Genomic DNA, 113,377 nt, shown 5'->3' on the forward strand with positions numbered 1-113,377 from the left:
GGGGGGGGGGCGGGGGGGGGGGGGGGGGCGGGCGCGGCGCCGCCCCCCCCGGGGGGGGGGGGGGGGGTGGGGGGGGGGTTTTTTGTGGGGGGGGGGGGGGGGGGGGGGGGGGGCGGCGGGGGGGGGGCCCCCCCGCCCCCCCGCCCCGACCGAGCCGCCGGCCCGCGCTCACCCCAACAACCGCCCGATCGCCGTCGCCACCTCCCGATGCGCCAGATACGCGCCGATGTCGTGCGCGCGGTCATGCGGATTGGCCACGGTGCACTCCGCGCCGAGCCCGCTCCAGTCGTCGGCCAGCGGGCACCCGATCGCGACCGGATCGGTGGGACACCACGCGTTGAACCAGGGCCCCGCGATCGGCGGCAGGTGCGCCCCGCCGCCCCGCAACCGCGAATACACGGTGTCCATCCCCAGCGGACTGCCCACCGTGATCAACCCGGCCACCGGCACCTGCGGCCCGAGCCGGGTCAGCAGATCCATCGCGACCACCGTGCCCAGGCTGTGCGCGACCAGCACCAGCGGACCGGCCCCGGGCAGCCCGGCCAGCACCTGATCGAGCACCGCCTCGCGCGTGTCGTCGCGATCCAGATAGGCCGCGACGTCGCGGAACGCGGCCCGGATCACCAGTCGGTCCACCCCGGTGTGCGCGGCGACCCAGCCCAGCGGTTCGTGCACCGCGCCCACCACGTGGTCCCAGATGCTCTCGGTCACCAGGACCTGCCCCGGGGCCGGCATCCCGGCCCGCCGCGCGGCCTCGTCCAGCAACTGCTCGTACAACGCCTGTGCGGACGCGGACAGCGGCGTCTCGACCGCCGTCGCCGATTCCATCACCTCGACGAGCCGGTCGCCGTAGAACGGGAACCAGACGTCCTCGGGATCCACCGTCGGCAACCCCGCCATGGTCAGCCCGCTGTTCAGCCCGGCCGCCCAGCCGCGCCGCAACTCCCCCGGATCGTGCCCCTGTTGGCTGCGACCGTGCAGGAAGACCAGCCGCACCCGCCCGCCGAACGCGTCCGGCCGCCCGGTTGCCCCGGCCACCGCGACCGCCTCGGCACCCGACGCGGCCTCGACCGGCGAGCGCGGCGCGGGCACGCCCGTGCGCACCGTCGGCGTCGAGCCCAGCCCCGACCCGGCACCCAGGGTGGCGAGCAACGCCCGCTGTGCGTCGGTCGTGGTCAGCGCGCCCAGTCGGGCCAGGATCACGCTGATCCGCACCCCCTCGTTGGCGATCCACTTGATCTGCGCCAACCCCTGCTCGGGCTGCCAGGGCAGGCCCGCCAGGTTGAGCACCGCACCGCTGTCGTCCTGCGCGGGCACCCCGCTGTGGTGCAGCCCGACCGCCTCCCACTGGTCGTTGAACACCGGCGAACCGGAGTTGCCCGGTTCGGTGTCGGTCTCGTATTGGAGGAATTCGTCGAAGCGTTGGGTGAACCGGTTCTCCCGGATGGCGATCTCCTTGAGCCGCCCGTCCGGGTGACCGATCACGTTCACCGGATCGCCCACCACCAGCTTGCCCTCGGCCGCGATCAGCCGGATGTGCCCGAAGATCTGCCCCGGCGGCCGGCCGTCGCCGCCCGGTCGCATCGCGACCAGGGTGAAGTCGAGGTCCTCGTCGGTCAGGAACAGTGTGTCCGGGTCCGGGGCGAAGCGAGTGGTGTGGATCGGCAGGTCGTTGTCGATCCCCATCTCCGCGCCGAACTCGGCGAACGCGCCGGCCGCGGTCGCCGGGTCCGGGAAGACGTGATGGTTGGTCAACAACAGGCCCGGCGCGACCAGGAAACCGGTCGCCTGCGGTTGCATCGGGCCGCCCGTCGAGTACCAGATCCGGGCCACGCAGGCGGCGGCCCGCAACCCGCGGGCGAGGAAGTTCAGGCTCTGTAGGTCGTTGGTGACACCTATGATGCGTTCGGCCAGCCGCGGTGCGCTCTCCTCGGGCGAGGTGGCCAGCAACACCTGTCCGGGCACCTCGTGCTGCTCGACCAACCGGGCCGCGCGCAGTTGCAGCCGATGGTCGTCGTCCGGGAAGCGGCTGCCCGCTGCGCGGCGCCGGTCGATCTCGCCGCGGTCGGCTCCGGCGGCCCGGTAGCGCTCGGCCGCGGCGTTGATCTGGCGGACCAGCAGCTCGTCGGCCGGCACGGCGCGAGCATCGTCATTTCCGGTGATTTCCACTGAAGTACACCCCCTCGCAGGCAGCGTAGAACCGGATGACGGCCGTTGTCCGGATATCACCCGATTGCCCTGCTCGGAACCCGAAGGATGCAGTGCGCAGCCCGAAGGATGCAGTGGGCCGAGTCACGCCGGGCTCGGCCCACCTCGCGGGACTACGCTGATTCCATGCCCGAGGCCCATGCTCAACGCCGTGATCGGTTGCGTTCCCGTCTGGCCGGTGCCGGTGCGGACGTCGCCCTGATCACCAATCGCGTCAATGTGCGCTACCTGACCGGGTTCACCGGTTCGAATGCCGCGCTGCTGGTCTACGCCCCGGGAGCGGCCGGAGAAGGGTCCGCCGAGTCCGGCGCGGTGCTCTGTACCGACGGGCGCTACGCACACCAGGCGAGCGAGGAGGCGCCGGGCGTCGAATTGCTCGTCGAGCGGGCCTGTGCGCAGACGCTGACCAAGCGCGCCGCCGCAGCCGGCGCGGTCCGGCTGGCGATCGAGGAGCAACACGTCACGGTCGAGCTCTACCGCGCGCTGGGCGCCGTGCTGGCCGAGGAGAACGCCGCCGCCGCGCTGGTCGATCTCGGCCGGGTGGTCGAGGACCTGCGGCGGATCAAGGACCCGGCGGAGATCGCCGCGCTGCGGATCGCCTGTGAGATCGGCGATCGGGCGCTCGGCGAGATGATCGAGTCGATCCTGGTCGGGCGGACCGAGCGGCACATCGCGATGGAGCTGGAGCGGCGGATGGCCGACCACGGCGCGGACGCGGTGGCCTTCCCGACCATCGTGGCCACCGGGCCGAACTCGGCGATCCCGCACCACGATCCGGGCGACCGCCGGGTCGAGGACGGCGATTTCCTCAAGATCGATTTCGGTGCGCGCTACCGGGGCTATCACGCCGACATGACCCGCACCTTCGTGATCGGCACCGAGCCGGCCGGCTGGCAGCAGGAGATCTACGGCGTGGTGTTCGCCGCGCAGAAGGCGGGCCGCGAGGCGCTCGCGCCGGGCGTCGAGGCGGTCGAGGTGGACCGGGCCGCGCGTGCGGTGATCGAGCAGGCCGGCTACCTGGAGTTCTTCAAACACGGCCTGGGGCACGGCGTCGGACTGGAGATCCACGAGGACCCGCTTCTGGGTCCGACGGCGACCGGTAAGCTGGACGCTTGCATGCCGGTCACCGTCGAACCGGGGATCTATCTCCCGGGCCGCGGCGGTGTCCGCATCGAGGACACCCTGGTGGTTCGTCCGCTCGAAGACGGCGGGCCCGAGCTACTCACCATCACGACCAAGGAGTTGCTCGTCCTGTAGCGGACGGTATCGATACCTGTCCGGTCCGACGCGCGATCATCCGGTCCCAGAAGCACGCAGGAGACACCACACTCGTGGCCACGACCAACGACCTGAAGAACGGCATGGTGCTCAAGCTCGACAATGGCCAGCTCTGGTCCGTCGTCGAGTTCCAGCACGTCAAGCCCGGCAAGGGCGGCGCGTTCGTTCGTACGAAGCTCAAGCATGTCCTCTCCGGCAAGGTCGTGGACAAGACCTTCAACGCCGGCACGAAGGTCGAGACGGCCACCGTGGACAAGCGCGGCATGCAGTTCTCGTACAAGGACGGCACCGACTTCGTGTTCATGGACACGGACACGTACGAGCAGTTGCCGATCTCGCCCGAGACCGTCGGCGACGCCGCCAACTACCTCCTCGAAGGCTTCGAGGCGACCGTCGCGATCTACGAGGGCTCCGCGCTCTACGTCGAGCTGCCGGCCTCCGTCGAACTGCTCATCGAGTACACCGAGCCGGGTGTCCAGGGCGACCGGTCCACCGGTGGCACCAAGCCCGCGAAGCTGGAGACCGGCTTCGAGATCGCGGTTCCGCTCTTCATCACGACGGGCGAGAAGGTCAAGGTCGACACCCGTTCCGGTGACTACCTGGGCCGCGTGAACAGCTAGTGGCCGGTGCCCGCAGCAAGACCCGGAAGCGCGCCCTGCAGATCCTGTTCGAGGCCGACCAGCGCGGCGTCGACCCGGTGACGATCCTCGCGGACTGGGTCGGCCGCTTCCAGGCCGACAAGGCGGAGCCACAGGTCGCCGACTACACGATGCAACTGGTCGAGGGCGTCCAGGAGCACCGCAAGCGGATCGACGACCTGATCGGCACCTACGCCGTGGGGTGGACGCTCGACCGCATGCCCGGCGTGGACCGCAATGTCCTGCGCCTGGGCATCTACGAGCTGCTCTGGGAGAGCGACGTCCCCGACGTCGTGGCCATCGACGAAGCCGTCGAACTCGCCAAGGAATACTCCACGGACGAGTCGCCGGCCTTCGTGAACGGCCTGCTCGCGCGGATAAAGGACCTCAAGCCGACGCTGCTGCGTTAGCCGAGCCCGCCGCTTCCGGGACTTCGTCGAGCCGCCTGCCCCACACGGGGGAGGCGGCTCGACGGCGTTGTCGGGGTCCGACGCGGCCGCGCCGATCGGGCCGTGATCGAATGCCGATAATGAAGATCATGAGATCCGAGCGCAAGGGCTCCCGGCTCCGGGAGATCGGGGACGAGCCCGACTACCGCTTCACGCTCGCCAACGAGCGGACCTTCCTGGCTTGGATAAGGACCGCCCTGTCGCTGCTCGCGGGCGGAGTCGCGGTGGTGCAGTTGGTGCCGGATCTGGCTCCGCACGCGCAGCGGCTGGTGCTCGGTCTGGTCCTGGTCGGCTTGGCCCTGACCCTGTCGGCCACCGCGTATCGGCGCTGGTATCAGGTCGAACGGGCGATGCGGCTCGGGCGTGCGTTGCCATTCTCCGCGTTGCCGCTGGTGCTCTCGGCGGGCCTGGTGATCGTGATCGTGGTCAGCGTCGTGCTGATGATCGCGTCCTGATGTCGGGATCGGCACTGCTGCCGGGCGCACCGCTGGATCCGGGGCTGCAACCGGAACGCACCAGGATGGCGTGGTCGCGTACCGCGCTGGCGTTCGTCGCCAACGGCGCGCTGCTGGTGCGCGCCGGGCACGTGCCGGACCGCTGGTGGTACATGGTGCCCGGCTGCGTGGTGATGGCGGCCGGCTGCGTGGTCTACGTGGTGGGCCTGTTGCGGCATCGGCAGATCTACCGCGCGGTCCGGGCGGGCGCCCCGGCGACCGGCGACCGGGCGATCCGGGCGACGCTGCTCACCGCGATCGTGGCCTGCGTGCTGGCGGCCGGCGTGCTGCTGGGCCGGCCCTGAGCGCGGCCGGCGGGACGCGCCGACCCACGATCGACCGGTGGAGCGGTGCTCGACGTGCAGCCGCATGGCCACGACGGCCGCCGGACCGAAGGCCGAACTCCCGTCCAGGACAAGCGACTTCGCCCGACCCCACGCGGAGCCGGTCGAACCGGCCCCTCGGTGTGACACCTACCTCGCCCGCCGCCGGGCCGACAGGTTCTAGTTCTCCCGCCACCACCAGGCCTGGCTGAGGTTGTCCGGGAGTTCGCCGGAGGCGCCGAGTTGGCGCATGCCCGCGCGTAGACCTTCCTTGAGCACCTCGACCCCGTCGTCGCCGACCGCCTTCGTCCACGCGCCCTGGATCCCGGACAGCTCGGTCCAGATCACCTTCAGGCATTCGCGGCCGCGCTCGGTGAGGGTGATCCGGCGGGCCCGGCGGTCGGCGGGGTCGGGCTTGCGTTCGACGTAGCCGTGTCGGGCCAGGTGGGAGACCACCTCGCCGGCCGACTGTTTGGTCATGCCCAGTCGGCGCCCGAGCTCGGTGGCGGTGGTGCCGCCCTCGCCGACCAGGGTCAGCGCGAAGCCGTGCGTGGGCCGGATCTCGTCGAAGCCCGCGCCCGTCATGCGGTCGGAGAAGAGTTGGCTGATCCCGCGCACGGCGCCGACCAGCAACGTCACCAGTTCGGACTCGGAGGAGGTGTCTTGCTGCACGAGGTAAGAATACCTGTCTAATTTGCCGGGCAAACCGGAACGCCGTCCCCGATGTGGATCGGGAACGGCGCGACGGTTGTGCCCACGAACCATGGCCTATGGATGTTGCTCCGAGTCGATCATGCCCTACACGTGCACGGCGACCGCGCCTTCGCGCTTTTCGCCCTGCCGTACGAACAGCGCGAGGACGATCCCGACCGCCATCGTGATCGCGGCGATGGTGAACGCGAGCTGCATGCCGTCCAGGAACGTGGTGGCCGACGCGTGGCGCACGGCGTCGATCGTGCGCTCGTTCATGGTCGCCGGATCCACCGGCGGGAAGCCCTGCGCGACCGACCCCTCGATCGCCTCGCGTTGCCCGTGCGGAAGTCGGTCGTAGGCGCCGGCCTCGGCCGGCCACCGGTCCGGCAGCGCCGAGGAGACCTTGGCCGCCACCACCGCGCCGAGCACCGCGGTACCCAGCGCGCCGCCGACCTGCATCGCGGCCTGCTGGATGCCGGACGCGACGCCGGACAACTCCAGCGAGGCGTTGCCGACGATGATGTCCGTCGCGCCGACCATGATCGGGCTGAGCCCGAAGCCCAGCAGCACGAACGGCAGCATGGTGGCGCCGAAGCTCGCGTCCTCGCCGAGGCGGGCGAGCAGCGCCATCGCGGTCGCCGACAGCGCCAGGCCGGCGATGATCGGGATGCGCGGGCCGAGCTTGGTGATCGCCAGGCCGCCGATCGGCGAACCGATCATCATCACCACGGACATCGGCAACATCCGCACGCCGGTCTCGGTCGGGCTGAGGCCGTTGACGCCCTGGAGATAGAAGGTGATGAAGAACATCGCGCCGAACATCGCGAAGGCCATGAAGATCATCAGCACGATGCCGATCGAGAACGACCGGTTGCGGAACATCACCAGCGGCATCAGCGGCTCGGGCGCCTTGGTCTGCCACAGCGCGAACAGTGCGAGCAGGATCAGTGCGGCGGCCATGAAGCTCAGCGTGTAGGCGCTGCCCCAGCCCTTCTCGCCGCTCTTGATCACGCCCCAGACCAGGCAGAACATCGCCACCGAGAGCAGCACGACGCCGAGGTAGTCGATCCGGTTGCTCGCGCCGGCCACCCGGCTGTTGGCCAGCGCCCAGATGCCGACGACCAGGGTCAGCACGCCGATCGGCACGTTGATGTAGAACACCGACTGCCAGCTCACGTGCTCGACCAGCAGGCCGCCGACGATCGGTCCGGCGGCGGTGGCGGTGGAGATCGCCGCGCCCCAGATGCCGATCGCCATGTTGAGCTTGTTGCCGGGGAAGCTGTTGCGCAGCAGGCCGAGCGCGGTGGGTTGGAGCAGTGCGCCGAACACGCCCTGGAGCACCCGGAAGGCGATCAGCATCGAGACCGACTGGGAGAAGGCGATCAGTAGCGACGTGACCGCGAAGCCGGCCGCGCCGATCAGGAAGATCGTCTTGTGGCCGTAGCGGTCGCCGAGCTTGCCCGCCGGGATCAGACACACCGCGAGCGCGAGCAGGTAGCCGTTGGTGACCCACTGCAGGTCGGCGAGGGAGGCGTCCAGATCCTTGGAGATGGCCGGGTTCGCGATACCGACCACGGTGCCGTCCAGGGCCACCATCATCACGCCGAAGGCGACCGCCAGCAGGGTGAGCCAGGGATGCCCCTGCATGCCCTTGCGCACGGGGGCCTTCGAGAGATCCGGCGGGAGTGCGTCCGATGTCGCCGTCGAAGTCTGACTCATGTGTTCCCTACATCCATCCGAGGCCGGTGTCGTACCGAGCCATCGAACGATATGGCACACGGTGCCATATAGCCAAATCACTCAAGTTGCACACAGTGGCAAGTGTCATACTGTGCAGAGACGAACGAGAGGAACACCCAACGTGCGGGACACGGCCGGCACCGCGACGGGCTTGCGGGAGCGCAAGAAGGAACGCACGCGCGAGGCGTTGGTGGCCGCCGCGCTGGAGTTGTTCCTGCGCAAGGGGTACGACGCCACCACGATCGACGAGATCGTGGCCGCCGTGGAGGTGTCCAGGCGTACCTTCTTCCGCTATTTCGCGGGCAAGGAGGAGGTGGCGCTGGCCCGGGCGATCGAGTTCGAGGCGCTGTTCCTGGACGCGTTGACCGCCCGCCCGGCGGCCGAGGCGCCGTTGACCGCGCTGCGCCGCGCGGGCGCCGAGGTGTTCGCCCGGGTCGCCGACGAGGAACCGGACGGCGCGGGCCAGGAGTTCCTGCGGATGCGGCGGATGATCGAGGACACCCCGGTCCTGCTGGCCGCGTCGCTGCGCAACGCGATGGAGCTGGAGCGGCGGATGGCCGCTGAGGTCGCTCGGCGCGAGGGCGTCGAGCCCGGGGACGATCGCCGCCCGGCGCTGTCGGTGACCCTGTACCACGCGGTGATGCGGGTGGCGATGGAGGAGTGGACCGAGGCCGGGGCGCTCGACATCGCGGACCTGGCCCGCACCATCGACGACGCGTGGCAGGACATGGGCGCGCTGTTGACCGGCCGCTGGACGGCGGGCGAGATCCCGCGCCCGTGAACGCGGGCGCGGGGGTGCGGACATACCGACGGGGCGGACCGGTGATCCGGTCCGCCCCGTCGGCGTATGTGGTTCGACGTACCTACCGCACGCGTTTGACCAGCAGCACGAGCAGTGCGCCGGCCAGTGAGACGGCGGCGCCGAAAGCGAACAGACCCTCGTAGCCGAGGTCCAGGTCGTCGACCAGGAACGGAGCCAGGAACGGCGCGGCGATCTGCGGGCCGGCGTTGGCGATGTTGATCAGGCCCATGTCCTTGCCGACGTCCTGCGGGCGCGGGAGCACCTGGGTGATCAGCGCCATGTCGACGGCCATGTACATGCCGAAGAAGAGGCCGTTGGTGACCTGGAAGGCGATCATGCCGTCCTCGGTGGCCCAGATCAGCGGAATCATCAGGGACAGCGCGGCGCCGGCGCCCGAGGCGACCACGAACGGCTTGACTCGGCCGACCCGGTCCACGATCGAGCCGATCACCAGGGCCGCGACGATGGTCACCACGGCGTTGATCACGGTCAGGGTGCCCAGCTTGGACAACACCTCGGCCTGGGGGATCTTGATGTAGAGCACCAGGATGAAGAAGTTGAACTGCAGGATCACCATGTAGCCGAGCATCACGCCCAGGCGCGAGACCAGGGCGATGAAGAAGTCCGCGTGCTCGCGCGGCGAGACCCAGAAGCCCTTGACGAACGAGACGAACTCGAACTTCTCCCGCGGCAGGTCCTTGGTGGACCTGTCCGGGCTGAAGATCACGAAGATCAGCGCGGCGGCCACCAGCACCGCGGCGACCAGGTAGAAGCCCTTGGCTCCGCCGTCCGCCGGGTCGGCGAACTTGCCGTCGAAGCCGCCGATCCGGGCATCGATTCCGATCATGCTCAGGTCGACGCCGGCGAGCAGCAGCGAGACCACGATCGTGCCGACGGGGATGCCGAGGCCGATCAGCGCGGAGAACTTGCCGTACTTGCCCGCGGGCACCCGGTCGGGCATGACCGCGGTCACCGCGGCCTGGTAGCCGTTCATGATGAACTGGATGACGCCCCAGGTCAGCCCCACCACCGCGATCGAGTTCGCGTTGGCCTGGAAACACAGGGCGGCGGCGCCGATGAGCGCGCAGAACAGGATGAACGGCGAGCGCCGGCCGAACCGGGACCGGGTGATGTCGGAGAGCTTGCCGAACAGCGGGTTGCCGATCGTGGCGAACAGCGCGCCCCAGAAGATCGGCCACTTGAGCGCTTCCTGGTCGGGAACGCCCTTGATGTGGATGACCTGCGTCGGGAGCAGGTAGATCCCCACGCCCAGCCACAGCATGTACAGCGCGATATTGGCAAGGGGCAGCGTCGCGTAGAGCGGCCCGAGCTTGTATCCGGTGGGCTCGGTGCGGCCGGCGGCTTCCGGCGCCGGCGACGAGGAGTCGGGCGCCTCGGTGGTGGGCGAACTCATGTGGACCGTCCGATGGAGGGGACTCGAATCCCTCCCTGCACGGAGGACTCGAATCTGCTGACGAGGTTGGTCTCGGAGCCTAGGTGACACGAATAAGCAGAGGGAATGGGTCCACAACGTGAAATCAGTCCGACTAGATAACGATTTGATTGTTCAAGGCTTGAATGAAGCAGAATCTGCACCGCTCGATCACCGTGAGTGATCTTGTAACGACCGACACGCGTCGGTAGCGCATTCGAGCGATTACGGCCAAGGTTGTGCCCGCTAACCAAGCGGTATCGGGTCGCGCGTCTCTGTGATCCGGTGGACATCGGTTGCGCGCGGGCCGGACCCGCGCGCGGGTGCGGTAGGGGGTGTCGTCGAGATGACGAGCACGAAGTCGGTCACTTGCCGCCCGGAGGGTCACGGATGAGCGCGCCGGAGGCGGGGGCCAAACCCCCCACCAGTTCCGATGTCGCCCGGCTCGCCGGCGTATCCAGATCCACCGTGAGCTACGTGCTCAACTCGCCGCCCGGGGTCCGGGTCAGCGCGCAGACCCGCGAGCGGGTCATGCTCGCGGTGCGCGAACTGGGGTACGCGCCCAGCGCGCCCGCCCGTTCGCTGCGCTCGGGCAACAGCGACGTGGTGCTGTTCCCGCTGCCGCTGCAGCCGATGGGACAGCTCCTGGAGGCGTTCATCGACGAACTGACCGAGGCGCTCAACCGGCACGAACTCAGCCTGCTCATCCACGCCGACCGCACCTCGCGCGGAGCCGACGCCGCCCGGCAGTGGGCCGCGCTGCGACCGCTCGCGGTGATGGCCGAATCCAACCGGCTCACCGGCGGCGCGGTCGACGTGCTCAAGCGGGCCGGGGTCCGGGCGATCTTCGCGTGGGGCCGCGAGGAGCACCCCGACGTGCCCACCGCGATCTTCGACAACCGCGACACCGGCCGGGTCGCGGTCCGCCACCTGATCGACCGCGGCCACCGCCGACTGGCCTGCCTGGTGCCCTCCGGGCCGTTGGCCTTCCTCGGCGAGGAGCGCTGGGCGGGTGCGCAGGCCGCGGCCGAGGAGGCGGGCGTCTCGCTGCGCCGGGTGGACGTGGGCTACGTCCGCGAGGACGTGCTCGCCATCGTGCGGCAGTGGCAGCGCGAGAGCGAACCGCCGACCGCGGTGTTCGCGGGCAACGACGACTTCGCCCTGATGATCATCTCGGCGTTGCGCGAATGCGGCTGGTCGGTGCCGGAGGACATGGCCGTGGTGGGCGCCGACGACCTGCCGTTCTGCGATCTGGTGTGGCCGCGGCTGACCAGCGTCTCGATGCACACCCGGACGATGGGATCGGGCGCCTCGGACGCGATCACCACACTGATCCGCGGCCGGGACTACCGACCCGGCGGTCGAATGGTCGTGCACCCGCGCGTGGTGGTCCGCGAATCCGGCTGAGGCCGGCGATCGTACAAAAGGTGAAGGGTCCCGAAGCCGATCGGCTTCGGGACCCTTCGACGTTTCCGCGCGTGGCGGTCACGCTCCGTGCGTCACAGGTTACGCGTTGTTCTGGTTCTCCACGGCGCGGCGAGCCTCCGGGTTGAGCACGCCCCACCCGATCAACTGCTCGGTCAGCACGCTCGGCGACTGGTCGTAGATCACGGCCAGCGTGCGCAGGTCGTCCTGACGGATCGACAGCACCTTGCCGTTGTAGTCGCCGCGCTGGCTCTGGATGGTCGCCGCGTAGCGCTGCAGCGGACCGGCCTGGTCGGACGGAACGGTCTGCAGCCGCTCCAGGTCCAGGACCAGTCGCGGCGGCGGCTCGGCCGCGCCGTTCGGGGTGCCGCCGGGCAACAGTTCCTGCACCGGGACGCCGTAGAAGTCGGCGAGCTCGGCCAGGCGCTGCACGGTTACCGCACGGTCGCCGCGTTCGTACGAACCGACGACGACGGCCTTCCAGCGGCCCTGGGACTTCTCCTCGACGCCGTGCAGGGACAGGCCCTGCTGGGTCCGGATCGCGCGGAGCTTCGCCCCGAGCTGCTTGGCGTAGTCGCTGGACATCTCGCTCCCAATACAGGTGACTGACCGTGAAGGTCCACCGGTGGTTGGCCGAACCGATGGGGTGGCTACCTCCGGGCCGGCTTTCTGTACCTCGAACTCTCCCCGAAGCTGCGAGGTTCGGCACGTCGCGACTGTCGCGTTTGGCCCGGTGGTGACTCATTGTGAGGTTACGCAGAGTAATTTGCGTCCGTCAAGCCGAACGGCCTACAAAGCCGGATTCGCGCAGGTGAGAGGCGCCTTTGCTCCACTTTCGCCCCGGCTCGATCCGCGCGCTCTTCCGGTCCGGGCCGCCGAAAGACTGATGATGTTGGCTGATACTGTGAGGGACGTACCCCGACGTCCTTTAAAGCCCGTCCTGTGAGACGGGGAAGGAGGTCTGTTTTCCATGACAGCACCTGGCAACACCCCCGGCGGCACGTCGGCCGCCCGTCCCAAGGACCTCGACCCGGCCACCGCCCGCGCGGTCCTGGACGCCTCGGACATCAACCGGGCCCTGACCCGGATCGCGCACGAGATCGTCGAACGCGCCAAGGGCGCCGACGACGTCGTGCTCTTGGGCATTCCGACCCGAGGCGTGGCCCTGGCCCGCCGACTGGGCGAGCGACTCGCCTCGATCGAGGACGGCGCCAAGGTCCCGATCGGCGCACTGGACATCACCATGTACCGCGACGACCTCCGGCTCGGTCCGGCCCGCGCGCTGGAACGCACCGAGATCCCGGCCGAGGGCATCGACGGCAAGCTCGTCGTGCTGGTCGACGACGTGCTCTTCTCCGGCCGCACCATCCGCGCCGCGCTGGACGCGCTGAACGACATCGGCCGCCCGCGCGCGGTGCAACTGGCCGTCCTGGTCGACCGCGGCCATCGCGAACTCCCGATCCGCGCCGACTACGTGGGCAAGAACCTGCCCACGTCGCTGCGCGAGACCGTCAAGGTCCACCTCGCCGAGTACGACGGCCGCGACGCGGTCCTGCTCGGCACCCGCGCGGCCGACCCCGCCGCTCCCACCGACGCGGAGAAGTAGCCAGTGAAGCGCCACCTGATCTCGGCCGCGGACCTCACCCGCGACGACGCCATCCTGATCCTCGACACCGCCGAAGAACTCGCGCACATCGCCGAGCGGCCGATCAAGAAGCTGCCGACGCTGCGCGGCCGCACCGTGGTCAACCTGTTCTTCGAGGACTCCACCCGCACCCGCATCTCCTTCGAGGCCGCCGCCAAGCGGCTGTCCGCGGACGTGATCAACTTCTCCGCCAAGGGCTCCTCGGTCTCCAAGGGCGAATCGCTCAAGGACACCGCGCTGACCCTGCAGGCGATGGGCGCCGACGCGGTGGTCATCCGCCACCACGCCTCCGGCGCGCCGCACCGCCTGGCGGGCTCCGGCTGGTTGCGCGGCTCGGTGGTCAACGCCGGCGACGGCACCCACGAGCACCCCACCCAGGCGCTGCTCGACGCGTTCACCATGCGGCGCAGGCTGGCCGGCGGGCGCGGCGACCTCGAAGGCCGCCGAATCACCCTGGTGGGTGACGTCCTGCACAGCCGGGTGGCCCGCTCCAACGTGCTCCTGCTGGCCACCCTGGGCGCCGAGGTGACCCTGGTCGCGCCGCCCACGCTGCTCCCGATCGGCGTGGAGAGCTGGCCCTGCACGGTCTCCTACGACCTGGACGCGCCGCTGCCCAAGAGCGACGCGGTGATGATGCTGCGGGTGCAGCGCGAGCGGATGAACGCCGCGTTCTTCCCCACCGAGCGCGAATACTCCCGCCGCTACGGTCTGGACCTGCGCCGGATGGCGATGCTCCCCGAGCACGCCATCGTGATGCACCCCGGCCCGATGAACCGAGGCATGGAGATCGCCGCCGAGGTCGCCGACTCGACCCGCTCGACCATCGTCGAGCAGGTCACCAACGGCGTCAGCGTGCGGATGGCGGTCCTGTACCTGCTCCTGGGCGGCAACGAACCGGCCCTGAGCGCCCCCAGCACCAGCACCCCCCACAGCGCGAGCAACGCCACCGGCACCGAGGAGAGCACCAAGTGAGCACGTACCTGATCAAGGACGCCAAGGTCCTCGGGGGCGACGCGTCCGACGTGCTCATCCGCGACGGCGTGATCGCCGGGATCGGCGCCGGGCTCGCCGCCGACGGCGCCACCGTGATCGAGGCCGCCGGGCAGATCCTGCTGCCGGGCCTGGTCGACCTGCACACCCACCTGCGCGAGCCCGGCCGCGAGGACGCCGAGACGGTCGCCACCGGCGCCGACGCGGCGGCCCTGGGCGGTTTCACCGCGGTGCACGCGATGGCCAACACCGACCCGGTCGCGGACACCGCCGGCACCGTCGAGCAGGTCTGGCGGCTCGGCCAGGAGACCGGTCGTTGCGACGTGCACCCGGTCGGCGCGGTCACCGTGGGCCTGGGCGGCAAGCGACTGGCCGAACTGGGCGCGATGGCCGACTCGGCCGCGCGCGTGCGGGTGTTCTCCGACGACGGCAAGTGCGTCGACGACGCGGTGATCATGCGCCGCGCGCTGGAATACGTGAAGGCGTTCGACGGTGTGGTCGCCCAGCACGCGCAGGAGCCCCGGCTGACCGAGGGCGCCCAGATGAACGAGGGCACCGTCTCCGGCGAACTGGGCCTGCGCGGCTGGCCCGCGGTCGCCGAGGAGTCGATCATCGCCCGCGACGTGCTGCTTACCGCGCACGTCGGCTCGCGCCTGCACGTGTGCCACGTCTCCACCGCGGGCTCGGTGGAGATCCTGCGCTGGGCCAAGTCCAAGGGCTGGAACGTCACCGCCGAGGTCACCCCGCACCACCTGCTGCTCACCGACGAACTCGTGCGCAGCTACGACCCGGTCTACAAGGTCAACCCGCCGCTGCGCACCGCCGCGGACGTCACCGCGCTGCGCGAGGCGCTCGCCGACGGCACCATCGACGCGGTCGCCACCGACCACGCCCCGCACCCCAGCGAGGACAAGGACTGCGAGTGGGCGGTCGCCGCGATGGGCATGCTCGGCCTGGAAACGGCCCTGGCGATCGTCCAGGAGACCATGGTCGACACCGGCCTGCTCGACTGGGCCGGCGTCGCCGACCGGATGTCCGTGCGCCCCGCCGCGATCGGCCGACTGGAGGGGCACGGCCGCCCGATCGAGGTCGGCGAGCCCGCCAACCTGGTGCTGGTCGACCCGAGCACACGGCGTACGGTCGAACCGTCCGAACTCGCCTCGCGCAGTCGTAACACCCCCTACGCCGGACTGGAACTCCCCGGCAAGGTGGTCGCCACGTTCCTGCGCGGCGTACCCACGGTGATCGACGGGAAGCTCGCGTGACCTCAGGCACGGCCCCCCACGACCTGCTGCTGTTCGCCGCCGACCAGAAGTCGGCGGAGGTGACGAACTGGAGCGGTCGCCTCCTCTGGATCGGCATCTGCCTCCTCTTCGTGCTCGGCGTCTACCTGCTCATGTGGCGCGCCTGGAAGAAGCGCGCCAAGCGCCAGGCGGCGCTGCCCGCGCTGCCCACCGCGCCCGAGGCCGCCGCCGCGCCGCTGCTGCCGCCGCTGGTCGGCCGCTACTTCGGCAGCACCACCGCCGGCAACTGGCTGGACCGGGTGGTCGCGCACGGCCTGGGCACCCGCAGCCCGGCCGAGCTGACCCTGCGCCCGGACGGCCTGCTGGTCGAGCGCCCCGCCGCGACCGACTTCTTCGTACCCGCCGCGGCGCTGACCGGGGTGCGACACGAGAAGGCCATCGCCGGGAAGGTGCTGCCCGAGGGCGGCCTGCTGGTGATCACCTGGACGCACGGCGACGGCTCGCTCGACTCGGGCTTTCGCAGCGACCACCCGGACGAGCACGACGCGTGGATCGAGACCATCACCCGGCTGATCGCCGGAGAACTGCCGGCGACCGCCGGCTCGGCTGTACGGAACCACCAGGAAGGATCGGTCACGTGACCGCAATGACCGGACGGGCCACGACGCCTGCGGTGCTCGTCCTCGAGGACGGGCGCACGTTCCGCGGCAGCGCCTACGGCGCGGTGGGGGAGACGTTCGGCGAGGCGGTGTTCTCCACCGGCATGTCGGGCTACCAGGAGACCCTGACCGACCCCTCGTACCACCGCCAGGTCGTCGTGATGACGGCCCCGCACGTCGGCAACACCGGCGTCAACGACGAAGACCCCGAATCCTCCCGGATCTGGGTCTCCGGCTACGTCGTCCGCGACCCCGCCCGAGTGCCCTCCAACCACCGCTCGCGCCGCTCGCTCGACGACGAACTGGTGCGCTACGGCGTGGTCGGGATCAGCGGCATCGACACCCGCGCGCTGACCCGGCACCTGCGCGAGCGCGGCGCGATGCGGGTCGGCATCTTCTCCGGCGACGCCGCCCGACAGGACGAGGCCGCGCTGCTGGAGCGGGTGCGCACCAGCCCCGAGATGGCCGGCGCCGACCTCGCCGAGCAGGTCAGCACCGACGCCGCCTACGTGGTCCCCGCGATCGGCGCCAAGCGCTTCACCGTCGCGGCGCTGGACCTGGGCATCAAGGGCATGACCCCGCACCGGATGGCCGAGCGCGGCATCGAGGTGCACGTGCTGCCCGCGACCGCCACGCTGGAGCAGATCAACGCCGTCGCCCCCGACGGCGTGTTCTTCTCCAACGGCCCCGGCGACCCGGCCACCGCGACCCACCAGATCGAGCTGCTGCGCGCCGTGCTGGACCAGGGCACCCCGTTCTTCGGAATCTGCTTCGGCAACCAGTTGCTCGGGCGCGCGCTGGGCTTCGGCACCTACAAGCTCAAGTACGGCCACCGCGGCATCAACCAGCCCGTGCAGGACCGCACGACCGGCAAGGTCGAGGTCACCGCGCACAACCACGGCTTCGCCGTGGACGCGCCGCTGGACACCGTCTCGGACACCCCCTACGGGCGCGCCGAGGTCAGCCACGTGTGCCTCAACGACGACGTCGTCGAGGGCCTGCGGCTGCTGGACCGACCCGCGTTCAGCGTGCAGTACCACCCGGAAGCGGCGGCCGGACCGCACGATTCCGCCTACCTGTTCGACCGTTTCGTGACGCTGATGGAGACCAAGAGTGCCTAAGCGCAGCGACCTGAAGTCCGTCCTGGTCGTCGGCTCGGGCCCGATCGTCATCGGCCAGGCCGCCGAGTTCGACTACTCCGGCACCCAGGCGTGCCGGATCCTCAAGGCCGAGGGCCTGCGGGTGATCCTGGTCAACTCCAACCCGGCCACGATCATGACCGACCCGGAGATCGCCGACGCCACCTACGTCGAGCCGATCACCCCCGACTTCGTCGAGAAGATCATCGCCAAGGAGCGCCCCGACGCGCTGCTGCCCACCCTGGGCGGGCAGACCGCGCTCAACATCGCGGTCTCGCTCAGCGAGAACGGCGTGCTGGAGAAGTACAACGTCGAGCTGATCGGCGCCAACCTCGACTCGATCCAAAAGGGCGAGGACCGCGACCTGTTCAAGGGCGTGGTCGAGCGGGTGCGGGAGAAGATCGGGCACGGCGAGTCGGCCCGCTCGGTGATCTGCCACTCGATGGAGGACGTGCTCGGCGGCGTCGAGACGCTCGGCGGCTACCCGGTCGTGGTCCGCCCCTCCTTCACGATGGGCGGCGCCGGCTCCGGCTTCGCGCACGACGAGGAGGACCTGCGCCGGATCGCCGGCCAGGGCCTGACCCTGTCGCCGACCACCGAGGTGCTCCTGGAGGAGTCCATCCTCGGCTGGAAGGAATACGAACTCGAGCTGATGCGCGACAAGCACGACAACGTCGTGGTCGTCTGCTCGATCGAGAACTTCGACCCGATGGGCGTGCACACCGGCGACTCGATCACCGTGGCGCCCGCGATGACGCTGACCGACCGCGAGTACCAGATCCTGCGCGACGTCGGCATCGCGGTGATCCGCGAGGTCGGCGTGGACACCGGCGGCTGCAACATCCAGTTCGCGATCAACCCCGAGGACGGCCGGGTGATCGTGATCGAGATGAACCCGCGCGTCTCCCGCTCCTCGGCGCTGGCCTCCAAGGCGACCGGCTTCCCGATCGCCAAGATCGCCGCGCGGCTCGCCATCGGCTACACGCTGGACGAGATCCCCAACGACATCACCAAGGAGACCCCGGCCAGCTTCGAGCCCTCGCTCGACTACGTCGTGGTCAAGGTCCCGCGCTTCGCCTTCGAGAAGTTCCCGGCCGCCGACGACCGCCTCACCACCACGATGAAGTCGGTCGGCGAGGCGATGGCGATCGGCCGCAACTTCACCGAGGCGCTGAACAAGGCGCTGCGCTCGCTGGAGAAGAAGGGCTCGCAGTTCGACTTCGTCTCCGAGGTCGGCGCCAAGGACGAACTGCTGAGCACGGCCGAGAAGCCCACCGACGGCCGGATCAACGTGGTCATGGACGCCATCCGCGCGGGCGCCACGCCCGAGGAACTGTTCGAGGCCACCGGGATCGACCCGTGGTTCCTGGACCAGATGTACCTGATCCACGAGATCGCCGGCGAGGTCCGCGACGCGGCCGAGCTGACCCCCGAGGTGCTGCGCCTGGCCAAGCGGCACGGCCTCTCCGACCTGCAGATCGCGGCGATCCGCGGCATGCGCGAGGAGGTCGTGCGCGAGGTGCGCCAGGCACTGGGCGTGCGTCCGGTCTACAAGACCGTGGACACCTGCGCCGCCGAGTTCGCCGCGCGCACCCCGTACCACTACTCGTCCTACGACGAGGAGACCGAGGTCGCGCCGCGCACCAAGCCGGCCGTGATCATCCTGGGCTCCGGGCCGAACCGGATCGGGCAGGGCATCGAGTTCGACTACTCGTGCGTGCACGCCGCGTTCGCGCTGCACGACGCCGGCTACGAGACCGTGATGGTCAACTGCAACCCGGAGACCGTCTCCACCGACTACGACACCTCCGACCGGCTCTACTTCGAGCCGCTCACCCTGGAGGACGTGCTGGAGATCGTGCACGCCGAGACCCAGGCCGGACCGGTTGCCGGGGTCCTGGTGCAGCTCGGCGGGCAGACCCCGCTGGGGCTGGCGCAAAAGCTCAAGGACGCGGGCGTGCCGATCGCGGGCACCTCGCCCGAGGCGATCCACCTCGCCGAGGAGCGCGGCGCGTTCGGCCGGGTGCTGGCCGAGGCCGGCCTGCTCGCGCCCAAGCACGGCACCGCGTTCTCCTTCGGCGAGGCCAGCGCGATCGCCGCCGAGATCGGCTACCCGGTGCTGGTGCGGCCCTCGTACGTGCTCGGCGGGCGCGGCATGGAGATCGTCTACGACGAGCCCTCCCTGGCCACCTACCTCGAACAGAACGCCGGCCTGGTCAGCGACCACCCGGTGCTGGTCGACCGCTTCCTCGACGACGCGATCGAGATCGACGTGGACGCGCTCTACGACGGCGAGGACCTCTACCTCGGCGGCGTGATGGAGCACATCGAGGAAGCCGGCATCCACTCCGGCGACTCGGCCTGCGCGCTCCCGCCGATCACCCTCGGCGCACACGACATCAAGCGGCTGCGCGCGGCCACGCTGGGCATCGCCCAGGGCGTGGGCGTCCGCGGACTGATCAACATCCAGTTCGCGCTCTCCGGCGACATCCTCTACGTCCTGGAGGCCAACCCGCGCGCCTCGCGCACCGTGCCGTTCGTGTCCAAGGCGACCGCGGTGCCGCTGGCCAAGGCCGCCGCCCGCGTCTCGCTCGGCGCCACGATCGCCGAACTGCGCGCCGAGGGCCTGCTCCCGGCCGAGGGCGACGGCGGCACGCTGCCGATGGACGCGCCGATCGCGGTCAAGGAGGCGGTCCTGCCCTGGAACCGCTTCCGCGACACCAAGGGCCGCGGCGTGGACACCGTGCTCAGCCCGGAGATGCGCTCCACCGGCGAGGTGATGGGCATCGACGCGGTGTTCGGCACCGCGTACGCCAAGTCCCAGGCCGGCGCCTACGGTTCGCTGCCGCTCAAGGGCCGCGCGTTCGTCTCCTTCGCCAACCGGGACAAGCGCTCGATGGTGTTCCCGGTCAAGGCCATGCACGACATGGGCTTCGAGATCCTGGCCACCGAGGGCACCGCCGAGGTGCTGCGCCGCAACGGCGTGCCCGCCACCGTGGTGCGCAAGCACAGCGAGGGCGCCGGGCCGCAGGGCGAGCCGACGATCGTGCGGATGATCCACGACGGCGGCGTCGAGCTGATCGTCAACACCCCGTTCGGCACCGGCGGCCGCCTCGACGGCTACGAGATCCGCACCGCGGCGGTCACCCGGGGCGTCCCGTGCATCACCACGGTGCAGGGCTTCGCCGCGGCGGTGCAGGGCATCCAGTCGCTGATCGCCGGCGACATCGGGGTGCGCTCGCTCCAGGAGCACGCCGACCACATCACGTCCCACCGAAAGGGCTGACGACACCGATGGCACTTCCCCTGCAGGTGCAGGCGGAGATCGTCGGCCGCGAACCCGCGGGCGCGTACCACCGCATGGTGCTGCGCGCCCCCGGGATCGCCGCCCGCGTCGAACCCGGTCACTTCGTCGCCGTGGCGATCGGCGGCGTGGACTCGGCGATGTTGCTGCGCCGCGCGTTCTCCATCCACCGCGCCGACCCGGCCGCGGAGACGATCGACGTGGTCTTCGCCGAGGCCGGCCGCGGCACCCGTGAGTTGGCCCGGCTGCGGGTCGGCGACAGCGTGAACGTGGTCGCGCCGCTGGGCACGCCGTTCCCGCTGCCGGCCGAGCCGGTCAGCGCGGTGATGGTGGCCGGCGGCTACGGCAGCGCGCCGATGTTCGCGCTCGCCGAGCGGATCGTGGCCGAGGGCGGCTCGGTCGCCTTCGTGCTCGGCGCGGCGACCGCCGCCCGGTTGTACGGCGTGGACCAGGCGCGGGCGATCACCGAGGACGTCGTGGTCACCACCGACGACGGCTCCGAGGGCGTGCGCGGCTTCGTCACCGGACCGCTGCCCGAGGTGCTCACCGCCGTACAGGCCGGCGTGGTCTACGCGTGCGGGCCGATGGGCATGCTGCGCGCGGTCACCGAGCTGGCGGACGCGCACGAGGCGCGCGTGTTCACCGCGGTCGAGGAATCGATGGCGTGCGGCGTCGGGGTATGCATGACATGCGTGCTCCCGGTGGTCGGCGACGACGGGGTCAGCCGGTTCGTCCGCTCGTGTGTGGACGGCCCGTGCTTCGACGGCACCAAGGTGCGCTGGGACGACGTCGGTACGATTCCGGCGGACATCGAGGGCGCAGCGGCGATGGGAGCGCACTGATGACCGACGCGTACGGCGGTTTCGCCGACAACGACGACGCGGACGACTTCGACGAGCCGCCGCCGTCCACGATCATGCTGCCCGGCGGCGGCATCGACCTGGCCACCCGGCTCGGCTCGACGCTGCTGCCGAATCCGGTGACCACGGCCTCGGGCTGCGCCGGCTACGGCAAGGAATTGGCCAAGTTCTTCGAGCCGGCCGCGATCGGTGCGGTGGTCACCAAAACGATCATGCCGTACCCGCGTTCGGGTCGGGCCACCCCGCGGATGGCCGAGACGCCGTCCGGGATGCTCAACTCGATCGGCCTCCAGGGCCCGGGCATCGACGCCTTCGTCGAGCGCGACCTGCCCTGGCTCGCGGCGCGCGGCGGACGCACCATCGTGTCCATCGCGGGCGGCCACGTGGACGACTTCGTGGCGCTGGCCGAGCGGCTCAAGGGCGCGCCCGGCGTGGTCGGCATCGAGGCCAACATCTCGTGTCCGAACGTGGCCAACCGGGGCCAGGTGTTCGCCTGCAACCCGGCCACGTCCTACGACGTGATCCGCGCGGTCCGCGACGCGACCGACCCGCTGGTGCCGGTGCTGGCCAAGCTGTCGCCGGACGTGACGTCGATCGTGGACATCGCCCGGGCGTGCGTGGAGGCGGGCGCGGACGGCCTGTCGATGATCAACACGCTGCTCGGCATGGTGATCGACACCGACACGATGAAGCCGGTCCTGGCCGGCGTCACCGGCGGGCTCTCCGGCCCGGCGGTCCGGCCGGTCGCGGTGCGCTGCGTCTACCAGGTGCACGCGGCGATGCTGGACGGGCAGATGGCGCAGGTGCCGATCGTCGGCATGGGCGGCATCCGGACCGGCCTGGACGCGCTGGAGTTCATCCTCGCGGGCGCGGCGGCGGTCTCGGTGGGCACGGTGATCTTCAACGACCCGTCGGCGCCGGTGCGGATCCTGGACGAGTTGCGCGCGGCGCTGATCGCCCGGGGCTTCGGTTCGCTGGAGGCGGCGATCGGGTACGCGCACCGCTGAGCGGATTCGGTGGACGAGGGTGATGCCGGTACGGACGGGGTTCGTGCCGGCATCGCCGTGTCCGGCGGGGCTCGGACGGGGCTCGAACGGCGGCGTGGGCGGGAACTCGGGCGGGGACGGGTACGAATTTTCGATGGCGACGAGAGTGGGATTTCGATGAGCAACCTCGCACCCGTGGCGGTGGCCCTGGACGCCCCGGACCTGGACCGCGCGATCGCGTGGGCCAAGGCCGTGGGCCCGCACGTGAGCACGGTCAAGGTCGGCCTGGAGGTGTTCCTGCGGGACGGCGCGGACGCGGTCTCGGGCGCGCGCGAGGCCAGCGGCGGGCGGGATGTGTTCCTGGACCTGAAGCTGCACGACATCCCGAACACGGTGGCCGGTGCGGTGCGTTCGGTCGCGCGGCTGGCGCCGACGTATCTGACCGTGCACGCGAGCGGCGGCAGCGCGATGATCCGCGCGGCGGCGGATGCGGCGCCGGAGGTGAACATCGTCGCGGTGACGGTGCTGACCTCGATGGCCGAGGAGGACTTGGCGGCGATCGGTCTGGCGGGGCCCTCGATCGAGGCGGCCCGACGGCTGGCCGGGCTCGCGGTCGCGGCCGGGGCGCGCGCGATCGTGTGTTCGCCGCGTGAGGTCGCGGCGGTGCGCGCCGAGGTGGGCCCGGGCATCGTGCTGATCACCCCGGGGGTGCGGCCGGCGGGCGCGGCGCTCGGCGACCAGAGCCGGGTGGCCACGCCCGAGCAGGCGTTGGCCGACGGCGCGGACCTGCTGGTGATCGGGCGGCCGATCACCGGCGCGGCGGACGTGGGCGAGGCGGCCCGCGAGATCGGCGCGGGTCTGGCGGCGCGCTAGCGCGCCGCGCCTGCCGGTGCGGACCGCTGCGACGCACGCCACGCGAACATCGGGCGGCGCGCGGATGCCGCTGTGGCGTCCGTGTGGAGCCCGGCGGCCCCGGGCGGGCCCACGGGAGGCCGAGTGGGGCCGGCGGGCGCCCCGGGGGCCGTCCCGGGCCGCCGTGACGGCCCTGCCGGGTGGATCGGCGGGCTCGACCGGGCAGGTCGTCGGGCACGGGCGGGGCGGTCGGGCCACCGGGCGCAAGAGCGCCGGGAGGGGGTGTGGAGGCGCGGACGCACCCGCGGACCGCCCCGAAGTCGTCCGACGCTCCGTCAGGTTCGGGTTTTGCCGCAGGTAGCCGGGCTTTTCCGATCGATTCGGGCGACGCGGACCGATTCGCCGACTAGGCTCCCTCGTGAGCCGGCCCGGTGGAGTGTCGCGCGTTGCCGCGAACGCTCTGACCAGCTAGGTTCCACTGTTTGTTGGTGGCCGTCCGAGCCGGGCGGCCTTGAGGATCGCAACGAAGTCCGAGGTGACACGGCGTGGCTCTCCCACCCCTGACCCCCGAAGAACGCGCGGATGCGCTCGCTAAAGCCGCTGCGGCTCGGCGGGAGCGCGCCGAGGTGAAGAACCGGCTCAAGAACTCCGGTGCTTCGCTCAGCGACGTCATCAAGGAGGGCAAGGACAATCCGGTCGTGGGCAAGATGAAGGTATCGGCCCTCCTGGAGTCCCTCCCCGGCGTCGGCAAGGTGCGCGCCAAGCAGCTCATGGAGAAGCTGAACATCTCCGAGACCCGGCGCGTCCGCGGTCTCGGCACGAACCAGATCGCAGCACTCGAACGGGAATTCGGTGGCTCCGCGTCCTGACGCGGGCGCCGGCAACGATCCCCGTACCGTGCACGGCACCCGTCGACTCACCGTGCTCTCCGGCCCCTCCGGGGTCGGCAAGAGCACGGTGGTCGCTGACCTGCGCCGCCGTCACCCCGAGGTTTGGCTGTCTGTGTCCGCGACCACACGTAAGCCCCGTCCAGGGGAGACCGACGGTGTGGAGTACCACTTCACCGACGGCGATCAGTTCGACAAACTGGTCGCCTCGGATGAACTGCTCGAATGGGCCGAATTCGCCGGGAACCGATATGGGACCCCGCGACTGCCCGTGCTCGAACGGCTTGACGCCGACGTTCCCACCCTGCTCGAAATCGACCTGCAGGGCGCTCGGCAGGTACGACAGGCGATGCCCGAGGCACGCCTGGTGTTCCTCGCCCCGCCCTCGTGGGACGAATTGGTCCGCCGTCTGGTGGGCCGGGGGACCGAATCCCCCGAGGTCATCGAGCGGCGCCTGGCCGCCGCGAAGGTCGAGTTGGCCGCGGAATCCGAATTCGACATGACGCTGGTCAACACGTCCGTCGAAGACGTCGTACGCGAACTGCTAGCCTTGATGAACGTATCTTGATCGTCCGGGCTGCCCGATAGCCGACAGGCAGCCCGACTTTCACCCACAGCTTTCACAGCTTTTCGAAGGGCCCCCGCCTTGTCAGCTTCTTCCACCGCACCCGAGGGCATCATCAACCCGCCCATCGACGAGCTCCTGGAGGCGACCGACTCCAAGTACAGCCTCGTCATCTACGCGGCGAAGCGTGCTCGGCAGATCAACGCCTACTACTCGCAGCTCGGCGAGGGCCTGCTGGAATACGTGGGTCCGCTCGTGGACACGCACGTGCACGAGAAGCCGCTGTCGATCGCGCTGCGCGAGATCAACTCGGGCATGCTGACCGCCGAGCCCATCGAGGGCTGAGCGAGTCACGCGACTCGACGGCGCCGTATCTGCGCTGTATCGCTGAACTGTTCGACGTGTTGGGCCCGACGGTGTTCCGTCGGGCCCTTCGCGCGTTCCACGCGGGTCGCCCCGTACCCGACGTGTCCCGCCGGTGCCTTGACCCTTCGGCGCGGATGGCGTACCTCTGAGCGGCGACCCGCGCGCGACGTGCGGGTGATCCGGAGGGTGGGGCGACGAGGTGGACCGGATCGAGAGCGGCGCGGACGCGCCGAAGGCGGGCCGGCGGGTGCTGCCGGTGGACACGTTGCTGGACGCGCCGCTGAGCCGCGCCGGCGACCGGGCCCGGGAACTGGCCGAGGCGGGCTTCGACGGGGTGTTCACCTTCGAGGGCCCCACCGACGTGTTCCTGCCGCTGGTGCCGGCCGCCGCGGCGGGGGTGGACATCATGACCAACATCGCGGTGGCCTTCCCGCGCAGCCCGACCCACCTCGCGCACACCGCGTACGACCTGCACCTGGCCTCGCAGGGCCGGTTCCGGCTCGGCCTGGGCACCCAGATCCAGGCACACATCGAACGCCGGTACGGCGCCAAGTGGTCGCGCCCGGTGGCCCGGATGGCCGAGACGCTGCGCGCGGTGCGCGCGGTGCTCACCTGCTGGCAGCGGGAGACGCCGCTGGACTTCCACGGCGAGTTCTTCGACCTCACGCTGATGCCGCCGACGTTGCGACCGGGACCCAATCCGTACGGGCTGCCGCCGCTGCTCGCGGGCGGGGTGGGCCGGCGGATGATCACCATGGTCGCCGAACACGCGGACGGCCTGCTGGTCCACCCGCTCAACACCGACCTCTTCGTGCGCGGCCCGGTCACCGACGCGGTCGACGACGGCCTGGTGCTGTCCGAGCGCGGCCGGGACGAGTTCTCGGTGATGCTCGACGTGATCGTCGCCGCCGGGCGGACCGAGGAGGAGATGCGGGCCGCGCTGAAGGGGGCCAGGGCGATGGTCGCGTTCTACGCCTCCACGCCCGCCTACCGGCCGGTGCTCGACGTGGAGGGCTACGGGCCGTTGCAGGCCGAGTTGCACGCGCTGATCCGGGCCGGCCGCTGGCCGGACATCCCGCACGCGATCGACGACACGCTGCTCGGCCGGGTGGTGGCGATCGGCGAACCCAAGGACGTCGCGGCCCAATTGGCCGCACGCGCCCACGGGGTCGCCGACCGCCTCGGGTTCTACCTGCCCTACCGGGCCGACCCGGCGTGCGTGTCCGAGGTGCTGGACGAGCTGCGGGCGCTCACCTGAGGCGGGCGGCGGGTCCCTCTAGCCCAGTCGTCCCACCGCGCGGCGCAGGCGCTTGAGGTCGCGCAGGCGGCGTTCGTAGCCGGCGCCGATCACGATCAGGAGCAGGCCCGCCGTGCCCAGGATCGCCCAGCGCGGCACCGCGTCGTAGACCGGCGCCAGGTGCGGCGCCAGGTGCACCAGCCCGACCGCGGCCAGCACCGCCGCGCCCAGGAACAGCGGCGCCTGGAGTCGGAAGCGGGCGCCGACCAGGAGCGTGGCGATCGCCGCCGCGCCCAGCAGGCTCGGCCGGATCGGCTCGGTCTGGCCCATCGCGAGCGGCAACGAGGGCAGCAGCAACAGCGCGAGCGACCCGCCGTACGCCGCCCACGAGTTGGTCTCCGGACGGGCCCGCCGGCGCAGCAGGCCCTCGGCCAGCAGGGCGAGGCCGAGCGGGACCGTGTACGCCTCGGGGTGGGTGACGTCGAACAGCGCCAGACGCAGCCAGTAGGCGGCGAACAGCAGCGGCAGCGCGGCACGTCGGGCGGGTGTGCGCAGCGGACCGGCCGGGGTGGTCGCCGCGGCGAGGCCGGCCCCGGCCAGGGCGAGCCAGCTCTGCTCGGGAGCCGCGGCGACGGTGGCGATACCCGCGGCGAGCAGGCCGACCGCGGCGGCGAGCGTGGCCGCCGGATCGGGGCGGGGGAGCCGGGCGACGGCGATGTACAGGAGGGCGGCCGTGCCCACCGCCGCCAGGACGCTCACCGCGTTCGTCGCGTCGAGGCGATGCAGCGTGGCCGGCACCGTCGCGGTGCACAACAGGACGGTGGCGGGAGCCCAGAGCGGACGAGCCTCGCCGCGCCCGCGCAGCGCGCTGTGCAGCGTGCTGGCGGTGACCACGGCGAGGGCCACCGGGAGCAGGCCGCCGGACTCGGCGATCGAGACGGCCGCCGCGAACACGGCGATCCCCTCGATCGTGATCGCGGCCATCGGCAGATCGTGCAGGTACGTGGCGACCACCAGCAGGATCACCGCCGCGCACGCGCCGGCCACCGCCTGGCCGGGCCCGCCGACGTCGAGCCGGTAGAGCGTGGCCGCCGTGGTGGCGTACGACAGGACCGCCGTCGCGGGCGCCCATCCCGGTCGCAGCCACGTGCGGCCGAACACCGCGCCGCACAGGGTGGCCGCCGCCGCGATCGCGAACGCGACCGGCGAGGTCTCCCGACCGATCAGCAGGGCGCCGACCAGGGCCGCGCCCGCGGTGCCTTCGAGGGTCGGGGCCAGGCCGGGCCGGCGGGCGCAGCCGAGGGCGAGCGGGAACAGCAGGGCGGCGGCGAGCACGGCGGCGAGCACGGTGTCGGGCCGATCCGCGCCGAGGGCGTGCGTGCCGGCCGTGATCGCGCCGACCCAGCTCAGGGCGGCTGCCCCGGCCCAGGCCGGCCGGGTGCCGGGCAGGTCGCGGAGGGCGCCGACCACGCTTACCGCGAGTCCTGCGGCGAGGGCCGCGGCGAGGTGGCCCGGGGCGCGGGAGGCGGCCAGGGTGCCGATCACCCAGCCGGCGCCGCCGACCAGGGTCAGGGCGCGGGTCGTCGGGGCGGTGGGGCGCAGGGTCAGGGCGATCAGGGTGACCAGCGCGAAGAGCAGGGTCGGGGCGAGCGCGACGAACGCCGTCGAGGCACCCGCGTGCGCCGCGGTCATCGCCGCGTCGACGCCGGCGAGCGCGAGGGCGAAGGCGGCTGCGAGCGGCCGGACCAGGGGACGGACGGGGAACGGGGCGGGCGGCTTCGGGGCGTCGGTCGGGCCGTCGCCGGCCGGGGCGTACGGGTCGGCGTCGTCGCCGTCGGCGTTGATGTCGCCGTCGGTTTCGGTGGCGGGCGACACATGGGGCGTGACGTCGCCGGTGCCCGGCGTACCGCCTGCGGTCGTGGTGTCCCGTTGCGCCGACGAGGCGGTCGGCCCGGTGGGATTGGCAGTGCTTTGTGTCGATACGTGATCACCGCCCGCCGCAGGTGCCGGGCTCGGCTCGGCGCTGCGGCGTCCCGGCGACAGGACGGCGGTGATCGTGAGGCCGGCGGCGACCACCGCCCACACCACGATCGACGTGAGCGGATGCGCCGTCGCCCACACCAGGGCCAGAGCGCCGTGGGCAAGCCCGACCAGGGGCAACAGCGGCCGGATCCGCCAGGCGCAACCCCAGCCGACTGCCGCCGCCAGATGCCAGCCCAGCGCCGCCCACAGCGGCAGATCCAGGGCCGGCGGCCCGACCACGAGCAAGCCCTCGACGACGATCGCGCCGGTCACCAGGACCGGTGTCCGCCCGGGCCGGCCGCGCAGCAGGGTGCCGGCGGTCAGCGCGACCAGCGCCGCCGCCGGCAGCAGTACCAGCGGCGCCAGGCCGAAGTCCCAGGTATCGGTCGGCATGATCGCGCTCCGGCTGCCGGCGTCGGCCGAGCCGAGCTGCCACGCCCGGCGCGGCCAGGACAGCGGACCGCCCAGCGCCACCGCCGGCGCCGCGAGCACCCAGAACGCGGGCGCCACCGTCAGCGGTACGAGCACCGCGAGCGGCCCGGCCCGGAAGTCGCGCGGCACCACGAACAGCGGCGCCATCGCGACCAGGACCACGACCAGCAGCGCGACGCCCGTCCACGCGATCGGCAGCTCCGAATCCTCGCCCGAGGGCCGGGTGGCGAGCAGCAGGGCCGCGGCCGCGAGCGAGCCGGCCATCGCACTCGCCGACGCCAGGTGCCGCACGACGGGCGCCCGGCGCAGCACGAACGCGATCCCGCCGGCGATCGCGGCGAGCCCGAGCATGGTGCCCGCCGACGCGCCGCTCGCGCCCTCGGCGAAGGTCAGCGCGACCGCGGTCAGCCAGTAGCAGAGCACGCCGACCTCGGCGACGATCCGCAGGCCCCGCGCGGCCTCGGCGTAGACCCGGCGCAGCAGTACGACGTCCGCAGCCGCCTGCAGGCCGAGCCCGATCGCGAGCGGCAACAGCGACGCGCGGCCCACCCCGAACCAGGCGATCAGCAGCGGCAACGGACCCTGGAGCAACAGCGCCGCCGAGATCCGCAACGCGCGCAACGGCGCCACCATCGAGCCCAGCGCCGCCGCGCCGCCGACCGCGAGCAGGGTGACCGCCGCGACCGGCAGCGCGCTCGCGTCGCGCACGCCGGCCAGGTCGGCGGCCCAGGCCGCGTAGCCGTCGAGCAGGCCCATGGCCACGGTCAGGGCGGCCATCGCCTCGGCGGTGGCGGGCAGTTCGCGCCGCTCGGCGAGCGTGGTCCCGGTCGCGGCCAGCACCAGCGCGAGCGCCATCACCAGGGCCCGGCCGCCGGTGCCGGTGCGATTCCAGGTGACCGCGACGAACACCACCGCGGCCAGCACCACGAGCAGCACGCCCGCGCCCAGCACGATCCGGGCCACCCGGCGCCGCCCGACCTCGGCCGACTCCCGAACCCGATCGGCCGCCGGGCGGGCGGGAGCGGCCGGGGTCGGCGGCACCGGCGTCGGCGCCGCGGGTGGGGTCGGCGTGCGGACCGGCGGCGTCGCGGCCGGCACGGACGGGCGGCTGAGCCACTGCTGCGCCTCGGCCCGCATGCGCTGGAGCAGGTGCTCGCGCCGGCGCAGCAGTTGCGCCGCCGACACACCGAGCTGCCACAGTTGATCCGCAGCCGGCCCGGTCAGTTTGATCGCGCACACGGGGCAGCGCTCGGTGCGCGGCATCCGGAGTTGTTGCGCACAGCCCGGACACCGCGTGGCGTCGTCCAGCAGCCGCTCGTTCGACATCGACGTCATCTCCCCCGATGGACTCCCGGCCTCCGATGCTGGCAGCGCCGCCCGGGCGCGACATCCGTACTCGTACTCAGGTCCCGGTCGACTTCCGGCCGCCGGCCCGGCCGACACGTGATCGAGCCGTCCGAGGCGGTGTCGTAGGCTCGCCGTGCCGGTCGGAACACGGGCCGGTCGCGACGAGGCCCAGGAGCAGCGATGAGTACCGGATCCCGACCCCGTGTCGTCCTCGGCGTCGCCGGTGGCATCGCCGCGTACAAGGCGTGCGAACTGCTGCGCAGGTTGACCGAGTCCGGGCACGAGGTCCGGGTGGTGCCGACCGAGTCCGCGCTCAACTTCGTCGGCGAGGCAACCTGGTCGGCGCTGTCCGGGCAGCCGGTGGCCACGGGGGTGTGGGACGCGGTGCACGAGGTCCCGCACGTCCGGATCGGCCAGAACGCGGACGTGGTCGTGGTCGCGCCGGCGACCGCGGACCTGCTCGCCAAGGCCGCGCACGGACTCGCCGACGACCTGCTCACCAACACGCTGCTCACCGCGCGCTGTCCGGTGATCTTCGCGCCGGCGATGCATACCGAGATGTGGGAGCACCCGGCCACGGTGGACAACGTCGCGACGTTGCGCAGGCGCGGCGCGATCGTGATCGAGCCCGCGGTGGGTCGGCTGACCGGCAAGGACACCGGCAAGGGCCGGCTGCCCGACCCGGAGCAGATCTTCCAGGTGGTCCGGCGCACCCTCGGGCGCGGCGCGACCCGGCCCGATCTGGTCGGCCGGCATGTGCTGGTCAGCGCCGGCGGCACCCGCGAGCCGCTGGACCCGGTCCGCTTCCTGGGCAACCGCTCGTCCGGCAAGCAGGGCTACGCGCTCGCCCGCACGGCGATCGCCCGGGGGGCCCGGGTCACCCTGATCGAGGCCAACACCGGCCTGCCGGACCCGGCCGGGGCCGACGTGGTGCACGTGGGCACCGCCCTGGAACTGCGCGACGCGGTGCTCAAGGCGGCCGAGGACGCGGACTGCGTGGTGATGGCCGCGGCCGTCGCGGACTTCCGTCCGGCGACCCGGGTCGACGGCAAGATCAAGAAGACCGACGCCGAACCGGAGCCGATCGCGCTGGTGAAGAACCCGGACGTCCTCGCCGAACTCGCCCGCGACCGGCTCCGGCCCGGCCAGGTCGTGGTCGGCTTCGCCGCGGAGACCGACGACGTGCTCGCCAACGGCCGCGCGAAGCTCGCGCGCAAGGGCTGCGATCTGCTCGTGGTCAACCGGGTGGGCGAGGAACTGACCTTCGGCACCGACGTGAACGAGGCGATCGTGCTGGCCGCCGACGGCAGCGAAACGCCGGTTGCGCACGGCCCGAAGGAGGATCTGGCGGACGTCGTGTGGGACCTCGTGGTGCCCCGTTTCGCCTAGTTCTCGTGTCCCGTTTCGGTGGGTTCGGCAGTCGGTCGGAACAGTCGATCGCGCCGGGTTCACACAAAGTGAGCAACGCCACGCCGTCCATGTCTTGGGACACCCAGTCCCAGGGCGGGGGTCGGGGGGATAAACTCGGCCCCAGTATTCGGTGGACCCGCCCGTCCCGACCTGTCCGGACGGTCCGGGTCCACCTGCCAGCCAGCAGCCGCTGCAACCCCAGGGAGCGATGTGTCCCGCCGTCTGTTCACCTCTGAGTCCGTGACCGAAGGTCACCCGGACAAGATCGCCGACCAGATCAGCGATTCCATCCTGGACGCGCTCCTCAAGGAAGACCCCAAGAGTCGGGTCGCCGTCGAGACGCTGATCACCACCGGTCAGGTGCACGTGGCCGGCGAGGTCACGACGCAGGGCTACGCCGACATCCCCACGATCGTGCGCGAGCGCGTCCTGGAGATCGGCTACGACAGCTCGAAGAAGGGCTTCGACGGCGCCTCGTGTGGCGTCTCGGTGTCCATCGGCGCGCAGTCGGCCGACATCGCGCAGGGCGTCGACACGGCGTACGAGAACCGGGTCGACGGCGACGAGGACGAGCTGGACCGCCAGGGTGCGGGCGACCAGGGCCTGATGTTCGGCTACGCGTGCGACGACACGCCGGAGCTGATGCCGCTGCCGATCACGCTCGCCCACCGGCTGGCCAATCGCCTGGCCGAGGTGCGCAAGAACGGGACCATCCCCTACCTGCGCCCGGACGGCAAGACTCAGGTCACCATCGAGTACGACGGCGACCGCCCGGTGCGCCTCGACACGGTCGTGGTCTCCTCGCAGCACGCGGCCGACATCGACCTGGACTCGCTGCTGGCGCCGGACATCCGCGAGTACGTGGTGGAGCCGGAGCTGTCCGGCCTGGGCATCGAGACCGAGGGCTACCGCCTCCTGGTCAACCCGACCGGCCGGTTCGAGATCGGCGGCCCGATGGGCGACGCCGGGCTCACCGGTCGCAAGATCATCATCGACACCTACGGCGGCATGGCCCGACACGGTGGCGGCGCGTTCTCGGGCAAGGACCCGTCGAAGGTGGACCGCTCCGCCGCGTACGCGATGCGCTGGGTGGCCAAGAACGTGGTGGCCGCCGGGCTGGCCCGCCGTTGCGAGGTGCAGGTCGCGTACGCGATCGGCAAGGCCGCGCCGGTCGGCCTGTTCGTGGAGACGTTCGGCACCGAGGCGGTGCCGGTGGAGGCCATCCAGGCCGCCGTGAACACCGTGTTCGACCTGCGCCCGGCCGCGATCATCCGGGACCTGGACCTGCTCCGCCCGATCTACGCGCAGACCGCGGCGTACGGCCACTTCGGCCGGGACCTGCCGGACTTCACGTGGGAGCGCACGGACCGCGTGGACGCGCTCAAGGCCGCCGCGGGGGTCTGAGCCCCCGGCTTTCGCAGCACTTTCGCCGCCGGCCGCGACGCGGACCCTTCGGGGTTCGCGTCGCGGCCGGCGGCGTTTTCGGTTCGGTGGTGGGGCGGCGGGCGCCTGTTCGGCTCGCGCCGGTGGGGCCTCGGCGGGCTCAGGCGGCCTGGGCGGCCATGCGCAGGCGGGTCACCAGGTCGGCGCGGTCGCCGCCGGCGGTCATCGCCGGGTGTGCGTGCAGCGCCTCGACGGCGTCGCGGGCCTGGGCCCACAGCCGGGCGTGCTCCTCTTCGGAGAGTTGCCCCGCGTGCCGGGCGATGGCCTCGTACGCGGCGTCTCGGGCGCGCTGCAATTCGATCAGGTCCGCCGGGATGGGCTGTTCGGACATACCCGAGAGTTTACGAGAGTCCACGTAAACACAGGGTTAGCTCCGGATTGCGGCGGACTCGACGAAGGATCCCGTTCAGATGGCCTCGTGCTCACGGCCCGGCGACGGTTGCGGATGGCGCGGTATGCGGTACTCGGTCACCGGCGGCATGCAGAAGATGGTCAGGTCGCACGCGACGCCGACCGCCTGGGTGGGGGTGTGGCCCAGGTGCAGTGCGGCCCGCGCGTACTCCCAGCCGGAACCGATCGCACCGTAGTCGTAGTAGAAGACGTCGAAGTCGCTGCTCGTCTCGAACAGCCTGCCGTCGAAGGCGAACATGAACTCCGACTTGGGCTCGAAGCCGGACAGTTTGCGCTTGCCCCATTCGACGAACTCGGCGTAGAACTCCAGGATGTCGCGTTCCTCGGCGGACGCGGGGGTGTGCGTGTCCAGGAACAGGCGCATCAGGTTGATGTCGCGCAGCAGCCCGGCACCGCCGAAGATCAGGTTCTCGCCGATCTTGTACAGCTTGGTGCCCTCGGTCTTGGCCTGACCCCAGGTCACCTGGGAATCGGCGGCGATCACGATCGACTCGTCGATGATCTTTCCGGCGACGACACTCATCAACGCCCCCCGAACGTACGGTTGCTGCGGATCCGGACGTGCCGGTTCAGGATCGCAGAGGGGTGGGGTGCGGCGCAGGCGAACCCCGTTGCTTCTGCCGGGACTTCACCGCCGGTTTCGTGGTGCCGGACGGGCGCCGCGGCTCGGGCCCGTCCGGCGTGCGTGCCGGGGTCGGGGGGGGTCAGAGCCGGACGACGACCTGCTCCAGTGGCTTGCGCCGGATGTCGGGCACGCGTGCGTCCTCGGCCGGGTAGCCGACCGGGACGACGTACGCGGCACGCTCTTCCTGCGGGCGGTCGCACACCTCGTTGAGGAAGCGCATCGGGCTCGGGGTGTGGGTCAGCGTGGCCAGACCGGCCTGGTGCAACGACGCGAGCAGGAGGCCGACGGCGATGCCGACCGACTCCTTCGTGTAGTAGGGGCGCGGCGAGTCCGGGCCCTTGTGCACCTCGAACACGACGATCACCACCGGCGCCTCCTCCAGGAAGGGCTTGCGCCAGTCGGTGCCGATCGGCGCGAGGGCCCGGAGCCACTCGGCGGACGCGCGGTGCTCGTAGAACTCGCGCTCCTCCTGCTCGGCCGCCTCGCGCAGGTGTCGTTTGCGCTCGGGGTCGGTGAGCACGACGAAGCGCCAGGGCTGCACGTTGGCGCCGCTGGGCGCGGTGCCGGCGGTACGGATCGCCCAGTCGATCACGTTGTCGGGGATCGGCCGGGAGGAGAAGTCGCGGACGGTGCGGCGTTGGGACATCACGTCGTGGAAGGCTCGGCTGCGGGCTTCCGCCTCGTGGGCGGGGACGCCTCGGTGCCGGTGCGGAACCGTGGGGTAAGTGGTTTCGTCGACCATGGCGGACAGCACAGCACGACGTGGGGGGTCGGTGGAAGGTCCCGCTTGGATCGGATTCGGGGCACGCGGGTGGGCACGTCGTTCGCCGGGGCGAGTCGCCCCGGTTCGTGTCGACTGGTGCGGTCGGGCGCCCGGGGCGGGGCCGCCGGGTCACCTCGGTCCGGGCGGACGGGGACGGGACCGTGGTGACCGCAGGCGTCCGGAGTGGCGGGTGTTTCGGTCGGCGGTCCGGCCGGGACTAGGCGACGTCCGCGCGCTGCTCGCCGAGCGAGAGCGTCGGGGCGGGCACGTCGACCCGGGTGACCCGGAACTGCCGGCCGGTGCGCGGTACGGTCACCACGGACCCGGCCCAGGCCTCGGTCGCTCGTCGGGCCAGATCGGCCTCGGCCACACCGGCGTGGGCCAGATCGACGCGCAGCGCGCGGGCCGCCGATTCCCGGGTGCCGGTGTGCAGCGTCTGCCAATCGTCGCGGCTGGTCTCGCGTGTCTGCGCCTCGTGCATTCCGTCCGCTCCCTCCCCGGCCTGTCGTAGGACCGGGTCTTCCGTCCCTGGCCCCCTGGACCACCCTGCGCCGGCGATCAAAGATCGACCAAATCCGTCAGGAAAAATCAGCCTCAGGCATGAGACGGGTGGTGATGTCTACACCGATGGAACGACCGCTTTCGCAGGCCGTGCGCCCAGCGGCGGGGGCCGCGTCTCCAACCGGTCGGATGAGCCCTCGGTTCGGCAGTCGGCACCCACCGGGACGTGCACTTTCGTCTGCAATCCGTGCGAGCGAACGATCAGCGTGACGCAGCCGGGCCGGTCCACGTGGTAGCCGCCGGCGAAGGCGAGCCAGGGCTGCTCGGCGGAGCGGGCGGGGCAGCCCGGCACGCGGACGGAGCCGGCGGCGGGCCGACCGTTGCCCCACACGATGGACGCGCCGTTGCCGGGGGCGGGGAGTACCTCGATGTCGACCCGCGCGCCGGCGCGCACCATCAGGCCGGACTTGGCGAAGAGCGGGTGCGGGGGTTCGGAGCCGTCGACCTCGGCCGGTCGGAGCCGGCGGCCGGTCTCCAGCGCGACGTCGCCGAGAAACACGGTGAGCGCGCCGGTGGGCGCGGGTCGCTCGTCGATCACGTGCAGGCAGTCGAGGGTCAGGGCGGGCTCGGCGTGCAGCTCGGCGACCTCGGTCGGCTCGACGGTGCGCTCGGCCCTGCCGGGCCTGTCGCCGCCGTCGTCCGCGCCGCACGCGGTCGTGGCGAGCAGCAGGCAGCAGGTCAGGGCGGCGACGGGTAAGCGATTTTCCGGCACCCGGACATGCTGCCAGGTGGGGACGTCGCCGGGCAGGCCCGAATGAACCGGCCGGCGCTGGGCAGTGTCACTCGGGTCGCGGGGGACAGGGTCGAGCCCTGGACGCACCACGAGTACGGGCACTTCAGTGGAAGGTGGCAGGCGATGAGCGACGACACCCCGGACCGGACCGAAGACTCCCCGGACACGCCGGGCGACGACGGGGTGCTCGGGCCCGAGGACACGCTGTCGACCGACGACCTGTCGTACGACCCGCTGGACACCGGGATCGTGCCGCCGGACCGCTGGTCGGCGGCGGAGCGGTACGGCAACACGCCGGAGGAGGAGCGACGCGGCGAGTCGCTCGACCAGTTGTTGTCCGAGGAGGAGCCGGACGTCTCCGACGACGACATGGTCTCCGACGAATGGGAGGGCGGCCCCGACCCGAGGGCGGGCCGACTGGTCGCCGACGACGAGGGCGCCCACGAGGACACCGAATCCGAGGCGGTGGCGCACGACGTCGGCATCGACGGCGGTGCGGCGGGCGCGGAGGAGGCGGCGATGCACATCATTCCGGAGGAAGAGGTCCCGTAGGGCGTGTCGTCGCGCCCCCCACTTCGCGCGTCGCACCCGCCGGGGTTGAGGTGGGCTCGCGACACACCTTGCTCCGCTTCGCCTCGCGCCGCTGCCAATCCCCACCACTTGGCCCCCCGCCGCACGCGCTGCCATGCCTTTTGCTCCACCGCCCTTCTGGTTCATCGCGCGGCTCACCTGCGCCCCGCTCGTGCTGCCGGGCCGCGCCGCGCCGTCGACGGTGTTTCGCGCCGCCCGCCCGTGCTGCCGCGTTGCCCACCGATCCGCGCCGGGCCGTTCTTCGCGCGCGGTCCGCTCGTCCGCGCGGACGGGCTGCCCGCCTGCGCCGCGCCGTCTGCGTTGCCGGGCGGCCCGTCCGCGCCGCTCGGCCGAATCGCCTGGCCGCCGCCGCGTTGCCGGTGCTGTCGCGCCGCTCTTCGCGTCGTCCGCCTGGCCGCGCTTTGTTGCCCGTGTTGCAGGGCGGCCCGTCCGTATCGCCCTGCCGAGTCGCTCCTCTGTCGTCGCGTCGCCTGCGTTGGCGCGCTGCCAGTGCCCACGCCGCGTCGTCCGTGTTGGCGGGCTGCCCGTCTGTCGCCGCGTTGCCTGTGGTGCCGGGCTGCTCGCCTTTCGCCGTGTTGCCCGCTGCCGTGCCGTCCGCGCTGTCTCGCGTGGCGTCGCCCGCCCGTCCGGGCCGCATTTCTCGCGCCGCCTGTGTTGCCGGGCCGGCCGTTTGTGCTGCGTAGTCCGTCCGCCGGCCCGCCCGCGCTGCTGCGGTGTTTGTGGGTCGAGTTGTTGTGTGTGTCGTCTGGTGTAGGTGGGCTAGGTGGGCTAGGTGGGCTAGGTGGGTTTGGCGAGGAGGGCTTCGGGGGTGGGTTCGGGGCCGGTCAGGGGGCGGCCGTCGAGGAGGTCCAGGGTCGCGGACAGGCTCGCGGCGGCGGCTCGCGCGGCGCCGGCGGTGAGCGGGTCGCCGGTGTGCGCGGCGAGGTCGGCGAGTTCGCGTTCGGCTTCCGGGCGGTCGGCGAGCAGGGTGTGCCGCAGATCGGTCAGCGGACCGGCGATCCAGGACTCCGCCTCCGCCTCGGTTTCGGTGACCCGACGCATGGCGTCCACCCAGCGGCTCACCGTGCCCAGCGACTCGCGGGCGTATTCCAGCAGTCGACGTCTGGCCGGCCCCTCCAGACGGTGGCCCTTGCCGTTGCGGAACTCCTCGTCGATCGCGGAGAGCCGGCTCTCCAACTCGTGGTGCTTGGTGAGTCGGCGCAGCGCTTCGGCGACCTCGTCCAGATCGCGGCGCTCGTTGCCGGCCGCCAGTTGCAGCAGTCGGCCGAGCAGGCCGTCCTCGGGACGCCACCACAGTTGGGCGATCGAGGTGGCCCGGGGGAAGCGCAGGTGGCGCGGGTGCAACAGGGCCTCTGCGGCGTCCGCCGCACACGCGGCGGCGCCGGCCTCGGCCTCGGCGAGGGCTTCGAGCGCGCCGAGGTTGCGGGTGCCGCCGAGCAGTCCCTGCGCGGAGCCGGTGGCGATGTGTCGGGCCAGCGTGGCCACCGCGGGCAGGTCGCCCAGACCGGCCGCGGCCTCCTGGAGCAGTCCGTACGTGCTGTGCCCGCACAGTACGGCGGCGCGCGCCGTGGCGGCCACCGTCAACAGTTGGGTCGCGCGGTCGTGGCTGGGCTCGCGCATCGCCATCTCGTCGAGCTCGGCGCGCAGCGACACCGCGACGGCGCCGGTGTCCGAGCGCGCCCCGTCGGCGTAGGCCAGGGCACGCAGCGCGGATATTCGCTCCGGGGCGTCGGTCGACATGGCCTGTGCCGCCGAGGCGTACTCGCCCCGGCCGATCAGCTCGCCGATCAGCGCGGCGGGCTCGGGAGCGGCCGGCGGCGCGGGCGGGTCCTCCTCCGCGTCCTCCTCGGCGGCCGGCGCCGTGTGCGCCGGGCCCGCAGCGCCCTCCGCGGGGTCCTCCCGGTCCGCTGTCGCCGAGGTCTCGTCGGCCTCGGCCGGTTGCGCGTCGGACACCGGGTTCGGGTCGGCGTCGGAGCCCGATTCGCCGCCCGGTTCCGGGGCCGAATCGGGGTCGGCCGACGTCTGTGCCACCGGCTCCGGCTGCGTATTCTCGGCCGTGTTCGACGCGTCCGCCGGATCGCCCGAGGCGGGTGTCCCGTGCCAGGACAGCCGGCCCCGTAACGCCGCGTTGACGATCGTCGGGTCGGGCAGATGCGGGCGGATCGTCTCCGCCAACGCGTCCACGCCCTCGTCCCGGTCGGCCGCGATCGCGTCGATCAGCTCGCCGAGATCGGCCAGGGCCAGTACGCGCCGCCGGTCGGCCGGTTCCCAATTCTCGTGACGGGCGCTCAGCTCGGCGGTCAGCTCGCGGAGTTCGTCGATCGCCGCGGTGTGCGCCGGCGGGCCGCCGAGTTGCCGGAAGCGGTCCACTCCGGCGAGTTCACGGGCGTGTACCGCGGCTTCGTGCGCGGTGATCGTGGCGGCCAGGCCCGGCCGGTCCTCGGGCAGCGTGTCGGCTTCGGCCTCGACCAGGGCGCCGACCGCCGTCCGGGCCTCGGCCACGGCCGGGCCGACGAGCCCGAGCATGGTCAGGTCGGCCTCCTCCGGCGCGCGCCCGGCCGCGACGGCGGCGGTCACCGCGTCGGCGGCGGCCCGCGCCCGACCGAGTGCGTCGTCGAGGGAGCGCAGCGGCGACGGGGGCTCGCTGGCTCCGCACATCCGATCCCGGCAGAACGCCTCGAATCGGCGACACGCGGTCACCACGTCGGCGATGACCTCGGCGGGCCACCCCGGCAGCGCGAGGTCGGCCTCGGTCAGCGTGATCCGCAGCAGTGCGGCGGCCTGGCAACTGAACCCCCAGTCCGCGATCGCGGTGAGCCGGATCAGGTCGGGGGTGAACGCCGTGGTCTTCAGGCTTTCCAGGATCTCGCCGTCCAGCGCGCCCGAGTCGGTGTCCAGGGTCGCGGGCAACAACACGCGCAGTACCGGAAGGGTCACCACCTGTGCGGTGTAGCCGCGCACGCTCGGGGTCTGTTTGCGCAACCGCTTGAGCGCGTGTTCGGCGATCGCGGGAGTGGGTCGGCGGGCGGGCGGTACGCGCAGTGCGCGCAGGGTGTCGGTCCGTGTGGGGTTGGGCAACCGCCACAGGGCGTCGGCGAGGACGTCCGGGGCGATTGCCCCGAGACAGTCCACGAGGGGGTCGCCGAGGCGGGCGAGCTGGACCGCTACCGCCGACTTTTCCCGGGCTATCTCCTGCTGGTCGTGATCCGGGTGATCCAGGAAGGGTTGCAGTTCGCCCGACGAGGTCGCCCACCACAACCAGTCGACGCTGCGGGAACGTGGCTGTCGCACCACTTTTGGCCTCCCGAGGGAGAGGGGCTGGTCTCTGGTTATACCGCCGTCGGCTCGAGATGCGGACGGTTCCGCCGGATTCGCAAGGAATGAGTGCGGGTCGTTCCGGGTTTCTCATACCCCTGGGTGGTATGTATGAAAGATCGACGAAGGACGAGGAGGCGAGCGGGATGGAGTACGGCCGGACCGGACGGGACGAACATCCGGGCCACGCGGAGCCGGCGGGCGGCACGGGCCACCCGGATCGTGCCGGGCACCGGGGCCACGCGCAGCCGGCCGGGCCGGGTGGGCACGAGGGGCACGCGGGTCATCAGGGACACGGCGGGCACGCCGGTCACGGCGAGATGTTCCGCCGCAAGCTCCTGTGGAGCCTGCTGTTCTCCGTCCCCGTGCTGGTGCTGAGCCCGATGCTCGCGGACCTGCTCGGCTACCACGAGCCGTCGTTCCCGGGCTCGTCCTGGATCCCGCCGCTTCTGGGCACCCTCGTGTTCGGTTACGGCGGATGGCCGTTCCTGACCGGCGCCCGCGACGAACTCGCCGCGCGGCGGCCCGGAATGATGACGCTGATCGCGATGGCGATCACCGTCGCGTTCGTCGCCTCCTGGGCCTCGACGCTCGAACTCGCGTCGCACGAGCTGGACTTCTGGTGGGAACTGGTCCTGCTGGTCGACATCATGCTGCTCGGCCACTGGCTGGAGATGCGCGCCCTCGGCGCCGCCTCGGGAGCTCTGGACGCACTCGCGGCGCTGCTTCCCGACGAGGCGGAACGGGTGCGTCCGGACGGGGAGTTCGAGCGTGTTCCGGTGGCCGAATTGGAGACCGGCGATACCGTCCTGGTGCGTTCCGGGGCGCGCGTCCCGGCGGACGGCAGGATCACCGAAGGCGCGGCCGAGTTCGACGAGTCGATGATCACCGGTGAGTCCCGGTCGGTGCCGCGCGGCACGGGCGAGACCGTGGTGGCCGGTACGGTCGCGGTGGACAGTGCGGTACGGGTGCGGGTGACCGCGACCGGTGAGCGCACCCAACTCGCGGGCATTCGGCGGCTGGTCGCCGACGCGCAACAATCCCGGTCCCGGGCCCAGGCGTTGGCGGATCGGGCGGCGGCGCTGCTGTTCTACTACGCGGCCGGCGCCGCGGTCCTGACGCTGGTGGCGTGGTCGTTGCTCGGCGAGGGCGGGTCGGCGATCGAGCGCACCGTCACCGTGTTGGTGATCGCCTGCCCGCACGCGCTCGGGCTGGCCATCCCGTTGGTGATCGCGATCTCCACCGAATTGTCCGCGCGGCAGGGCATCCTGATCAAGGACCGGATCGCGCTGGAGCGCATGCGCGGTGTCGACGTCGTGTTGTTCGACAAGACCGGCACCCTCACGCGCGGGGCGCCGGCGGTGACCGGGGTCGCGGCGGCGCCCGGCCGGGACGAGACGATGGTGCTGCTGCTCGCGGGCGCGGCCGAGCGGGAGAGCGAACACCCGCTGGCCCGGGCGATCGTGCGGGCGGCCGGGGAACGCGGCAGGCCGGCCGCGGCGAGCGCGTTCCGGTCGATGACGGGCCGGGGCGTCGAGGCGGACGTGGCCGGCACCCGGGTGCGGGTCGGCGGGCCGGCGCTGTTGCGCGAGGCGGGCGTACCGGTACCGGACGAACTGTCGGCGACCGTCGGGGACTGGGTCGGGCGCGGCGCGGCGGTGCTGTACGTGCTGGCCGCCGACGAGGTCGCCGGTGCGCTCGCGCTGGAGGACGAGATCCGGCCCGAATCCCGCTCTGCGGTACAGGAGTTGCACGCGGCGGGGGTGCGCGTCGGGATGCTCACCGGGGATGCCCGACAGGTGGCCGAGTGGGTCGGGCGCGACCTCGGGGTGGACGAGATCTTCGCCGAGGTGCTGCCGGGCGACAAGGACGCCAAGGTCGCCGAGCTCCAGTCCCGCGGCCTGCGGGTGGCCATGGTCGGCGACGGCGTCAACGACGCGCCGGCGTTGGCCCGTGCCGATGTCGGCATCGCGATCGGCGCCGGCACCGACGTCGCGGTCCAGTCGGCGGGTGTGGTCCTGGCCTCGGACGACCCGCGCGCCGTGCTGGGCGTGCGTCGCCTGTCCACGGCCGTCTACCGCAAGATGCGGCAGAACCTGGTCTGGGCCGCGGGCTACAACATCGTCACCGTGCCGCTGGCCGCCGGCGTGCCGGCCCGGGCGGGTGTGGTCCTGCCGATGGAGGTCGGCGCCATCCTGATGAGCCTGTCCACGGTCGTGGTCGCCCTCAACGCCCAACTCCTGCGCCGCCTGGACCTGCGCCCGGAGGCGCTCGACACGCGGACGACGCCGGGCCGGGTCGACGCGCGGGATCGCGAGGAGTCGGCGACCCGGTAGGGAAGGCGCGGTGGACCCGGTACACGTCGGCGAGGACCGACGTGCACCGGGTCGTGTGGCCCGGGGGCGTCGGTCGGGTCAGTCGATGAAGCCGAAGGTCTGGCGCAGGACCGGCTTGCCGTCGGCGGTTGCACAGGGCGCGATGTACATTCCGCCGCCGTTGTAGTTCTGGTTCGGATCGGCTTCCAGGCACAGTCCGGTGGCGGGGTTGACCCACGCATTGGTGTTGATCGGGAACCAAGCCTGGGAGGTGCCGGAGTTGCAGTCCCACAGGCCGACCCGGGAATACGACAGGCCACCTATCGTGGTCAGACACTTGAACCCGGTGGTGCCGCCGGGCACGAGGCTGTACGCGGCGCTGCCGTTGTTCTGCGGGACGGCCAGCCAAAGCTGGTTATTGGGCGTCGTGTTGTCGGCGGGATTTCCGATGCACTGCCACTGCTGCACGATCCCACCGTTCGTGTTCATGGTGTTGGTATCGGCGTCCAGACATTTCCAGTTGGCTCCGATGAGCATCCGCGAGAAGTGATTCGGAATGACCATGGCGGACGCGGACTGGGGAATGGCGAACAGAACCATGCAGGCGGCGAGCACGCCTACGATCCTTTTGAGCATCTTCGGCCTCCATCGGGGGGCCCGTCGCCGTACCGGGGGTTCGGCGTTCGGGTGCCTCAGAGGATGGCTGTGGACGGGTGATCCCTCAAGGAAGCCGGTGGTCGGTGTGCCGGTATTCGGCCAGCGGTCGGCGTGGTCGGGACGGGGTAATTCCTGCCGACGCCGCTCCGATTTTTGATTTCTTTGTCCGGGTTACCACCGCTTTCGGATCCGACGGGTGGAGACGGACAGTGGATGTTTCCGGGAAGCAGGAATCGACCGGAAATAGAGCAGGGTGATTATCCATTGACACGTGTCAGTGTCGTGAGTGTACACCGGAATACCCGACATTCACTTGAGCCGTTTTCCTTCCGGCGGCTCGGCGCGGTTTATCCGATTTTCCGGGACTATGCGCACGCGGTCCAGGTGCCGCCGTCGGCGGCGGAACTGCGGATGGCGTCGAGCACCCGTTGGCCGGCCACGCCGTCGGCGAAGGTGGCGTGGCGGGGGGAGTCGGGGACGGGTTCGCCGTTGATCAGGGCCGCGAAGGTGGTGGCCAGGCGGGTGTACGGCGCACGGTCGATGCCCATCGAGTGGAGCAGGTCGTAGGCGGTGTGCATGAGGTCGGACGGGGGCGCGATCGGGTCCGGGTTGGCCAGGTCGGCGGGGGTCTCCACCCGACGGTCGCCGGCCGCGTCGGCGAGCCAGACGTCGTCGAACTCGACCCAGGCCGTGCCGTGGGTGCCGGCCACGCGTGTGGTGATCAGCGGCGGCCCGTAGATCCCGGCGGAGCTTTGCAGGGTGCCCTCGACGCCGGTCACCGTGCGAAAGCGGATGTTGAAGGTGTCCTCGGCGCTCTGCCCCGGCCGGTCGGCGACCAGCGGCAGGCCCGCGCTGACGCCCGCGAACTCGCCGAGCGTGTGCCGGATCTGGTCGATCCAGTGCGAGGCGTGCGCGCCCAGCCAGCCGCCGCCGTCCTCGGCCCGGCCCCACCACGCGGGTACCTCGGCGGCCGGTCCGGTCAGGACCGGGATGTGCAACAGCCAGGTGGCGAGCCGCGGTTCGCCGATCGCGCCGGTCGCGATCAGCCGCGCGAGCAGGGCCTGCGAGGACTGCCAGCGGAACTCGGTGCCCAGCATGTGTACGACGCCCGCCCGCTCGGCGGCGGCCAGCATGCGGGCAGCCTCGGTCGCATCGCTCGCGAACGGCTTCTCGCACACCACGTGCTTGCCCGCCGCGACCGCCGCGAGCACGATCTCCGCGTGCGTGTGCGGCGGCGTGGCCACGGTCACCGCGTCCACGCCGTCCAGCGCGAGCGTCGCGTCGAGATCGGTGAACGCGTACGGCACCTCGAACCGCTCGGCCCGCTCGGCGGTGCGCACCGGGTCGCGGCCGACCAGCGCCCGTACCTCGAAGCCCGCGTCCCGGAAGGCGGGCAGGTGCGTGATGCACCCGAAGCCGGTCCCCACGATCGCCACACCCAGCTTGTTCTGCGCCATGACGTCGTTCTCCTTCTTCGGGGCCTTCTGTGGGGCCGAAACGCGCCTACGGTAAGGGAAGCTGTCCAATTTCGCCATGACGCCACCGTGTGACGAAAGGCATCCGCCGGGGGTGGGCTCGGTGCGTGCCCGGCGGCCGTCGGCCCGTGGCGCGGCGGCGGTGATCCGGACTCTGCTTCGATGACCACGTGCCCCGCTCCCCGCCGGGTGCGCTTTCCACGCGAAGGGTGATACCGCGATGACCGAGACCCCCATCGACTCGCCGACCGGCCACGAGGCGCTCGACTTCGCCCGATCCGTGCTCGCCGCCCAGCCGTTCAGTCGGCTCGTCGGGGCCAGGGTCACCGAATTCGGCGCCGGCCGGGCCACCCTGGAGGTCGACGTCCGCGACGAACTCCGGCAACAGAACGGGTATCTGCACGGCGGCGTACTCGCCTACGCGGCCGACAACGCGATCACCTTCGCAGCCGGCAGCACGCTCGGCTCCGCCGTGCTGACCGGCAGCGTGTCCGTCCAGTACCTGCGGCCCGCACTCGGCGCCAGGCTGCGCGCCGAGGCCCGGATCGTGCACGCCGGTCGTCGGCAGGCGGTCTGCGACTGCGACCTGATCATGCTGGCCGACGACGGTACCGAGACGGTCTGCGCGATCGGCCGGGGCACGGTGCTGGTGGTCAACGGCGCCGCCGGCTGAGCGCGCGCCCACGGCCGCCCGTCCGCCGGCTCGAAGGGATGTCCTCGCGGACGGATGTCGCGTACCGTTGACTGCCGTCACGATGACAACAGGATGAGGTGCCGGCCATGCAGCTCCGTCCCTCCGCGCACGTCGACACGTTCTCCCGGGATCGGCTGCCGCCGGTCGACCAGTGGCCCGAGCTGATCTTCGAGCTGCCGGAACTGCACTATCCGGACCGGCTCAACTGCGCCGTGGCACTGCTCGACGACACCATCGCGCGACACGGGGCGCACCGGCGCTGCCTGCTCACCGCCGACGAGACCTGGACGTACGGCGACCTGCTCACCCGCGCCAACCAGGTGGCCCACGTGCTGACCGAGGACCTCGGCGTGGTGCCCGGCAACCGGGTCCTGCTGCGCGGCCCCAACAACCCCTGGTTGGTCGCGAGTTGGTTCGGCGCGCTGAAAGCCGGCGCGGTCGTGGTGACCACCATGCCGCTGCTGCGCGCGCACGAGCTCGACGCCGTCCACGAGATCGGCCGCCCCACTGCGGCACTGTGCGACCACCGCTTCACCGCCGAGCTCGCCGCGGCCGTGACCCCCGGCCTGCGCGTGCTCACCTACGGCGGGCCCGGCGCGGACACGCTGGCCGCCCGCTGCGCCACCAAGAGCACCGTGTTCGAGGCGGTGGACACCGCGTGCGACGACGTCGCGCTGATCGCGTTCACCTCCGGGACCACCGGTCGGCCCAAGGCCACCATGCACTTCCATCGGGACGTGCTCGCCATCGCCGACACGTTCTCCGCGCACGTCGTCCGCCCCGAGCCCAGCGACCTGTTCACCGGCACCCCACCACTGGGCTTCACCTTCGGCCTCGGCGGGCTGGTGGTGTTCCCGCTGCGCGCGGGCGCGGCCACGCTGCTCCTGGAGCGGGCCACCCCCGAGGAACTCGCCGCCGTGGTCGCCGAACGGCGGGTCACCGTACTGTTCACCGCGCCGACCGCCTACCGGGCCATCCTCGGCGCCGGGCTCGTCGACCTGCTCGCCGGCGTGCGGCGCTGCGTGTCCGCGGGCGAGGCGTTGCCGGTCGGCGTGTGGCAGGCGTACCGCGACACGATCGGGACGCGGATCATCGACGGCATCGGGGCGACCGAGATGTTGCACGTGTTCGTCTCCGCCGCCGACGACGCGATCCGCCCCGGGGCGACCGGGCTGCCGGTGCCGGGCCATCGGGCCGTGGTGCTCGGGCCGGACGGCAGGCCGGTCCCGGACGGTACGCCCGGACAACTCGCGGTCAAGGGCCCGACCGGCTGCCGATACCTCGACGACGCACGGCAGTTCGACTACGTGCGGGACGGCTGGAACATCACCGGCGACACCTACATCCGCGACGCCGACGGCTACCTCTGGTACCAGGCGCGCAGCGACGACATGATCGTCTCCTCCGGCTACAACATCGCCGGTCCCGAGGTGGAGGCGGTGCTGGGCACGCACCCGGACGTGGCCGAGTGCGGGGTGGTCGGTGCGGCCGACGAACGGCGCGGCATGGTGGTCAAGGCGTACGTGGTGCTGCGTCCCGGGGTGGTCGCGAACGAGGCGACGGCTCGGGTGCTCCAGGCGTTCGTGAAGCAGACCATGGCGCCGTACAAGTACCCGCGACTGGTCGAGTTCGTGTCCGAGTTGCCGCGCACCGACACGGGCAAGCTGCGGCGCGGCGAACTGCGTCGGCGTGCGGCCGAGGGCACGCCGGTCGCCGGGGTGGGACCGGCTCCCGGATAGGATCGCCGGCGACCCAGACTCCGCGAGGAAGGCGACCATGGCGGAGACCCCGGCCCGACCCAGCTCGTTGATCAACACCGTGTACGGCGCGTTCGTGCGCGATCTGGGCGGGTGGATCTCGATCGCCGACCTGATCGTGCTGATGGGCGAACTGGGCGTGGACGCGCCGGCGGTGCGGTCGGCGATCTCGCGACTGAAGAAGCGCGGCACGCTCACCCAGGAGCGGCGGGACGGCACCGGGTATCGGCTCAGTCCGGCGATGGAGTCGATCTTCGACGAGGGCGATCGGCGGATCTTCGGCAATCTGGAGCCGGCGCGGCTTGCGGACGGGTGGGTGCTGGCGATCTTCTCGGTGCCCGAGTCCGAGCGCGCGCATCGGCACCAACTGCGTTCGCGGTTGACCTGGCTGGGGTTCGGCAATGTGTCGCCGGGGGTGTGGATCGCGCCGGCGCGGCTGTTGGAGGACGCTCGGCGCACGCTCGTTCGGGTCGAACTGGCGGACTATGTACACCTGTTCACCGGGGATGCGGCGTTCGCGGAGCTGGGCGCGACGGTCGGGGACTGGTGGGACTTCGAGGCGATCGAGGAGCAGTACGCGCTGTTCACCGATGCGTATGGGCCGGTGGCGGCGGAGCTTGGGGCGCGGCCGGTGGTGGAGGCGGTCGACGCGTTTCGCACGTACGTGCCGATGTTGACGCAGTGGCGGCGGTTGCCGTACTTGGATCCGGGGCTGCCTGCGGAGTTGTTGCCGGCGGATTGGAACGCGGTGGGGGCTCGGCGGGTGTTTTTGGCCCTGCACTCGCTCCTTGCGGAGGGGGCGAAGGGGTTCGTTCGGGAGGTTGCGGGGTTGGCCTCGAGCGCGGGCCGGGGCTGAACTCGCCTCAAGCGCCGGCGGGGCTGTTTCGCCTCATGCGCCGGCGGGGCTGTTTCGCCTCATGCGCCGGCGGGGCTGGGTGGCCTCATGCGCCGGCGGGGCTGGGTTCGCCTCAAGCGCCGGCGGGGCTGTTTCGCCTCATGCGCCGGCGGGGCTGAGTGGCCTCATACGCCGGCCGGGCTGGGTTCGCCTCAAGCGCCGGCGGGGCTGAGTGGCCTCAAGTGCCGGCCGGGCTGGATTGGGCCCGGCCGGCGTTGGGTGTTGGGGTGGGTCAGGGGAGGGTTTTGGTGAGCCAGCGGAAGACGTCGGGGACCATTCGGCGCCAGACGTCGGTGCCGTGGCCGCCGCCGGAGATTTCGGCGAGGGTTATCGCGGTGGGGGGCTTGGCCGCTGCCTTGAGGGCTTGGGCGTCGCCGTAGCCGTCGCCCTTTTCGCCGGCGAGGTAGAGGGAGGTCTTGGGCGGCTGGGGGGCGTTCTTGAGGATGGTGAGGGGGTTGGCGGAGACGCGCAGGGCCGGGTCCTTCGAGGTGACCGAGTCGGCTTCGCCCTTGGGGTCGTTGTAGCCGGACAGGCTCACGCCCGCGCCGTAGCGGTCGGGGTGCAGCAGGGCCATCCGGACCGCGCAGTGGCCGCCGGCGGAGTAGCCCGCGATGGCCCAGTGCTTGGGGTCGGACTCGGCGCGGAAGTTGTCGATCACCATGCGCCGTACGTCGCCGGAGATCCAGGTGTCCGCGTTGGCCTTGCCCGGCACGTCCGCGCAGCCGGTGTCCTCGTTGCCCGCGAGCAGCTTGGTCCGGGGCGAGACCAGGATGAACGGCGCCACCTCGCCCTTGGTCATCAGGCTCTTGAGCTGGCTGTTGACGTCCAGCGTGCCGAACCATGCCTTGGCCGAACCCGGGTAGCCGGGCAGCAGTTCGACCACGGGGAACTTCTTGTCCGCGAACGCCGGGTCCTTGTACTGCGGCGGCAGCCACACGTAGACCTCGGCCTCGACGGCCGACTGCGGGCCCTTGAGCGTGGTCTGCTGTACGCCGTCGCCCATCTTGCCGTCCGACGCGGGCTCGAACTTGCTGGTCAGCTTGTGCTCGGGCGCCGGCGGCGGCGCCGGCTCGCGGGCCTCGGTCACGTGGCTGCCGCCGGTGCCCAGGAAGTCGTCCCAGGTGTCGTAGAGGCTGTTCGCGTTGTTGACCATCACGAAGACCATCAGGATGGCCGTGGCCTGGCAGGTGACCAGCATGAACAGCCGGGCGACGGCTCTGACCGGCTTCGGTCCGGGAATGCGGTTCCAGGCGACCATGGCCAGTGCGAGCGCCGCGATGGCGAGCACGATGGTCGTTATATAGAAGGGAGTACCGGTCAGGCTCACTGTGGTCTTCCAGGGGGATTCAGCGACGGTCCGGACACGGTCAGTCGGCGGTGGGCGGGGACATGTGCCGGCCGAGCCAGCCGAGCAGGTCCGGGAGCATCTTCTTGAAATGCGACGTGAGGTGCCTGCCGGCGGGTTGCTCGTAGTACTCGATGCGTACCGGCGGCGCGGCCTTCGCGACGAACGCCTTGACCAGCCGCACCTCGGCCGCATCCCCGCCGCCTGCGGTCGCGAGCACGTCGATGTCGGCCTTGCCCGCCGCGATCAGCTTCTCCGGGCTGTTGGCCAGCCGTTCGGCCTCGTAGCCCTTCCACAGTGGGGAGTCCGGGTTGAAGTAGCCGTCGATCGGCACCGCGACCTTGAACCGATCCGGGTGCTGCAGGGCGAGCTTGACGCTGCAGAACGCGCCGGTGGACGCGCCCATCACGCCCCAACCGGCGGGATCACGCAGCGTGCGGAAGTTGGCCTTGACCAGGTCGGGGATGTCCTGCGACATCCAGGTGCCCATCTTGGGCTGCCCCGGGATGTCACTGCATTCGAGGCTGCGCTTCTCGTCCTTCTCCAGGTTCTGCACCGGCATCACCATGATGAACGGATGGCTGGTGCCGGCCCGGGACTGGCGGACGGCCTCCTGCTGGATCGGCAACTGGTTGTCGGTCCAGGTGTTGTAGCCGTTGCTCTGGCCGCCGGCGTAGAGCGTGAGCACCGGGAAGCCGTGCTTCGCGAACGCCGGGTCGTTGTACTCCGGGGGCAGCCACACCCACACCTTGCCGGTGACACCCGACTTGGGACCGGTGTACGAGGTCATCAGGATCGGCCCGACCGAGGTGGTCGTGGCGGTCGTGAAGTTCGTGGCGGGGCCGGTCGGCGCGACCACCTTGCTCGGCGCGGTGGGCTTGGCGGGTGGGCTCGCCGCGGTGCCGGAGTGTGTCGGCGCCGCCGTGGACTTGGCGTTTTCGGCCGTCGTATCGCCCGGCGAGCCACACGCGGCCGCGGTCACCGCGACGAGTACGGCACCGAGCAGCGCCGTCGCTCGACGGCGGCGTGCGGAAAGGGGGTTCAAGGGAAGAGCTCCGGCAGGCGTCAGGGGGTGCTGTTGACAAAAACGACCTTAACCGGACATCGAAACGGTCACTCGACGGCTCTGTAACAGCCGTCCATCGATCGGCGGGACGAAAACAGCGTTTTCGTGATTTTACCGTGACCGGGTCACCCCTTCGGTCGAGCCACGAGTGACATTCGGCGGCGGCGAGGGTACCGGCGAGAACGCCGTCGGCCGAAGACAGGAGTCGCCCCTTGTCCCTCACCGCACCCGTTCCGCGGCCCCCCTCTCCCGAGTCGAGTCCGGGTTCGAGGTCGGGGCCGATTCCGCGTACGCACGGACTTCGTGCGACGGCCGTCGTGGCCGTCGTGATGATGTTCGTGATCGCGATTCCCTATCTGCTCAACCGCTCCCTCGTCGGTGCCGCGCCGGTGCGCGCCGGCCAGGTGGTCACGCTGGGCACCTTCCGCTACCGGCCGGCGCCCGACTGGCAGATCGATCGGGGCGCCTCGCAGCGCGATCTGGTCAGTGTGTTGGTCAAGGGCGCGACCACCTATCGGCTGACGCCGCTGGGTCGGCAGTCGTCGGCGGTGGGCGCGTTCAAGGCGGCGGCGCGTCGTTACGAGGCGACCGGGCGCGGGCGGATCGGTGGCGATCCGGCCTCGGTGAGCACCGCGCGCGGGCTGACCGGGCTGGTCGCGCCGATCAGCGGAAACACCGTGGCCGGCACGCTCACCGTGCTGGTCGCCGGCGGCCAGGGCCTGGGGATCTCGCTCACCGCCCGGCACACCGCGCCGCTCACCGCGGAGATCGCCGACGACGTGGTGACCATGCTGGACTCGGTGGAGGTGGTCGACTCGTGAGCGTCGCTCCGCTGACCGATCGCCGGGGCCGTCGAGACGCGGGCAGCATCGTGCAGCCCACGCGCGCGGCCTTTTGGCTGTACCCGATCGTGCTCGGGCTCGGCGCCGCGAGCGTGGTGCCCAACTTCATCCGGCTGTCCTCGGCCGCGCCCTCCGGCGCGATCGTCCTGAGCGTGGTGGTCCACACGTTGTGGCTGATCCCGGCGCTCGCGGTGATCACCCACCTGGACCTGTTCGAGCGCGAGCCGCCGGCGTTCTGCGTGGCCGCGGTGCTCTGGGGCGGCGTGGTGGCGACCGGTTTCGCGCTTGTGGCCAACGACAACGTGCTCAGCTATCTGGCCAAGCTGGACCCGAAGTTCGCCACCGACTGGGGCGCCTCGATCTCGGCGCCGGTGGTCGAGGAGACGCTCAAGCTGCTCGGTGTGGTGGTGCTGATCCTGATCAACCGCCGGGTCTTCGAGAGTGTGCTCGACGGATTCGTCTTCGGTGCGCTGGTCGGTCTCGGATTCCAGGTGGTCGAGAACATCATGTACGCGCTGAACGCCGCGATCCAGGCGGGCGAGACCTGGACCGGCGGGATCATGGCCAGCTTCTTCGTGCGTGCCGTCGTCAACGGGTTGTGGAGCCACGCGGCGTTCACCGCGATGACCGGCGCGGGCGTGGCGTACGTGCTGGTCGGCGTGCGGCGGCCGCTCGCGGTTCGGCTCGCGGCGGCCGGCGCGCTGTACACGGTGGCGTGGGGCCTGCACTTCGTGAACAACTCGCCGCTGCCGGAGATCGTGCTGGGGCGCACCGACTGGTACCTGACCATCGTGCAGATCGTGCTCAACGGGCTGGTCGTGCTCGCCGTCGCGAGCTTCGTCTACCGGTGCGCGGCCCGGCAGGAGTATCGCTGGTTCGCGCAGGCGGTCGGCGACGAGCCGGAGCTGTTGCCGCTGCGCGAACTCGCCGCGCTCGCCTCGAACAAGACCCGCAAGATGGCGGTGGAGGCGGCCCGGCGCGAACACGGCCGCAAGGCGGCCTGGGCGCAGAGCCGATTGCAGCGCGCCCAGTTGGGCTACGGCGTCGCGCTGGCCCGCTCCGCCGATCCGGCCACCGACCCCGGGGTGGCCCGCTGGCACCGCCGGATCGACCGGGCGCGGGCCCAGGTGCGGGCCGCCGACACGGAACCGCCCGAGTCGCCGGGCGCGCCGACGCAGCACGCGAGGGTGCGTTCCGAGTTGCCGGAAGTGCCGTAGTCGCCGGTCGTGGGCGGCCTCGACGGGCCTGGGCGGGGAGGCGGCCGGTCCGGTCGGCTCCGGGGCGGCGCCGGCGCGGCGGCCCGGAGTCGATCCGGATGCAGTCGGTCAGCGACAGGTGCGCGAGTCCGGCGCGGTACGCCGGTTCGCCTGTCGGGGCCATTCGGTGTCCTGCGCCCACGCGCTCTCTTCGAGATCGGTGAGCCGGTCCTGGCGCAGCAGGTCCCTGGGTGCGGTGCTGAGGTCACGACGACCGAGCGAACGCGCCACCAGGAGCACGGTCAGGCCGAGCAGACACACGGACACGGCGAGCACGACGAGTCCATCCACGGTGCTCCTCCCTACCTATGCCTATCTATAGGGCAGTTGCCCCTCCATCGTCGCGTGCGAAGCCGACATTGTGAACCCGAGCCGGATGAACACCGGGCGACATGTCGGGTCGCGTCGTCACCGGGCATCCGGGGACTCGGTGTCGGCCATGATCCGGCGTTGTCGCTCGGTTCCCGTATCGAAGAACGCGTCCAGGTACTCGGTTGGTTCCAGGGGACTGTCCCGGGCCAGCGAGAAGACCTCCATGCCGTGTCCGACCTGCGCGTCGAACAGCCGGAACGCCTGTGCGAGACCCAGGTATTCGGCGTCGTTCACATCGCGGGCGTATTCGAGCGCGTCGGCCTCGGCCAGCGCGATGGCCTCGGCGAGGCTGCCGGCGTGCCACAACGTGATGCGTTCCTCGTAGATGTCCGGCTGATGATGGAACAGGCAGCGGACGGAGTGCCAGGCGGGATCCTCGGTGTGTGTCGGGGTGTCAGACGATTCGGTCACGCGGCCGAGTGTGCCGGCGCCCGGTCACGGGTTCGGCACGGTTGCCCTTCGGGAGCGGTACGCCGGCGCTCGCGCCGGTCTGGGCCCATCACGCGTTCGCGCCGCACGCCCTCGGACACCCCGCCCGCCGTCCACGTCCTCGGGGCGAAATGAATTGGGCGGGCGCCGACGGCCCGGTGACAATGGCCGGGTGAGCGCACCGATCGAGGCGATGGACCGCAATCTCGCCGAGCACGCCTGTCACCTGCATCGGGTGACCCCCGGGATGCGGGTATACGAGGACGATCACGTGCTCGTCGCGGACAGCGGCCTGACGCACGACACGTACAACATCGTCGCGGGCGCGCGGCTGACCGAACGCACGGTGGGGCCGGCCGTCGAGCGCACGGTGCACCGGGTCGCGGCGACCGGGCGGCCGTTCTCGTGGTGGGTCACCCAGGGGTCGCGGCCGACGGATCTGGCCGAGCGCCTGGTGGCGTACGGCCTGCCGGTCGCCGAGCAGGAGGTGGCGATGTGGACGCGGTGGAGTCGGAGCACCGGTGCCGAGATCGTGCCGCCGGACGGGTTCCGGATCGAGCGGGTGCGCACGCGCGCCGGGCTGCTCGACTTCGCCGAGGTGCTCGCCGCGCTCTGGACACCGTCCGCGCGGGACGTCGTACGGTTCGCCGAACTGACCGCACAGGCCGCGCTCGAATCCGCCGCGCGCTACCTGGTGGGATATGCGCACGGGCGGCCGGTGGCCACCGCCGAGGTGTTCCTGCACGCCGGCGTCGCGGGTGTGTACAACATCGCGACGCTCGCCGCGCATCGCCGGCGCGGGTACGGCGCGGCCCTGACCCGTGCCGCGTTGGACGCGGCGGTCGACGAGGGCCATCCCGTCGCGGTGTTGCAGGCCTCGGCGGTGGGTGAGCCCGTGTACCGGAAGCTGGGCTTCGAGGTACTCGGGCCGGTCACCGAGCATGCGATCGCGCGTTCCGACGGCGGGTCGAACGCGGGGGTCGGGCAGGCTACTTGAGCAGCTCCGGGTGCAGCGCCTCGACCATCCGGCGCATGCCGTCCCGCCAGTTCACGGTGGTGCGGCCGGTGATCGCGTGCATCCGGGTCAGGTCCAGCGTGACCGAGTCGATGGTTGCGTCGGTGGGGTTGAACTCGGGTGTGACGCCGGTGAGTTCGGCCAGGTAGCCGCACCACTCCTCGATGCTCACCGGATCGCTGCCACCCCAGTTGACAGTGCACACCTCGGGCGTGGCCGCCGCGAGCAGCGCGGGGAGCGTGCCGGCGATGTCGTCCACGTGGATCGGGTGGTAGATGCTCGGCGCGTTGGTGTGCACGTCGATCGGGGCGCCGCCGAGCATCATCTCCAGGTGGATCCCGGGCCAGCCGCCGTTGTCGCCGTACGGGACCGACAGGCGCGCGATCGTGGTCGGCAGCGCGAAGCGGCGCGCACCCCAGCGGGCGGCGCCCTCGGCCGCGATCTTGCAGATGCTGTACGTCTCCAGGAACGACCACACGCCGTGGTTGTCGCCCAGGGACGCGCTCTCGGCGAGCTCCTTGTGGCCGGCGGGCTGGTACACGGCCGTGGAGGAGCAGTGCAGGAACGCGCGGGCGGCCTGGTGGTGTTCCATCAGGGACAGGACGCCGCCGGCGTTGGCGTCCAGGTCGATGTTCCAGTCGCCGTTCTTGGCGACGGCGAAGTTGATCACGTAGTCGGCGTCGGCGGGAAGTGCCGCGACGTCGCCGGCGGCCAGGTCGATCTTGACGCAGGTGACGCCTGCGGCCTCCAGGCGGGCTCGGGCCTCGTCGTCCTGGAAGCGGGCCGCGCCGTATACGTCGTTGTCGCGGGCGAGGATCTTGGCGACCGGTTCGGCGACTTGGCCGGTGGCTCCGGTGACGACGATTTTGGCGCCGGTCAGGGGCGGTGTCATGGGTCCTCCGTGCAGTTCGCTGCGCTTTGCTTGTGGGATGGGTTCGGTGGCGTTCGGGTTTTTGTCCTCAGGCGCCGGACGGGCTGGATTGGCCTGGGTCGGTTGTCCTCAAACGCCGGACGGGCTGTGGGGGTGGGTGGGTCGGGGTGTCCTGCGGACGGCCTGTCCTCAAGCGCCGGACGGACTGGAAGGGTTGGGGTTCGGGTGGTTCGGTGGGCGTTTGGGGTGTCCTGCGGACGGCCTGTCGTCGAGTGCCGGGCGGGCTGGTTTCGGGGGTGGCTTGTTCTCAAGCGTCGGAGGGGGTTGAGGGTTGGGTTGGATTGCGGGTGTGTGGGGGTGTTCCTTGGGCGGGTGTTTTTGGGTGTTGGGTGGGCTGGTGGGTTGGGGTGTGGGCGCACGTTAGTGGAGGTTGGGGTTGGGGGGAAGGGGAGCGCGGAGGGGGTTTGTCGGGTGGGGGCGGGGATGGAACGGGAGGTGGTGGTTGGGCGTCTTGGGGGGTGGGGGAGCTGCGGTTGGGGGCGGTTGTGGGGTTGATGGGGAGTTGTCGGTTGTGCGGGGCGTCGGTGGCCGATGCGTGGCATGGGTATTGCGAAGGGGTGTTGTGCGGGGCGGATCTGGCCGGGCAGCGGGTGGGGGATTCGGGGCTTGCGGTGCAGGTCGGGTTCGAGCGGGCGCGGGTGGCTGCGGTGCTCGGGGAGGTGGTCGAGGGGCGGCTGGTGGTGCGTAATCGTGGGGGCGTGGCGGAGTGGTTTCGGGGGCGGGTGTTCGACCCGGAGCGGGTCGTGGTGGTGGAGCCGGAGCCTGGTGTGCCGATCGGGCCGGGGGCGCAGGTGGTGTGGACGGTGCGCTACCGGGTGCCGTGCGAGGTGGGGGCGGGGTTGCTGTATCACGCGGCGGTGCGGGCCGAGGCGGTGCGGGATCGGCGGGTGGGGGCGGCGGCGGTGCTCGACGTGCGGATTCGGGGTGGCACGGACCGGGTCGATCGGACCGACGGAGGTGACCGGGTCGACCGGACCGATGGGATTGACCGGGGCGGTCGGACCGACGGGGTCGGCCGGGTCGAACGGACCGACGGGGCTGGTCGGGGAGTCGACCGGGTCGACGTCAGTGGGTCCAGTCGGGGGCGTGTCGGGCCACCAGGTGTTGCCATGCGGGCACGCCGCCCTTGAGGGGCCAGGCTCGGGTCAGGCCGTAGCCGGCGCGGAGGCGGAAGAGGTCTCGGGCGAGTTGCCGGCCGGCGTCGCGTACCGCGTTGCTCGCGGCGACCTCGGGGACATCGGCGATCGCGGCCATGCGGCGCTCGTAGCCGTCCACCGGACCGGCCACGTACACGTCGTGTTCCGTCGGGCGGGAGAGCACCAACAGCGGTGGTACCCGGCCCTCGGCGAGCGACGCGGCCAGGCGGTCGTGGCCGTCCAGGACCAGGTGCGTCTGGAGCATGCTGACCCACCACACCAGGACCGGTGGCAGCGAGCCGTCCCGGACCTGCTTGCGATACGCCTTGACCCGCCCGTCCTCGGCCGACGCGAGCGGGTGCAGCGGCAGGATCTCCCAGTAGTGGTAGGTGTGCGCGTTGAAGTCGATGCGCCCCTCGGGCCACGAAGGCAGGGTCGGCGCGGCGAACTCCGGGAAGCGCAGCCGGGTGCGATCGATGTCCCGCGACAACACCCACGTGCCGCCGTACAGCGGCCCGTTCCGGCTCAGCTCGTCCGCCATGCGGTGAGCCCAACGGGGGTACCAGGCCGGGTCGTTCACCGTGCCCACGGCGCGTGCCTCGGCGGCCCGCAGCGGGGCGAGCGGGGAGCGGTACGGGGTGGGGCAGCGGTAGTCCACGCCGTACCACTCGGGGTCGACCTCGGCGAGGAGCAGTGGGGCCGGTGTCGGGAGCGGTGAGGGTGCGTACGCTTCGGGGCCGCTTTCGGCGGAGGTGTCGATCAGGACGAATCTGCGGTTGTGCGCCGCCAGCAGGCGCAGCGACGGTCGCGCCGACTCCGGGACGTCCAGGCGCAACGCGTCCCAGTCACCGCCCGGCCGGGTGAGATTCGTGCGATCCATCCGGTGATCCTAGAGCCGCAGGGCGATCAGGCCGGCAACATGTCCGGAATGAAGGCATCGCTGTGGTTCACCTGGACCCTGTCGGGTTCCGGTTGGGCCGACTGCACCATCGCCGACCATTCGGGCGAGGCGCAGTTGCTCGTCTCCTACATCACCTACGCGCCCGAGGAACTGATCGGCGCGGTCACCCGGCTCGCGCTCGGCGAGGCGGGTGACCACAAGGTGATGTTCGAGGCCGAGCCGAACGGCTATCTGTGGCACCTGAGTCCGGACGGCGACGCGGTGGACATCCGGATCGTCGAATACGCCGACGCGTCCGTGCGCACCCGGCCCGGCGACGTGTTGTGGGAGGCGCGCCACCCGATCGAGATGCTCGCGCGCAGCGTGCTGCGCGGGTTCGACCGGGTGGACGGCGACCTGGGCGAGGACGGTTGGTACGCCGACTGGCGGCGGCCGTTCCCGCGCCGCGAGTTGGAAGCGCTGCGGATGGCGTGGCGCAAGCTGGGGATGTGAGCGGGCGCGGGTGTGCGTCGGCTCCGGACCGGAACGGCAACTGCCGTGCTCGGAGCGCCACTTCGGGATCGGCCGACCGTGCCGCGAACTGCCCGGGCGACCTTCGGGGATCAACGACGCACCCTGGGGCCATCGGGGTGTCCGGGAGATCGATTTTCGGCGTGCCGGGGTGTCGGGCGGGTCCGTGGTGCGACGCTTGGAGGCATGACGGCACCTCGTGATCCATCCACTCCGGACGTGACCATCCATACCGGCGGCGCCCTGTGGCCCACGCCGGGGCAGTTGCGGGCCGAACTGCCGGACGGGGCAAGGGAGGAGTTCGAGGACGAGTACGGCCGGGCGCTGGACTACGCGCGCGACGCGGGGGATCTGGCCCAGCTCGCGAACGTGCTGATCCCGTGGCAGCGGCGGCTCGTGCACCACCGCAACGGGGACTACGAGGCCGTGTTGGAACGGGCCCGACGGATTCGGGACGGCGACCTGTCGGGGGTCGTCCCGACGCCGCGCACGGACCGGTTGTTCCGGGCGCACCGGTGAACTATGGGGTCGAGTATCACGTCGAGGCCGAGGCGATCCGGCGCACCCTGCCGGCCGCCGCCCGCCGCGCCTGGGCCGAACTGGAGCGACGACTGCGCAAGGACCCGTGGAATGCCGGCGCGCGGATGAGCGGCGGTCTCAAGGACACCCTGGAGGCGGCGTTCGCGGCGCACGGCTTCGCGACGTACATCGTGCAGGAGAACCGGGTGATGGTGAGCGTGATCAACCTGGTGTGGATCGGCTGAGCGCGGTGCGGGGTTCGCGGCGACCCGGGTGGGTTCGGCTCAGTCGGTGGTGAGGGTGAAGTGGTGGGTGGGGAAGGTCAGCGGGATGTCGGCCGGGCCGCTGGGGCAGACCGCGTGCAGGGTGCCGGTCGGGGTCAGGTCGAGCGTGCCGGTACGGAAGGATCGGGGCACCTGGAACGCGAGTTCGACCGAGGCGAGATAGGGATTCGGCTGCGGGGAGGCGTTCAGGACCGGGACGCGGCGGCCGTCCGGGAGGCGGAGCACCACCTCGTCGGCGAGCTTTTGGCCGTAACCGAAGGTGCAGTCCGCCGGGCCCGAGCCGGTGGAGTCGGCGGCCGGGGGGCGTAGTCGGGCGTACAGGCCGATCAGTACGAACCGCGCACCCTGCGGGGCGGTGCCGACCTGCGGTAGCTGATCGGTGACCCTGGGCGGTTCGGGCGTGGTGCCGACCCCCACGGCCAACTCCAGGGCGAGCGGCCGGCCCTGCCACGAGGTGGTGGCCGAGACGACACCGTCGGAATAGCCGGTGATCCGGCGATCCGGGGCCGCGGCCGCGGTGTCGCCGCAGGCCGCGCAGCAGGCGGCGGCGAGCAGGGCGAGGACGATCGGCGGTACCGCGCCGCGCCGCACGGACACGCTTCGCCGTGGCCTGGGCACGTACTCGCCTCCTTGCTCCCGGTTGCCGCGTCCATGCAATCAGGGGTTCGGTCGGGGGGACACCTTTGCGCGCGGATCGGCGGGAAGTCCCTCACCACCGACGAGGCCGGCCGGGCGTACCGACCAATCCTGCCCGGTCCGGCTGTGGGCGGGGCGTCGGGACGGTGGATTCCGGGTGTCATATCGTCTGGAAATCGTCGGCCACAGCGCCGCCGGAACGGGAACGGGAGAACGAACGATGACGGAGCACGACGTGTTGGCCCAACGGTTCGAGGAGAACCGGAGCCACCTGCGGGCGGTGGCGTACCGCATGCTCGGCTCGTTCAGCGAGGCCGAGGACGCGGTACAGGAGACCTGGTTGCGGCTGGACCGCTCCGACATCGGCGATGTGCACAACCTCGGCGGCTGGTTGACCACCGTGGTCGGTCGGGTGTGTCTGGACATGCTGCGCTCGCGCAAGTCCCGGCGCGAGGACATGTGGGACACCCACGTACCGGACCCGATCGTCTCCCGGGCGGAGGGAGCCGACCCCGAGGAACTCGCGGTACTGGCCGACTCGGTCGGGCTGGCGATGCTGGTCGTGCTGGACACGCTCCCGCCCGCCGAACGATTGGCCTTCGTCCTGCACGACATGTTCGCGATGCCGTTCGACGACATCGCACCGATCGTGGACAAGTCGACCGCGGCGACCCGGCAACTCGCCAGTCGGGCCCGGCGCAAGGTCCAGGGGGCCGCACCCGAGCCGGACCTGCCCCGGCAGCGCCGGATGGTGGACGCCTTCCTCGCCGCCTCCCGGGGCGGCGACTTCCAGGCCCTGCTGGACCTGCTGGACCCCGACGTCCTGCTCCGCGCCGACACCGGTGGCGGCCCGATCGGTGTGTCGCAACTGGTCCGCGGCGCCCGTGCGGTGGTCGAGCAGGCGCTGAGCTTCGCCCGCTTCGCGCAGTACGCCCGGCCGGTGTTGATCAACGGGGCGCCGGGCCTGTTGAACGCGCCGGGGGGCCACCCGTTCGGGGTGATGGACTTCACCATCGTGGGCGACCGGATCGTCGAGATCAACATCCTGGCCGACCCCACCCGCCTGGCCCGGCCCGAGATCCAGGAGCTGGCGGGTCCGCGCGGTCCGGTCGACCCGGAGCTGGGCGGGCTGCTGGGGCTGCCCACGGACTGAACCGTCCGGGCGCCGTCGACGGCCCGACTCCGTTGTGGGTCGGGTCAGTTCGACGGCCCTGCGGTGTTCCCGTCGTTCGCGGTGCCCGGGGTGATCAGACCGCTCTCGTAGGCGAACACCACCGCCTGGGCGCGGTCGCGCAGGTCGAGCCTGCCCAGGATGTGGCTCACATGGGTCTTCACCGTCTGCTCGGCGAGCACGAGATGGGCGGCGATCTCACTGTTGGAGCGGCCCTGGGCGATCAACCCGAGCACCTCGGTCTCGCGCGGGGTGAGGGCGCCCAGGCGGGTCGAATTCGCCCGGGTGATCGGCCGGTTGCGGGCGAAGTCGGCGATCAGCCGACGGGTGATCGAGGGCGCGAGCAACGCGTCGCCGGCCGCGACGATCCGGACCGCGGCGATCAGGTCGGCCGGCGAGGCGTCCTTGAGCAGGAAGCCGCTCGCCCCCGCGCGCAGCGCCTCGTAGACGTAGTCGTCGATGTCGAACGTGGTCAGCATCAACACCTTCGGTGCCGGGGCCGACCCGCCCGGTCCGCCGAGCAGTTCGCGGGTCGCGGCCAGCCCGTCCAGGATCGGCATCCGGACGTCCATCAGGACCACGTCGGGCCGGGCCACCCGGGTCAGCCGCACGGCCTCGCGGCCGTCGGCCGCCTCGCCGACCACTTCCAGGTCCGGTTGGGCGGCGAGCAGCGCGGCGAAGCCGGCGCGGATCATCGCCTGGTCGTCGGCGATCACTACGGTGGTCATGCCGCTCCGGGGGTGGTCGGGGCCGGCGTGGTGTCGGCCGGCGGTAGGGGAAGCATGGCAGCGACCCGGAAGCCACCGTCGGGCAGCGCCTCGGTGTGCAACTCGCCGGCCAGCATCGCGACCCGCTCGCGCATGCCGATCAGACCGTGGCCGGTGCCGGCCGCCGCGGCGGCGGACGTTTGCAGGTGCGGCTCGACGGGGCGGCCGAGAGCCTTTGCGGCCCCCGGAGTTCCCGAAGCCCCCGCGGGTTCGGCCGCTTCGGGCGCGGAGTTCACGACGGTGATTCGCAGCGCCGCGGCGTCCCCGGTCACGTGGACCCGTACCGTGGCGCCCCGGGCGTGCCGGACCACGTTGCTCAGCGACTCCTGGACCAGCCGGTACGCGGACAGTTGTACGCCCACCGGGACCCGGTCGGGTGCGGGCACGGTGTCCGCGACGGACAGGTGCGCGTCGAGGCCGGCCCGGTGCGCGGTCTCGATCAGGACCGGCAGCTCGGCCAGGCCCGGTTGCGGGCTGTGCTCGGTGTCGGCGTCCGTGTCCCGGCGCAGCACGTGCAGCAGCCGGCGCATCTCGGTGAGCGAACGGCGCGCCTCGGCCGCGATCGAGGCGAACTCGTCGACGGCGGCGGGCGGCAGGTCGGCGATCCGATAGGGCGCGCTGTCCGCCTGCACGGTGATCACCGACATGTGGTGGGCCACCACGTCGTGCAACTCGCGGGCGATCCTGGTGCGTTCCTCCAGGAGGGTACGCCGGGCGTGCTCGGCCTGGCTGATCTCCTCGACCACGACCAGTCGGCGCTGGGCGGCGCTTCGGCCGCCGATCGCCTCGGCGGTGAGCGGGGCCAGCGCGGACAGGATCGTCACCGGCAGCAGCGCGTCCAATTGCACCGGGCCGCGCGACAACACCAGGGCCGTACCGGCCGCGATCAGGATCAGCCACAACGCGACCGACACGCGCCGCGGCGCCCGCAGCGCGATCACCGACAGCACCACGACCAGGGACCACACCGAGGTGACCGCCCACGGCCAGGGCTCGGAGTCGGACACCGGATGGGTCGGCAGCGCCGTCGCGATCGCCGCGGCCAGCGCCAACCACCAGGCGGCCAACGGGCGATACCGGCACAGCAGGATCGGGGCAGCGCGGGCGATGGCGGCGATCGTCGCGCCGGCGCCGGATACGTCGTAGTGCTGGTACAGGTCGAGCCACCCGGCCACCGCGCCCGCCAACGCGAGCACGAACAACACCCGGGTGCTGCGGCGGCCGGGCGGCAGCGCGGCCACCGAGCCCGGCGACACCGTCTCGCGCAGCGTGGCCACCAGGGTCGACGGTCGAACGATCTTCACGGTTGGTGATGGTATGCCCGAGTGGGCCGGTCGGTCGGACTCGGCGACGGCGGTGTGCACGGCGACCTCCGGTTCAGGCCGGCGAGGCGAACGTGCGGCGGGCGAGCCCGGCCTGCACGTCGGTGAGCGCCTTGATCAGACACAGGCACACCGCGAGGAAGGCGAGCCCGCCGATCGCGTGCACGGCCCAGACCCCGGCCAGGGTCGGCCCGCCCCACGCGTGGTGATAGTCGGTGTCGCCGTACCAGATCGGGTAGGTCAGGTTGCGCAGCGTGTTGCCGTACGCGTAGCCGGCCAGGATCAGCGTCGGGATGCCCAGTGCGGCGTCCGGCAGGCTGTGGCCGAGCACCCGCAGCGCACCCGGGCCGGCCCCGGCGGTCGCGTCGGCCGGCCCCGAATCCAGAAAGCGCCGGGCCGCCGTGAGTCGCAGTCGGGCCGCGCGGGAGGACCGACCGGTGAGCACCAGGCCGATGCTCAGCAGGCCCAGCGGCAGCGCGATCAGTGCGTACACCGAGCGGCGGGCGGCCTCGCGCGGCGAACTCGGCACGCATCGGCGCAGTGCGCGAGGGACGCGACCGGCATGAGAGCGAGTGGGGGTGGGGCGGGCGGCGGTGAGCGTCATGGCGAGGTCCTTGGGGTGTGCCCCCGAGTACGCGGCGCGGGTTGTTCGGTACTCGGGTGTGGTGCTCGGCGCCGGGGACGGCGTCGTGTTTCCCAAGGTAGGAGGCGGGGCGGCGGTGGACATCACACCGCGGCGCCAACCCCGAAGTGATACCGGGGTAGGGGGTCGGCGTGCCGGAACGACGAGGCCGCCGGGTCGCGGACGACCCGGCGGCCTCGGCCGATGCGGGAATTCGGGGCCTCGGGACGGTGGCCGAGGTCCGCCGGTCAGGACGAGGGCGTGTGCGCCTCGGCATCCTTCTTGGCGTAGTGCTCGCGCTCGCGTCGGTCCGCGCGCAGGATGCCGCGGATCACGAAGGTGAAGCCGACCGCGACCACGAGGAAAGGGGTGAGTTCGGCGAAGGCGCCGAGGGCGTTCAACACGATGACTCCCAAAGGTGGTGCAGCCGTACGACCGTGCCACCGGCCGAACCGGTCGCACGAACCGCAGACGGCCCGCTCCGCCGTTCGTCCTCCGAGCGGCGCCACCACAGTACCGCCCACGCCGATGTCGACCGCCGGCGACCACGGGTCGGCGGCGCCGGTGCTTGACTGGCGCCCATGTCCCTGGATCTGATCGTCGTCTATACGTCCCGACTCGGCGCGTGCCGTGACTTCTACGGGTCGCTCGGTCTCGACCTGGTCCGGGAACGCCACGGGACCGGTCCCGAGCACTACGCGGCGACGCTCGCCGACGGCGTCGTGGTGGAGCTGTATCCGGCGCGGCCCGATCGGCTCACCGGCTATCTGCGGCTCGGCCTGACCCTGGAGACCTCGCCGCTCGGGCCGGGCCGGCACCGGTCGACCGACCCGGACGGGCGGCACGTGGAGGTCGTGGTGCGGGCCGGGTGATCGGTCGGCGAAGCGGCGGATCGACCGCGGTCGGTGCTGCGCGGGCGGTCGGCGCGGTCAGCGCGGGCCGCCGGCGGCTTCGGCGAAGCGGCGGAGGTCCTCGACGTGGGCGCCCCAGCCGTCGCGGTGGGCGGCGGCCAGGTTCGGGCCGTCCGGGAGGCGGTTCCAGCCGGTCTCGCGGACCCGGAGCTGGGTGCCGGGGCGGGCCCGGGTCAGCTCGATGGTCACCGTCGTGGACGCCGCCCAGTCGTCGTCGGCCCAGGTGAACCGCAACATCCGACACGGGTCGAGCGCCTCGACGCGGCCGGTGGTCAGGCGGGCCTCGCCGTTCGCCCCGCTCCAGCGCTCGGACAGCCGACCGTGCACCCGCGCGTCCAGATCCAGGTAGCTCCACCACGACGCGCGCGTGTCCGCGTCCACGAGGGCGCGCCAGACCGCCTCGGCAGGCGCGGCGATCACGACACTGACCTCGACGAGCGGTTCACGGACCATGCATCAACGGTAGATCTCGCGAACGCCCACGTCAGCCCGCCAACGGTTCGCGAAAGGTCCGCTGAAGGTCAAGTTTGCGCCGTCAGTGCGCCGTGTGCGCCGCCGCGGCCGGAAAGTGCCGTCGGAGTGTGGACGGTGCCGAACCCCGAGGGGATCTTTTGTCGGTAATTGAACTCCTTTGCCGGATATAAGAGATCGGCTCGGTGCGTCTGCCGGTGGTCTCCCGCTCCGCCCACCGGCGATTCGTCGATTGGCGATCACCGGGGATGGGGAACGCACAGCCACAGGTGCGTACTCCGCATCGCCGGCCATCGGGAGGAATCCGCCCATGCCCCACCCGCCGATCGCAGCTCTGCGAAGCGCGTTCACCGCGTCCGCCAAGCCGGGCAGCCAGGACTGGCCCACACTCGCCGACTTCACCGCCTTCGCCGCCGCCGGCCGCGCCTGTGGCCGAGCCCCGCTGATCGGGCTGCCCGGCTGGACCTGCGACGACGCCGCACGCGTGTTGGCGCTGGCCGAACTGGCCGACCGCACGCCCGAGGGCGACCTGTCCGCCCACCTGCGCACCCTGTACTGGCGCGGCGACGCGCACGAACGCCGGGCCGTGCTGCGCGCGTTGCCCTACCTCGCGGTGACCCGACAGGATCCGGCACTGGCCACCGCCCTGGTCGAGGACGCCCTGCGCACCGGCGACCCCCACCTGATCGCCGCCGCCCACTTCGCCGCAGCCGTCCCCCCGACCGACCCGACCAGGGCCTGACCGAACACGCTCGACACCGTTCCGACCACCGACGTCGGCCACCCCCCACCCACCCATGGGTGGCCGACCCGGCCCGATCCCAGGCCGCCCGGTGGCCCTCTCGTCCGGGCTCAGGCGGTGAGTTCGTCCAGCGCCGTCGTCCACGACGCGCACAGCGACTCGGCGAACTCCGAGGGCAGGCCGGTGTCGGCCACGGCACTCACGTACAGGCTGTCCTCGAAGGTGGCCAGGAACATCCCGAACGGCATGCCTCGGGGCAGGCCGCCGAAGGGGACCGCGCCGATCAACGGCGACCCGCGGAACGCGTACGGCCGGCGCAACCAGCGGTGGATCGGCCCCGCCGCCAGATCCACCTGCCACGGCGAGGTCGCCGCCCGCAACCGCCAACGTGCGCCGGCAGCCGGGCGCGCCGCCCGGATCGCCTCCGTGACCAGGGTCAGCCGTCGGGCCGGATCCGCCTGGTCGCACGGCAGCCGCACCCGCGCGGGGCGGGCATGGGCTCCCGGCTCCGGGTGGTGCGAATCGCCGCAGGAGGTCGGTACCAGGGCCCAGACCGGTCGCGGCCCGCGCCGCCACGGGACGCCCGCGTCGTCCCGCAGCGCGCCCGCGAGCGCGGTCAGGAACAACTCGTCCGGGTCGGCCCACGCCGCACGCAGCCGCCTGGCGTCCAGCGCCAACCAGGCCAGCCGCCGCGTACCGGTCAGGCCCCGCGTCGCGAACGGCCGGCCGGCCGGCGGCACCGGAGGTCGCACCCGGGCCCGCACCCCGGGATCACCGACCGCCGGCCGGTGTGTCGGCGCGGCGTCGATCGGCTCCACGCCGAACAGCCGCCGACCCACCTCGACCACCGACGCGCCGTCCAGCAGCGCGGGGTGCGCCTTGACGATCACCGCCCATTCGTCGCGCGCGTGGCCGTGCACCAGGCGGGCCTCCCACAACGGCCGGTCCCGCGGCAGCCGAGCCGCCAACGCGTCGTCCACGGCCGTGTCGAGCCGCCCCGGCCCGGCCGCCTGCGCGTGTACGTGCCGGGCCGGATCCAGCGGGCCGCGTCGGCGATAGCCGCCGTCCGTGCGGTACGCCAGCGTGGGCACCCGCCACAACCGCGCCGCCACCGCCTCGCGCAGATCCTCGACGGTCGGCGCGAGCCCGCGAAAGCGCAGCACGCAACCGAGTTCGACCGAACCGACCCGATCCTGCCGACCCTGCTCCGGGTGCGGGAGCGCGCCGCCCCGCCGGCCGCTGTGACCGGGCCGAACGCAGTCCACCAGGTAGTCGCGATCGACCCCGACGGCCGAACGCGGCTCGCCCAGCAGCGCCCGTACGCCCGAGTCGTCATAGCTGCGACGGTGCGTCAGATACGGCGTGAACGCCGCGTGCGCCTCCGCGAGCCGCTCCACGCCGGTCGGCCGGGTGGGCGGTTCGGCGACGAACCGCAGCCGGACCGGCAGGAATTCGGCCAACACCTCGCGAACGACCTCGATCGGCACGTCCTGCGGATGCCGCACATGGTAGACGTCCACACCGCCGGACCCGGCGACGTCGGCCAGCCTGGTCATCACCCGCGCGGCCTCGTGCACCGGCACGAAGTTGAGCCGGCCCTCCGGCGCCGAGGTCAGTCGCAACACCGGCCGCAGCCGCCGCGGCAACCGCGCCGCCCAGCCCAGCGCGGCACAACCGCCGGTCGCCTCGGCGCGTTCGACCAGGTAGCGCAGGGCATTTCCCGGCACGCCCGGCCGGTCGGAGACCAGCGTGGTCGGCCGCAGGATCATCGCCGCCCGACCCGATCGGGCCGCCCAGTCCCGGACCAGCACCTCGGCCTCGTACCTGGACCGTTCGTAGTCGTTCTCGAAACCACCCGCGTCGTCGCGCAGTTCCTCCTTCACCGTGCCCTCGCGCCGGGCACCGGCCACATACGCGGTGCTGATGTGCAACACACGCGGCCGGCGTCGGCCGATCTCGGCCAACTCCAGCAGATGCCGGGTGCCTTCGACGTTGACCGCACGCAACTCGGCCGCGCCGGCGTCGACCCGGCGATCACCGGCGCAGTGCCAGATCGCGTCGAGCGAGTCGGCCAGCGAGGCGAAGTCCGCCCGGGGCAGGCCCAGCCGAGGCAGCGTCAGATCGGTCTCGACGATCCGCAGCCGCTCGGGGAGCCGCCGCACCAACTCGTCGGGAGCGGCGATGACTTCCAGAAAGGCCCGAATCCGGTCGAGCGCGCCGCGGGAGCCGGCATGGGACAACACGGTGATCGTGCGGTGTCGGTCGAGCAATTCGCGGAGCAGATGGAGGCCGAGAAATCCGGTGGCTCCGGTGATGGCGACGCGCATGGATCAGCAAGCTCCTTGCAGTTTCTTCCAGATGGCCGGACGGGGCGTCATGTCGACCGGGTCGATACGCGGCGAGTCGGGCCGATGGCGCGCTGCGCCGGGGCATGCGTGGTCGAGGTCTTCCCTGGGACGAGTGGGTTTCGTCAGGACGCTAGTCGCCGAACGGTCGGCACCCGGACGGTATTGGGCCAACCGATGTCGGCGTCACCCGATCGGGTTCGCGATCGAGGGCGAGCGCAGGCCGGCTCGCGGCCGGCCAAGGTGGTGACCGGGAACCAACGATTGTGCCTCGGCCGGCGGGCCGATACCCCCGAAAGAAGCTTTCTTGACTGTTTTCGCTCGGTGGCGGCACCCGGGGGGTCTACGGTCTGGAGCGGGACGAGCGCCCGGGTCTGCCCGAGCGCGCCAGGACCAGGGGGCATGCGTAGATGGACACTTCCCAGGCCGGGGCCACCGTGGCCGCGGTGGGATCGATGGCGTACGGAAGCCACTGCTGCTTCGTGTCGGCGGACGACGAGATCGTTCGGCTCGCGGTGCACAGCTATGTTCGGGACGGTTTGTCCGCCGACGATCGGGTGCTGTGTCTGCTCGGTCGGCGCGACCGGACCTGGCTGATGAGTACGCTGTCCGAAGGGCCCGCGTGGCCGGCCGAACGCGAGGCGGACGGCTCGCTCGTGGTCGTCGATGTCGGCCGAACGCCGCTGTGGGAAGGCGAGTTCTCGCCCGAGGGGATGGCCGAGACGTTCTTCGCGGCGGTGGACCAGGCACTCGCGGACGGCTTTCGGGGCCTGCGGGTCTGCGGTGACATGACATGGGGCCGGGCGGGCGGCGTCGCGTACGACGACCTGCACGAGTTCGAACGGCTCGCGGGACTGGGTCTGCCCGGCCGCCGGGCGATGGGCTTTTGCCTGTACGACCCGCGCGAGTTCAGCTCCGTCCAGGTCGACGCCCAGGAACGACTGCACCCGATCGTCGCGGGCACCGGGCACGCTCGGCCGCCCAGCCTCCAGGTCACCGACACCACCCTGGGCCTGCGGCTGATCGGCGAGGCCGACGTGGCCACCCACGCCCTGTTGGAGGAGGCGCTGCGTCGGGCGGCCCTCGCGCAGTCGGGACACGACCTGGTGGTCGACCTGTCCGCGCTGGAGTTCGCCGACCTGGGCGCGATGGAATCCCTGTACCGGACCGCGGGCGCGCTGGCCCCGCACCGGCGGCTGGTGCTGCGTGCCGCCGGGCCGGCCGTACGCAAGGTGCTCGACCTGCTCGGCTGGAGCGGCGCGGGTGGCTTGATCGTGGACGGGGACCGTCCGTCCGGGGAGCGGAGTGGGGGAACGCAGTGACCGGCCCGAAGCACGATCGCGCCCGAGCCCGTACCGGTGGCGGCCCGGTGGAGGTGTTGCCGTTCGGTGCTTCGGACCTGTGCCTGGTGCGCGCGGTGGTGCGCCGGCACGCCGACGCGGTCGGCCTGGCCGACGACCGGCCCGACTGTCTGGTCCTGGCGGTGCACGAGATCGCCGCGTGCGCGGTCACCGCCGGCTCGAAGCCGGCCCTGCTGCGCTGCGTGCCGCGCACCGGGCGGGTGGTGTGTGAGATCCACGCGAGTAGTGACGAGCACAACGGCTGCCGACGGCGAACCTTTCCGCGGCTGACCGACAAACACGAGACACCCGGCCGCGGCCTGTGGATCGCCCGGGCGTTGTGCGACGAGGTCGAGGTGGCCGAGTGCGCGGAGGGTGTGGTGGTCCGGATGACGATGCACCTGGCCGCCCCGGACCCCGCGCCCCGGCTGCCGCAGGACGAACAGACCTGCGGCAACGCCGAGGCGGGGGCGGAACGCCCCTGACGGCGGCCGGCATCGCTGCGCCGGACGCCCGGGTGTGACACCGTCGGGCGGATGACGAATCAAGGGGAGATCGCCCGGGCCGTGGTCTCGGGCGCGGCGGCCACGCCCGGTCCGGAGCGTACGGCGATCTTCGAGGCGGTGCGCGCCGATCGGGACGGACCGGTGACTCGGCTGCTGCTCGAACTCGCCGACGCCGAAGCGGTCCGGACGCGCGTGGCTGCGATCGAACTGCTTTGTGAACTGGCCGAGTTCGGGCAGACCTGGCCGGTCGTCGGCGAGCACGCCGAGGCGTACCTGGTGGACCGGGAGCCGAGTGTGCGGGTCGCGGCGGCGACGTTGTTCGTGGCGACGCGGGATGCCGAGACGGTGTCCGCGCGGTTGCCCGACCTGGCCGATCCGGATGTGCGACTGGCCGCCGTGACGGCCCTGCACGCGCGGGCCGGCACCTTCGACGAAACGTTCACGAGGCTGCTGGAGGACGGCGATCCGGCGGTGCGCGTGGTGGCGGCGCTGGGGATGTTGCCCGTGGAGGGCCTGCCGTGGGCGTGGCTCCAGGCGCTGAACGAGGCGATCTCGGCCGATCTGCCGGCGGCCGTGCGCCGGGGTGGGCCCGGCGCCCGCAACTGGGGTTCGGCCTGGGCGTGGCGGCTGGCCCGCCACGATCACGAGGACGAGTGCCAGGAGATCGTGCGGCGGTTGCTCGCCGACGAGGACCCGCACGTGCGCCGGGTCGGCCTGGACATGGCGTCGGCGGCGATCCGGTTGTGGCGGACCGCACCGGTCGAACTGCTGCCCGCGCTGGCCGAGGTCGCGGCCGGTACCGACCCGGAGCTGCGCGCGGAGACCCTGCGCGTGTTGCGGTTGTCGGACGAGCTGTGGCGGGCGGCGGTCGACCTGTGGGCGGCGGAAGGGGGCGGGCCGGTGCAGGCGGGCGAATCGGCTGCGCCGGCACCGATCGAGGCCGTGCCGGACCTGGACGCGGTCTTCGCCGCGCGCCGGCCGCCCGGCGGGCGCACCGAGGTGGACGCGTGGTTGGCGGAGCAGCCGATCGAGGCGGTGACGCATCGGCGTCGCGTGGGGCGGGCGCTGGTCGGGCTGATGGCGTGTGGTGGGTTGACGGAGCGGCAGGGTCGGCAGGCGATGGCGCTGTTCGAGCACGAAACGGTGCTCAAGTACGAGTTGGCGGGGGTCGTTTGGCGTCATCGGGGTGCCCTGGACGCCGGGATCGGCGACCGGCTCGTCGCCGAGTTGTCCGCTGTCGCCGGAGATCGGTACGTGGGGGAACACGCACTGCCGGTGCTTGCGGACATGGGCCGGCGGGCGGTCGGCGCGTTGCCGCGGCTGACCGCGCTGATCGAGGATCGGCGTCGACTTCCGGTGAACGACGGCACGGCCGAGGCGGAGATCCGATTCGACGAAACCCGGCGAGCCCAACTGGTCGTTGTCCGTGATCGTATCGTCGCCGACATCCCGTAGGGTCCTTCCGGACGCACGCGCGTTCGGACATCCGTACGAAGTCGGATGCGGACAAGGGGAGATGGCATGCCGGTAGGCAGGGTCGCCGTGGTCGGCGGAAGCATCACGGGCTGCGCCTTCGCGTTGGCGGCGGCGCGTGGCGGGGCCGAGGTCACCGTGTACGAGCGCACCACCGGCGAACTCGCCGACCGGGGCGTGGGTATCGCGTTGCACGTGGATCGCTACGTGGAACTGGAGGCCGCCGGCTATATCGACGACAGCACCCCGTGGCGCAACGTGGTGGGGCGCAAATGGCTCCTCGATGACGGAGGTTCGCCGCGAGGACGACTGGTCTGGGACCAGTCGGCCGCGTTCCGGATGTACAACTGGGGCCAGTTGTGGCAGGGGTTGCGGCGCCGGGTGCCGGCCGAGGTCGACTATCGCGGCGGCACGCCGGTCACCCTGGGTGCGGACGGCGAGGTGGTGTTGCCGGACGGCACCCGCGAGTACTACGACGTGGTGGTCGGCGCGGACGGATACGGCTCCGCGGTGCGTGGCGCGTTGTTCCCGGCCGCCGTGCCGCAATACGCGGGTTACACGATGTGGCGCGGGAGTTGTGCGTGGGAGCACGAGCCGATCGATCACCTGATCTCGATCTGCATACCCAACGGCCAGGGCGTGATGTACCGCATACCGGGCAGCGCGGGCGATCGCATGTCGTGGGGTCTGTACAGCTCCGTGGGCGGTACGGACAACCCGCGGCCGGCGCTGCTGGAGCTGGCTCGCAAGTACTTCCCGCCGTTCTGGGCCGACCTGGTGACGGCCACGCCCGAGAGCGAGACGTTGATCCAGCCGATCAACGACCTGGTGGTGGACGCCTACACCAGTGGTCGGGCGCTGGTCGCCGGCGACGCGGCGGCGATCGCCCGCCCGCATGTGGCCAGCGGTGCGGTCAAGGGTATCCAGGACGCGGTGGCCTTCGAGACGGCGTGCCGGGAGGTGGGTCGGGACGGTTCGTGGGACGAGGTGCTGGCGCGCTACCAGGCGGAGCGCCACCCGGCGGGCGCGGACCTGGTCCGGGTGGCCCGGGCGATGGGTTACGCGATGGTCGAGAACACCCCGGACTGGGCTGCCATGACGCCGGATCACATGGTCGACTGGTGGGCGGCCCAGCACGCCGACGACGGCTTCGGCGGGCACGCGCTGGGGGCGTCGATCGGCGCTCGCTGAGCGGATGGGCCGGGGGCGGGTCAGTCCCGGTGGGCGATGTGCATGTTGATGTTGAGCACGTTGCCGTTGGGATCGCGGACGAAGAAGCGGCGTACGCCCCACGGTTCGTCGGTGATCGGGTAGACGATCTCGTAGCCCCGATCGAGTGCCCGGGCGTGGGCCGCGTCGACGTCCTCGACCTCGATCGACATCGCCGTGCGGCCGGACTGGGCGTCCCAGTCGCAGTCCTCGGTGACCACGATGAGTTGCGCGGTCGGGTTGTTCGGCGAGCGGAACATCACGAACCCGGGCTCGTCCATGGCCGGCTCGAAGCCGAGGAAGTCCTGGTAGAAGTCGCGATTGGGGCCGAGTTCGGTGGCGGAGACGCTGGGAACGACGCGGTTGATCCTCATCGGGGCAGCGTAGGCGGGCGGACCGACATCACCCGGGCAGCCGGGGGGTGTCGGTCCGTCGGCGTGTCGAGCGCCCGCGCCCGGCCGGCCGGTCGCGGGTTCGCTCGGGAGGCGATGTGCTCCTGGGCGGGCAGGCCCGGTGCGGCGCCTGTCCGGTCGGGTCAGGAGCCGTCCTCCAGGTTCCAGCCGATCACCCGATCCGGGTGGATGCGCAGCACCTCGTTGCTGAAGAACCCGGCCGCGAAAGGCGGTTCGTGGTCGCGCAACAACTCGGCCCGGCCGCGGATCTCCACCCCGCGCCCCCAACCCGGCTTGTACGCCCCCGGCTCGTCCGGCGTCATGTCGTCCACGACGAACGCCACGGCCGGATTCTGCTCGGCGTTGCGCCACTTTCGGCTCGCGCTCAGCTTGGGCCCGCCGATGTCCACGGTCCCGTCCTCGTTGAGCCGAAAGCCGACCGGCCGCACCTGCGGCTCGCCGTCCGGGCCCACCGTCGCCAGCCGCCCCAGGTCCTGCCCGAGCAGGTACGCCCGTTCGATCTCGCTGTACGTCGCCATGTCCGCCGCGCTCCGTCCTTGTTCGCCGCCCCCCCGGAGATCCCGGGGTCCCGAGGTCCCGAGGTCCCGAGGTCCCGAGGTCCTGAGGTCCTGTGTCGAACCTAGAAGTTCAAGTGCACTTGATGTCAAGACGCACGACGGGACGGACATCCTCGAACGAGGTGCCGGCGCCGCCGTCCGGTGCAAGGATCGAGGCCGCATCACGATCCTGGGGAGGGGCACCGTGACGGGCTTGGAATTGATCCTGGCCGCATTGGCGGCGGGGGCCGGGGCGGGCGTCAGCGACACCGCCGGCAACGCGATCAGGGACGCCTATACCGGGTTGAGGGGCATGCTCCTGGCCAGATTCGGGTCCGGTGACCGGGTCCGGCAGGCGCTGGAGGCCGCCGGCGACGATCCCGACGAATTGGCCGCGCAGGTCGGCCCCGAACTGGTGGCCGCCGGCGCGGACACCGACGAGGAGGTGCTGACCGCCGCGCGTGGACTGCTGGGTCTGCTCGACCCGGAGGGAGCGCGAGCGGGTGTGTACACGGTGACGGTGCAGACCAACTATGGTGCCGCCGGCACCTTCACCGCCCCCGTGACGATCAGCTACGGGCAGCCGCCCGTCCCCCCGCCGACGCCGGACGCGGGGTAACACCGGGCGCGTTCGAGGAGGTTCCCGGCACGGGAGTGCCGGGAACCACGGTGTTCGGCCCGGCCGGGACCTTCCACGCCCCGGTCGTGATCAACGGGCGGCATCCGGTGCCGTTCCCGCATCGGGTGGGCACACTCCCGCCGTTGGCCGACTGTTGGCTGGAGCGCGCTTCGCAGGTCGAGCCGGCCGCGCCCGGAGTCGCCCCGCCATGCCTGGTGGTGACCGGTCTCGGCGGAGCGGGCAAGACCCAGATCGCGGCCGGACTCGCCCACCGTGCTTGGGAAGCGGCCGACGTCGACCTGCTGGTGTGGATCACCGCGAACTCACGCAACGCGATCGTCACCGGATACGCCCGAGCGGGAGCCGATGTCACCGGCGTCGCGGACGACGACCCCGAACAGGCCGCCGCCCGCTTCCTGGACTGGCTCGCCGAGCCGCGCGGGGCCCGCTGGCTGATCGTTCTGGACGATCTCCAGGCCCCGCGCGACCTCGCCCGCCTGTGGCCGCCCGGCCACCCACTGGGTCGCACCGTGGTCACCACGCGGCGACGGGACTCGGCGCTGTTGCGTGGCCGACAGGTATGCGACGTCGACCGGTTCACGCCCGAGGAGTCGCTCGACTATCTGCGGCGCAAGTTCGACGCCGACGAACGGCTGCTGGGTGAAGCCGAGTTGTTGGCCGAGGACCTGGGCCACCTGCCACTGGCCCTGTCCCAGGCGGCGGCGTACACCCTGGACCGGGACGTGTCGTGCGCCGACTATCGCAAGCGGTTCGCCGACCGGCGGCGGCGTCTGGCGGACCTGGTCCCGGACCCCGACGTGGAGATGATGCCGGACGACTACAGCCTGACCGTCGCCACGACCTGGTCACTGTCGATCGAGGCCGCCGACCGACTTGCCCCGGTGGGCCTGGCCCGGCCGCTGCTGGAACTGATCGGTGTTCTGGATCCGAACGCGATACCGGTGGAGGTACTGCGCTGCGACGCGGCCCGCGCGCTGTTCACGACCGGCCCCGCAACGTCGACCCCCTCCGCGGAGGACGCCGACGACGCTTTGCACAACCTGCGTCGGCTGAGCCTGGTCACGGTGGCCGACGGCCTCGTGCGAGTGCACGCGCTGGTGCAGCGCGCCGCCCGCGAAGCCCTGGACCCGCAGGCACTCGGGCGCGTCGGCAGGGCCGCAGCCGATGCCCTGCGCGCGACCTGGCCCGAGACGGAGGACGACCACCGACTCGTTCGGCTGGTGATGGCCAATGCCGAGACACTGGTGGCGCAGCACGGTCACACCCTGCTGATCGGCAAGGTCCACGCGCTGGTCAACCACGTGTTGTATGCACGGGGACGGAACTGGTCGCCGAATCCCCTGTGGGTGGCCGAAGTCTACGATCGGCTGCACGCGGACGCGGTGCGGTTGTCGGGCGCGGAGCACGAGACCAGCCTGGACCTTCGGCAACACCACATCAGATTCCGTTGCCTGGGCGGTGACGTGCACGGGGTGACCGAGGCGATGGCCGAGGTACTCGCGACTCGAGTTCGGTTGTTCGGGCCCGAGCACCGGGAAACTCTTTCCGTTCGGCAGGACATGGCCGGGTTGACCGGGTGGGTCGGCGAGGCGGAGCAGGCCGAACGCATGTACGGCGAGCTCGCCGTCGACTGTGCGCGCATTCTCGGTCCGGATGATCCCAATACCCTGAGCTGCCGGCTGGAGGTCCTGCGTTGGCAGGCCGAAGCGGGTGAGGGAGCGGCCCAGGCCGTGCGTACCCTTCCCGCCTTGGTGGAGGACACGACGAGGGCGCTCGGCCCCGACCATTCCACTGTGCTGGAGATGCGATGGGGCCTTGCCGCCTGGTACATGGAACTCGACGACTTTCCGGCGGCCGTGGAGTACCTGCGCCCACTGGTCGCCGACATGTCGCGATTGTGGGGTGAACACCACTCGAAGACACGTGAGATGCGGCTGAAGCTGGCGGACGCGTTGCTCGATTCGGGCGCGCCGGCCGATGCGGCGGAGCAGTACGCGAAGATCGTCGGCGCGATGGCGCCCGTCGCGCACTGGGACCGGTTCTCGACGCACGAGTACGTGAACGTCTTTTCGAAGATGCTGCTTGCCCGCTACACCGCAGGCGACCTTGCGGCGGCCCTCGCCGCCGGTTGGGAACTGCTCCAAGACGGGCTTCGGCACTGGCGCCATGCCACCGCCGATCTGTTCAACGTGGTCAATACGATCGGCAATGTCGCGACGCGATACGGCAAGGCCGCAGACGTGGACAAGGCCGTCGAGATCCTGACCCGACTGGTGGAGACGGCCGCCACGATCGGTGGCCCGGAAGTATCCAGCGTCCTGGTCGCCCGGCACAACCTCGCCTGGTGGCGAGGTGTGGCGGGCGACCATGCCTACGCGGTAGCCGCGTTCACCGAACTCGTGGCGATCAGATCGCGGGTATTCGATCCGACCGACCCCGAAATCGTGTCCACGCGAACCGCGTTGGCGCATTGGCAGACGCAAGCGGGTGATTCGGCGAGTGCGGCCGAAGTGTTGGACGGGTTGCTTTCCGACCTGTTGTCGTCGAGTCCGATTCCCGAAGCGGATCTCCTGGGCCTCATGCGGTCGCTCATGTTGGCCGCGCTGCGGTTGCAGGTGTCCGGTGAGTTCACACTTGCCTACGGCTACTTCGAGCGGCTTCCCGCCCTGTTCATCCGCTACTCCGGGCCGGACGCGCAGGAGACACTCCGCATCCGTCATCAAGCGGCCGTCTGCCGGGCGCTGATCGGCGAGCGGGTGGAAGCGTTGGCGGCGGAGGAGGCGTTGCTCGCCGACCAGGTACGCGTACTGGGCCCGGTGCATTCCGACACCCTGGACACCGCGCTGATCATCGCCGTGCTGCGCGGCCTGACCGGCGACCCGGCGGGCGCCCATACCGTGCGCCTGGAGTTGTTGGCCGATCTGGTGCGGGCGCGCGGCGTCGAACACGTCGACACCGTCGGCGTGCTGGACGGGTTGGAGGGGTTCGCGCGCGAGCAACGGGAGCCGGCGATCAACCTCGAACTCTGGACCGAACTCGCCGTCGAATACGCGGTTGTGTTGGGAGTGACCCACGAGCGAACGCTCGCCGCCCGCCGGCAGCGGGTGTGGTGGCTCGTCGAAGCCGGTGACATCGTCCCGGCCGCCGCCGACGCGGAGGCGTTGCTGGCGGACAGCCGTGCCGTCCGTGCCCCGCACCATCCGCAGACGTTGGAGGTGCTGGGCGAATTCGCCTACTGCCGCGACTACCTCGGCGACGTGGCGGGTGCTCTCGCCGCATACCGGGAGCAGTTGCGGGGTCTCCTGGAGACCTCCGGTGCGGATGCCGAGGCCACGCGGGGGGTGCTGCCCAGGCTTCGGATCGTCAGCGAACGCCCCACCACTCCCGGCGAACGGGCCGAGCGGCTGGCCGCGTTGGTCGTCGACTACGCATCCGTGCTCGGCGCCGACGCCTTGGAGGTGCTCTGGCTGCGCCTGCCCGCCGCCGACGCGTTGTTCACGTCCGGGGACCGGGATGCGGGCGAGTCGGCGTTCGTCGAACTCCTGGCGGATTGCCTGCGGGTGCTGGGCCCGGAGCACGAACTGACCATGGGCGTACGCCACGACACGGCGCACCAACGCGGCCTGGGCGGCGACCCCGAGGCGGCGGTCACGGGTTTGGCCGAACTGCTCGCCGACCGACTGCGGGTGCTGGGGCCCACCCATTCGCACACTCTGCACACGCGCTGGGCGCTCGCGCATTGGCGGGGTGCGGCCGGGGACGTGGACACCGCCGTCGCCGACCTCACCCGCCTGCTGGGGGAGTGCGAGGCCCACCTCGGGGCGGGCGACGAGCAGACCGAGGACATCCGCAGGTCACTGGCCCACTGGCGGGAGGTCGCGGGCCCACCGTCCCCGGATTAGTCGAGGCTCACGAACCCGGTCGGTGCGGAGCGCGACCGGCGCCCCCGGGTGACGCGTCGGGGGGCTCGCCCGACTCGTCCGGTGCGGGGTCGGTGCGCTGCTCGCGGACGAAGCGTTCCATGCCGGCGACGAAGCTCTCGGCTTCGGCGGCCGGCCAGGTGCCGAGGCGTTCGGTGAGGATGGCGGCCAGGCGGTCGCGCAGGAGGGCGATCACCCGTTCGCCGTCCTCGGTCAGGCACAGCAGGGTGGCTCGGCCGTCGTACGGGTCGGGGCGGCGGACCAGCAGGCCGCCCTCCTCCAGGCGGGTGGCGTGTCGGCTGGTGCCGGAGCGGTCGAGCCCGATCTCGGTGCCCAGTTGCACCGCGGTGAGGTTGCCGCAGCGGGCCAGGCCGCTCAGGACGGGATAGGACCTGATGTCGAGTCCTCGGCCGATCCCGGCGACCAGTTCCGCGTACAGGCCGTGCCGGGTGCGTCGTTGCAGCAGCTCACCGAGTGCGATTTCCAGGCGTTGCCCGTAGTCCTCGTCCATGGTCCACATCATAGCGTGCGAGCCGCACGCAATTGGGGTAGCGTTATGTGCGTGCGAGGCGCACGCTTATGGCCATAGGCGAAGCGTGTGCTTGATGCACATATCCCTGAGGAGGTTGGTCGGCATGACGCAGCAGGTGCGGGCCGAGCGGACGATGTCCTTGGCGAGCGATACACGCAGACTCGTCGTCGTCCTGCTGTTCGGCGCGGTGCTTCCGCTGGTGGACACGACCATCGTCAACGTGGCGCTGGACGACATCGCCCGCGAGTTCGCCGTCCCGGTGACCACGATCCAGTGGGTGGTCACCGGGTACGCGATCGCGGCGGCGATCGCCATTCCCGCCACCCGCTGGGCGGTTGCCCGGTTCGGCGACGCGCAGGTGTGGATCGCCGCGCTCGTGGTGTTCCTGGTCGGCTCCGTATTGTGCGGGCTGGCCTGGAGCGCGCCGAGCCTGGTCGCCTTCCGCGTCGTCCAGGGCATCGGTGGCGGGATGTCCATGCCCGTGCTGCAAACCCTGCTGGTGCGCTCGGCGGGGCAGGGACAGGCGCGTCGGGCGATGGCGGCCATCGGGGTGCCCGCCGTCGTCGCGCCGGTGCTGGGACCGCTGCTGGGCGGCCTGGTGCTCGATCACGCGAACTGGCGTTGGATCTTCTTCGTCAACGTGCCCTTGTGTCTGGTCGCCCTCGTGCTCGCCTGGCGTGGGATCCCGCGTCGGGCCGCCGAACGCGGTTTGCCGTTCGACCCGTTCGGTCTGCTGTTGTTGTCCGGCGCGTTGGCCGTGCTCGTCTACGGTCTGTCGCAGGTCGGACGACCGGGCGTGGCCGCGTGGGTGGCGATCCCCGCCGGCGTGGTGCTCGCGGTGGTGTTCACCGTCCGTGCGCGGTACGGATCCCACGACGAGGTCGTGGACGTGCGGCTGTTCGCCGAGCCGACGTTCGCCGCGACGGGAGCGTCGCTGCTGTTGGCCGGCGCGTACTTCTACGGCGGCCTGGTGCTGTTGCCGCTGTACTGCCTGCGCGTGTTGCACCTGTCCGTGCTCGGCGCGGGGTTGATGCTCGCGGTGCAAGGGGCGGGGGCTCTGGTGGGCAGATCGGCGCTCGATCGCCTGGCCCCGGAGGCGGCGGCCGGGTCGGTGGTACTGGTCGGCCTCGGCGGCGCGATCGTCGGCACGCTCCCGTTCACCCCGGCCGGAGCGCACGACCACAAGCTGCTGGTGGCCGCCCTCCTGGTCCGTGGCGCCGGCATCGGGGTGGCCACCGTGGCGCTCCTCGGCGCCGTCTATCACAAACTGGATCGCGCCCAGATCCCGAACGCGAGCAGCCTCAGCCGGATCCTGCTCCAAGTCGGCGGCGCCCTGGGCGTCGCGGTGGCCACCGCCGTCCTGGCCGCCCAGGGCTCCCGGTCGGCACCGGACGCGGCCTTCGCCGAACCGTTCCGGTGGCTCGTCGGCGCGACCCTGATCGCCTTGATCCCTGCCTTGTTCCTGCCTCGGAAGGAAACCGACGGTGGCTGACCTCGACACGGAACCGGGCACGACCACGCCACCCGGCGCGGACCGACCGCGAGGAGGAGGGGCCGACCCGGTCGGCGGCGGGCCGCACCGGCCAATCGGCCACCGCCGCCGCGTTGGTGAGCAGGAGTTCCGCCGGATGGGACATCCGGTGATCGGGTGCGTCGGCCGATCTCACTCGGGGTCGAGGGAGCCTTCCCACAGGTGGCGTTCGGGGCCGCGGGGGTCGAGGACGATCTCGTTCGACGGCTCGTTGTCTCGGTGGAAGGTGAGCACCGGGCGTTGGGTGGTGTCGTACGCGGGCCAGTCGGTGAGGGCGCCGGTGCGGATGAACTCCACCCAGCGGCGGTGCATTTCGTCGGCCAGGCTCGGGGGTGCGTCGACCACGAGGGCGTCCACGCCGGAGGCGTCGAGGGAGTGCCAGGCGAAGGGGATCTCGGAGATGTGGCAGGCGCCGAGGAGCGGGCCGTTCTCGTCGCGGATCTTCGGCGTGCGCCAGCCGAACTCGTATACGTGGGTGGTGGCGGGGGCCTGGGCCCGGGCCTCGGCGATCCGGTAGGTGGGAATCCGGAAGAGTCGATCGGTCATCACCGCGGCGAAGACGGCGGGGGCGGTGTCGCGGGGGTAGGGGATCGGAGCGCCGGTCGCGTACCGGTCGTACATGGCGGCGCTGTCCGGCACGCCGTAGTCGGTGAGCCGCTTCTGCCAGTCCTTGGGCGGCACGCTCGTTGCGGTGAGCGGGACGAAGTGGCGGTTCTCCTCGACATTGCTGCCGATCAGCAGCGGGATGTCCGCGCCCGCCCCGGCGGCGATGGCGTCGATGGGGCGGCGGTGCAACAGCGTGCCGTCGATCACCGGTACCAGCGACATGCCGCAGGTCTGGATGGTGCTGTGGCCGTACTTCGCCGCATCCGCGTTCGCCACGATGTCGTTGTGCACCCGGGTCTGCGCGCCGACGATGCGGGTGGGCGACACGCGGGACAGTCCGGCGAAGGAGGCTTCCACCCGCAGGTCCGCCGCGATCGCGTCGACGACGAGGGCGGCGTCCTCGCGGGTCTGGGCCACGTGCGCGTTGCCGCTCTGCACGACGGCCCGGTGGAACAAATCGCGGCGGCCGGTCGAGAGCAGGGCCAGGATGCTCATCGCGCCGGCCGACTCGCCCGCCACCGTGACGTCGTCCGGGTCACCGCCGAACCCGGCGATGTTGTCCCGCACCCACTCCAGCGCGAAGATCTGGTCGAGCAACCCGCGATTGGCCGGGACGGGCGCGTCGGCGATGTAGCCGAACCCCTCGACGCCGAGGCGATAGTTGATGGATACGCACACGACGCCCTGCGCGGCGAACGTCGCGCCGTCGTAGGCGGTTCCGGCCGAGGCACCGCGCACGAAGGCGCCGCCGTGGATCCAGACCAGGACCGGTCGGCGGACGGCCGGGGCGTGCGCCTGGGTCCATACGTTGAGGTTGAGCCAGCCGTCTCCGGGGATCGGGTCCTTGCCGCCGAGCATTTCGTCGAGCGGACTGTCGTTCGGCCCGGGGGCGGTCGGACCGAAGTCGTGGGCCGGCAGCGGGTCGCGCCAGACCTCGGGGGCGACCGGCGCGGCGAAGCGGTTGACCCCGGTGGGCGGCGCGGCGTACGGGATGCCCAGGAAGCGGGCCGTGCCGTCTTCGGCGACCGGACCGGAGACCGGGCCGTAGGTGGTCGGCACTTCGAGGGTGTCGTCGTTCGGCACGCGTCGTCTCCCTGGGTGTCGGTTCCTGCACGCAGTGGCAGCGTCCCACCGAACGCACGCGGTTCGTCACCGGAATCCGCGAACTGCGCGGCGGTCCGGGGTCCGGTCTCGGGTCTTGGCCGAATGGTCACGCATGGCGTGTCCGAATCGCTACCGTGTGTACAGGTGAATTCGCCGCAATGTGATCCCCGCATACCCGAACGCCGGGGCCGGCGCGTGGGGATGGACCAACCGGAGATGCCATGCCCGCACGACCGCTCGGAGCCAACTCCAAGCTGGTGAACGCACGACGCACCCTCGGCCTGCACTCCCAGGCCGGCTTCGCCGACGCGTTCGAGGAACACGCACGCGCGATGGGCATGCGGCTGGCGGTGAGCGTGCGTCAGGTCCGGCGGTGGGAGAGCGCGGATCCGCCGTTTCCGACGCCGGACTATCAACGGGTGCTGGAGGACTTATTCGGGAGGCCGCTGAGTGCGCTCGGATTTTCCGCCACCGATGCGGCGTGCGAAGAGCCGATGGGTCGAGCCTGGCGCACCTTCATTACGGACGGGCCTGAACGCCTCCATCGGTTGATGCGGTTGGAGGCCGGGACGGCGACCGTCCGCTGCTATCAGACGATGTTCATTCCGGGGCAACTCCAAACTGCGGACTACGCCCTCGCGATCATCCTCATGCACGATCCCGCCCTGTCCATGGCGGAGGCCCGCGAGAGACAACAACTGCGGATGGAGAGGGCGCAACGACTCTTTCGTGGCGGTCGACCCGCCTGGTTCATCATTGCCGAGAGTGCTCTGTACCAGCCGGTGGGAAGTCCGGAGATCCTGGCCGGTCAACTCGACCACCTTATGCAGGTTGTTTCGGAACATCCGCACGTCAGGGTGCAAGTCCTTCCGTCCGGGGCGCAATTCACGGCATCCACACCGTGCTTGATCCTGGAGCCGCAGCGAGGTCGATACGCCGCCTGGTTGGAACAATTCGCGGGTTCGCTTCTGATCGACAGGCCCGATGACGTCGAGCACTTCGGAGCAACGTTCGATCGCCTGCATACGTCCGCGCTGTCCCAGATGGCTTCCCACAGCGCCATCGCGGGCTGGCAACAGGAGCTTTGCGGATCGATCGAGTTCAGCGCGAACCTCGTGGGATCAAGTCCGGCTACACCGGAAATGACGATTGCGTCGAAGTTGCGGTCATCGGCGCTGCCCTGGGCATCTGGGACAGCAAAGTACCCCTATCCCCAGTGATACCCGTGGCTCACTCGGCCTGGGCATCTCTCATCGCCCAACTTCGTCAACCCTGAGCCCAGTTGGGAATCTCCACGTCGGTTGCCGTCGAAGGCGTGCCGGGGCCGACTCCGGAAGCCGGCCTCGTTACGCCCTACTGCTTCGCGTCGTAGCGTGCCTTGTCTGCCTCGTAGCGCAATCGGCCGTCTTCGGCCTGCCGCACGTAGGGCTCCTGGGCCTTTGCGGACAGGTTCGACCACTCGGTGCCGAGGATTCTTCCGATGGTGGTGAACGAGGCGTCCGGGTTCGCACGCTTGACGCGTTCGCGGTTGTCCCGGGAGTAGAACATGTAGGGGGTCCAGGCGCGCTTGGGAGGACCGGGGGACTTCGGTGGCGTGGGTTCGTGGTGCACTGCGGAGTACGCGGCTGCGAGGCTTTCGTGGCAGTTGTGGCGAATGCGGCGGTGGGGAGCTGCTTCGGCCGGGTCGTGCGGGGTGATGCGGTACACGACGGGCGCCATGTCAGCGGCCGGGGTGGCTCGAAGGTGCCCTGAGGGCCGGTCGTGGGTGGGCGAGGGGGAAAGTCACCGGCGCAGCGTAGCGGCATGATTCACGCGGCGACCAGGTCTGTGGGCCGCTGGGCCGGATGGGGACGGCATGTCCCCGATCGGGTGGTAACAACCGGGATGTATGGCGGGTTCGGGTTCGGGGTCAGCAGCATGGCGGCGTCGCGGCGGATCGGCCGTCGCCGTTTCGATCGTGGAGAAGCCCATGCGTACGCGTACCTTGGCGCTCGGCACCGCCCTGTCGTTGACCGCCCTGTTGCTGCCGGTGACGAGTGCGAGTGCGGCGCCGGCCGCGCCGCCGTCGTGCAACGACGGTTCGGTGTGTTTCTGGACCGGGGAGGGCTTCCACGGCAACACGTGGGAGTGGACCGCGCGTAGCGGCTATCGCGATATGCCGCCGGCCTTCCACGACCATGTCGGCTCGGCCGTCGCGAGCACCAGGGCGTGTTTCGTCAACTGGAGCCCGGTGGAGAAGCGGGACGTGTTCAACGGCGACTGGCGCTCGAAGTACCTCGGTGACTTCGGCGGGCGGATCGACGGCGTCGGGCCGGGCGCCTGCTGAGCACTTCGCGCCGGCGACGGCCGGTGCCCCGACGGGAGCACCGGCCGTCGCGACCTCAGTCGCGGACCGGCACCGTCACCGTGGACGGGTCGTTCGCCGGCGAGGAGAAGGCGAGTCCGGCGCCGAACGGGTTGTGCTCCAGGTAGAGCGGATCGACCGTGTCGAGCACCACGGCGAGGCGGTGGCCGGCCGGTACGTCGTAGGCCGTCGCGTACATGTCGATGTCGACCGGGAAGGCCACCCCGGGCGTCCTGCCGTGGAAGCTCAGTGGCGAGTGGGTGACCAACTTGCCGACGCCCAGCGGGCCGACGTCGTACAGGTAGGCGAAGATCGTCCCGCTCTCGTGCGATGCGGTGACCGTGGTGTGCAGCTTCGTCGTACCGCGCACCCTGGTCTGCGTGTCGTAGCGGTCGCTCTGCCACACGCCCGCGAACGCTCTGGGCAGCAGCGGGATCGAGGCGACCGGCGGTATCCGCAGGAACTGGTCGAGGATGCTGGACAGGAAGACCGTGCCGCCGTTCGCCCCGGAGTCGAGGTTGGCCAGGACGCGTTGGGTCCCGGTCAGCGCGATGGTGCGGGTGGCGGACGGCACTGCCGACCAGCTCGGGTAGCCCTCGTAACCACCGTCACCGGTACGGGGCTTGAGCTGTACGGGCGGCTCCCGGTCGATGCCGTTGTCGACGCCCCGGAGATGGTGGTCCAGCCAGCGGGTGGAATCGGCCCACATGTCGTTCGGCAGTCCGAACAGGCCGCCCAATTCGGCGGTGGCGTGGTCGCCGGGACGGAATTCCAGTCGCTTGGCGCCGGTCAACTTCGTGTAGAAGTCCGCGTATTGGTCCGGCGGGAAGAGCGAGTCGCCCCACGCGTTGCCGAGCATGATCGCGGCGCCGTTGGCGTTGATCCGATCGAGGTAGGTCGCGGGCGAGCGCTTGGCGCCCCACGCGAGCATGTCCGCCTCCTTGGCCAGGTTGCCGGAGAGGAAGTTCTTCAGGATCTCGGTGAGTTCGGCGCTGGGCCGGCCGGTGAGGAAGCCGGCGCCGCCCAACAGCGCGGCGGCCTGCGCGTGTTCGGTTCGGCCGCTGTAGATCGAGTCGATCAGGTCGGCCCAGCCGCTCATCGCGACCACGGCCTTGATCCGAGGGTCGAACGCGGACGCGAGCAGGCTGATGCCGGCGCCGTAGGACACGCCGGCCATGCCGATCCGGCCCTGGTCGGCGGGCGTGTTGGCGAGCGCCCAGTCGATCACCCGGGACGCGTCGGCGATGTCCTCGGGGCCGGCCGTCTCGATCTCGCCGCCGGATTGCCAGAAGCCGCGCGAGTTGTAGCCGATCACGACATAGCCCCGCTCGGCGAGCTTTTGCGCGGGCACGACGTACTCGATCTGCGGCATCGCCCAACTGGTCGGCAGCACCACGACCGGGTAGCGGGTGTCGGGCGCGCCGCCGGTGGGGGCGATCACGTTGGCGGCGAGCCTGGTGCCGCCGTCGCCGGGGATGTCGACGAAGCGCAGGGACGTTCCGGCGGCGGCCTGCACGGCTGCCGCGGGGGTGTGGGTGGGGACGGTGCCGGCCGACGCGGCGGGACCGAGCGTGGTCCCGGCGAGAATCGCGGCCGAGACGACGGCGACCGCACGAGCGCCCGGGCGCATGCGGAATCGACCCATGAGGGTCTCCTGACGTCATGGTCGGGGCGTGGCCCGACCCGCGAGATTGCAGGGTGAAACGACGCCCAGGGACGGCGTCGGAGAGGTGACTCACGAGTAAGTTACGCGCCGGTAAACCAGGACGGAAGAGCCACGAGGCAGTCCACTTCGCGCGGTTTCGGCGGGGGGAACGGCGTCGGCGGCGCGTCGACGAACCGCCGGCGGGACGGTGGTGGGACGGCGACGGTGGGGTCGGGGTCGGGGCCGGTGCCCGGTGGCGGTCGGCCCCGCCGATTTCTTGATCGCGGTATCGGTGCGCGCTGCGTCCCGCCCGGGCGTCGCCCGGGTACCGTGGTCCCGCGAGCGGGGGCAAGCGGGGGTGAGCGTGGAGGACGTCGACGCGGAGACGCGGCGGGCGTGGGAACGGGGCGAGCGCGGTCGGGCACGGTGTGCCGAGGCGCTGGCCGAGGAGTCGACGGACGAGGGTCCGGACGCCGTGCGCGAGTTGCTCGCGGAGGCGATCGAGTTGCTGACCGACGCACTCGGCGCGCTGGACGGCGCCGATGCGCACTGGCCGGAATTCGCCTACACGGCCGGCATCGCCCACGCCGCGAGCGCGAGCGCGGCGCCCGGCGGTGATCGACGGGCCTGGGACCAGGCGCGGATCTGCTTCCGACGCGCCCACCGGGCCGCGCCGGAGCACGCCCACCTGCTCCGGGCCGCCGCCCAGGTGGCCTCGGCCCGGATCGGACTCGACCCGCGCGGCATGCCCTGGCGCACCCTGCTCGCCCCGCCGTCCGCCGCCGAGATCGCCGCCGCGCTGGGCTGGCTCGGCAGCGACGCGCTGGTGCAACTCGTCCCCGGCGCAGCGGTGTTGACCGGCACGGACGGCACGACGCGGGTGCTCGACCTGCCCGAACTGGACTACGGCCTGGCCCTGGCCGAGGGCGATCGGGAGAACTGGGCGGACCTGCTCGACGCGTTGTGCGGCTGGGCCTGGGGCGCGGTGATGGAACCGGTACTGACCGCGCTGCCCGGCTCGTTCGGCCGCGCGCCGTCCCTGGTCCTGCTGCCCGCCGGACCGTTCGGCATGGTCCCGTGGCACGCGGCCTGGTCACTCGTCGACGGCCGCCGCCGGTACGCGCTGCAACACGCGCAGATCTCCTACATCGGCGCACCGCGCCTGCTGTGCGAGGTCGCCGCGCGGCGGAGCAGCGAGCCGGTCCGGCGAAGCCCGATCGAGATCGGCCGGACCGCCGGCGACCCGATCGCGTTCGTACCGGCCGGCGGTCACGACGAGACCTGGCGGGTGGGCGCCGAATACCTGACGGCCGGCACCCACACGGTGGTGTCCACGCTGTGGCCGGTGGACGAGACGACCACCGCGCTGGTCCTGTACATGGCCCACCACTACCTCGACCGCCGCGACCTGCCCCCGGCCCAGGCGGTGCGTACCGCGCAGTTGTGGCTGCGCGACCCCAAACGCGGCATCCCGGCCGCGATGCCGGCCGAACTGGCCGCCCGCGCCCGCGCGATCGTCCCGGACGACCTGACCGGCTGGGCGGGCTTCACCCACTCGGGATGGTGAGCCCTACCCGCGGAAAGCGGCACGTGCCGCCGATCCGGGTCGGTGCCGCACCCGCCCGGGACGGCGCGAATCACCCACCCGGGGGCATCTCCCGCGCCCGCCGGGCGACCCGGCCCGAGGTCGCCTTCCCCCACCCCGCCTTCCCAAGCCGCCCGCGAGGCGCGTACTGTTCGCCACGCCATCGCGGGAGCTCGGACCAACCGGGCTGAGAGGGCGGCATGGGGTGTCGGCGTCGAGCCGGTGTACACCCCGGGGCCACCGACCGCTTGAACCTGTCCGGGTAATGCCGGCGTAGGGAGAGCAGGTAGAGCCATGTCGGCTCCTGTCGTCGACGACGCACGCCCCGAGACGCCGCACGCCGGCGCCGAGGCACCCCTGATCCTGGACACCGCCCCACCACGCACCCTCGGCTTCCGCGACCAGGCGGCGTTCTGGGCCAACCTCGGGGTGAGCCTGCTCGGCTTCTCCGGCGCCCTGTACGTGCTGGCCCCGGTCGGCTACCCGCAACTGTCGATGGTTGCCGCGATCGTCGCGGCCGTCGGCGGCACGCTGATCGGCACGCTCATGGTCGCGGTCGCCGGCATCCCCGGTGCACGCAGCGGCGCACCCGCGATGACGGTGCTGCGCGGCCTGTTCGGCACCAAGATCTCGTACGTGCCGACGGTGTTCAACATCGTCCAGTGCATCGGCTGGGGCACCTTCGAGCTGCTGGTGATCTCGATCGGCATCGAGGCGATGACCGACGGCGACGGCCCGCACTGGCTCTACATCGTCGCCGCCGGCGCGGTCACCACGGCGATGACGCTGCGCCCGCTGGGCATGCTGCGGATCCTGCGCCGCTACGTGACGGTCGCGGTGGGCATCGCGATGCTCTACTTCTCGGTGCAGCTGTGGCGCGAGGGCCTGCCGCCGATGACCGAGGGTTCGTGGTCCGGGTTCTTCCCGGCGATGGACGCGGCGCTCGCGGTCGCGGTCTCCTGGGTCCCGCTGGCGTCCGACTACACCCGCCACTCGCGCGGCACCAAGCCCGCGTTCTGGGCCGCGTTGAGCGGGTTCTCGATCACCAGCATCTGGTGCTACCTGCTCGGCCTGGTCGCCCTCGCCCAGGTGGGCGGCGACCCGGACAAGATCTTCGACTCGTTCCTGGGCGTCACCGCCGGGTGGGTGTTCTTCGCGGTGCTGGTGGTGCGCGAGGTGGACCAGAGCTTCGCCAACGTCTACAGCACCGCGATGTCCATCCAGAACCTCGCGCCGCGGGTGGATCGCCGGGTGCTCTGCCTGGGTGTGGGTGCGCTGGTCACCGGGTTCGCGCTGATGGTGAACGACTTCGACACCTACGCGAGCTTCCTGTCGCTGATCGGTTCGATCTTCATCCCACTACTGGGCGTGCTCGCGGTGGACCTGTTCGCCGGGCGCGGCCGGGCCGGCTGGGACCTGGGCGACCACGCGCCGGCGCGCTGGGTGATGGTCGCGCCGTGGGCGCTGGGATTTTGCATGTACCAGCTGATCAACCCGGGCTCGGTCGAGTGGTGGGCGACGTTCTGGGGGCACATCCAGGACGCGCTGCACATCCACGCGCAGACCTGGACCTCGGCCTCGCTGTTCTCGTTCGCGCTCGCGGGCGTGACCGCGTACGTCGCGGTCGCGTGGGACCGGCGGCGGGCGGTCGCGGCGCGTTGAGATGGGCCGGCCGCGTCGGTCGGGTGCCTCCTCCCGACGCGGCCGTGATCCACCGGTGGGTCAGCGGGTGCCGAGCGCCTTGGCCAACTCGGCCTTGTTCATCGTCGAGCGGCCCTTGAGATTGCGCCGCTTGGCATCCGCGTAGAGCTGGTCGTAGGTCGGGCCCTGCGCGCCCTTGTGCGAGTTCCGGCCACCGCGCTCGGCCGAGGACATGTCGTGCGTCGAGGAACGGCTCGCCGTCTTCGACTCGCCGGCACGGGCACGCTCCTTGTTGACCGTTCGGGCGGCGATCTCCTCCGCGCGCTTCTCGCCGGTGCCGCGCTTTCGGGCACCCTCCTTGATGTGTTCGTACTGCCGCTCGCGCTTCGGGCTGGATCCGCGTGGCATGGCAAACCTCCTTGTTCGTTCCTATTCGTGTCGTTTCATGCGTTGCCGTCGCGTGCTGTCCGCTACCCGCGTTCGGGCGGATCATCGGTGCCGGCCGAGCGGAGTTGACCTTCGAGTCGGTCGAAGCCACAGACTCGCGGCATGGACGACACGAGCGACACGAACAACGAGGTACTGGTGCCGATCGGGATGTTCGCGCGGCGGGTGGGACTCAGCCCCAGCGCGTTGCGCTACTACAGCGACTGCGGTGTGCTGCGGCCCGCGTCGGTGGATCCGGACACCGGATACCGCCTGTACGCGCCGGCCCAGGAGGCACGGGCGATGCGCCTGCGCGAGCTGCGCGAGGCGGAGGTGTCGTTGCCGGACGTGGTCGCCGTACTGGACGGCCCGCCGGCACGCGCCGAGGCGCTGCTGCGCACCCATCTGGACCGCATGCGGGGACGGGTGGACATCGCGCGGGACGTGGTCGAGGGCGTACTGCGCGCGCTGAACACGACCGGTACGCGGGCCGAGGTCGGCGGCGCCGAATGGGCGAGCGCGGTGCGGCAGGTGGCGCCGGCGGCGGGGGAGGGGGAGCCGGCGGTGCTCGGGTGTGTGCTGGTCGAGGTGGCCGACGGCGAGGTACGCCTGGTGGCGACGGATCGGTATCGGCTGTCCGTACGCACGCTGCGGGCACTGCGGATCGAAGGTGGTCCGGGACGGGCACTGATCCCGGTGGGCGACCTGAGCGCGCTCGGCGCGTGGGCGACCGGGCATCGCGAGATCGCCCTCGAACTGGACACGACGGGCTGCCGGCTGCGCGCGGGCGAGGAGGTACACGAATTGCCCACGTCGGATGAGCACTATCCGGCCTACCGCGACCTGCTCGCCACCTCGGCCGTACCGACCACGCGTGCGGTGGTCGACCGCGCCGCCCTGCGCGACGCGCTGCTGGACGGCGACGCGGGCGCGGTTCGTGTGCTGACCGTCGACCCGGACCGGGTCGGGGTGGCCGACCGCACGCTGCCCGCGATCTGCACCGGCCCGCCGATCCGGCTCGCCTTCGACCCGGCGAAGCTGGTACCGGCGCTGGACGCCGGGGTCGGCCCGGACGTCCTGCTCGACATCGCCGCCGCCGATCGGCCGGTGCTGCTGCGTTCCGCCGACCAGGGCAGCTTCACCACCCTGGTGATGCCGGTGCCGCTTCCCGACGACGCCTGAGTCGGCGTCGTCAGGCGGTCTTGTGGCGGCGTCGGCCGCTGCTCTCCAGGTAGCGGGCGAGGCCGGAGAGGAGCATGCACATGCCGATGTAGATCGGGGCGATCACGATGACGACCGGGATGAAGGGAAGGCTGTAGTCGAGGTTGGTGGCGATCTGCTTGCCGGCGTACAGGAATTCCTCGTAGGAGATCAGGTAGCCCAGTGAGGTGTCCTTGAGCGTGACCACCAACTGGCTGATGATCGTGGGCAACATGGTGCGCACCGCCTGCGGGATGAGGATGTTCACCATCACCGTGGTCTTGCGCATGCCCAGCGCGTAGGCCGCCTCGCTCTGCCCCTTGGGGACCGCGTTGACGCCGCCGCGGAAGACCTCGGCCAGGACCGAGCCGTTGTACAGGGTCAGTCCGGAGATCAGCGCGAGTCGGGGTTCGACCTTCATCGCGATGAAGATGAAGAAGATCATCACCAGCACCGGCATGGCCCGGAAGAACTCCACGACCAGACCGGAGATCCAGCGCACCATCCGGTGGTCGGAGAGCCGGCCGGCCGCGAACACGGCGCCGAAGGCCAGCGAGAGCACCGCCGCCCACGCGAAGACCTGGAGGGTGTGCCCGAGGCCGCGCAGCAACAACTTTTGCACGCCCACGTATTCGAACGGCGCCCACTTGTCGTGGTCGAACTGGCCGGTGTCGATCAGCTTGTAGATCACCCAGGCCAGCACGCCGAGCAGCAGTACGGTGACGATCCAGCCGTAAGTACGGTGCCGGGCCAGGGCCTTGGGTCCGGGGACGTCGTACAGCGCCGAACTCTCGATGCTCATCGGGCCACCTCCAGGCGCTTCTCCAGGAAGCGGAACAGGGCGCTGATGGACAGCGTGATGATCAGATAGCCCACCGCGATCCACAGGAACGTGACGACGATGTCGTAGCCGAGTTCGTTGAGCGTGCGGTACGTGCCCAGCAGTTCGACGACGCTGAACGATCCGGCGATCGCGGTGTTCTTGGCGAGCGCGATCAGCGTGCTGCCCACCGGCGGGATCACCGCGCGCACCGCCTGCGGCAGCACGATCAGGTTGAGCGTCTGGCCGAAGTTCATGCCCAGGCTGCGCGCCGCCTCGCCCTGGCCGACCGGCACGGTGTTGATCCCGGCGCGAACGGCCTCGCAGATGAACGCCGAGGTGTAGCAGCCCAGGGCGAGCACCGCGAGGGTGAAGAACGGGAGCACCACGCCGAATCTGGGCAGGCCCAGCACGACCGCGAAGAACAGCAGCGTGAGCGGGGTGTTGCGGAGCACGGTCACCCACACGCCGCCGAGCAGACGCAGCGGCCGGACCGGGGAGACCCGGCAGCCGGCCATCAGCACCCCGATCACGAGCGCGATCGCCGAGGCGGCCAGGGTGAGTTCGAGGGTACCCACGAAGCCCTTGCGGAACAGGGCGAAGTTGTCGAGCAGGACGTTCATCGTCGACGCCTTCCGCTAGTACCGGTCCACCGGCGGCGGCTGGGGGGCCGGTACGCCGGAGAGACCGAGGGTCGAGTCGTAGGCGCGCTTCCAGTCGCCGTTCTGCTCGTGCGCGACGATCGCGTCGTCGAGCGCGAGGCGGAAGTTGCGATCCCCGCGTGGTACCCCGATTCCGTACGGTTCCTTCGAGAACGGCTCGCCGGCCAGCCGGAGTTGGTCGGGTACCTTCGCGGCGTAGCCCTTGAGGATGGTGTCGTCGGTGGTGACGGCGTCGACCTGAAGGCTGATCAGGTTGTCCACACAGACCGAATAGCTGTCGTAGGCGACGGCGGTGGCCTTGGGGTAGTCGGCGACCAGGCGCTGGTAGGGGGTGGATCCGGCGACCGAGCAGACCTTCTTGCCGGCCAGGTCCTGCGGGCCGTTGATGTCCTTGTCGTTCTTGCGGACCAGGAGCGCCTGACCGGCCATGTAGTACGGGCCGGCGAAGCCGACCAGCTTCTTGCGGTTGTCGTTGATCGTGTACGTCCCGACGTAGTAGTCGACTTCGCCGTTCTGCAGGGACGTCTCGCGGTTGGCGGAGGTGATCGTCTTGAACTCGATCCGGTCCGGCGGGAAGCCCAGCGAGGCGGCCGTCATCTTGGCGATCTCGATGTCGAAGCCCGAGTAGTAGCCGGTCGCCGGATCCTGTTGGGCGACATAGGGCTGGTCGGCCTTGGTGCCGACGATCAGGCGTCCGCGCGACTTGGCCGAGCGGAAGGTGGGCGAGTCGACGGTGACGTCGGTGGCGACCTGATAGGTCGGCAGGTCCTTGGCCTTGGGGCCCTTGGGCGGGGGAGTGCCGGATTTGCCGCAGGCGGCCAGGAGGGCGCCGGCGAGGAGGAGGGCGAGCAGGGCGGCGGTGTGCGTGCGGTGTCGGGTGCGGCTGTGGACGTGGGGTCGGGTACGGCGTGGAGAGCGGCGTCGGGTGCGCATGTTCGGACCCCCGTCAGTGCTTGAGGATCTTGGACAGGAAGTCCTTGGCCCGGTCGGTCTCCGGGTGGTCGAAGAAGTCCTCGGGGCGGCGCGACTCCACGATCCGACCGTCCGCCATGAACACGACGCGATTGGCCGCCGACCGGGCGAAGCCCATCTCGTGGGTGACCACGATCATCGTCATGCCCTCGACCGCGAGCGTGCGCATGACCTCCAGGACCTCGTTGATCATCTCCGGGTCGAGCGCGGACGTCGGCTCGTCGAACAACATCACCTTGGGGTCCATCGCCAACGACCGGGCGATGGCCACTCGTTGCTGCTGACCGCCGGAGAGCTGCGCCGGATACTTGGGCGCCTGGTCGGCCAGGCCGACCCGGTCCAGCAACTCGCGGGCCTTCTTGACCGCTTCGGCCTTGCTGCGCTTGCGGACCTTGATCTGGGCCAGCGTCAGGTTCTCCAACACGGTCTTGTGCGCGAAGAGATTGAAGGACTGGAACACCATGCCGACCTCGGAGCGCAGCCGGGCCAGTCCTCGACCCTCGGCCGGCAGCGGCAGGCCGTCGATGGTGATGCTGCCGGAGTCGATCGTCTCCAACCGGTTGATCGTGCGGCACAGCGTCGACTTGCCGGAGCCGGAGGGGCCGATCAGGACGACCACCTCGTTGCGGGACACCGTCAGATCGATGTCGCGCAGAACGTGCAGCGACCCGAAGTGCTTGTTCACGCCGGAGAGAACGACGAGTGGGTCTTCCGAGGTCACAGGTATTCGACTCGCCTTCGACACGGGGGCAGGGGCCGTGCGCAAGCGCACATGCCCGGTGCATCGACCTCGGCGGGTCGATTCAGTCGCGTCGCCGCCGCCAACCCCTCTAACGGCCGATAGAGTCCCCTCGCGCGGGTGACACGTGCCCGGTCGGGGGCGCCGATGCGCGGATCCCGCGCCGGCGGACGTGCGTTCGGGCGGAGCGGGTCGAGCCGAGGGAGTCGTCGATGGCCAAGGTCAACATCAGTCTGGACGCGAACGTCGTGATCGAGGTCATGGTCCTGTCCGGGGTGCGCAACGCACAGGACGCGATCGAGGCGATCGTGCTCGACTACATCGCCCGCGGCCACCGCACCGAAGCGCTGACCGGCAACGTCGAGGACCACCGGCGCACGGTCGAGGAGCGCGAGCAGCGCAACCCGGTCATCGAGTAGCGGGCCCGGTCACGCCGCTCGTCGCGTGGCGTCCCACCGGCCTCCCGAGCCGCCGTTGTCCCGAGCCGCTGTGTATCGCCCGAGGGGGCTGCGCGAGAATGGCCGCCGACACGTGTGACCCGGAGCCTCGGGTCGGGTCGGCGGGGGACGAGGTGCGTACGCATGCGGCTGTGGCTGTCCTATTTCGCTTTCATGTCCTCGGTGGGCCTGACCAACCGCACCAGCGACATCTGGCGCAGCGCGCGGGTGGCCGACGACATCGTGTCGGCGTTTCGCGCGGTGCCGCTGGGTGACCCGGCGCGGCGCGGGCTGGTTCGGGCGATGGCGCTGGTGGCGATCCAGATGTGGTGCGTGTCCATCGTGATCGCGGTGTCGCCGTGGTTCGCGGCGGACGGCGAGAGCCCGGCGGCGTTCCGGGGCTATCTGTCGATGGCCGCGATCGTGGTCCTGCTGGTCGTCGTGGTGATCGAGGCGACGGTCATCCTGTTCAATCGGCCGCGCAATCTGGTGGCGCCGCACATGCGGGGGGAGCGCGGCGTGCTGCGCTGACGGGGCGTCATGTGCCGGCGGTGCGGTGCGCCGTCCGGGCCTGCGGCGGTCCTTTCGCGGGCGTATGGCGGCCCGGTGACGGGTGTACGGCGGTTCTTCGGCGGGCTCTTCGGCGGGCCTACGGCAACAGGGCGCAGCCGCCGTAGCCGAGGACGTGTTCGCGCAGCAGGTCGCTCGTGGCCGGGTCGCGGCGGCGGAAGGCGGCCACGATCGGCTCGTGGTCGGCCGCGTTCTCCTGCAGGTCCATCCGGTAGACCCGGATCGACAACGTCGTCCACACCTCGATGCCCAGCGCCTCCCAGACCGAGCGCAGCAGCGCGTTGCCGGACGCCGCGACGATCTCGCGGTGGAAGGCCACCCCGTGCCGGATCTGGGCGCCCGCGTCGCCGTCCGCCGACGCCGCGTGCAGTGCGGCGACGTGCCGGTCGAGCGCGGCGAGCCGTTCGTCGTCGATCCGGGGCAGCGCGAGCCGCGCGGCGGTCTCCTCCAGGCCCGCCCGGACCGGGTAGATCTCGCGTAGATCGTGCTCGCTGAACGAGCGCACCCGCACGCCCTTGTTGGGCTCCGACTCGACCAGGCCGAGCTGTTCCAACTCGCGCAACGCCTCGCGGACGGGTGCCTGGCTGACCCCCAACTCCACCGCGACGCGGCGCTCGACGATGCGTTCGCCCGGGGCCCACCGGCCCGCGACCACGGCTTCGGTGACGTACTGGCGGATCTGTTCGCGCAGCGGGCGGCGTTCCAGGGTCGGGCGGGGCGGCTCGGTCATCGGGCCAGTCTAGGACGCGGACCCGACTTTTGCGCAATGATCGATCATTGCGCAGAATGGAAGGGCTTCGCCGCGGAGCTCCCGACTTCCCCGGAAGCCCGCACCCGGAAGCTCCACCGATACGAAGGAGGGCGGCCCGGATGTCACACCACACGACCGGCCGTACCCCGACCGGGCAGCTCGACCAGCTCCCCGACCGGGATCCCGAGGAAACCGCGGAATGGACCGAGTCGCTCGACGCCGTCGTCCGCGCCGCAGGCCCGGGCCGGGCCCGGCTGCTGCTGGCCCGCCTGCTCGAACACGCGGCACACCGCGGCCTCGACCTGCCGCCGGTGACGCGCACCCCCTACGTCAACACCGTGCCCACCTCGGCCGAGCCGAGCTACCCCGGCGATGTGGACCTGGAGGAGCGGATCACCGCGTACAACCGGTGGAACGCGGCGGCCATGGTCACCCGGGCGAGCCGGTTCGGGCTGGGCGGGCACATGGCCACGTACGCGTCGGCGGCGTGGTTGTACGAGGTCGGGTTCGAGCACTTCTTCCGGGGGCGGGCCGACGGTGGGCCCGGTGATCAGATCTACTTCCAGGGGCACGCGTCGCCCGGGGTGTACGCCCGGGCCTTCCTGGAGGGGCGGCTGACGGCCGATCGACTCGACCGTTTTCGCCGCGAGGTGGGCGGTGGCGGGCTGCCGTCCTATCCGCATCCGCGATCCCTGGGCGGCTTCTGGGAGTTCCCGACCGTGTCGATGGGGCTCGGGCCGTTGGCCGCGGTCTACCAGGCGCGGTTCAACCGCTACCTGCACCACCGGGGCATCAAGGACACCTCGCAAAGCCGGGTGTGGGCCTTCCTGGGTGACGGCGAGATGGACGAGCCCGAGGCCACCGCCGCGCTCACCCTGGCCGCGCGCGAGCAACTGGACAACCTGGTCTTCGTGATCAACTGCAACCTCCAGCGATTGGACGGGCCGGTGCGCGGAAACGGGCGCGTGGTCCAGGAGTTGGAGAGCGTGTTCGCGGGCGCCGGGTGGCATGTGGTCAAGGCGCTGTGGGGTCGGGACTGGGACGAACTGTTCGCGCGCGATCGTGACGGTGAGCTGATCCGCCGCCTGGAGCACACGCCCGACGGCCAGTTCCAGACCTACTCGGCCGCCGACGGCGCCTACATCCGCGACAACCTGTTCGGCGGCACACCCGATCTGCGCCGGGTGGTGGCGCACTTGGACGACGCGCGGCTCGGCGAGCTGGTCGGGTTCTCCCGGGCCGGCCACGAACCGCGCAAGGTGCACGCGGCCTACCGCGCGGCGATCGAGCATCGGGGCGGGCCCAGCGTGGTGTTGGTGCAGACGGTCAAGGGGTGGACGCTCGGACCGGGCTTCGAGGCGCGCAACGCCAACCACCAGATGAAGAAGCTGCGGCAGGACGAGTTCCGGGTGATGCGCGACCGGCTGGACCTGCCGGTGTCGGACGCCGACCTGGACGGCGAGTTGCCGCCGTACCTGCACCCGGGGCCGGATTCGCCCGAGGCCCGCTACCTGGCCGAGCGCCGCCGGGTGCTCGGCGGTCCGGTACCGGCGCGGCGGCTCGGATTCACGCCGCTGCCGGAGCCGCCGGCGCTGGGGGAGGCGCCGTTCGCCGCGTTGCTCAAGGGGTCCGGCAGGCAGGAGATCGCGACCACGATGGCGTTCGTGCGACTGGCCAAGGAGCTGATGCGCGATCCGGTCGTCGGCCGGCGCTGGGTGCCGATCGTGCCGGACGAGGCGCGCACGTTCGGGATGGAGTCGATGTTCCCGACCGCCGGGATCTACTCGCCGCACGGGCAGACCTACGACGCGGTGGACCGCGAACTGCTGCTGTCCTACCGGGAGGCGGTGGACGGCCAGATCCTCAACGAGGGCATCACCGAGGCGGGCGCGGTCGCCTCGTTCACGGCGGCGGCCACCGCGTACGCCACGCACGGCGAGCAGATGATCCCGTTCTACGTCTTCTACTCGATGTTCGGCTGGCAGCGAGTCGCCGATCAACTGTGGGCGCTGGCCGATCAGATGGGTCGGGGCTTCCTGATCGGCGCCACCGCCGGCCGTACCACGATGACCGGCGAGGGGCTGCAACACGCTGACGGCCACTCGCAGTTGATCGCGTCGACCAATCCGGCCTGCGTGTCCTACGACCCGGCCTTCGGGTACGAGATCGCGGTGATCGTCCGGGACGGTCTGCGTCGGATGACGACCGCGACGGCCGAACACCCCACCGGAGAGGACGTCTTCTACTACCTCACCGTGTACAACGAGCCGCTCCCGCAACCGCCGATGCCCAGTCCGGACGCCGTCGAGGGCATCCTGCGCGGCATGCACCTGTGCGCGCCCGTTCCGGACGCGGCGGCCGAACTGCTCGCCAGCGGCACGGCGGTGCGATGGGCCCTGGAGGCGCAACGGCTGCTCGCCGAGGACTGGCAGGTGCCCGTGCAGGTGTGGTCGGTGACCTCCTGGACCGAACTGCGCCGCGAGGCGCTGGCCGCCGGCGAGGACCGAGTCCCCTACGTCACCCGGGCATTGGCCGACGCGACCGGCCCGGTGGTGGCGGTGAGCGACTGGATGCGGGCCGTCCCCGACCAGATCGCCCCTTGGATCCGCCAGGACTGGACATCCCTCGGCACGGACGGCTTCGGCCTCTCCGACACCCGGCCCGCCACCCGCACCCACTTCGCCGTCGACGCCCCCGCGATCACCATCCGTACCCTGACGACCCTGGCCCACCAGGGCCGGATCAAGCCGGACCTGCCGGCCGAGGCGATACGCCGCTACGGCCGCGCAGGGGACTGACCTTCGCCCGGCAGACCGGACGCCCGCCGAAGGGGGCGGGTTCGGGGCCGCCACGGTCGTGCGGTGACGGCCCCGATCGTTGCCTCGGTTCAGCTACCGGCGATGAGTTGCGCCGGGCCGAAGGTATTGCCGTTGTTGTCGGGGACCTGTCCGGGGAAGGTGTAGACGTTGCCGTTGGCGGCGCGCGCCCAGAGGTCGGCCTTGCCGTCGCCGTCGAAGTCGGCCGTTCGTGGACGGCCACGCCGAATGGGCGGGGGCGGTGACGGGGCGCCCGGATGGTGGGGTGTTCGAGTACGTCGGCCGCTGAGTGGGTGGGGTGCTGAAACCGGTGGCCGGGGGTGGGGGTGGCCGGCAGCGTGGGTCGGCATGGTGATGTTGCGGCAGGTTCGGGCCGACTTCGATGCCGCTTCGGTGGTGGTCTATCAGGCGTACGCGCCGGCTGTTGCCGAACCCGCTTTGCGGGAGGGGCGGTTCGTGGCGCCGTTCTCGTTCGGGCGGATGACGTGGGTCAAGCCGTCGTTCTGCTGGCTGATGCATCGCAGTGACTGGGGGCGCAAGGCGGGCCAGGAACGGGTGTTGGCCGTGCGGATCGGTCGGGCCGGGTTCGAGCACGCGCTCGGGCGGGCGGTGTCGACCGAGGGGTCGGTGGCGGGTGCCGCGGTGCACGTGCAGTGGGATCCGGAACGGTCCTTGCGGGGCGCGGCGTTGAACCACTACAGCATTCAGGTCGGGATCGGGCGCGGGCTGATCCGCACCTTCAATGACGAGTGGATCGTCGGCATCACCGATCTGACGCCGTTGGTGCGGCGGGTGGCCGGGTTGGTCAAGGACGGCCGAGTCGACCAGGCCCGGCGGTTGTTGCCGGTGGAGAAGCCGTACCCGCTACCCGCGTCGCTCGCCCGGCGGGTCGGCGCGGACGGCTGAGCCGGGGCGAGGGACGCGGATGGCGGGTACGGGTTCGCATGCGGCGGGGTGCGCCGAGGGAGGTCAGGCGTGTGTGCCGCCGTCGATGCGGATTTCGGTGCCGGTGATGAAGGCGCCGTCTTCGGAGGCGAGCATCGCGACGACGCCGGCGATGGCGTCGGGGCCGGCCATCGGGGCGCCGCCGGATTCGAGTTCGGTGGCCAGGATCGGGGAGAGCTTGGCGAACAGCTCCCAGTCGGTGTCCGCCGGGAGGTAGCCCGAAGTCGCGTCGGTGATACCGGACTTGATGCTGCCGGGGGCGACGTTGACGGCGCGCAGCCCCTGCTTGCCGTATTCGAGGGCGAGCGCGTGGGTGAAGGACTGGATGCCGCCCTTGCTTGCCGCGTAGGCCGCCATGTAGGGGTGGGCGAAGGCCGCCGAGGTGGAACTGAAGTTGACCACGACGCCGTTGCCGGCGGCCAGGAGGGCGGGCAGCGCCTCGCGCGTGACCAGGAACGTGCCGGTGAGGTTGACCGTGATGATCTTGTTCCACAGGTCGAGCGAGGTCAGGTGGGTGTGCTCGGCGCGCAGGATGCCGGCGGCGTTGACCAGGACGTCGAGGCCGCCGAGTTCGGCTACGGCGGTACGGACGCCTTCGGCTACGGAGGTCTCGTCGGCGATGTCGACCACGAGGGTGGTGAGGCGCTCGGCGGTGCCCTCGGTGGTGGCGCGTTCGCGGGTGCCGGTGAGGCCGTCGGCGACCACGTCGGCCGCGACCACCCGGCCGCCCTCGCGGAGCAGTCGCAGGGCCGTTGCCTGTCCGATGCCGGAGCCGGCGCCGGTGACCAGGACGCGGCGGGTGTCGAAGCGGTTCATATGAGTGCCTTCTTTCCGGGCGGTGGGTATCCGCGTTGGGTCGCGGTGGGTATCCGCGCTTGGTACACGGCGGGTATCCGCGCTTGGTACCCGCTTTTCTGCACGTTACGCCTAACGTGCACGTTGTGCCATTAATTCCCCGGGCGGGCATTAGACTGGGCCGATGGATGCTGCTTCGGTCGGTTCGGATCAGGTGCCGGGTGCGGCTCGGCGGGGTGGGGCCGCCCGGGTGGGGCGGCCTTCGTTGACGGAGCGGCGGAAGGCCGATACCCGCACCGAGGTGTCGCGGGTGGCGATCCGGTTGTTCGCGGAGCGCGGGTTCGACGAGACGACCGTGGAGGACATCGCGGAGGCGTCCGGGATGGCGTTGCGGACCTTCTACCGGTACTTCCGGAGCAAGGAGGAGACCGTCGCGCCGGTGTTGTCGGCCGGGATCGCGGACTGGGTGGAGCGGCTGGCGGCGTGTGATCCGGGGGTCGGGCTGCTGGAGGCGATGACCACGAGTTATCGCGCGGCGATGCGGCACGCGCGAGAGGTGGACGGGGTCGACGATGCGCAATTGCGGGTCGTGCTGCGGACTGCGGAGGCACATCCGGCTTTGCGGGCGGTGTGGTTGGGCGTGCACCACGACTGCGAGGCACGGTTGCGGCCGGTGATTGCGGCTCGGAGCGGGGACGTGGACGCATTGGCGGTGGACCTGGCCGCGGGGGCGGCGAACGTGGCGGTTCGGGTGGCGATGTGGCGGTGGGCCTCGGCGAGCGGGGGTGGGGTGGACGCTGCGGAGGTCGTGGCCGATGCGTTGTTGCGGGTCGCCGATGGGGGGCTTTTGGGCACGTGAGGTCGGGGGTTCGGCCTCAAGCGCTCGGCTGGGTCCGCGGTGTGTGTCTCGTGTGTTGCTGCGGCAGGAGTGCGGCCGTTGGTCAGCGGGCCACGGTCGCGCGGTAGTGCTCGTCGGCGGCCGGCAGATTGCGATGGGTGTCGGCGGCCACGACGGCGCCGTCGTCCGGCACCAGGACGCGGTCGGCGGCGTCCGGGAACGCGGGGCTGCCGGTGATCACCACGGTGGTCCTGCCCCGGCGCAGGGCGGCCGGGGGTCGATCCCCGGTCCACCGGGATGCGCCACGCACACCGGACCGGTGTCGTGCGCGGCCTCAAGCGCCGGCCGGGCTGGATTCGGTCTCGGCCGGTGTCGGGCGTTGGTTGGTTCGGGGTGGCCTCGAGCGCCGGCCGGGTTGCAGGGGCTCAAGTGCCGGCTGGGGTGAGGGGGGCTTCGGGAGGGCTATGGCGATGGTCAGGCCGCCGTGGTGGTTGGCTGTGGTGGTTATTTGGGCCGCGTGGGCGTGGACGATGGCTTGGACGATGGACAGGCCCAGGCCGGTGCCTCGGGCGGAGCCGGTGCGGTGGGGGCGGAACCGGCGGAAGGGTTCGAAGAGTTCGGGGATGTGCTCGGTGGGGATGAGGGGGCCGGTATTGCGGACGCGGAGGGAGCCGGCGGAGACGCCGACCGTGACGTGACCGCCGGGGTGGTTGTGTCGCACGGCGTTCTCGACCAGGTTGGTGACCAGTTGGCGCAGGAGGAGCGGGTCGCCGGAGACGACGCTCTCGGCGAGGATCGCGTCGACTCGGATGCCGGCCTGTTCGGCGGCGGGTCGGGTGTGGCGCAGTACGTCGGCGGTGAGTTCGTCGAGTGCGACCGGGGACGCGTGGGCGTTGCCGCGTTCGCTGACCGCGAGGTTGAGCAGTCCGTCGATGAGGCGTTCGGTGCGTCGGTTCAGGGCGAGCAGTTGTTCGCGGGTGTCGATGATGTCCTGTGGTGCGTGGGGGTCGGCGAGGCCGATCTCGATGGCCGTGCGTTGGATGGTCAGTGGGGTGCGCAGTTCGTGTGAGGCGTTGGCGACGAACAGGCGTCGGCTGTCGAAGGATTTCTCCAGTCGGTCGAGCATCCCGTCGAAGGTGTCGGCGAGTTGCTTGAGTTCGTCGTCGGGGCCGGGCATCGCGATGCGTTCGTGCAAATTGTGCTCGGACAGTCGGCGTGCCGTCGCGGTGATCCTGTGCACCGGACGCAGCACCCGGCCGGACATCCACCAGCCGACCAGGATCGAGGTCGCCGCGAGCAGCAGCAGCGCCGCGCCCAACACGGTCAGCAGCTGACTCATCGTCACGTCCTGGCCGGTGTCGGTGACCCGGCGGATCGTCTCGGCGGGGATCACGGAGATCTGGATCGGTGTACCCGGAACCAGTTGCGCGGGCTGGGACACACCGCTCACCGCCCCGTCCCCGTCGTATTGATACGGGGAGTCCGCCGCGAATGTCCTGGCCATCGCCGTCGGCAACCGTTGCGACAACCGCTGGTCGACGAACCAGTACACGATGCCCAACAACACCGTGCCCACCACGAGCGACACGCCGCCGTACATCAGCGCGAGCCGGGCCCGTGCCGACGGTCGGCTGAACACCGCCTTGGCGAGCAGCCGCGCGTTGCCGACCAGGCCGCCCGCACCCGGTATCCGCAGGCCGCTCATATCAGGTATCCCGAGCCGGGCACGGTGCGGATGACCTGGGGGTCGCCGAGCTTGGCGCGCAGTTTGGACATGGTCACCCGCACGGTGTTGGAGAAGGGGTCGATGTTCTCGTCCCAGACTCGTTCCAGCAGTTCCTCGGCGCTGACCACCGTGCCGTCGGCGGCCATCAGGGTCGCGAGCACGGCGAACTCCTTGTGCGCGAGCCGGATGTACTCCCCGTCGCGGGTGACCTGGCGGCGGGCGTTGTCCAGCACGATGCCGTGCTTCTCCAGCACCGGTGGTACCGCCGGTGCGGCACGCCGGCCCAGGGCCTGGACGCGAGCCAACAACTCGGCGAACTCGAACGGCTTGGGCAGGTAGTCGTCCGCACCCAGCCGCAACCCGGCGACCCGCTCGGGAACCGTGCCGGCGGCGGTCAACATCAGGATCCGGGTACGCAGCCGACCCGCCACGACCGCCTGGCACACGTCGTCGCCGTGCGTGCCGGGCAGGTCGCGGTCCAGTACCAGGACGTCGTAGTCGTTGACCGTGAGCCGCTCCAGCGCGCTGTCGCCGTCGTACGCGACATCCACGGCGATCGCCGCCCGGCGCAATCCTCGGGCGATCAGGTCGGCCAGCAGTTCCTCGTCCTCGGTAACCAGGACTCGCAAGGTCTCGTCGCTCCGCTTCGGGCCGGGTGGTGGGCACCAACCTCATCGTTTATACGCGACCCCGTGTTAGCTCCGGATAACCAATTCGGGAGACGGCCGGGTAACCCGCCGCCGCGTAGACCTGCTGTCGCACCCCTCGCCGCACCGGCGAGGGGTGACCACACCAGCGACGGTACGCCTACAGGCGGGAGCGGCAGTGATGACGAGGTTCGGGCGCACGGGATCGGGGCGGCCCCTGGCGCTGAGGTTGGCGGTCGGGGTGGTCCTGGCGAGTGGTCTCGCGTTGACCACGGTCGGTTGCGGCGACGACGGCGGCTCACCGAAGAGCAAGGTGGCCTCGGGCGGCGGCAGTGGCGGCGCGAAGGCCGAGTCGAGCGGTGGCCAGGCCGGCTCGGGCAAGAGTGACGACGGCGAACGCCGGGACCAGATGGTCAAGTTCGCGGGTTGCATGCGCGAGCACGGGGTCGACATGCCCGACCCGGAGCCCGGTGAGGGCGGCGCGATGCGGATGCAGGCGATGCCCGCGGAGCAGGACGCGTCGAAGACCGAGAACGCGATGAAGGCGTGCGAGAAGTTCCAGCCGAAGAGCGACTTCGACCCGAACGACCCCAAGTACAAGGAGTGGCAGGCCAAGCACATGGACTGCCTGCGCGAGAACGGCGTGAACGTGGGCGACGGTTCGATGGGGATCACCCTCGACGCGGGCGACGACAAGGTCACGAAGGCGATGGAGTTGTGCAACAAGAAGGTTCCGCCGCTGACGAAGAAGAAGTAGGGGCGGCCTCGTGGTTTCGATCGACACTCCACAGCAGTACGAATACGACGAGGAGCCGGCTTCGGCACCCGTCGAGCCGGACCGCTCGGCGTATCCGCGCGAGCGCCGGCGTCGTCGGCGTCGGCGGGCCGTGGCCGCGGCACTGGTGCTGGCCGCGGCGGGCGGCGCGGCGGCCGTACTGCTCTCCGACGGCGACGGTGACTCCGGGGCCTCCGCGAACCGCACGAAGCTGGACGCGGTCCCGGTGACCCGGGCGGACCTGGTCGACCGGCAGAGCGTGGACGGCAAGCTCGGCTATGCCGGCACGTACTCCGTGAACGCGGCCGCACCCGGACCGGACAAGGAGCCCCCGTCGGCGGGCAACAACCCGAACAAACCGCAGGGCGGCGGCACTCCCGGGCCGACCCAGAGCCCCGGCGGCGGCCCCGCACCGGGTTCCGGGCCCGGCGCGGGAACGGGCGGCGGCCAGGGCGGTTCGCCCCCGGATTCCGGGAACAACGCGAGCCCCGGGACCATCACCTGGCTCCCGGGTATCGGCGACACACTGTCGCGCGGTGACCGGGTGTACGGCCGGGACGGGACGAAGGTGCCGTTGTTCTACGGCGAGACGCCGTTCTGGCGGGCGTTGTACGTGGGTGTCGAAAAGGGTGTGGATGTAAGGGAGTTGGAGCAGAACCTGCAGGCGCTGGGCTACGGCGGGTTCACCGTGGACGAGAAGTTCACCGACACGACCGCCGCGGCGGTGCGCAAGTGGCAGAAGGACATGGGCCACAAGCAGACCGGCCGGTTCGACGCCGGCGACGCGATCGTGCTGCCCGACTCGGTGCGCGTCAGCGAGGTCACCGGGGTCCTGGGATCGACGTCGCAGGGGCCGCTGCTCAAGGCGAGCGGCACCGGCCGTCGGGTCACCGTGAACCTGCCGGTGAACAAGCAGACGCTGGCGAGCAAGGGCGCCAAGGTCCAGGTCGGCCTGCCCGGCGGCAAGACCGCGAGCGGCACCATCACCCAGGTCGGCACGGTGGCCAAGGAGGGCGACCAGTCGCAGGGCGGCCCACAGGGCCAGGACAAGGCCACCATCCCGGTCGACATCGCGCTCGACCAGCCCAAGGACGCGGGCAGCCTGGACGGCGCGCCGGTGTCCGTCGGCTTCACCGGGAAGGAGAAGAAGGGTGTGCTGACCGTCCCGGTCAACGCGTTGCTCGCGCTCACCGAGGGCGGCTACGGCGTCGAGGCGGTCGAACCCGGCGGCGGTACCCGGCTGTTGAAGGTCGAACTCGGGATGTTCGCCAACGGCCGGGTCGAGGTGACCGGCGACGGCGTGACCGAGGGACTGAAGGTCGGGGTGCCCAAGGCATGAGGAGACATCGCGCGGCATCGCGCAAGACGGCCGAATCCCTCCCGCCCGGCAGCACCGGCGGTACCCCACCGGTGATCGAACTCGACGGTGTCGGCCGGTCCTACCCCGGCGGGGTGCGGGCGTTGATCGACGCGAATCTGACCATCGGGGCGGGCGAACTGCTGGCGGTGGTCGGGCCGTCCGGTTCCGGGAAGTCGACCATGCTGCAGCTCATGGGCACGCTCGACCGACCGACCGAGGGGGTGGTGCGGCTGCTCGGGCACGACGTCGCGCGGCTGAAGGACCGTCAGCTCTCCGGTGTGCGGGCCAACTGGATCGGTTTCGTGTTCCAGCAGTTCTTCCTCACCGAGCACTTCACCGCGGTGGACAACGTGGCCAATGGCCTCTACTACCACGGGATTCCGGTACGCGAGCGGCGCGAACGCGCGGCCGACGCGCTGGCCCGGGTGGGCCTGGGTGGTCGACTCGACCACGTCCCACGCGAGTTGTCCGGCGGCGAGCGGCAACGGGTCGCGATCGCCCGCGCGTTGGTCGCCCGACCCGCGTTGGTGCTCGCGGACGAGCCGACCGGCGCGCTGGACTCGCGCTCGGGGGCGACGGTGATGCGACTGCTGCACGAACTGCACGAAGACGGGACCACGATCGTGGTGATCACGCACGACCCGGGGATCGCCCGGTCGCTGCCGCGTCGGGTGGAGATCCTCGACGGCCGCATCCACGCGGACAGCGGTGTCTCCGGTGCGCTGCCGGTGGGGGTGCACGGATGACGACGACGGACCGGGACACCCTGGTCGGCCGGCCTGCGCCGTTGCCGTTGCCGGACACCGCGCGGCTGGGACCGGTCGACGTGGTGCGGGTCGGGCTGCTCGGGGTGCGCGGTCGGCCGATGCGCGCGGTCCTGTCCGGTCTGGGGATCGCGATCGGCATCGCCGCGATGGTCGCGGTGCTGGGCATCGGCACTGCCAGCCAGGCGCGGCTGATGGAGCAGATCCGCAGCCTGGGCACGAACATGCTCTCGGTCGGACCGGGGGACTCGATGTTCGGCGGGAAGGTGCCGCTGCCCGAGGACGCGGTGGACATGGTGCGCCGGATCGGCCCGGTGACCTCCGCCAGCGCCACCGCCCAACTGGACGGGCGGAGCGTGCGGCGCACCGACCGCATCGATCCGCGGGTGACCGGGGGCATCACCGTCGCCGCGACCCGCGAGGATCTGCTCGCCACGATCGGCGGCCGGGTGGCGAAGGGGCAGTGGTTCAACGCGGCCAACTCGCGCTATCCCACGGTCGTGCTGGGCGCGCGGGCGGCCGAGCTGCTCGGCGTCGACGGGCCGAATCGGCAGGTGTGGATCGGCGACCGGTGGTTCACCGTGCTCGGGGTCCTGGCCAAGGTGCCGCTGGCCCCCGAGGTGGATCATTCCGCCCTGGTCGGCTGGCAGGCCGCCCGCGACCTGCTCGGCTTCGACGGGCATCCGACCCGGATCTACGAGCGCTCCGCCGAGAACGCGGTCAACGACGTGCGCAACGTGTTGGCGGCGACGGCCAATCCGGCCGACCCCGCCGGCGTCAAGGTCAGCCGACCCTCCGACGCGCTGGAGGCACAACTCGCCGCCAAGAACACCTTCACCGCACTGTTCGTCGGCCTGGGCGCCGTCGCCCTCCTCGTCGGCGGGGTCGGCGTGGCCAACACCATGGTCATCTCCGTCCTCGAACGCCGCCAGGAGATCGGCCTGCGCCGAGCCCTGGGCGCCGGTCGCGGCCAGATCCGCCTCCAGTTCCTCACCGAGGCGGTCACCCTCTCCGGCCTGGGCGGCGTCGCCGGCGTGGTGCTCGGATTGATCGTGACCAGCGGCTACGCCCACGCACAGGGCTGGCCACTGGTCCTGCCGTGGCCGGCCATCCTGGGCGGCGTCGCGGCATCGGTGGCGATCGGGGCACTCGCCGGCCTGTACCCGGCCGGCCGGGCGGCACGACTGCCCCCGACGGAGGCACTCAGCTCGGGGTAAGGGTGAGGCTGAGGGTGAGAGTGGCGGATCGGGGCGGTTCGGCTCCTCGTCGGAAGCCACCTGTGTGGAACCTGGGCAAAACCTGGGCACTACCTGGGCAAGATTTGGCACGGGACGACTACCGGCATTCGGCGCGCCTGCCCACCCTCTCGCCCTCGGCGAAGCCGCCCGCTCGTGGATCTCACCATCCACGAGCGGGCGGCTTCATCGTGTCCGAACCTCCGCTCCGCACTCCCGACCCCCCACCGGGCATTCGACTCCCCACCAGGCGATTTACGCCGATCCGGGGCCGATTCCGGGCCCGCCCGGCCGTAGGTCTGCCGGACCATGCCGGTTGCCACACCGGGCAATCGCCGTCGCCACACCGGGCAATCGGCACGGCCACGCCGGGCAATCGGCGTCCGCGCAGGTCGGCATGGGAGCGGAGGGGATACGTACGACCAGATGATGACGCAGGCATGGTGAAGTCATCGATTGGGTTGACGATGGTCGGCGCCGGCGGTCGGTAATCTTTGACGCGGAAAGCGGTTCACCACCTCGCATCGCCCGGCCGACCGGAAAATGTCGCAACCGCGGAGCGTCCGCCCAGCGTCAATCCACCGACGGTGTGTCGTGTCCCCGTAATCGGGGGGCGCAGCCGAGGGCAGGGCGTGGTGAACGCCACATCGCCACCGGCCCGGGTCCGTGGCCGTCGGACTCGACGAGTCGTTGGGGGTTGATCAGCAGTGTTGCGCGTTCTCGACGATTGCCGGGACGACGGCGACGGTGTCGCCGGCGGATCCGCCCCGACCGGCACGCTCACGCGGGCCCGGGTGCCGGTCGCCGCCGAGACCGCGGCCGGGGATGCCGTGCAGGCTCCGGTGGCCGGCGACGACGCGAAGACCACGCGACGCGACTGGCGGGGCCGGTTGTGGTCCGCCCCCTGGCAACTGCTGCTCTTCCTGTGGCGGACGTTGTGCGGAGAGTGGCGCGGCATCGTCGCGGATCCGGTGCGCCAACTGTGGCGCAGCCGCGGCAAGGGGCTCGCCCTCGCGGTCGTGGCCAGCTCCGCGGTGATCTTCTTCCACGCGATCGGGCAGACGCCGGCGGGCAAGACGGTGGTCCGGCTCGTCGGCGGCGTGAGTGCCGACCTGCCGCTGTGGCTGGCGCTGCTCCGGACGCCGGTGTCGTTGTTCGTGCCGGCCTTGAACCTGCCGGTCTGGGCGGGCATCACGCAGTTGTTCCTCGCGTTCGCCATCGCCCAGCTCTCGCTCGGCGCGGGTCGCACGCTGATGGTCGCCTACGTGACCACCCTCGCCGGCACGATGGGGGCCAGGGTCATGATCGCGATCGGTCCGGACCACGCACTCGGCCTGCCCTCGTCTGCCGCGCACGTGCTGGACACGGGTCCGTCGGCGGCGGTGGTCGGCCTGTTCACGTACCTCTCGGTCATCCACCGCGCACCCATACTCTTCACCATCACCGGCGGCTCGATGGTCCTGGAGTCGATCATCCTGCCGAACCTGGCCGGTCGCGAACACCTGATCGCGGTAGGCGCCGCCATCGTCCTGGGCCTGCTCGCCGGCCACACCCGCCCCCGCTGGTTGGCCTGGACCGACACCCCGCGCGCCCGCCTCGCCACCTCGACCGCCGCCCCCCGCGCCCGCCTCCGCGCACTGGCCGCCGCCCCCGGCGCCCGCCTTCGCGCCCTTCGCACGACCCGCCCCGACCCCACCCCGGACCCGGTCCCCACCCCCGCCTCGGAACCGGCCCCCACCCGCACCCGCGAAAACGCCTGACCCCACCGGCGCGCCCCCACGTCCGGGGCCGAAGCCACCCGACAAGCACCACGGGGTTCACTGCGCTTGCGGCCGGGGAGGGGCAGGCCGGCTGGCCTCCCGGCTGCTGTTTCGCTCGGTGTGGGATCGGCGCCGACGGGACTTGGGCGGCGTGCCCGTCGATGGGCCGGCGGGGCAGAGGTCCAGACCAATATTGCGTGCCGTTCCGGGTGCTGGATACCGTCGAGGTACCCCGCCGGGCGTCCTTCCGGTGTGTCCGAGGCACGTCGAGTCCGCCACTTCGTGCTCCGCTTCGTCGTAGCCGGAGGTACCACCGTGCCCGCTTCGCCCCTGCCCACCGCCCCTGCCCCGGCCCCCGGCTCGGTGATGGCCCGTGAGATCGCGGCCCAGCCCGAAGGGTTGGCTCGGATCCTGACCGACGGGCTCGACGCGATCCGGGCGGTCGCCGCGGAAATCCGGGCGCGGGACCCGAGGTTCGTGCTGTTCACCGGGCGTGGCACCTCCGACAACGCGGGGCTGTACGCGCGCTACCTCACCGAGGTGTTGCTCGGTCTGCCCGCGGGACTCACCTCGATGTCCACCACGACCGCCTACCGCGCCCGGCAACGACTGGCCGGCTGCCTGGTGGTGACGGTGAGCCAGTCCGGCGGTTCGCCGGACCTGATCGCCTCGGCCCGACAGGCCCGCGCGGACGGCGCACTCACCCTCGCGGTGACCAACAACGCCGAGTCGGTGCTCGCCCGCGAGTCCGACCTGCACCTGGACGTACTCGCCGGTCCCGAACTCGCGTTGCCCGCGACCAAGACCTACACCGCCGAACTGCTCACCCTGTTCCTGCTGGTGGACCACCTGCGCGGCGGCACCGGCGAGGCCGCCCGGGTGTTGCCCGACGCGGCTCGCGCGATCCTGGACCGGCAGGCCGAGGTCGAGGCGCCCGCCGAGCGCTACCGGTTCGCGGACCGGCTCGTGGTCACCGCGCGCGGCTACGGATATCCGACCGCCCGCGAGGCCGCGCTCAAGATCATGGAGACCAGCTACATCGGCGCCCAGGCGTTCTCCGGCGCGGACCTGATGCACGGCCCGCTCGCGATCGTCGACCGGGCCTGGCCGGTGCTCGCGGTGGCATCGGAGGGTGCGGGCGGGCAGGCGCTGCGGCCGGTGCTGGATCGGCTGCGCGAACGGGGCGCGGATCTGTACGTGATCGGGTCCGCCGAGTCGGTGGCCGAGTACGGTCGGGGCTTCGTGCTGCCGACCGGGGTCGCCGAGGAGGTGTCGCCGATCCTGGAGATCCTGCCGTTGCAACTGCTGGCCCGCGAGGTCGCGTTGGGACGCGGCTGCGACCCGGACGCGCCGCGGGCGCTGGCGAAGGTGACCGAGACGCGATAGCGCGGTGGGTCGTCGCCGCCCGGCGGTGCCGTCAGGCGGTCCGGTTCAGGTCGGCCGACGCCTCGCGCGCGTCCAGGAGTTCGTCCCAGTGCGTCTTTGCCCATGTGCACGCGGCGGCCATCGGGACCAGCATGCTGCGGCCCAGCGGGGTGAGTGCGTACGTCACCCGGCGGACCGGGGAATCGTGGGCGGTGCGGCTGATCAGACCGTCGCGCTCCAGCGTGCGCAGCGACCGGGTGAGCACCTTCGCGGTGACGCCGTGCATCGGTACGCGCAATTCGGAGAAGCGCCGGGGACCGTGCTCCAGGCAGCGGATGATCATCGCCGCCCATTTGTCGCCGAAGCGGATCGGGGACAGGTTCGACGGGCAGACCGGATCGAACATGTCCGCGGACAGGGGCTCTTTGGTGGCCTCGCTCATGGGCCCACCGTAGTAGGTATCCGAGAGGTAACCACCGCCCTGGGTAGCTTGGCCGCGGCAGTCGCGACCAGGGGATCGACGGACGAACAAGGTGGACACATGAGCAACGGCATCATCGTTTTCGGCGCGGGTGGGCGGACCGGACGCACGGCCGTCGCGGAGGCATTGCGCCGGGGGCACCGGGTCACCGCCGTGGTGCGCGATCCGGCGAAGTACGCGGATCTGGCCGGCCCGGAGGTACGGGTGGTCGCGGGTGATGTGACCGACGCCGACGCGGTGGCGGCGCTCGCGGTGGGCCACGACGCGGCGATCGCGGCGGTGTACGACCCGGCCGCGCCGATGGGCGACTTCTTCGTGCGGGCGGTGCGGGCGCTGCTCGCGGGGTTGTCCCGGGCGGGGGTCGGGCGGTTGGTGTGGGTGGGCCTGGCCTCGGTGTTGCCGACCGCGTCCGGCGAACCGCTGATGGACACGCCGGACTACCCGCAGGAGTACCGGGCGTTCTTCCTCGCGCACGGCGAGGGCAACGCGGCGCTGCGCTCGTGGGACGGCGCGCCGGAGTGGGTCGTGCTGAGCCCGGCGGGCGACTTCGACCACGAGGGCGTTCGAACCGGGAACTGCCGCGTCGCGCCCGCCGATGCGCAAAGCCGGGTGTCCTACCCGGACTTCGCGATCGCGTTGCTGGACGAGATCGACGCGCCGAAGCTGCGCGGGGTGCACGTCGGGATCGAGGACGGGCGATGAGCGAGCCGGCGCACCGCACCCGGCCCGGCGGCCGGCCCCCTGTCCGGTGGATCTTGGTGGAGCGGGCCGCGTCGTCCGGTGCGGCGAGGTGCGGTGCCGGGCGGCGCGGCCCCACCAAGACCCGCCGGACAGGGGCCTAGGCCCGCGCCGAGCCCGTGTGTTCGACCGCGAACAGGCGGTGTTCGACTCGGTCGAGGGCGACTCGTACGGCGCCGAGCGCGACGCCGTCGGCGCCAAGTGCGGACAGTTCGACGCGGGGCATGCGCAGGCACAGTCGGCGCAGTTCGGTGGTCAGCGGCGGGACCGCGTCCGCGAGGCCCGCCGCCCAGCCGCCGATCACCACGATCTCCGGGTCCAGCGCCAACACCAGCGCGGTGACGTCGTGGATCAGGCGCTGGACGAAGCGGTCCACCGCCTCGGTCGCGGTCCGGTCGCCCTCGGCCGCGTGCCGGAACACCTCGCCGACGGCCGCCTCGTCCAGTGGCGGCAGCGGCGTGCCGGTGGTGGACAGCAGGTTCTCCGGGGTGACCTGGCGGCCCAGCAGGTGCAGCGCGCCGATCTCGCCCGCGGCGCCGCCGAAGCCGCGGTGCAGTCGGCCGTTGATGAACGAGCCGGCGCCCGGGCTGAGGCCGGCCATCACGTAGACGATGTCGTCGGAACCGACCGCGATGCCCTTCCAGCGTTCGCCGATCGCGGCCAGGTTGGCGTCGTTCTCGACCTGGATCGGACAACTGAACGAGCGGCCGAGTCGGCCGCCGAGGTCCAGGCCGGTCCAGCCCGGCATCGCCGAGGACAGCGTGACCACACCCTCGGTGTTCACGATCCCGGGCGTGCCCACGCCCACGCCCCACAACGAACCCCGGGAGACCTGGGCCCGGCGCAGCGTCTCGCTGATCAGGCCGCGCACGCGTTCGAGCCGATCCTCGGCCTCGCAGTCCTCCTCGACGGTGCGCGCGGCCCGGCCGACGATGGTGCCGGCGAGGTCCGCGAGCACGACCCGGATGTGGTGCACGCCGACGTCGATGCCGAGCAGGTGACCGGCCTCGGCGTGGAAGCGGAAGCGGCGGGCCGGCCGGCCGCGCGGCCGGCTGCCGTCCTCGCTCTCGGCGGTGGTGGTCTCCACGACCAGGCCCTCGGCGAGCAGGCCGTCGACGACCCCCTCGACGGTGGGGCGGGACAGGCCGGTGGCCTCCATCAGCGCGGTCACGGTCAACACCTCGCCACCGCGCAACGTGCGCAGGGTCGCCGCGGAGTTGATCCGCCGGACCACGGAGGAGTCCCCGCCCGTCGCCTGTGCCACAGCTCATGTCCTCTCGTCGCGCCGTCGCGCGGCACGTCCGACCGGGCCGTCGGGCCCGTCGGATACGTCGTCGCTCAGGCGCGGATGGTACCCAGGTTTCGCGTCGTGATCAGGACGCGGGCCGCAACGCGGTCGGCCCCGCCTCGGCGAACGCCAGCCGGCAGGTGTCGGCGCGGTAGGTGGCCACGGTGACCGCGGCGGTCCGGCCGAGCGCGGTGTACGTCGTCGTCACGATCAGCACGGCGGTACCGGGCGGGCGCTCCAGGTAACGCGCCTCCTCGGCCTCGGCCACGCCCAGTTCGACCGCGCGGTGCCGGCTCTCCAGGCGGTGCCCGCGCAGTTGACGCAGCATCAGCGAGGCGCGCTCGAAGCCCGGGACCCGGGTGGACAACGAGGGCACCACGGCGCGGGAGACGTACAGGCATTCCAGGCCGACCACCTGGCGCATCGAGAACTGTCGGCGGCGCAACCGGTGCACCAGGGCCGAGGGGCGGCCCTTGAGGGTGTCCGCGAAGTCGTCGGTGACCGGCACGGTGGCGCAGTCGATCACCTCGCGGTCGCGCAGGTCCACACCCGGCCAGCCCTCGCCCTCGGCGCTGAGCGAGACGTCCACGCGCGGTCCGGCGACGGTGGTGCCGGCGCCGCGCTTGCGGACCAGTCGGCCTTCGAGTTCGAGCTGTTCGAGCGCGTGCCGCAGGGTGGCCCGGGCGACGCCGAAGCGGGCGGCGAGGTCGCGCTCGTTCGGCAGGATGTCGCCGGAGCTGAAGTCCGCCTCGATCGCCCTCAGCAGCGAGGTGCGCAGTTGCCAGTACTTGGGCTCGCCGAAGACCGCTTCGTCCGGCAATGTCGCCATGCTGCTCACGGACGCCCCCTCGGCTGGCCGACGCCTGCGCGGCGCGGACTTATTGCATGCTCGGTTTAGTAAAGACGGTTGAATATAACCCCGTCGGACCGCGAAAGGTCCAGACCAAGTCGGTCCGAGTTCCCGGTGACCTGGCTCACACCACCGGG

At 71.5% G+C, this 113,377-nt stretch carries 106 protein-coding genes, 1 pseudogene and 1 riboswitch; of the genes and pseudogenes, 61 read left to right on the forward strand and 46 right to left on the reverse strand.

The window, feature by feature from the left end:
- Positions 1-168: 168 nt before the first annotated feature.
- Complete coding sequence (locus ACH4U8_RS30700) at positions 169-2,136, reverse strand: trypsin-like peptidase domain-containing protein (protein WP_395781597.1); 1,968 nt, start codon at positions 2,134-2,136, stop codon at positions 169-171.
- A gap of 198 nt (positions 2,137-2,334) precedes the next feature.
- Between ACH4U8_RS30700 and ACH4U8_RS30705 the strand changes: the two genes are divergently transcribed.
- From ACH4U8_RS30705 to ACH4U8_RS30725, 5 genes are all read left to right on the forward strand, one after another.
- Positions 2,335-3,465 carry an aminopeptidase P family protein gene (locus tag ACH4U8_RS30705; protein WP_395781599.1) on the forward strand — a complete coding sequence of 377 codons (1,131 nt, stop codon included), beginning with the start codon at positions 2,335-2,337 and terminating at the stop codon, positions 3,463-3,465.
- Between the two features lie 74 nt (positions 3,466-3,539).
- On the forward strand, positions 3,540-4,106 hold the full coding sequence (efp, locus tag ACH4U8_RS30710; protein ID WP_020551770.1) for an elongation factor P: 567 nt from the start codon (positions 3,540-3,542) through the stop codon (positions 4,104-4,106).
- The gene (nusB, locus tag ACH4U8_RS30715) at positions 4,106-4,534 is read left to right on the forward strand and encodes a transcription antitermination factor NusB (RefSeq protein ID WP_360323203.1); all 429 of its coding nucleotides are present in this window, start codon (positions 4,106-4,108) and stop codon (positions 4,532-4,534) included. The genes efp and nusB overlap by 1 nt, the downstream gene beginning before the upstream one ends.
- Before the next feature lie 119 nt (positions 4,535-4,653).
- The gene (locus ACH4U8_RS30720; protein WP_360323201.1) at positions 4,654-5,028 is read left to right on the forward strand and encodes a DUF202 domain-containing protein; all 375 of its coding nucleotides are present in this window, start codon (positions 4,654-4,656) and stop codon (positions 5,026-5,028) included.
- Positions 5,028-5,372: a DUF202 domain-containing protein gene (locus tag ACH4U8_RS30725; protein WP_360323199.1), complete on the forward strand. Its 345-nt coding sequence runs from the start codon at positions 5,028-5,030 to the stop codon at positions 5,370-5,372. The genes ACH4U8_RS30720 and ACH4U8_RS30725 overlap by 1 nt, the downstream gene beginning before the upstream one ends.
- A 198-nt stretch (positions 5,373-5,570) precedes the next feature.
- Here ACH4U8_RS30725 and ACH4U8_RS30730 read toward each other — a convergent pair whose 3' ends face one another.
- A complete protein-coding gene (locus tag ACH4U8_RS30730; RefSeq protein ID WP_360323197.1) occupies positions 5,571-6,062 on the reverse strand; it encodes a MarR family transcriptional regulator in 492 nt (163 codons plus the stop codon).
- A 126-nt stretch (positions 6,063-6,188) separates the two neighbouring features.
- Positions 6,189-7,802 carry an MFS transporter gene (locus ACH4U8_RS30735; RefSeq protein ID WP_360323195.1) on the reverse strand — a complete coding sequence of 538 codons (1,614 nt, stop codon included), beginning with the start codon at positions 7,800-7,802 and terminating at the stop codon, positions 6,189-6,191.
- Between the two features lie 142 nt (positions 7,803-7,944).
- Here ACH4U8_RS30735 and ACH4U8_RS30740 point away from each other — a divergent pair, with 142 nt between their 5' ends.
- Positions 7,945-8,604 (forward strand): TetR family transcriptional regulator, encoded by a 660-nt coding sequence (locus tag ACH4U8_RS30740; RefSeq protein ID WP_360323193.1) that lies wholly within the window; start codon positions 7,945-7,947, stop codon positions 8,602-8,604.
- An 82-nt stretch (positions 8,605-8,686) separates the two neighbouring features.
- On the opposite strand, the gene ACH4U8_RS30745 is transcribed toward ACH4U8_RS30740, so the two are convergent.
- The gene (locus ACH4U8_RS30745) at positions 8,687-10,039 is read right to left on the reverse strand and encodes an MFS transporter (protein WP_395781601.1); all 1,353 of its coding nucleotides are present in this window, start codon (positions 10,037-10,039) and stop codon (positions 8,687-8,689) included.
- 408 nt (positions 10,040-10,447) lie between these two features.
- Between ACH4U8_RS30745 and ACH4U8_RS30750 the strand changes: the two genes are divergently transcribed.
- Positions 10,448-11,464 (forward strand): LacI family DNA-binding transcriptional regulator, encoded by a 1,017-nt coding sequence (locus ACH4U8_RS30750; protein WP_360323189.1) that lies wholly within the window; start codon positions 10,448-10,450, stop codon positions 11,462-11,464.
- A 99-nt stretch (positions 11,465-11,563) separates the two neighbouring features.
- Here the strand turns inward: ACH4U8_RS30750 and ACH4U8_RS30755 are convergent, their stop codons facing one another.
- Positions 11,564-12,067: a transcriptional regulator gene (locus ACH4U8_RS30755; RefSeq protein WP_355535963.1), complete on the reverse strand. Its 504-nt coding sequence runs from the start codon at positions 12,065-12,067 to the stop codon at positions 11,564-11,566.
- A 385-nt stretch (positions 12,068-12,452) separates the two neighbouring features.
- Between ACH4U8_RS30755 and pyrR the strand changes: the two genes are divergently transcribed.
- The 13 genes from pyrR (at position 12,453) to ACH4U8_RS30820 (ending at position 26,237) form a co-directional block, all read left to right on the forward strand.
- A complete protein-coding gene (gene pyrR / locus ACH4U8_RS30760; protein ID WP_360323187.1) occupies positions 12,453-13,088 on the forward strand; it encodes a bifunctional pyr operon transcriptional regulator/uracil phosphoribosyltransferase PyrR in 636 nt (211 codons plus the stop codon).
- Positions 13,089-13,091: 3 nt separating this feature from the next.
- Complete coding sequence (locus ACH4U8_RS30765; protein WP_360323185.1) at positions 13,092-14,099, forward strand: aspartate carbamoyltransferase catalytic subunit; 1,008 nt, start codon at positions 13,092-13,094, stop codon at positions 14,097-14,099.
- Positions 14,096-15,382, forward strand: coding sequence for a dihydroorotase (locus ACH4U8_RS30770; protein WP_360323183.1), 1,287 nt, complete (start codon positions 14,096-14,098; stop codon positions 15,380-15,382). The genes ACH4U8_RS30765 and ACH4U8_RS30770 overlap by 4 nt, the downstream gene beginning before the upstream one ends.
- Positions 15,379-16,002, forward strand: a complete 624-nt coding sequence (locus tag ACH4U8_RS30775) for a hypothetical protein (RefSeq protein WP_379989962.1) — start codon at positions 15,379-15,381, stop codon at positions 16,000-16,002. The genes ACH4U8_RS30770 and ACH4U8_RS30775 overlap by 4 nt, the downstream gene beginning before the upstream one ends.
- A gap of 5 nt (positions 16,003-16,007) precedes the next feature.
- Positions 16,008-17,141: a glutamine-hydrolyzing carbamoyl-phosphate synthase small subunit gene (gene carA / locus ACH4U8_RS30780; protein ID WP_360323211.1), complete on the forward strand. Its 1,134-nt coding sequence runs from the start codon at positions 16,008-16,010 to the stop codon at positions 17,139-17,141.
- A complete protein-coding gene (gene carB / locus ACH4U8_RS30785) occupies positions 17,134-20,445 on the forward strand; it encodes a carbamoyl-phosphate synthase large subunit (protein WP_360323179.1) in 3,312 nt (1,103 codons plus the stop codon). Before carA ends, carB begins: the two co-directional genes overlap by 8 nt.
- Positions 20,446-20,453: 8 nt before the next feature.
- Positions 20,454-21,305, forward strand: a complete 852-nt coding sequence (locus ACH4U8_RS30790; RefSeq protein WP_360323177.1) for a dihydroorotate dehydrogenase electron transfer subunit — start codon at positions 20,454-20,456, stop codon at positions 21,303-21,305.
- Positions 21,305-22,330, forward strand: coding sequence for a dihydroorotate dehydrogenase (locus tag ACH4U8_RS30795; RefSeq protein WP_360323175.1), 1,026 nt, complete (start codon positions 21,305-21,307; stop codon positions 22,328-22,330). Before ACH4U8_RS30790 ends, ACH4U8_RS30795 begins: the two co-directional genes overlap by 1 nt.
- Positions 22,331-22,486: 156 nt before the next feature.
- Complete coding sequence (gene pyrF / locus ACH4U8_RS30800) at positions 22,487-23,182, forward strand: orotidine-5'-phosphate decarboxylase (RefSeq protein ID WP_360323173.1); 696 nt, start codon at positions 22,487-22,489, stop codon at positions 23,180-23,182.
- 524 nt (positions 23,183-23,706) lie between these two features.
- Entirely contained in the window at positions 23,707-24,030 is a 324-nt protein-coding gene (gene mihF / locus ACH4U8_RS30805) for an integration host factor, actinobacterial type (RefSeq protein ID WP_026218483.1), read from the forward strand.
- Entirely contained in the window at positions 24,014-24,616 is a 603-nt protein-coding gene (gene gmk, locus ACH4U8_RS30810) for a guanylate kinase (protein WP_379989963.1), read from the forward strand. The genes mihF and gmk overlap by 17 nt, the downstream gene beginning before the upstream one ends.
- A gap of 78 nt (positions 24,617-24,694) precedes the next feature.
- Entirely contained in the window at positions 24,695-24,958 is a 264-nt protein-coding gene (gene rpoZ, locus ACH4U8_RS30815) for a DNA-directed RNA polymerase subunit omega (protein ID WP_020551792.1), read from the forward strand.
- Between the two features lie 220 nt (positions 24,959-25,178).
- The gene (locus tag ACH4U8_RS30820) at positions 25,179-26,237 is read left to right on the forward strand and encodes a TIGR03617 family F420-dependent LLM class oxidoreductase (RefSeq protein WP_360323170.1); all 1,059 of its coding nucleotides are present in this window, start codon (positions 25,179-25,181) and stop codon (positions 26,235-26,237) included.
- Between the two features lie 18 nt (positions 26,238-26,255).
- On the opposite strand, the gene ACH4U8_RS30825 is transcribed toward ACH4U8_RS30820, so the two are convergent.
- Positions 26,256-29,996 carry an SCO7613 C-terminal domain-containing membrane protein gene (locus ACH4U8_RS30825; RefSeq protein WP_395781603.1) on the reverse strand — a complete coding sequence of 1,247 codons (3,741 nt, stop codon included), beginning with the start codon at positions 29,994-29,996 and terminating at the stop codon, positions 26,256-26,258.
- A 201-nt stretch (positions 29,997-30,197) separates the two neighbouring features.
- Here ACH4U8_RS30825 and coaBC point away from each other — a divergent pair, with 201 nt between their 5' ends.
- Positions 30,198-31,406, forward strand: coding sequence for a bifunctional phosphopantothenoylcysteine decarboxylase/phosphopantothenate--cysteine ligase CoaBC (coaBC, locus tag ACH4U8_RS30830; RefSeq protein ID WP_395781605.1), 1,209 nt, complete (start codon positions 30,198-30,200; stop codon positions 31,404-31,406).
- A gap of 231 nt (positions 31,407-31,637) precedes the next feature.
- Positions 31,638-32,831, forward strand: a complete 1,194-nt coding sequence (gene metK / locus ACH4U8_RS30835; RefSeq protein ID WP_360323164.1) for a methionine adenosyltransferase — start codon at positions 31,638-31,640, stop codon at positions 32,829-32,831.
- Positions 32,832-32,970: 139 nt separating this feature from the next.
- Here the strand turns inward: metK and ACH4U8_RS30840 are convergent, their stop codons facing one another.
- From ACH4U8_RS30840 to ACH4U8_RS30860, 5 genes are all read right to left on the reverse strand, one after another.
- A complete protein-coding gene (locus ACH4U8_RS30840) occupies positions 32,971-33,201 on the reverse strand; it encodes a hypothetical protein (RefSeq protein ID WP_360319589.1) in 231 nt (76 codons plus the stop codon).
- Positions 33,202-33,276: 75 nt separating this feature from the next.
- Positions 33,277-33,804: a hypothetical protein gene (locus tag ACH4U8_RS30845; protein WP_360319591.1), complete on the reverse strand. Its 528-nt coding sequence runs from the start codon at positions 33,802-33,804 to the stop codon at positions 33,277-33,279.
- A 181-nt stretch (positions 33,805-33,985) separates the two neighbouring features.
- The gene (locus tag ACH4U8_RS30850) at positions 33,986-34,648 is read right to left on the reverse strand and encodes a nitroreductase family protein (RefSeq protein WP_360319593.1); all 663 of its coding nucleotides are present in this window, start codon (positions 34,646-34,648) and stop codon (positions 33,986-33,988) included.
- Positions 34,649-34,886: 238 nt separating this feature from the next.
- Entirely contained in the window at positions 34,887-35,150 is a 264-nt protein-coding gene (locus ACH4U8_RS30855) for a hypothetical protein (RefSeq protein WP_360319595.1), read from the reverse strand.
- A gap of 138 nt (positions 35,151-35,288) precedes the next feature.
- Positions 35,289-35,942 carry a hypothetical protein gene (locus ACH4U8_RS30860; protein WP_395781607.1) on the reverse strand — a complete coding sequence of 218 codons (654 nt, stop codon included), beginning with the start codon at positions 35,940-35,942 and terminating at the stop codon, positions 35,289-35,291.
- A gap of 144 nt (positions 35,943-36,086) precedes the next feature.
- Between ACH4U8_RS30860 and ACH4U8_RS30865 the strand changes: the two genes are divergently transcribed.
- Positions 36,087-36,515 carry a DUF5709 domain-containing protein gene (locus tag ACH4U8_RS30865; RefSeq protein WP_360319599.1) on the forward strand — a complete coding sequence of 143 codons (429 nt, stop codon included), beginning with the start codon at positions 36,087-36,089 and terminating at the stop codon, positions 36,513-36,515.
- 816 nt (positions 36,516-37,331) lie between these two features.
- Here ACH4U8_RS30865 and ACH4U8_RS30870 read toward each other — a convergent pair.
- Complete coding sequence (locus ACH4U8_RS30870) at positions 37,332-39,845, reverse strand: hypothetical protein (RefSeq protein ID WP_395781609.1); 2,514 nt, start codon at positions 39,843-39,845, stop codon at positions 37,332-37,334.
- Between the two features lie 170 nt (positions 39,846-40,015).
- Here ACH4U8_RS30870 and ACH4U8_RS30875 point away from each other — a divergent pair, with 170 nt between their 5' ends.
- Positions 40,016-42,205 carry a copper-translocating P-type ATPase gene (locus ACH4U8_RS30875; protein WP_395781611.1) on the forward strand — a complete coding sequence of 730 codons (2,190 nt, stop codon included), beginning with the start codon at positions 40,016-40,018 and terminating at the stop codon, positions 42,203-42,205.
- A gap of 78 nt (positions 42,206-42,283) precedes the next feature.
- On the opposite strand, the gene ACH4U8_RS30880 is transcribed toward ACH4U8_RS30875, so the two are convergent.
- Both ACH4U8_RS30880 and ACH4U8_RS30885 read right to left on the reverse strand, forming a co-directional pair.
- The gene (locus tag ACH4U8_RS30880; RefSeq protein WP_395781613.1) at positions 42,284-42,820 is read right to left on the reverse strand and encodes an RICIN domain-containing protein; all 537 of its coding nucleotides are present in this window, start codon (positions 42,818-42,820) and stop codon (positions 42,284-42,286) included.
- Positions 42,821-43,206: 386 nt separating this feature from the next.
- Entirely contained in the window at positions 43,207-44,298 is a 1,092-nt protein-coding gene (locus ACH4U8_RS30885) for a Gfo/Idh/MocA family protein (RefSeq protein WP_395781615.1), read from the reverse strand.
- A gap of 238 nt (positions 44,299-44,536) precedes the next feature.
- Between ACH4U8_RS30885 and ACH4U8_RS30890 the strand changes: the two genes are divergently transcribed.
- The 3 genes from ACH4U8_RS30890 to ACH4U8_RS30900 all read left to right on the forward strand — a co-directional run bounded on the left by ACH4U8_RS30890 (position 44,537) and on the right by ACH4U8_RS30900 (position 47,623).
- Complete coding sequence (locus ACH4U8_RS30890) at positions 44,537-44,989, forward strand: PaaI family thioesterase (RefSeq protein WP_395781617.1); 453 nt, start codon at positions 44,537-44,539, stop codon at positions 44,987-44,989.
- Positions 44,990-45,096: 107 nt separating this feature from the next.
- A complete protein-coding gene (locus ACH4U8_RS30895) occupies positions 45,097-46,749 on the forward strand; it encodes an AMP-binding protein (protein WP_395781619.1) in 1,653 nt (550 codons plus the stop codon).
- Positions 46,750-46,786: 37 nt separating this feature from the next.
- On the forward strand, positions 46,787-47,623 hold the full coding sequence (locus tag ACH4U8_RS30900) for a PaaX family transcriptional regulator C-terminal domain-containing protein (RefSeq protein ID WP_360319613.1): 837 nt from the start codon (positions 46,787-46,789) through the stop codon (positions 47,621-47,623).
- A 271-nt stretch (positions 47,624-47,894) separates the two neighbouring features.
- Here the strand turns inward: ACH4U8_RS30900 and ACH4U8_RS30905 are convergent, their stop codons facing one another.
- Positions 47,895-48,989 carry an alpha/beta hydrolase-fold protein gene (locus ACH4U8_RS30905; RefSeq protein WP_360319615.1) on the reverse strand — a complete coding sequence of 365 codons (1,095 nt, stop codon included), beginning with the start codon at positions 48,987-48,989 and terminating at the stop codon, positions 47,895-47,897.
- A 40-nt stretch (positions 48,990-49,029) separates the two neighbouring features.
- Positions 49,030-50,052 (reverse strand): alpha/beta hydrolase-fold protein, encoded by a 1,023-nt coding sequence (locus ACH4U8_RS30910; protein WP_360319617.1) that lies wholly within the window; start codon positions 50,050-50,052, stop codon positions 49,030-49,032.
- Positions 50,053-50,390: 338 nt separating this feature from the next.
- Here ACH4U8_RS30910 and ACH4U8_RS30915 point away from each other — a divergent pair, with 338 nt between their 5' ends.
- On the forward strand, positions 50,391-50,894 hold the full coding sequence (locus ACH4U8_RS30915; protein ID WP_395781621.1) for a hypothetical protein: 504 nt from the start codon (positions 50,391-50,393) through the stop codon (positions 50,892-50,894).
- Entirely contained in the window at positions 50,891-52,132 is a 1,242-nt protein-coding gene (locus ACH4U8_RS30920) for a PrsW family intramembrane metalloprotease (protein ID WP_395781623.1), read from the forward strand. The genes ACH4U8_RS30915 and ACH4U8_RS30920 overlap by 4 nt, the downstream gene beginning before the upstream one ends.
- Before the next feature lie 108 nt (positions 52,133-52,240).
- Here ACH4U8_RS30920 and ACH4U8_RS30925 read toward each other — a convergent pair whose 3' ends face one another.
- Positions 52,241-52,462 (reverse strand): hypothetical protein, encoded by a 222-nt coding sequence (locus ACH4U8_RS30925; protein ID WP_360319623.1) that lies wholly within the window; start codon positions 52,460-52,462, stop codon positions 52,241-52,243.
- 117 nt (positions 52,463-52,579) lie between these two features.
- Complete coding sequence (locus ACH4U8_RS30930) at positions 52,580-52,954, reverse strand: hypothetical protein (protein WP_360319625.1); 375 nt, start codon at positions 52,952-52,954, stop codon at positions 52,580-52,582.
- A gap of 211 nt (positions 52,955-53,165) precedes the next feature.
- On the opposite strand from ACH4U8_RS30930, the gene ACH4U8_RS30935 reads away from it, so the two are divergent.
- The gene (locus ACH4U8_RS30935; RefSeq protein WP_360319715.1) at positions 53,166-53,969 is read left to right on the forward strand and encodes a GNAT family N-acetyltransferase; all 804 of its coding nucleotides are present in this window, start codon (positions 53,166-53,168) and stop codon (positions 53,967-53,969) included.
- On the opposite strand, the gene ACH4U8_RS30940 is transcribed toward ACH4U8_RS30935, so the two are convergent.
- On the reverse strand, positions 53,962-54,879 hold the full coding sequence (locus ACH4U8_RS30940) for an NAD-dependent epimerase/dehydratase family protein (RefSeq protein WP_379990436.1): 918 nt from the start codon (positions 54,877-54,879) through the stop codon (positions 53,962-53,964). The two genes, ACH4U8_RS30935 and ACH4U8_RS30940, sit on opposite strands and share 8 nt — an antisense overlap.
- Before the next feature lie 1,104 nt (positions 54,880-55,983).
- Positions 55,984-56,934, reverse strand: a complete 951-nt coding sequence (locus ACH4U8_RS30945) for a hypothetical protein (protein WP_395781625.1) — start codon at positions 56,932-56,934, stop codon at positions 55,984-55,986.
- A 3-nt stretch (positions 56,935-56,937) separates the two neighbouring features.
- Between ACH4U8_RS30945 and ACH4U8_RS30950 the strand changes: the two genes are divergently transcribed.
- From ACH4U8_RS30950 to ACH4U8_RS30960, 3 genes are all read left to right on the forward strand, one after another.
- Positions 56,938-57,447 (forward strand): hypothetical protein, encoded by a 510-nt coding sequence (locus ACH4U8_RS30950; protein ID WP_360319631.1) that lies wholly within the window; start codon positions 56,938-56,940, stop codon positions 57,445-57,447.
- A gap of 237 nt (positions 57,448-57,684) precedes the next feature.
- Complete coding sequence (locus ACH4U8_RS30955; RefSeq protein ID WP_360319633.1) at positions 57,685-57,984, forward strand: DUF6247 family protein; 300 nt, start codon at positions 57,685-57,687, stop codon at positions 57,982-57,984.
- Positions 57,981-58,229, forward strand: coding sequence for a hypothetical protein (locus tag ACH4U8_RS30960; RefSeq protein WP_395781627.1), 249 nt, complete (start codon positions 57,981-57,983; stop codon positions 58,227-58,229). Before ACH4U8_RS30955 ends, ACH4U8_RS30960 begins: the two co-directional genes overlap by 4 nt.
- 39 nt (positions 58,230-58,268) lie before the next feature.
- On the opposite strand, the gene ACH4U8_RS30965 is transcribed toward ACH4U8_RS30960, so the two are convergent.
- Positions 58,269-58,886 (reverse strand): hypothetical protein, encoded by a 618-nt coding sequence (locus ACH4U8_RS30965; protein ID WP_395781629.1) that lies wholly within the window; start codon positions 58,884-58,886, stop codon positions 58,269-58,271.
- A 238-nt stretch (positions 58,887-59,124) separates the two neighbouring features.
- Here ACH4U8_RS30965 and ACH4U8_RS30970 point away from each other — a divergent pair, with 238 nt between their 5' ends.
- Positions 59,125-60,057, forward strand: coding sequence for a sigma-70 family RNA polymerase sigma factor (locus tag ACH4U8_RS30970; RefSeq protein ID WP_360319639.1), 933 nt, complete (start codon positions 59,125-59,127; stop codon positions 60,055-60,057).
- Between the two features lie 44 nt (positions 60,058-60,101).
- Here the strand turns inward: ACH4U8_RS30970 and ACH4U8_RS30975 are convergent, their stop codons facing one another.
- The 4 genes from ACH4U8_RS30975 to ACH4U8_RS30990 form a co-directional block, all read right to left on the reverse strand.
- Positions 60,102-60,803: a response regulator transcription factor gene (locus tag ACH4U8_RS30975; protein WP_360319641.1), complete on the reverse strand. Its 702-nt coding sequence runs from the start codon at positions 60,801-60,803 to the stop codon at positions 60,102-60,104.
- Positions 60,800-62,146 (reverse strand): sensor histidine kinase, encoded by a 1,347-nt coding sequence (locus ACH4U8_RS30980; protein WP_395781631.1) that lies wholly within the window; start codon positions 62,144-62,146, stop codon positions 60,800-60,802. Before ACH4U8_RS30980 ends, ACH4U8_RS30975 begins: the two co-directional genes overlap by 4 nt.
- Before the next feature lie 73 nt (positions 62,147-62,219).
- The gene (locus ACH4U8_RS30985) at positions 62,220-62,768 is read right to left on the reverse strand and encodes a hypothetical protein (RefSeq protein ID WP_360319645.1); all 549 of its coding nucleotides are present in this window, start codon (positions 62,766-62,768) and stop codon (positions 62,220-62,222) included.
- Positions 62,769-63,034: 266 nt separating this feature from the next.
- The gene (locus ACH4U8_RS30990; RefSeq protein ID WP_360319647.1) at positions 63,035-63,190 is read right to left on the reverse strand and encodes a hypothetical protein; all 156 of its coding nucleotides are present in this window, start codon (positions 63,188-63,190) and stop codon (positions 63,035-63,037) included.
- Between the two features lie 177 nt (positions 63,191-63,367).
- On the opposite strand from ACH4U8_RS30990, the gene ACH4U8_RS30995 reads away from it, so the two are divergent.
- On the forward strand, positions 63,368-63,658 hold the full coding sequence (locus ACH4U8_RS30995) for a VOC family protein (RefSeq protein WP_379988716.1): 291 nt from the start codon (positions 63,368-63,370) through the stop codon (positions 63,656-63,658).
- Positions 63,659-63,715: 57 nt separating this feature from the next.
- Here the strand turns inward: ACH4U8_RS30995 and ACH4U8_RS31000 are convergent, their stop codons facing one another.
- Positions 63,716-64,150, reverse strand: coding sequence for an SRPBCC domain-containing protein (locus ACH4U8_RS31000; protein WP_360319651.1), 435 nt, complete (start codon positions 64,148-64,150; stop codon positions 63,716-63,718).
- 328 nt (positions 64,151-64,478) lie between these two features.
- Here ACH4U8_RS31000 and ACH4U8_RS31005 point away from each other — a divergent pair, with 328 nt between their 5' ends.
- Positions 64,479-64,910, forward strand: a complete 432-nt coding sequence (locus ACH4U8_RS31005) for an EboA domain-containing protein (RefSeq protein WP_360319653.1) — start codon at positions 64,479-64,481, stop codon at positions 64,908-64,910.
- Between the two features lie 110 nt (positions 64,911-65,020).
- On the opposite strand, the gene ACH4U8_RS31010 is transcribed toward ACH4U8_RS31005, so the two are convergent.
- Entirely contained in the window at positions 65,021-67,237 is a 2,217-nt protein-coding gene (locus ACH4U8_RS31010) for an SDR family oxidoreductase (protein ID WP_395781633.1), read from the reverse strand.
- Positions 67,238-67,665: 428 nt separating this feature from the next.
- Between ACH4U8_RS31010 and ACH4U8_RS31015 the strand changes: the two genes are divergently transcribed.
- From ACH4U8_RS31015 to ACH4U8_RS31030, 4 genes are all read left to right on the forward strand, one after another.
- Positions 67,666-68,577: an MEDS domain-containing protein gene (locus tag ACH4U8_RS31015; protein WP_360319657.1), complete on the forward strand. Its 912-nt coding sequence runs from the start codon at positions 67,666-67,668 to the stop codon at positions 68,575-68,577.
- Positions 68,574-69,080 (forward strand): ATP-binding protein, encoded by a 507-nt coding sequence (locus ACH4U8_RS31020; RefSeq protein WP_360319659.1) that lies wholly within the window; start codon positions 68,574-68,576, stop codon positions 69,078-69,080. Before ACH4U8_RS31015 ends, ACH4U8_RS31020 begins: the two co-directional genes overlap by 4 nt.
- Before the next feature lie 51 nt (positions 69,081-69,131).
- Entirely contained in the window at positions 69,132-70,556 is a 1,425-nt protein-coding gene (locus ACH4U8_RS31025; protein WP_395781635.1) for a hypothetical protein, read from the forward strand.
- 66 nt (positions 70,557-70,622) lie between these two features.
- Complete coding sequence (locus ACH4U8_RS31030) at positions 70,623-71,765, forward strand: FAD-dependent monooxygenase (protein ID WP_360319663.1); 1,143 nt, start codon at positions 70,623-70,625, stop codon at positions 71,763-71,765.
- Between the two features lie 20 nt (positions 71,766-71,785).
- Here ACH4U8_RS31030 and ACH4U8_RS31035 read toward each other — a convergent pair whose 3' ends face one another.
- Together ACH4U8_RS31035 and ACH4U8_RS31040 are read right to left on the reverse strand one after the other, a co-directional pair.
- Entirely contained in the window at positions 71,786-72,157 is a 372-nt protein-coding gene (locus ACH4U8_RS31035; RefSeq protein WP_395781637.1) for a VOC family protein, read from the reverse strand.
- A 161-nt stretch (positions 72,158-72,318) separates the two neighbouring features.
- On the reverse strand, positions 72,319-72,714 hold the full coding sequence (locus ACH4U8_RS31040; protein ID WP_395781639.1) for a PPOX class F420-dependent oxidoreductase: 396 nt from the start codon (positions 72,712-72,714) through the stop codon (positions 72,319-72,321).
- A 223-nt stretch (positions 72,715-72,937) separates the two neighbouring features.
- Between ACH4U8_RS31040 and ACH4U8_RS31045 the strand changes: the two genes are divergently transcribed.
- Entirely contained in the window at positions 72,938-73,351 is a 414-nt protein-coding gene (locus ACH4U8_RS31045; protein WP_395781641.1) for a hypothetical protein, read from the forward strand.
- A gap of 35 nt (positions 73,352-73,386) precedes the next feature.
- Positions 73,387-77,274 (forward strand): hypothetical protein, encoded by a 3,888-nt coding sequence (locus tag ACH4U8_RS31050; protein ID WP_395781643.1) that lies wholly within the window; start codon positions 73,387-73,389, stop codon positions 77,272-77,274.
- 7 nt (positions 77,275-77,281) lie between these two features.
- Here ACH4U8_RS31050 and ACH4U8_RS31055 read toward each other — a convergent pair whose 3' ends face one another.
- A complete protein-coding gene (locus ACH4U8_RS31055) occupies positions 77,282-77,803 on the reverse strand; it encodes a MarR family winged helix-turn-helix transcriptional regulator (RefSeq protein WP_395781645.1) in 522 nt (173 codons plus the stop codon).
- A gap of 124 nt (positions 77,804-77,927) precedes the next feature.
- Here ACH4U8_RS31055 and ACH4U8_RS31060 point away from each other — a divergent pair, with 124 nt between their 5' ends.
- Positions 77,928-79,316 carry a DHA2 family efflux MFS transporter permease subunit gene (locus tag ACH4U8_RS31060; RefSeq protein ID WP_395781647.1) on the forward strand — a complete coding sequence of 463 codons (1,389 nt, stop codon included), beginning with the start codon at positions 77,928-77,930 and terminating at the stop codon, positions 79,314-79,316.
- 171 nt (positions 79,317-79,487) lie between these two features.
- Here ACH4U8_RS31060 and ACH4U8_RS31065 read toward each other — a convergent pair whose 3' ends face one another.
- Positions 79,488-81,044: a carboxylesterase/lipase family protein gene (locus tag ACH4U8_RS31065; RefSeq protein ID WP_395781649.1), complete on the reverse strand. Its 1,557-nt coding sequence runs from the start codon at positions 81,042-81,044 to the stop codon at positions 79,488-79,490.
- 242 nt (positions 81,045-81,286) lie between these two features.
- Here ACH4U8_RS31065 and ACH4U8_RS31070 point away from each other — a divergent pair, with 242 nt between their 5' ends.
- Positions 81,287-82,285, forward strand: coding sequence for a DUF5753 domain-containing protein (locus tag ACH4U8_RS31070; protein WP_395781651.1), 999 nt, complete (start codon positions 81,287-81,289; stop codon positions 82,283-82,285).
- A complete protein-coding gene (locus ACH4U8_RS31075) occupies positions 82,246-82,341 on the forward strand; it encodes a hypothetical protein (protein ID WP_395781782.1) in 96 nt (31 codons plus the stop codon). The genes ACH4U8_RS31070 and ACH4U8_RS31075 overlap by 40 nt, the downstream gene beginning before the upstream one ends.
- 77 nt (positions 82,342-82,418) lie before the next feature.
- Here ACH4U8_RS31075 and ACH4U8_RS31080 read toward each other — a convergent pair whose 3' ends face one another.
- A complete protein-coding gene (locus ACH4U8_RS31080) occupies positions 82,419-82,784 on the reverse strand; it encodes a hypothetical protein (protein WP_395781653.1) in 366 nt (121 codons plus the stop codon).
- A 250-nt stretch (positions 82,785-83,034) separates the two neighbouring features.
- Here ACH4U8_RS31080 and ACH4U8_RS31085 point away from each other — a divergent pair, with 250 nt between their 5' ends.
- Positions 83,035-83,391 (forward strand): peptidase inhibitor family I36 protein, encoded by a 357-nt coding sequence (locus ACH4U8_RS31085; RefSeq protein WP_395781655.1) that lies wholly within the window; start codon positions 83,035-83,037, stop codon positions 83,389-83,391.
- A gap of 55 nt (positions 83,392-83,446) precedes the next feature.
- On the opposite strand, the gene ACH4U8_RS31090 is transcribed toward ACH4U8_RS31085, so the two are convergent.
- A complete protein-coding gene (locus ACH4U8_RS31090) occupies positions 83,447-85,054 on the reverse strand; it encodes an alpha/beta fold hydrolase (protein WP_395781657.1) in 1,608 nt (535 codons plus the stop codon).
- Between the two features lie 358 nt (positions 85,055-85,412).
- Here ACH4U8_RS31090 and ACH4U8_RS31095 point away from each other — a divergent pair, with 358 nt between their 5' ends.
- Positions 85,413-86,621: a CHAT domain-containing protein gene (locus ACH4U8_RS31095; RefSeq protein WP_395781659.1), complete on the forward strand. Its 1,209-nt coding sequence runs from the start codon at positions 85,413-85,415 to the stop codon at positions 86,619-86,621.
- Positions 86,622-86,794: 173 nt separating this feature from the next.
- Positions 86,795-86,938, forward strand: a riboswitch (TPP riboswitch).
- Complete coding sequence (locus ACH4U8_RS31100) at positions 86,934-88,301, forward strand: cytosine permease (protein ID WP_360319689.1); 1,368 nt, start codon at positions 86,934-86,936, stop codon at positions 88,299-88,301. Its footprint overlaps the riboswitch before it by 5 nt.
- Before the next feature lie 60 nt (positions 88,302-88,361).
- Here the strand turns inward: ACH4U8_RS31100 and ACH4U8_RS31105 are convergent, their stop codons facing one another.
- Positions 88,362-88,688 carry a plasmid stabilization protein gene (locus tag ACH4U8_RS31105; RefSeq protein ID WP_360319691.1) on the reverse strand — a complete coding sequence of 109 codons (327 nt, stop codon included), beginning with the start codon at positions 88,686-88,688 and terminating at the stop codon, positions 88,362-88,364.
- Positions 88,689-88,829: 141 nt separating this feature from the next.
- Here ACH4U8_RS31105 and ACH4U8_RS31110 point away from each other — a divergent pair, with 141 nt between their 5' ends.
- The gene (locus tag ACH4U8_RS31110) at positions 88,830-89,888 is read left to right on the forward strand and encodes a MerR family DNA-binding transcriptional regulator (protein ID WP_395781661.1); all 1,059 of its coding nucleotides are present in this window, start codon (positions 88,830-88,832) and stop codon (positions 89,886-89,888) included.
- A gap of 10 nt (positions 89,889-89,898) precedes the next feature.
- Here ACH4U8_RS31110 and ACH4U8_RS31115 read toward each other — a convergent pair whose 3' ends face one another.
- From ACH4U8_RS31115 to ACH4U8_RS31130, 4 genes are read right to left on the reverse strand one after another with little or no spacing between them, the layout of a single operon-like run.
- Entirely contained in the window at positions 89,899-90,708 is an 810-nt protein-coding gene (locus tag ACH4U8_RS31115; RefSeq protein WP_395781663.1) for an amino acid ABC transporter permease, read from the reverse strand.
- Positions 90,705-91,349 (reverse strand): amino acid ABC transporter permease, encoded by a 645-nt coding sequence (locus tag ACH4U8_RS31120; RefSeq protein WP_360319697.1) that lies wholly within the window; start codon positions 91,347-91,349, stop codon positions 90,705-90,707. The genes ACH4U8_RS31115 and ACH4U8_RS31120 overlap by 4 nt, the downstream gene beginning before the upstream one ends.
- 15 nt (positions 91,350-91,364) lie before the next feature.
- Complete coding sequence (locus ACH4U8_RS31125) at positions 91,365-92,321, reverse strand: glutamate ABC transporter substrate-binding protein (RefSeq protein WP_395781665.1); 957 nt, start codon at positions 92,319-92,321, stop codon at positions 91,365-91,367.
- Between the two features lie 13 nt (positions 92,322-92,334).
- Positions 92,335-93,087 carry an amino acid ABC transporter ATP-binding protein gene (locus tag ACH4U8_RS31130; RefSeq protein WP_395781784.1) on the reverse strand — a complete coding sequence of 251 codons (753 nt, stop codon included), beginning with the start codon at positions 93,085-93,087 and terminating at the stop codon, positions 92,335-92,337.
- A 224-nt stretch (positions 93,088-93,311) separates the two neighbouring features.
- Between ACH4U8_RS31130 and ACH4U8_RS31135 the strand changes: the two genes are divergently transcribed.
- The gene (locus ACH4U8_RS31135; protein WP_355540066.1) at positions 93,312-93,518 is read left to right on the forward strand and encodes a DUF2191 domain-containing protein; all 207 of its coding nucleotides are present in this window, start codon (positions 93,312-93,314) and stop codon (positions 93,516-93,518) included.
- Positions 93,519-93,680: 162 nt separating this feature from the next.
- Positions 93,681-94,067: a hypothetical protein gene (locus tag ACH4U8_RS31140; RefSeq protein WP_360319701.1), complete on the forward strand. Its 387-nt coding sequence runs from the start codon at positions 93,681-93,683 to the stop codon at positions 94,065-94,067.
- 118 nt (positions 94,068-94,185) lie between these two features.
- Here ACH4U8_RS31140 and ACH4U8_RS31145 read toward each other — a convergent pair whose 3' ends face one another.
- Positions 94,186-94,836 carry a GntR family transcriptional regulator gene (locus tag ACH4U8_RS31145; protein ID WP_360319703.1) on the reverse strand — a complete coding sequence of 217 codons (651 nt, stop codon included), beginning with the start codon at positions 94,834-94,836 and terminating at the stop codon, positions 94,186-94,188.
- 140 nt (positions 94,837-94,976) lie between these two features.
- Here ACH4U8_RS31145 and aceE point away from each other — a divergent pair, with 140 nt between their 5' ends.
- Positions 94,977-97,655: a pyruvate dehydrogenase (acetyl-transferring), homodimeric type gene (gene aceE, locus ACH4U8_RS31150; RefSeq protein ID WP_395781667.1), complete on the forward strand. Its 2,679-nt coding sequence runs from the start codon at positions 94,977-94,979 to the stop codon at positions 97,653-97,655.
- A gap of 366 nt (positions 97,656-98,021) precedes the next feature.
- Positions 98,022-98,579, forward strand: a complete 558-nt coding sequence (locus ACH4U8_RS31155; protein ID WP_360319707.1) for a DUF4291 domain-containing protein — start codon at positions 98,022-98,024, stop codon at positions 98,577-98,579.
- A 63-nt stretch (positions 98,580-98,642) separates the two neighbouring features.
- Here the strand turns inward: ACH4U8_RS31155 and ACH4U8_RS31160 are convergent, their stop codons facing one another.
- Entirely contained in the window at positions 98,643-99,434 is a 792-nt protein-coding gene (locus ACH4U8_RS31160; RefSeq protein WP_360319709.1) for an SDR family oxidoreductase, read from the reverse strand.
- A 289-nt stretch (positions 99,435-99,723) separates the two neighbouring features.
- On the opposite strand from ACH4U8_RS31160, the gene ACH4U8_RS31165 reads away from it, so the two are divergent.
- Positions 99,724-100,272 (forward strand): TetR family transcriptional regulator, encoded by a 549-nt coding sequence (locus ACH4U8_RS31165; protein WP_360319711.1) that lies wholly within the window; start codon positions 99,724-99,726, stop codon positions 100,270-100,272.
- Positions 100,273-100,354: 82 nt separating this feature from the next.
- On the opposite strand, the pseudogene ACH4U8_RS31170 reads toward ACH4U8_RS31165, so the two are convergent.
- From ACH4U8_RS31170 to ACH4U8_RS31180, 3 genes and pseudogenes are all read right to left on the reverse strand, one after another.
- Positions 100,355-100,531 (reverse strand): annotated as a pseudogene (locus ACH4U8_RS31170) (ABC transporter ATP-binding protein); the annotation flags it as partial.
- Positions 100,532-100,585: 54 nt separating this feature from the next.
- Positions 100,586-101,956 (reverse strand): sensor histidine kinase, encoded by a 1,371-nt coding sequence (locus tag ACH4U8_RS31175; RefSeq protein ID WP_395781669.1) that lies wholly within the window; start codon positions 101,954-101,956, stop codon positions 100,586-100,588.
- Positions 101,953-102,606, reverse strand: a complete 654-nt coding sequence (locus ACH4U8_RS31180) for a response regulator transcription factor (protein WP_360325159.1) — start codon at positions 102,604-102,606, stop codon at positions 101,953-101,955. The genes ACH4U8_RS31175 and ACH4U8_RS31180 overlap by 4 nt, the downstream gene beginning before the upstream one ends.
- A 199-nt stretch (positions 102,607-102,805) precedes the next feature.
- Between ACH4U8_RS31180 and ACH4U8_RS31185 the strand changes: the two genes are divergently transcribed.
- From ACH4U8_RS31185 to ACH4U8_RS31210, 6 genes are all read left to right on the forward strand, one after another.
- Positions 102,806-103,381, forward strand: a complete 576-nt coding sequence (locus ACH4U8_RS31185) for a hypothetical protein (RefSeq protein WP_379988697.1) — start codon at positions 102,806-102,808, stop codon at positions 103,379-103,381.
- Between the two features lie 10 nt (positions 103,382-103,391).
- Positions 103,392-104,738, forward strand: coding sequence for a peptidoglycan-binding protein (locus tag ACH4U8_RS31190; protein WP_395781671.1), 1,347 nt, complete (start codon positions 103,392-103,394; stop codon positions 104,736-104,738).
- A complete protein-coding gene (locus ACH4U8_RS31195; protein WP_379992842.1) occupies positions 104,735-105,505 on the forward strand; it encodes an ABC transporter ATP-binding protein in 771 nt (256 codons plus the stop codon). The genes ACH4U8_RS31190 and ACH4U8_RS31195 overlap by 4 nt, the downstream gene beginning before the upstream one ends.
- Entirely contained in the window at positions 105,502-106,740 is a 1,239-nt protein-coding gene (locus ACH4U8_RS31200) for an ABC transporter permease (protein ID WP_360315630.1), read from the forward strand. The genes ACH4U8_RS31195 and ACH4U8_RS31200 overlap by 4 nt, the downstream gene beginning before the upstream one ends.
- Before the next feature lie 725 nt (positions 106,741-107,465).
- Positions 107,466-108,518: a hypothetical protein gene (locus ACH4U8_RS31205; RefSeq protein ID WP_395781672.1), complete on the forward strand. Its 1,053-nt coding sequence runs from the start codon at positions 107,466-107,468 to the stop codon at positions 108,516-108,518.
- A gap of 366 nt (positions 108,519-108,884) precedes the next feature.
- Positions 108,885-109,904 carry an SIS domain-containing protein gene (locus ACH4U8_RS31210; protein WP_395781786.1) on the forward strand — a complete coding sequence of 340 codons (1,020 nt, stop codon included), beginning with the start codon at positions 108,885-108,887 and terminating at the stop codon, positions 109,902-109,904.
- Between the two features lie 31 nt (positions 109,905-109,935).
- Here ACH4U8_RS31210 and ACH4U8_RS31215 read toward each other — a convergent pair whose 3' ends face one another.
- Positions 109,936-110,325 carry a winged helix-turn-helix transcriptional regulator gene (locus ACH4U8_RS31215; protein WP_395781674.1) on the reverse strand — a complete coding sequence of 130 codons (390 nt, stop codon included), beginning with the start codon at positions 110,323-110,325 and terminating at the stop codon, positions 109,936-109,938.
- Positions 110,326-110,424: 99 nt separating this feature from the next.
- Here ACH4U8_RS31215 and ACH4U8_RS31220 point away from each other — a divergent pair, with 99 nt between their 5' ends.
- On the forward strand, positions 110,425-111,066 hold the full coding sequence (locus ACH4U8_RS31220) for an NAD(P)H-binding protein (RefSeq protein WP_360315624.1): 642 nt from the start codon (positions 110,425-110,427) through the stop codon (positions 111,064-111,066).
- Between the two features lie 136 nt (positions 111,067-111,202).
- Here ACH4U8_RS31220 and ACH4U8_RS31225 read toward each other — a convergent pair whose 3' ends face one another.
- Together ACH4U8_RS31225 and ACH4U8_RS31230 are read right to left on the reverse strand one after the other, a co-directional pair.
- Entirely contained in the window at positions 111,203-112,366 is a 1,164-nt protein-coding gene (locus ACH4U8_RS31225) for an ROK family transcriptional regulator (RefSeq protein WP_360315622.1), read from the reverse strand.
- A 109-nt stretch (positions 112,367-112,475) separates the two neighbouring features.
- The gene (locus ACH4U8_RS31230) at positions 112,476-113,219 is read right to left on the reverse strand and encodes a GntR family transcriptional regulator (RefSeq protein ID WP_395781788.1); all 744 of its coding nucleotides are present in this window, start codon (positions 113,217-113,219) and stop codon (positions 112,476-112,478) included.
- Between the last annotated feature and the right edge of the window lie 158 nt (positions 113,220-113,377).

It is taken from the genome of Embleya sp. NPDC020886, assembly GCF_044333915.1.
Lineage (GTDB): Bacteria > Actinomycetota > Actinomycetes > Streptomycetales > Streptomycetaceae > Embleya.

Coding starts and splice junctions, on each gene's coding strand:
- ACH4U8_RS30755 (WP_355535963.1), bottom strand. CDS start 12,067: ATGTCCAGCGACTACGCCAAGCAGCTCGGGGCGAAGCTCCGCGCGATC.
- ACH4U8_RS31055 (WP_395781645.1), bottom strand. CDS start 77,803: ATGGACGAGGACTACGGGCAACGCCTGGAAATCGCACTCGGTGAGCTG.
- ACH4U8_RS31135 (WP_355540066.1), top strand. CDS start 93,312: ATGGCCAAGGTCAACATCAGTCTGGACGCGAACGTCGTGATCGAGGTC.
- carA (WP_360323211.1), top strand. CDS start 16,008: ATGACCGGACGGGCCACGACGCCTGCGGTGCTCGTCCTCGAGGACGGG.
- ACH4U8_RS31105 (WP_360319691.1), bottom strand. CDS start 88,688: ATGCCACGCGGATCCAGCCCGAAGCGCGAGCGGCAGTACGAACACATC.
- ACH4U8_RS31215 (WP_395781674.1), bottom strand. CDS start 110,325: ATGAGCGAGGCCACCAAAGAGCCCCTGTCCGCGGACATGTTCGATCCG.
- ACH4U8_RS31110 (WP_395781661.1), top strand. CDS start 88,830: ATGGACGACACGAGCGACACGAACAACGAGGTACTGGTGCCGATCGGG.
- pyrF (WP_360323173.1), top strand. CDS start 22,487: ATGAGCAACCTCGCACCCGTGGCGGTGGCCCTGGACGCCCCGGACCTG.
- ACH4U8_RS30750 (WP_360323189.1), top strand. CDS start 10,448: ATGAGCGCGCCGGAGGCGGGGGCCAAACCCCCCACCAGTTCCGATGTC.
- ACH4U8_RS30855 (WP_360319595.1), bottom strand. CDS start 35,150: ATGCACGAGGCGCAGACACGCGAGACCAGCCGCGACGATTGGCAGACG.
- ACH4U8_RS31015 (WP_360319657.1), top strand. CDS start 67,666: ATGGACACTTCCCAGGCCGGGGCCACCGTGGCCGCGGTGGGATCGATG.
- ACH4U8_RS31140 (WP_360319701.1), top strand. CDS start 93,681: ATGCGGCTGTGGCTGTCCTATTTCGCTTTCATGTCCTCGGTGGGCCTG.
- ACH4U8_RS31195 (WP_379992842.1), top strand. CDS start 104,735: ATGAGGAGACATCGCGCGGCATCGCGCAAGACGGCCGAATCCCTCCCG.
- ACH4U8_RS31005 (WP_360319653.1), top strand. CDS start 64,479: ATGCCCCACCCGCCGATCGCAGCTCTGCGAAGCGCGTTCACCGCGTCC.
- ACH4U8_RS30940 (WP_379990436.1), bottom strand. CDS start 54,879: ATGACACCGCCCCTGACCGGCGCCAAAATCGTCGTCACCGGAGCCACC.
- ACH4U8_RS31025 (WP_395781635.1), top strand. CDS start 69,132: ATGACGAATCAAGGGGAGATCGCCCGGGCCGTGGTCTCGGGCGCGGCG.
- ACH4U8_RS31010 (WP_395781633.1), bottom strand. CDS start 67,237: ATGCGCGTCGCCATCACCGGAGCCACCGGATTTCTCGGCCTCCATCTG.
- ACH4U8_RS30895 (WP_395781619.1), top strand. CDS start 45,097: ATGCAGCTCCGTCCCTCCGCGCACGTCGACACGTTCTCCCGGGATCGG.
- ACH4U8_RS31155 (WP_360319707.1), top strand. CDS start 98,022: ATGGTGATGTTGCGGCAGGTTCGGGCCGACTTCGATGCCGCTTCGGTG.
- ACH4U8_RS31200 (WP_360315630.1), top strand. CDS start 105,502: ATGACGACGACGGACCGGGACACCCTGGTCGGCCGGCCTGCGCCGTTG.
- ACH4U8_RS31100 (WP_360319689.1), top strand. CDS start 86,934: ATGTCGGCTCCTGTCGTCGACGACGCACGCCCCGAGACGCCGCACGCC.
- ACH4U8_RS31080 (WP_395781653.1), bottom strand. CDS start 82,784: ATGGCGCCCGTCGTGTACCGCATCACCCCGCACGACCCGGCCGAAGCA.
- ACH4U8_RS31090 (WP_395781657.1), bottom strand. CDS start 85,054: ATGGGTCGATTCCGCATGCGCCCGGGCGCTCGTGCGGTCGCCGTCGTC.
- ACH4U8_RS31125 (WP_395781665.1), bottom strand. CDS start 92,321: ATGCGCACCCGACGCCGCTCTCCACGCCGTACCCGACCCCACGTCCAC.
- ACH4U8_RS30885 (WP_395781615.1), bottom strand. CDS start 44,298: ATGGCGCAGAACAAGCTGGGTGTGGCGATCGTGGGGACCGGCTTCGGG.
- ACH4U8_RS30935 (WP_360319715.1), top strand. CDS start 53,166: ATGGACCGCAATCTCGCCGAGCACGCCTGTCACCTGCATCGGGTGACC.
- ACH4U8_RS31145 (WP_360319703.1), bottom strand. CDS start 94,836: ATGACCGAGCCGCCCCGCCCGACCCTGGAACGCCGCCCGCTGCGCGAA.
- ACH4U8_RS31160 (WP_360319709.1), bottom strand. CDS start 99,434: ATGAACCGCTTCGACACCCGCCGCGTCCTGGTCACCGGCGCCGGCTCC.
- ACH4U8_RS30875 (WP_395781611.1), top strand. CDS start 40,016: ATGGAGTACGGCCGGACCGGACGGGACGAACATCCGGGCCACGCGGAG.
- ACH4U8_RS30735 (WP_360323195.1), bottom strand. CDS start 7,802: ATGAGTCAGACTTCGACGGCGACATCGGACGCACTCCCGCCGGATCTC.
- ACH4U8_RS30790 (WP_360323177.1), top strand. CDS start 20,454: ATGGCACTTCCCCTGCAGGTGCAGGCGGAGATCGTCGGCCGCGAACCC.
- ACH4U8_RS31000 (WP_360319651.1), bottom strand. CDS start 64,150: ATGGTCCGTGAACCGCTCGTCGAGGTCAGTGTCGTGATCGCCGCGCCT.
- ACH4U8_RS30995 (WP_379988716.1), top strand. CDS start 63,368: ATGTCCCTGGATCTGATCGTCGTCTATACGTCCCGACTCGGCGCGTGC.
- ACH4U8_RS30825 (WP_395781603.1), bottom strand. CDS start 29,996: ATGTCGAACGAGCGGCTGCTGGACGACGCCACGCGGTGTCCGGGCTGT.
- ACH4U8_RS30900 (WP_360319613.1), top strand. CDS start 46,787: ATGGCGGAGACCCCGGCCCGACCCAGCTCGTTGATCAACACCGTGTAC.
- ACH4U8_RS31185 (WP_379988697.1), top strand. CDS start 102,806: ATGACGAGGTTCGGGCGCACGGGATCGGGGCGGCCCCTGGCGCTGAGG.
- coaBC (WP_395781605.1), top strand. CDS start 30,198: ATGAGTACCGGATCCCGACCCCGTGTCGTCCTCGGCGTCGCCGGTGGC.
- ACH4U8_RS30795 (WP_360323175.1), top strand. CDS start 21,305: ATGACCGACGCGTACGGCGGTTTCGCCGACAACGACGACGCGGACGAC.
- ACH4U8_RS31230 (WP_395781788.1), bottom strand. CDS start 113,219: ATGGCGACATTGCCGGACGAAGCGGTCTTCGGCGAGCCCAAGTACTGG.
- ACH4U8_RS31030 (WP_360319663.1), top strand. CDS start 70,623: ATGCCGGTAGGCAGGGTCGCCGTGGTCGGCGGAAGCATCACGGGCTGC.
- ACH4U8_RS31070 (WP_395781651.1), top strand. CDS start 81,287: ATGCCCGCACGACCGCTCGGAGCCAACTCCAAGCTGGTGAACGCACGA.
- ACH4U8_RS30890 (WP_395781617.1), top strand. CDS start 44,537: ATGACCGAGACCCCCATCGACTCGCCGACCGGCCACGAGGCGCTCGAC.
- aceE (WP_395781667.1), top strand. CDS start 94,977: ATGTCACACCACACGACCGGCCGTACCCCGACCGGGCAGCTCGACCAG.
- ACH4U8_RS31120 (WP_360319697.1), bottom strand. CDS start 91,349: ATGAACGTCCTGCTCGACAACTTCGCCCTGTTCCGCAAGGGCTTCGTG.
- ACH4U8_RS30880 (WP_395781613.1), bottom strand. CDS start 42,820: ATGCTCAAAAGGATCGTAGGCGTGCTCGCCGCCTGCATGGTTCTGTTC.
- ACH4U8_RS30845 (WP_360319591.1), bottom strand. CDS start 33,804: ATGAGTGTCGTCGCCGGAAAGATCATCGACGAGTCGATCGTGATCGCC.
- ACH4U8_RS31210 (WP_395781786.1), top strand. CDS start 108,885: ATGGCCCGTGAGATCGCGGCCCAGCCCGAAGGGTTGGCTCGGATCCTG.
- ACH4U8_RS30865 (WP_360319599.1), top strand. CDS start 36,087: ATGAGCGACGACACCCCGGACCGGACCGAAGACTCCCCGGACACGCCG.
- ACH4U8_RS30945 (WP_395781625.1), bottom strand. CDS start 56,934: ATGGATCGCACGAATCTCACCCGGCCGGGCGGTGACTGGGACGCGTTG.
- pyrR (WP_360323187.1), top strand. CDS start 12,453: ATGACAGCACCTGGCAACACCCCCGGCGGCACGTCGGCCGCCCGTCCC.
- ACH4U8_RS30975 (WP_360319641.1), bottom strand. CDS start 60,803: ATGACCACCGTAGTGATCGCCGACGACCAGGCGATGATCCGCGCCGGC.
- ACH4U8_RS30720 (WP_360323201.1), top strand. CDS start 4,654: ATGAAGATCATGAGATCCGAGCGCAAGGGCTCCCGGCTCCGGGAGATC.
- ACH4U8_RS30970 (WP_360319639.1), top strand. CDS start 59,125: ATGACGGAGCACGACGTGTTGGCCCAACGGTTCGAGGAGAACCGGAGC.
- ACH4U8_RS31220 (WP_360315624.1), top strand. CDS start 110,425: ATGAGCAACGGCATCATCGTTTTCGGCGCGGGTGGGCGGACCGGACGC.
- ACH4U8_RS30745 (WP_395781601.1), bottom strand. CDS start 10,039: ATGAGTTCGCCCACCACCGAGGCGCCCGACTCCTCGTCGCCGGCGCCG.
- ACH4U8_RS31085 (WP_395781655.1), top strand. CDS start 83,035: ATGCGTACGCGTACCTTGGCGCTCGGCACCGCCCTGTCGTTGACCGCC.
- ACH4U8_RS31115 (WP_395781663.1), bottom strand. CDS start 90,708: ATGAGCATCGAGAGTTCGGCGCTGTACGACGTCCCCGGACCCAAGGCC.
- ACH4U8_RS31175 (WP_395781669.1), bottom strand. CDS start 101,956: ATGAGCGGCCTGCGGATACCGGGTGCGGGCGGCCTGGTCGGCAACGCG.
- ACH4U8_RS30705 (WP_395781599.1), top strand. CDS start 2,335: ATGCCCGAGGCCCATGCTCAACGCCGTGATCGGTTGCGTTCCCGTCTG.
- ACH4U8_RS31060 (WP_395781647.1), top strand. CDS start 77,928: ATGACGCAGCAGGTGCGGGCCGAGCGGACGATGTCCTTGGCGAGCGAT.
- ACH4U8_RS30850 (WP_360319593.1), bottom strand. CDS start 34,648: ATGGTCGACGAAACCACTTACCCCACGGTTCCGCACCGGCACCGAGGC.
- ACH4U8_RS30985 (WP_360319645.1), bottom strand. CDS start 62,768: ATGACGCTCACCGCCGCCCGCCCCACCCCCACTCGCTCTCATGCCGGT.
- ACH4U8_RS30840 (WP_360319589.1), bottom strand. CDS start 33,201: ATGTCCGAACAGCCCATCCCGGCGGACCTGATCGAATTGCAGCGCGCC.
- ACH4U8_RS31040 (WP_395781639.1), bottom strand. CDS start 72,714: ATGGCGACGTACAGCGAGATCGAACGGGCGTACCTGCTCGGGCAGGAC.
- ACH4U8_RS30725 (WP_360323199.1), top strand. CDS start 5,028: ATGTCGGGATCGGCACTGCTGCCGGGCGCACCGCTGGATCCGGGGCTG.
- ACH4U8_RS31035 (WP_395781637.1), bottom strand. CDS start 72,157: ATGAGGATCAACCGCGTCGTTCCCAGCGTCTCCGCCACCGAACTCGGC.